Source organism: Hydrotalea sp. (genome assembly GCF_049968455.1).
GTDB lineage: Bacteria > Bacteroidota > Bacteroidia > Chitinophagales > Chitinophagaceae > Hydrotalea.
The window spans coordinates 29,983-145,325 of the sequence record NZ_JBMFQT010000008.1 but is presented as its reverse complement, the minus strand read 5'-3'; the positions used below and the strand labels follow the sequence as shown (position 1 = coordinate 145,325).

115 protein-coding genes and 1 tRNA gene are annotated in these 115,343 nt (G+C 35.0%); 41 read left to right on the top strand and 75 right to left on the bottom strand.

Annotated elements, in window-relative coordinates; translation table 11 throughout:
• Positions 1 to 62: 62 nt before the first annotated feature.
• Positions 63 to 581 (bottom strand): T9SS type A sorting domain-containing protein, encoded by a 519-nt coding sequence (locus tag ACP5P5_RS07820; RefSeq protein ID WP_428285548.1) that lies wholly within the window; start codon positions 579 to 581, stop codon positions 63 to 65.
• Between the two features lie 764 nt (positions 582 to 1,345).
• Between ACP5P5_RS07820 and ACP5P5_RS07815 the strand changes: the two genes are divergently transcribed.
• The 4 genes from ACP5P5_RS07815 (at position 1,346) to ACP5P5_RS07800 (ending at position 6,007) form a co-directional block, all read left to right on the top strand.
• Positions 1,346 to 3,394 (top strand): tetratricopeptide repeat protein, encoded by a 2,049-nt coding sequence (locus ACP5P5_RS07815; protein ID WP_428285547.1) that lies wholly within the window; start codon positions 1,346 to 1,348, stop codon positions 3,392 to 3,394.
• Positions 3,395 to 3,451: 57 nt separating this feature from the next.
• Positions 3,452 to 4,249, top strand: coding sequence for a tetratricopeptide repeat protein (locus tag ACP5P5_RS07810; protein ID WP_428285546.1), 798 nt, complete (start codon positions 3,452 to 3,454; stop codon positions 4,247 to 4,249).
• A gap of 205 nt (positions 4,250 to 4,454) precedes the next feature.
• A complete protein-coding gene (locus ACP5P5_RS07805; RefSeq protein WP_428285545.1) occupies positions 4,455 to 5,252 on the top strand; it encodes a hypothetical protein in 798 nt (265 codons plus the stop codon).
• A 152-nt stretch (positions 5,253 to 5,404) separates the two neighbouring features.
• A complete protein-coding gene (locus tag ACP5P5_RS07800) occupies positions 5,405 to 6,007 on the top strand; it encodes a hypothetical protein (RefSeq protein ID WP_428285544.1) in 603 nt (200 codons plus the stop codon).
• A gap of 68 nt (positions 6,008 to 6,075) precedes the next feature.
• Here ACP5P5_RS07800 and ACP5P5_RS07795 read toward each other — a convergent pair whose 3' ends face one another.
• The 6 genes from ACP5P5_RS07795 to ACP5P5_RS07770 all read right to left on the bottom strand — a co-directional run bounded on the left by ACP5P5_RS07795 (position 6,076) and on the right by ACP5P5_RS07770 (position 12,210).
• A complete protein-coding gene (locus ACP5P5_RS07795) occupies positions 6,076 to 7,290 on the bottom strand; it encodes a hypothetical protein (protein WP_428285543.1) in 1,215 nt (404 codons plus the stop codon).
• Between the two features lie 238 nt (positions 7,291 to 7,528).
• Positions 7,529 to 8,539: an STELLO glycosyltransferase family protein gene (locus ACP5P5_RS07790; protein ID WP_428285542.1), complete on the bottom strand. Its 1,011-nt coding sequence runs from the start codon at positions 8,537 to 8,539 to the stop codon at positions 7,529 to 7,531.
• A 3-nt stretch (positions 8,540 to 8,542) separates the two neighbouring features.
• Complete coding sequence (locus ACP5P5_RS07785) at positions 8,543 to 9,280, bottom strand: glycosyltransferase (protein ID WP_428285541.1); 738 nt, start codon at positions 9,278 to 9,280, stop codon at positions 8,543 to 8,545.
• Positions 9,281 to 9,291: 11 nt separating this feature from the next.
• Positions 9,292 to 9,648 (bottom strand): DUF2304 domain-containing protein, encoded by a 357-nt coding sequence (locus ACP5P5_RS07780; RefSeq protein ID WP_428285540.1) that lies wholly within the window; start codon positions 9,646 to 9,648, stop codon positions 9,292 to 9,294.
• 10 nt (positions 9,649 to 9,658) lie between these two features.
• Positions 9,659 to 10,372 carry a glycosyltransferase family 2 protein gene (locus tag ACP5P5_RS07775; protein ID WP_428285539.1) on the bottom strand — a complete coding sequence of 238 codons (714 nt, stop codon included), beginning with the start codon at positions 10,370 to 10,372 and terminating at the stop codon, positions 9,659 to 9,661.
• Positions 10,373 to 10,464: 92 nt separating this feature from the next.
• Positions 10,465 to 12,210 (bottom strand): glycoside hydrolase family 9 protein, encoded by a 1,746-nt coding sequence (locus ACP5P5_RS07770; RefSeq protein ID WP_428285538.1) that lies wholly within the window; start codon positions 12,208 to 12,210, stop codon positions 10,465 to 10,467.
• Between the two features lie 194 nt (positions 12,211 to 12,404).
• On the opposite strand from ACP5P5_RS07770, the gene metG reads away from it, so the two are divergent.
• On the top strand, positions 12,405 to 14,489 hold the full coding sequence (gene metG, locus ACP5P5_RS07765) for a methionine--tRNA ligase (protein WP_428285537.1): 2,085 nt from the start codon (positions 12,405 to 12,407) through the stop codon (positions 14,487 to 14,489).
• 77 nt (positions 14,490 to 14,566) lie between these two features.
• Here the strand turns inward: metG and ACP5P5_RS07760 are convergent, their stop codons facing one another.
• Both ACP5P5_RS07760 and ACP5P5_RS07755 read right to left on the bottom strand, forming a co-directional pair.
• On the bottom strand, positions 14,567 to 15,238 hold the full coding sequence (locus ACP5P5_RS07760; protein WP_428285536.1) for a gluconate 2-dehydrogenase subunit 3 family protein: 672 nt from the start codon (positions 15,236 to 15,238) through the stop codon (positions 14,567 to 14,569).
• Positions 15,239 to 15,241: 3 nt separating this feature from the next.
• Positions 15,242 to 16,981 (bottom strand): GMC family oxidoreductase, encoded by a 1,740-nt coding sequence (locus tag ACP5P5_RS07755; RefSeq protein ID WP_428285535.1) that lies wholly within the window; start codon positions 16,979 to 16,981, stop codon positions 15,242 to 15,244.
• Positions 16,982 to 17,234: 253 nt separating this feature from the next.
• On the opposite strand from ACP5P5_RS07755, the gene ACP5P5_RS07750 reads away from it, so the two are divergent.
• The 3 genes from ACP5P5_RS07750 (at position 17,235) to ACP5P5_RS07740 (ending at position 21,260) form a co-directional block, all read left to right on the top strand.
• Positions 17,235 to 18,233 (top strand): polysaccharide deacetylase family protein, encoded by a 999-nt coding sequence (locus ACP5P5_RS07750; protein WP_428285534.1) that lies wholly within the window; start codon positions 17,235 to 17,237, stop codon positions 18,231 to 18,233.
• A 219-nt stretch (positions 18,234 to 18,452) separates the two neighbouring features.
• Positions 18,453 to 20,828 carry a 3-hydroxyacyl-CoA dehydrogenase NAD-binding domain-containing protein gene (locus ACP5P5_RS07745; protein WP_428285533.1) on the top strand — a complete coding sequence of 792 codons (2,376 nt, stop codon included), beginning with the start codon at positions 18,453 to 18,455 and terminating at the stop codon, positions 20,826 to 20,828.
• Positions 20,829 to 20,867: 39 nt separating this feature from the next.
• Positions 20,868 to 21,260, top strand: coding sequence for a VOC family protein (locus ACP5P5_RS07740; protein ID WP_428285532.1), 393 nt, complete (start codon positions 20,868 to 20,870; stop codon positions 21,258 to 21,260).
• 144 nt (positions 21,261 to 21,404) lie between these two features.
• Here the strand turns inward: ACP5P5_RS07740 and ACP5P5_RS07735 are convergent, their stop codons facing one another.
• The 3 genes from ACP5P5_RS07735 to ACP5P5_RS07725 form a co-directional block, all read right to left on the bottom strand.
• Positions 21,405 to 21,812 carry an ExbD/TolR family protein gene (locus ACP5P5_RS07735; RefSeq protein ID WP_428285531.1) on the bottom strand — a complete coding sequence of 136 codons (408 nt, stop codon included), beginning with the start codon at positions 21,810 to 21,812 and terminating at the stop codon, positions 21,405 to 21,407.
• Positions 21,813 to 21,915: 103 nt separating this feature from the next.
• Positions 21,916 to 22,617, bottom strand: a complete 702-nt coding sequence (locus ACP5P5_RS07730) for a MotA/TolQ/ExbB proton channel family protein (protein WP_428285530.1) — start codon at positions 22,615 to 22,617, stop codon at positions 21,916 to 21,918.
• Positions 22,618 to 22,769: 152 nt separating this feature from the next.
• Complete coding sequence (locus ACP5P5_RS07725; protein ID WP_428285529.1) at positions 22,770 to 23,702, bottom strand: SPFH domain-containing protein; 933 nt, start codon at positions 23,700 to 23,702, stop codon at positions 22,770 to 22,772.
• 240 nt (positions 23,703 to 23,942) lie between these two features.
• Between ACP5P5_RS07725 and ACP5P5_RS07720 the strand changes: the two genes are divergently transcribed.
• The 3 genes from ACP5P5_RS07720 to ACP5P5_RS07710 are packed head-to-tail and all read left to right on the top strand — an operon-like array spanning position 23,943 to position 25,936.
• On the top strand, positions 23,943 to 24,374 hold the full coding sequence (locus ACP5P5_RS07720) for a c-type cytochrome (protein WP_428285528.1): 432 nt from the start codon (positions 23,943 to 23,945) through the stop codon (positions 24,372 to 24,374).
• 42 nt (positions 24,375 to 24,416) lie between these two features.
• Complete coding sequence (locus ACP5P5_RS07715) at positions 24,417 to 25,640, top strand: hypothetical protein (RefSeq protein WP_428285527.1); 1,224 nt, start codon at positions 24,417 to 24,419, stop codon at positions 25,638 to 25,640.
• 11 nt (positions 25,641 to 25,651) lie between these two features.
• Positions 25,652 to 25,936, top strand: coding sequence for a c-type cytochrome (locus tag ACP5P5_RS07710; protein WP_428285526.1), 285 nt, complete (start codon positions 25,652 to 25,654; stop codon positions 25,934 to 25,936).
• 71 nt (positions 25,937 to 26,007) lie between these two features.
• Here ACP5P5_RS07710 and ACP5P5_RS07705 read toward each other — a convergent pair whose 3' ends face one another.
• The 3 genes from ACP5P5_RS07705 to ACP5P5_RS07695 form a co-directional block, all read right to left on the bottom strand.
• Positions 26,008 to 26,721 (bottom strand): thioredoxin domain-containing protein, encoded by a 714-nt coding sequence (locus ACP5P5_RS07705; RefSeq protein WP_428285525.1) that lies wholly within the window; start codon positions 26,719 to 26,721, stop codon positions 26,008 to 26,010.
• Positions 26,722 to 26,725: 4 nt separating this feature from the next.
• Entirely contained in the window at positions 26,726 to 27,979 is a 1,254-nt protein-coding gene (gene pepT, locus ACP5P5_RS07700; protein ID WP_428285524.1) for a peptidase T, read from the bottom strand.
• A gap of 145 nt (positions 27,980 to 28,124) precedes the next feature.
• The gene (locus tag ACP5P5_RS07695) at positions 28,125 to 28,580 is read right to left on the bottom strand and encodes an FKBP-type peptidyl-prolyl cis-trans isomerase (RefSeq protein ID WP_428285523.1); all 456 of its coding nucleotides are present in this window, start codon (positions 28,578 to 28,580) and stop codon (positions 28,125 to 28,127) included.
• A 229-nt stretch (positions 28,581 to 28,809) separates the two neighbouring features.
• Between ACP5P5_RS07695 and ACP5P5_RS07690 the strand changes: the two genes are divergently transcribed.
• Complete coding sequence (locus ACP5P5_RS07690; protein ID WP_428285522.1) at positions 28,810 to 30,108, top strand: exo-beta-N-acetylmuramidase NamZ family protein; 1,299 nt, start codon at positions 28,810 to 28,812, stop codon at positions 30,106 to 30,108.
• On the opposite strand, the gene ACP5P5_RS07685 is transcribed toward ACP5P5_RS07690, so the two are convergent.
• A tRNA-Gly gene (locus tag ACP5P5_RS07685) sits at positions 30,109 to 30,184 on the bottom strand.
• Positions 30,185 to 30,230: 46 nt separating this feature from the next.
• On the opposite strand from ACP5P5_RS07685, the gene fmt reads away from it, so the two are divergent.
• Positions 30,231 to 31,181: a methionyl-tRNA formyltransferase gene (fmt, locus tag ACP5P5_RS07680; RefSeq protein ID WP_428285521.1), complete on the top strand. Its 951-nt coding sequence runs from the start codon at positions 30,231 to 30,233 to the stop codon at positions 31,179 to 31,181.
• 3 nt (positions 31,182 to 31,184) lie between these two features.
• On the opposite strand, the gene ACP5P5_RS07675 is transcribed toward fmt, so the two are convergent.
• From ACP5P5_RS07675 to ACP5P5_RS07640, 8 genes are all read right to left on the bottom strand, one after another.
• On the bottom strand, positions 31,185 to 32,198 hold the full coding sequence (locus ACP5P5_RS07675; RefSeq protein WP_428285520.1) for a LysM peptidoglycan-binding domain-containing protein: 1,014 nt from the start codon (positions 32,196 to 32,198) through the stop codon (positions 31,185 to 31,187).
• Positions 32,199 to 32,229: 31 nt separating this feature from the next.
• Positions 32,230 to 33,597, bottom strand: coding sequence for a methyltransferase RsmF C-terminal domain-like protein (locus ACP5P5_RS07670; RefSeq protein ID WP_428285519.1), 1,368 nt, complete (start codon positions 33,595 to 33,597; stop codon positions 32,230 to 32,232).
• Between the two features lie 79 nt (positions 33,598 to 33,676).
• Complete coding sequence (locus ACP5P5_RS07665; RefSeq protein ID WP_428285518.1) at positions 33,677 to 35,113, bottom strand: NAD(P)(+) transhydrogenase (Re/Si-specific) subunit beta; 1,437 nt, start codon at positions 35,111 to 35,113, stop codon at positions 33,677 to 33,679.
• Positions 35,114 to 35,133: 20 nt separating this feature from the next.
• Positions 35,134 to 35,442: an NAD(P) transhydrogenase subunit alpha gene (locus ACP5P5_RS07660; RefSeq protein ID WP_428285517.1), complete on the bottom strand. Its 309-nt coding sequence runs from the start codon at positions 35,440 to 35,442 to the stop codon at positions 35,134 to 35,136.
• Between the two features lie 20 nt (positions 35,443 to 35,462).
• Positions 35,463 to 36,590, bottom strand: coding sequence for a Re/Si-specific NAD(P)(+) transhydrogenase subunit alpha (locus ACP5P5_RS07655; protein WP_428285516.1), 1,128 nt, complete (start codon positions 36,588 to 36,590; stop codon positions 35,463 to 35,465).
• 197 nt (positions 36,591 to 36,787) lie between these two features.
• On the bottom strand, positions 36,788 to 37,585 hold the full coding sequence (locus tag ACP5P5_RS07650; protein WP_428285515.1) for an O-methyltransferase: 798 nt from the start codon (positions 37,583 to 37,585) through the stop codon (positions 36,788 to 36,790).
• A gap of 59 nt (positions 37,586 to 37,644) precedes the next feature.
• Positions 37,645 to 38,181, bottom strand: a complete 537-nt coding sequence (locus ACP5P5_RS07645; RefSeq protein WP_428285514.1) for a dihydrofolate reductase — start codon at positions 38,179 to 38,181, stop codon at positions 37,645 to 37,647.
• A gap of 14 nt (positions 38,182 to 38,195) precedes the next feature.
• Positions 38,196 to 38,990 carry a thymidylate synthase gene (locus ACP5P5_RS07640; protein WP_428285513.1) on the bottom strand — a complete coding sequence of 265 codons (795 nt, stop codon included), beginning with the start codon at positions 38,988 to 38,990 and terminating at the stop codon, positions 38,196 to 38,198.
• Between the two features lie 192 nt (positions 38,991 to 39,182).
• Between ACP5P5_RS07640 and ACP5P5_RS07635 the strand changes: the two genes are divergently transcribed.
• Positions 39,183 to 41,747: a PAS domain-containing sensor histidine kinase gene (locus ACP5P5_RS07635; protein WP_428285512.1), complete on the top strand. Its 2,565-nt coding sequence runs from the start codon at positions 39,183 to 39,185 to the stop codon at positions 41,745 to 41,747.
• A 283-nt stretch (positions 41,748 to 42,030) separates the two neighbouring features.
• Positions 42,031 to 42,459, top strand: coding sequence for a response regulator (locus ACP5P5_RS07630; RefSeq protein WP_428285511.1), 429 nt, complete (start codon positions 42,031 to 42,033; stop codon positions 42,457 to 42,459).
• A gap of 31 nt (positions 42,460 to 42,490) precedes the next feature.
• On the opposite strand, the gene ACP5P5_RS07625 is transcribed toward ACP5P5_RS07630, so the two are convergent.
• Entirely contained in the window at positions 42,491 to 43,693 is a 1,203-nt protein-coding gene (locus ACP5P5_RS07625; RefSeq protein ID WP_428285510.1) for a proline dehydrogenase family protein, read from the bottom strand.
• 153 nt (positions 43,694 to 43,846) lie between these two features.
• On the bottom strand, positions 43,847 to 44,521 hold the full coding sequence (gene rpiA, locus ACP5P5_RS07620; RefSeq protein WP_428285509.1) for a ribose-5-phosphate isomerase RpiA: 675 nt from the start codon (positions 44,519 to 44,521) through the stop codon (positions 43,847 to 43,849).
• A 136-nt stretch (positions 44,522 to 44,657) separates the two neighbouring features.
• On the opposite strand from rpiA, the gene ACP5P5_RS07615 reads away from it, so the two are divergent.
• The gene (locus ACP5P5_RS07615) at positions 44,658 to 45,758 is read left to right on the top strand and encodes a mandelate racemase/muconate lactonizing enzyme family protein (RefSeq protein ID WP_428285508.1); all 1,101 of its coding nucleotides are present in this window, start codon (positions 44,658 to 44,660) and stop codon (positions 45,756 to 45,758) included.
• Between the two features lie 58 nt (positions 45,759 to 45,816).
• Positions 45,817 to 46,329, top strand: a complete 513-nt coding sequence (locus ACP5P5_RS07610) for an acyl-CoA thioesterase (RefSeq protein ID WP_111293934.1) — start codon at positions 45,817 to 45,819, stop codon at positions 46,327 to 46,329.
• A 5-nt stretch (positions 46,330 to 46,334) separates the two neighbouring features.
• On the opposite strand, the gene ACP5P5_RS07605 is transcribed toward ACP5P5_RS07610, so the two are convergent.
• A complete protein-coding gene (locus ACP5P5_RS07605; protein ID WP_428285507.1) occupies positions 46,335 to 47,090 on the bottom strand; it encodes a lysophospholipid acyltransferase family protein in 756 nt (251 codons plus the stop codon).
• 140 nt (positions 47,091 to 47,230) lie between these two features.
• Here ACP5P5_RS07605 and hxpB point away from each other — a divergent pair, with 140 nt between their 5' ends.
• Entirely contained in the window at positions 47,231 to 47,887 is a 657-nt protein-coding gene (gene hxpB, locus ACP5P5_RS07600; RefSeq protein WP_428285506.1) for a hexitol phosphatase HxpB, read from the top strand.
• 360 nt (positions 47,888 to 48,247) lie between these two features.
• Positions 48,248 to 49,816: a hypothetical protein gene (locus ACP5P5_RS07595; protein WP_428285505.1), complete on the top strand. Its 1,569-nt coding sequence runs from the start codon at positions 48,248 to 48,250 to the stop codon at positions 49,814 to 49,816.
• Positions 49,817 to 49,932: 116 nt separating this feature from the next.
• Here ACP5P5_RS07595 and rpsA read toward each other — a convergent pair whose 3' ends face one another.
• Complete coding sequence (gene rpsA, locus ACP5P5_RS07590; protein ID WP_428285504.1) at positions 49,933 to 51,888, bottom strand: 30S ribosomal protein S1; 1,956 nt, start codon at positions 51,886 to 51,888, stop codon at positions 49,933 to 49,935.
• Between the two features lie 200 nt (positions 51,889 to 52,088).
• Here rpsA and ACP5P5_RS07585 point away from each other — a divergent pair, with 200 nt between their 5' ends.
• Entirely contained in the window at positions 52,089 to 52,352 is a 264-nt protein-coding gene (locus ACP5P5_RS07585; RefSeq protein ID WP_428285503.1) for a hypothetical protein, read from the top strand.
• Between the two features lie 54 nt (positions 52,353 to 52,406).
• Here the strand turns inward: ACP5P5_RS07585 and ACP5P5_RS07580 are convergent, their stop codons facing one another.
• The 29 genes from ACP5P5_RS07580 to ACP5P5_RS07440 form a co-directional block, all read right to left on the bottom strand.
• Positions 52,407 to 53,645, bottom strand: coding sequence for an NAD(P)/FAD-dependent oxidoreductase (locus tag ACP5P5_RS07580; RefSeq protein WP_428285502.1), 1,239 nt, complete (start codon positions 53,643 to 53,645; stop codon positions 52,407 to 52,409).
• Positions 53,635 to 55,182 (bottom strand): M20/M25/M40 family metallo-hydrolase, encoded by a 1,548-nt coding sequence (locus tag ACP5P5_RS07575; protein WP_428285501.1) that lies wholly within the window; start codon positions 55,180 to 55,182, stop codon positions 53,635 to 53,637. The genes ACP5P5_RS07580 and ACP5P5_RS07575 overlap by 11 nt, the downstream gene beginning before the upstream one ends.
• Positions 55,183 to 55,219: 37 nt before the next feature.
• Positions 55,220 to 56,050 carry a type I methionyl aminopeptidase gene (gene map, locus ACP5P5_RS07570; protein WP_428285500.1) on the bottom strand — a complete coding sequence of 277 codons (831 nt, stop codon included), beginning with the start codon at positions 56,048 to 56,050 and terminating at the stop codon, positions 55,220 to 55,222.
• A gap of 115 nt (positions 56,051 to 56,165) precedes the next feature.
• Complete coding sequence (gene secY / locus ACP5P5_RS07565) at positions 56,166 to 57,518, bottom strand: preprotein translocase subunit SecY (protein ID WP_428285499.1); 1,353 nt, start codon at positions 57,516 to 57,518, stop codon at positions 56,166 to 56,168.
• A gap of 76 nt (positions 57,519 to 57,594) precedes the next feature.
• Positions 57,595 to 58,044 carry a 50S ribosomal protein L15 gene (gene rplO / locus ACP5P5_RS07560; protein ID WP_428285498.1) on the bottom strand — a complete coding sequence of 150 codons (450 nt, stop codon included), beginning with the start codon at positions 58,042 to 58,044 and terminating at the stop codon, positions 57,595 to 57,597.
• A 107-nt stretch (positions 58,045 to 58,151) separates the two neighbouring features.
• Positions 58,152 to 58,334, bottom strand: a complete 183-nt coding sequence (rpmD, locus tag ACP5P5_RS07555) for a 50S ribosomal protein L30 (RefSeq protein WP_428285497.1) — start codon at positions 58,332 to 58,334, stop codon at positions 58,152 to 58,154.
• A gap of 37 nt (positions 58,335 to 58,371) precedes the next feature.
• Positions 58,372 to 58,893 carry a 30S ribosomal protein S5 gene (gene rpsE, locus ACP5P5_RS07550; protein WP_428285496.1) on the bottom strand — a complete coding sequence of 174 codons (522 nt, stop codon included), beginning with the start codon at positions 58,891 to 58,893 and terminating at the stop codon, positions 58,372 to 58,374.
• 28 nt (positions 58,894 to 58,921) lie between these two features.
• On the bottom strand, positions 58,922 to 59,275 hold the full coding sequence (gene rplR, locus ACP5P5_RS07545) for a 50S ribosomal protein L18 (protein ID WP_428285495.1): 354 nt from the start codon (positions 59,273 to 59,275) through the stop codon (positions 58,922 to 58,924).
• A gap of 52 nt (positions 59,276 to 59,327) precedes the next feature.
• Positions 59,328 to 59,882: a 50S ribosomal protein L6 gene (gene rplF, locus ACP5P5_RS07540; RefSeq protein WP_428285494.1), complete on the bottom strand. Its 555-nt coding sequence runs from the start codon at positions 59,880 to 59,882 to the stop codon at positions 59,328 to 59,330.
• Between the two features lie 82 nt (positions 59,883 to 59,964).
• Positions 59,965 to 60,363 carry a 30S ribosomal protein S8 gene (gene rpsH / locus ACP5P5_RS07535; RefSeq protein WP_428285493.1) on the bottom strand — a complete coding sequence of 133 codons (399 nt, stop codon included), beginning with the start codon at positions 60,361 to 60,363 and terminating at the stop codon, positions 59,965 to 59,967.
• A 54-nt stretch (positions 60,364 to 60,417) separates the two neighbouring features.
• Positions 60,418 to 60,687, bottom strand: coding sequence for a 30S ribosomal protein S14 (rpsN, locus tag ACP5P5_RS07530; protein WP_428285492.1), 270 nt, complete (start codon positions 60,685 to 60,687; stop codon positions 60,418 to 60,420).
• Between the two features lie 48 nt (positions 60,688 to 60,735).
• Positions 60,736 to 61,284 carry a 50S ribosomal protein L5 gene (gene rplE, locus ACP5P5_RS07525; protein WP_428285491.1) on the bottom strand — a complete coding sequence of 183 codons (549 nt, stop codon included), beginning with the start codon at positions 61,282 to 61,284 and terminating at the stop codon, positions 60,736 to 60,738.
• Between the two features lie 26 nt (positions 61,285 to 61,310).
• Complete coding sequence (rplX, locus tag ACP5P5_RS07520) at positions 61,311 to 61,649, bottom strand: 50S ribosomal protein L24 (protein WP_428285490.1); 339 nt, start codon at positions 61,647 to 61,649, stop codon at positions 61,311 to 61,313.
• 118 nt (positions 61,650 to 61,767) lie between these two features.
• A complete protein-coding gene (gene rplN, locus ACP5P5_RS07515) occupies positions 61,768 to 62,136 on the bottom strand; it encodes a 50S ribosomal protein L14 (RefSeq protein WP_068242586.1) in 369 nt (122 codons plus the stop codon).
• A gap of 56 nt (positions 62,137 to 62,192) precedes the next feature.
• The gene (rpsQ, locus tag ACP5P5_RS07510; RefSeq protein WP_111293917.1) at positions 62,193 to 62,450 is read right to left on the bottom strand and encodes a 30S ribosomal protein S17; all 258 of its coding nucleotides are present in this window, start codon (positions 62,448 to 62,450) and stop codon (positions 62,193 to 62,195) included.
• 17 nt (positions 62,451 to 62,467) lie between these two features.
• On the bottom strand, positions 62,468 to 62,677 hold the full coding sequence (gene rpmC / locus ACP5P5_RS07505) for a 50S ribosomal protein L29 (protein WP_428285489.1): 210 nt from the start codon (positions 62,675 to 62,677) through the stop codon (positions 62,468 to 62,470).
• Between the two features lie 23 nt (positions 62,678 to 62,700).
• Positions 62,701 to 63,120: a 50S ribosomal protein L16 gene (gene rplP, locus ACP5P5_RS07500; RefSeq protein ID WP_111293915.1), complete on the bottom strand. Its 420-nt coding sequence runs from the start codon at positions 63,118 to 63,120 to the stop codon at positions 62,701 to 62,703.
• Between the two features lie 73 nt (positions 63,121 to 63,193).
• Positions 63,194 to 63,979: a 30S ribosomal protein S3 gene (gene rpsC / locus ACP5P5_RS07495; RefSeq protein WP_428285488.1), complete on the bottom strand. Its 786-nt coding sequence runs from the start codon at positions 63,977 to 63,979 to the stop codon at positions 63,194 to 63,196.
• A gap of 13 nt (positions 63,980 to 63,992) precedes the next feature.
• Positions 63,993 to 64,337 (bottom strand): 50S ribosomal protein L22, encoded by a 345-nt coding sequence (gene rplV / locus ACP5P5_RS07490; RefSeq protein WP_111293913.1) that lies wholly within the window; start codon positions 64,335 to 64,337, stop codon positions 63,993 to 63,995.
• A gap of 57 nt (positions 64,338 to 64,394) precedes the next feature.
• Positions 64,395 to 64,664: a 30S ribosomal protein S19 gene (gene rpsS, locus ACP5P5_RS07485; RefSeq protein ID WP_428285487.1), complete on the bottom strand. Its 270-nt coding sequence runs from the start codon at positions 64,662 to 64,664 to the stop codon at positions 64,395 to 64,397.
• Positions 64,665 to 64,700: 36 nt separating this feature from the next.
• Entirely contained in the window at positions 64,701 to 65,540 is an 840-nt protein-coding gene (gene rplB, locus ACP5P5_RS07480) for a 50S ribosomal protein L2 (RefSeq protein WP_428285486.1), read from the bottom strand.
• A gap of 54 nt (positions 65,541 to 65,594) precedes the next feature.
• Positions 65,595 to 65,894 carry a 50S ribosomal protein L23 gene (gene rplW, locus ACP5P5_RS07475; RefSeq protein WP_428285485.1) on the bottom strand — a complete coding sequence of 100 codons (300 nt, stop codon included), beginning with the start codon at positions 65,892 to 65,894 and terminating at the stop codon, positions 65,595 to 65,597.
• 28 nt (positions 65,895 to 65,922) lie between these two features.
• On the bottom strand, positions 65,923 to 66,558 hold the full coding sequence (gene rplD / locus ACP5P5_RS07470; RefSeq protein ID WP_428285484.1) for a 50S ribosomal protein L4: 636 nt from the start codon (positions 66,556 to 66,558) through the stop codon (positions 65,923 to 65,925).
• Positions 66,559 to 66,580: 22 nt separating this feature from the next.
• Positions 66,581 to 67,198 carry a 50S ribosomal protein L3 gene (gene rplC, locus ACP5P5_RS07465; RefSeq protein WP_428285483.1) on the bottom strand — a complete coding sequence of 206 codons (618 nt, stop codon included), beginning with the start codon at positions 67,196 to 67,198 and terminating at the stop codon, positions 66,581 to 66,583.
• A 254-nt stretch (positions 67,199 to 67,452) separates the two neighbouring features.
• Positions 67,453 to 67,758, bottom strand: coding sequence for a 30S ribosomal protein S10 (gene rpsJ / locus ACP5P5_RS07460; RefSeq protein ID WP_068242832.1), 306 nt, complete (start codon positions 67,756 to 67,758; stop codon positions 67,453 to 67,455).
• Positions 67,759 to 67,941: 183 nt separating this feature from the next.
• Entirely contained in the window at positions 67,942 to 70,092 is a 2,151-nt protein-coding gene (gene fusA / locus ACP5P5_RS07455; RefSeq protein WP_428285482.1) for an elongation factor G, read from the bottom strand.
• A 217-nt stretch (positions 70,093 to 70,309) separates the two neighbouring features.
• The gene (rpsG, locus tag ACP5P5_RS07450) at positions 70,310 to 70,777 is read right to left on the bottom strand and encodes a 30S ribosomal protein S7 (RefSeq protein ID WP_428285481.1); all 468 of its coding nucleotides are present in this window, start codon (positions 70,775 to 70,777) and stop codon (positions 70,310 to 70,312) included.
• 29 nt (positions 70,778 to 70,806) lie between these two features.
• Positions 70,807 to 71,187, bottom strand: coding sequence for a 30S ribosomal protein S12 (rpsL, locus tag ACP5P5_RS07445; protein ID WP_026767866.1), 381 nt, complete (start codon positions 71,185 to 71,187; stop codon positions 70,807 to 70,809).
• Positions 71,188 to 71,303: 116 nt separating this feature from the next.
• Complete coding sequence (locus ACP5P5_RS07440) at positions 71,304 to 72,368, bottom strand: branched-chain amino acid aminotransferase (RefSeq protein ID WP_428285480.1); 1,065 nt, start codon at positions 72,366 to 72,368, stop codon at positions 71,304 to 71,306.
• A 66-nt stretch (positions 72,369 to 72,434) separates the two neighbouring features.
• On the opposite strand from ACP5P5_RS07440, the gene ACP5P5_RS07435 reads away from it, so the two are divergent.
• From ACP5P5_RS07435 to ACP5P5_RS07425, 3 genes are read left to right on the top strand one after another with little or no spacing between them, the layout of a single operon-like run.
• Positions 72,435 to 73,016 carry a hypothetical protein gene (locus ACP5P5_RS07435; RefSeq protein WP_428285479.1) on the top strand — a complete coding sequence of 194 codons (582 nt, stop codon included), beginning with the start codon at positions 72,435 to 72,437 and terminating at the stop codon, positions 73,014 to 73,016.
• 9 nt (positions 73,017 to 73,025) lie between these two features.
• A complete protein-coding gene (rdgB, locus tag ACP5P5_RS07430; RefSeq protein ID WP_428285478.1) occupies positions 73,026 to 73,628 on the top strand; it encodes an RdgB/HAM1 family non-canonical purine NTP pyrophosphatase in 603 nt (200 codons plus the stop codon).
• Positions 73,615 to 74,043, top strand: coding sequence for an acyl-CoA thioesterase (locus ACP5P5_RS07425; RefSeq protein ID WP_428285477.1), 429 nt, complete (start codon positions 73,615 to 73,617; stop codon positions 74,041 to 74,043). The genes rdgB and ACP5P5_RS07425 overlap by 14 nt, the downstream gene beginning before the upstream one ends.
• Before the next feature lie 5 nt (positions 74,044 to 74,048).
• Here ACP5P5_RS07425 and ACP5P5_RS07420 read toward each other — a convergent pair whose 3' ends face one another.
• The 3 genes from ACP5P5_RS07420 to ACP5P5_RS07410 form a co-directional block, all read right to left on the bottom strand.
• Positions 74,049 to 74,792 (bottom strand): shikimate dehydrogenase family protein, encoded by a 744-nt coding sequence (locus tag ACP5P5_RS07420; RefSeq protein ID WP_428285476.1) that lies wholly within the window; start codon positions 74,790 to 74,792, stop codon positions 74,049 to 74,051.
• A gap of 7 nt (positions 74,793 to 74,799) precedes the next feature.
• The gene (locus ACP5P5_RS07415) at positions 74,800 to 75,561 is read right to left on the bottom strand and encodes a phosphosulfolactate synthase (RefSeq protein WP_428285475.1); all 762 of its coding nucleotides are present in this window, start codon (positions 75,559 to 75,561) and stop codon (positions 74,800 to 74,802) included.
• An 85-nt stretch (positions 75,562 to 75,646) separates the two neighbouring features.
• The gene (locus tag ACP5P5_RS07410) at positions 75,647 to 77,071 is read right to left on the bottom strand and encodes a tetratricopeptide repeat protein (protein ID WP_428285474.1); all 1,425 of its coding nucleotides are present in this window, start codon (positions 77,069 to 77,071) and stop codon (positions 75,647 to 75,649) included.
• A 173-nt stretch (positions 77,072 to 77,244) separates the two neighbouring features.
• Here ACP5P5_RS07410 and ACP5P5_RS07405 point away from each other — a divergent pair, with 173 nt between their 5' ends.
• On the top strand, positions 77,245 to 77,556 hold the full coding sequence (locus ACP5P5_RS07405; RefSeq protein WP_428285473.1) for a hypothetical protein: 312 nt from the start codon (positions 77,245 to 77,247) through the stop codon (positions 77,554 to 77,556).
• Here ACP5P5_RS07405 and ACP5P5_RS07400 read toward each other — a convergent pair.
• The 4 genes from ACP5P5_RS07400 to ACP5P5_RS07385 all read right to left on the bottom strand — a co-directional run bounded on the left by ACP5P5_RS07400 (position 77,543) and on the right by ACP5P5_RS07385 (position 84,335).
• Entirely contained in the window at positions 77,543 to 78,163 is a 621-nt protein-coding gene (locus ACP5P5_RS07400) for a hypothetical protein (protein WP_428285472.1), read from the bottom strand. The two genes, ACP5P5_RS07405 and ACP5P5_RS07400, sit on opposite strands and share 14 nt — an antisense overlap.
• Positions 78,164 to 78,350: 187 nt before the next feature.
• Positions 78,351 to 80,204 (bottom strand): membrane protein insertase YidC, encoded by a 1,854-nt coding sequence (gene yidC / locus ACP5P5_RS07395; RefSeq protein ID WP_428285471.1) that lies wholly within the window; start codon positions 80,202 to 80,204, stop codon positions 78,351 to 78,353.
• A gap of 150 nt (positions 80,205 to 80,354) precedes the next feature.
• Positions 80,355 to 82,538 carry a DPP IV N-terminal domain-containing protein gene (locus ACP5P5_RS07390; RefSeq protein ID WP_428285470.1) on the bottom strand — a complete coding sequence of 728 codons (2,184 nt, stop codon included), beginning with the start codon at positions 82,536 to 82,538 and terminating at the stop codon, positions 80,355 to 80,357.
• A gap of 141 nt (positions 82,539 to 82,679) precedes the next feature.
• On the bottom strand, positions 82,680 to 84,335 hold the full coding sequence (locus ACP5P5_RS07385; protein WP_428285469.1) for a CTP synthase: 1,656 nt from the start codon (positions 84,333 to 84,335) through the stop codon (positions 82,680 to 82,682).
• 350 nt (positions 84,336 to 84,685) lie between these two features.
• Between ACP5P5_RS07385 and ACP5P5_RS07380 the strand changes: the two genes are divergently transcribed.
• The gene (locus tag ACP5P5_RS07380) at positions 84,686 to 85,561 is read left to right on the top strand and encodes a dienelactone hydrolase family protein (protein ID WP_428285468.1); all 876 of its coding nucleotides are present in this window, start codon (positions 84,686 to 84,688) and stop codon (positions 85,559 to 85,561) included.
• A gap of 66 nt (positions 85,562 to 85,627) precedes the next feature.
• Here the strand turns inward: ACP5P5_RS07380 and ACP5P5_RS07375 are convergent, their stop codons facing one another.
• The 7 genes from ACP5P5_RS07375 to ACP5P5_RS07345 form a co-directional block, all read right to left on the bottom strand.
• Complete coding sequence (locus ACP5P5_RS07375) at positions 85,628 to 87,424, bottom strand: glycoside hydrolase family 13 protein (RefSeq protein WP_428285467.1); 1,797 nt, start codon at positions 87,422 to 87,424, stop codon at positions 85,628 to 85,630.
• A 121-nt stretch (positions 87,425 to 87,545) separates the two neighbouring features.
• Complete coding sequence (locus ACP5P5_RS07370; protein ID WP_428285466.1) at positions 87,546 to 88,784, bottom strand: BamA/TamA family outer membrane protein; 1,239 nt, start codon at positions 88,782 to 88,784, stop codon at positions 87,546 to 87,548.
• 95 nt (positions 88,785 to 88,879) lie between these two features.
• Complete coding sequence (gene proC, locus ACP5P5_RS07365) at positions 88,880 to 89,686, bottom strand: pyrroline-5-carboxylate reductase (protein WP_428285465.1); 807 nt, start codon at positions 89,684 to 89,686, stop codon at positions 88,880 to 88,882.
• Positions 89,687 to 89,742: 56 nt separating this feature from the next.
• Positions 89,743 to 90,774, bottom strand: coding sequence for an ADP-glyceromanno-heptose 6-epimerase (gene rfaD, locus ACP5P5_RS07360; RefSeq protein WP_428285464.1), 1,032 nt, complete (start codon positions 90,772 to 90,774; stop codon positions 89,743 to 89,745).
• Complete coding sequence (gene purL, locus ACP5P5_RS07355; protein WP_428285463.1) at positions 90,774 to 92,984, bottom strand: phosphoribosylformylglycinamidine synthase subunit PurL; 2,211 nt, start codon at positions 92,982 to 92,984, stop codon at positions 90,774 to 90,776. Before purL ends, rfaD begins: the two co-directional genes overlap by 1 nt.
• A 125-nt stretch (positions 92,985 to 93,109) precedes the next feature.
• Positions 93,110 to 93,448: a hypothetical protein gene (locus ACP5P5_RS07350; RefSeq protein ID WP_428285462.1), complete on the bottom strand. Its 339-nt coding sequence runs from the start codon at positions 93,446 to 93,448 to the stop codon at positions 93,110 to 93,112.
• Between the two features lie 154 nt (positions 93,449 to 93,602).
• Positions 93,603 to 93,932, bottom strand: a complete 330-nt coding sequence (locus ACP5P5_RS07345) for a hypothetical protein (protein WP_428285461.1) — start codon at positions 93,930 to 93,932, stop codon at positions 93,603 to 93,605.
• 351 nt (positions 93,933 to 94,283) lie between these two features.
• On the opposite strand from ACP5P5_RS07345, the gene ACP5P5_RS07340 reads away from it, so the two are divergent.
• From ACP5P5_RS07340 to ACP5P5_RS07330, 3 genes are all read left to right on the top strand, one after another.
• Positions 94,284 to 94,499 carry a DUF3820 family protein gene (locus tag ACP5P5_RS07340; RefSeq protein WP_428285460.1) on the top strand — a complete coding sequence of 72 codons (216 nt, stop codon included), beginning with the start codon at positions 94,284 to 94,286 and terminating at the stop codon, positions 94,497 to 94,499.
• Between the two features lie 191 nt (positions 94,500 to 94,690).
• Complete coding sequence (locus ACP5P5_RS07335; protein WP_428285459.1) at positions 94,691 to 96,880, top strand: glutamine synthetase III; 2,190 nt, start codon at positions 94,691 to 94,693, stop codon at positions 96,878 to 96,880.
• 215 nt (positions 96,881 to 97,095) lie between these two features.
• On the top strand, positions 97,096 to 97,467 hold the full coding sequence (locus tag ACP5P5_RS07330) for a hypothetical protein (protein WP_428285458.1): 372 nt from the start codon (positions 97,096 to 97,098) through the stop codon (positions 97,465 to 97,467).
• Positions 97,468 to 97,581: 114 nt separating this feature from the next.
• Here the strand turns inward: ACP5P5_RS07330 and accC are convergent, their stop codons facing one another.
• From accC to efp, 3 genes are all read right to left on the bottom strand, one after another.
• Positions 97,582 to 98,919: an acetyl-CoA carboxylase biotin carboxylase subunit gene (gene accC / locus ACP5P5_RS07325; protein ID WP_428285457.1), complete on the bottom strand. Its 1,338-nt coding sequence runs from the start codon at positions 98,917 to 98,919 to the stop codon at positions 97,582 to 97,584.
• Positions 98,920 to 99,052: 133 nt separating this feature from the next.
• Positions 99,053 to 99,541: an acetyl-CoA carboxylase biotin carboxyl carrier protein gene (gene accB / locus ACP5P5_RS07320; protein WP_428285456.1), complete on the bottom strand. Its 489-nt coding sequence runs from the start codon at positions 99,539 to 99,541 to the stop codon at positions 99,053 to 99,055.
• A gap of 180 nt (positions 99,542 to 99,721) precedes the next feature.
• Positions 99,722 to 100,288, bottom strand: a complete 567-nt coding sequence (efp, locus tag ACP5P5_RS07315) for an elongation factor P (RefSeq protein ID WP_428285455.1) — start codon at positions 100,286 to 100,288, stop codon at positions 99,722 to 99,724.
• 193 nt (positions 100,289 to 100,481) lie between these two features.
• Here efp and sucD point away from each other — a divergent pair, with 193 nt between their 5' ends.
• From sucD to ACP5P5_RS07250, 13 genes are all read left to right on the top strand, one after another.
• Positions 100,482 to 101,354, top strand: coding sequence for a succinate--CoA ligase subunit alpha (gene sucD, locus ACP5P5_RS07310; RefSeq protein WP_428285454.1), 873 nt, complete (start codon positions 100,482 to 100,484; stop codon positions 101,352 to 101,354).
• Positions 101,355 to 101,442: 88 nt separating this feature from the next.
• Entirely contained in the window at positions 101,443 to 103,461 is a 2,019-nt protein-coding gene (locus ACP5P5_RS07305; protein WP_428285453.1) for a hypothetical protein, read from the top strand.
• Between the two features lie 29 nt (positions 103,462 to 103,490).
• A complete protein-coding gene (locus ACP5P5_RS07300) occupies positions 103,491 to 104,546 on the top strand; it encodes an NAD(P)/FAD-dependent oxidoreductase (RefSeq protein WP_428285452.1) in 1,056 nt (351 codons plus the stop codon).
• Positions 104,547 to 104,610: 64 nt separating this feature from the next.
• Complete coding sequence (locus ACP5P5_RS07295; protein WP_428285451.1) at positions 104,611 to 105,075, top strand: hypothetical protein; 465 nt, start codon at positions 104,611 to 104,613, stop codon at positions 105,073 to 105,075.
• A 237-nt stretch (positions 105,076 to 105,312) separates the two neighbouring features.
• Positions 105,313 to 107,139, top strand: coding sequence for an aspartate--tRNA ligase (gene aspS, locus ACP5P5_RS07290; RefSeq protein WP_428285450.1), 1,827 nt, complete (start codon positions 105,313 to 105,315; stop codon positions 107,137 to 107,139).
• Positions 107,140 to 107,167: 28 nt separating this feature from the next.
• Positions 107,168 to 107,677, top strand: coding sequence for a hypothetical protein (locus ACP5P5_RS07285; RefSeq protein WP_428285449.1), 510 nt, complete (start codon positions 107,168 to 107,170; stop codon positions 107,675 to 107,677).
• 40 nt (positions 107,678 to 107,717) lie between these two features.
• Entirely contained in the window at positions 107,718 to 108,983 is a 1,266-nt protein-coding gene (locus ACP5P5_RS07280) for a replication-associated recombination protein A (RefSeq protein ID WP_428285448.1), read from the top strand.
• 46 nt (positions 108,984 to 109,029) lie between these two features.
• A complete protein-coding gene (locus ACP5P5_RS07275; protein WP_428285447.1) occupies positions 109,030 to 110,385 on the top strand; it encodes a M20/M25/M40 family metallo-hydrolase in 1,356 nt (451 codons plus the stop codon).
• Between the two features lie 204 nt (positions 110,386 to 110,589).
• Positions 110,590 to 111,366 carry an alpha/beta hydrolase fold domain-containing protein gene (locus ACP5P5_RS07270; RefSeq protein WP_428285446.1) on the top strand — a complete coding sequence of 259 codons (777 nt, stop codon included), beginning with the start codon at positions 110,590 to 110,592 and terminating at the stop codon, positions 111,364 to 111,366.
• 11 nt (positions 111,367 to 111,377) lie between these two features.
• On the top strand, positions 111,378 to 111,851 hold the full coding sequence (locus tag ACP5P5_RS07265; RefSeq protein WP_428285445.1) for a GNAT family N-acetyltransferase: 474 nt from the start codon (positions 111,378 to 111,380) through the stop codon (positions 111,849 to 111,851).
• Between the two features lie 119 nt (positions 111,852 to 111,970).
• Complete coding sequence (locus tag ACP5P5_RS07260; RefSeq protein WP_428285444.1) at positions 111,971 to 112,987, top strand: c-type cytochrome; 1,017 nt, start codon at positions 111,971 to 111,973, stop codon at positions 112,985 to 112,987.
• A 38-nt stretch (positions 112,988 to 113,025) separates the two neighbouring features.
• Positions 113,026 to 113,478, top strand: coding sequence for a DsrE family protein (locus ACP5P5_RS07255; RefSeq protein WP_428285443.1), 453 nt, complete (start codon positions 113,026 to 113,028; stop codon positions 113,476 to 113,478).
• A gap of 18 nt (positions 113,479 to 113,496) precedes the next feature.
• The gene (locus ACP5P5_RS07250; protein WP_428285442.1) at positions 113,497 to 114,450 is read left to right on the top strand and encodes a LysR substrate-binding domain-containing protein; all 954 of its coding nucleotides are present in this window, start codon (positions 113,497 to 113,499) and stop codon (positions 114,448 to 114,450) included.
• A gap of 117 nt (positions 114,451 to 114,567) precedes the next feature.
• On the opposite strand, the gene ACP5P5_RS07245 is transcribed toward ACP5P5_RS07250, so the two are convergent.
• The coding region (locus ACP5P5_RS07245; protein WP_428285441.1) for an efflux RND transporter periplasmic adaptor subunit at positions 114,568 to 115,343 on the bottom strand (776 nt) is incomplete at its 5' end.

The following is a 115,343-nucleotide window of genomic DNA, read 5'->3' as shown; positions in this document are numbered from 1 at the left end:
TGTTAAACGCTACAGTAGGTATTAAATTTTATATGACATTAAAATCACCCATTTTTATGAAATTACAAGCGCATTAACTTCAACTCTCCACGGAAATTTTTATCACTTCTTATTCTTATAAAGTAAACCGCACGTGCTAAATTGGTAACATCTAAATCCACATACAAGAAGTTATGATTAAAGTATTCAACGGTAGTTGTTTGAAGTACCCTTCCCAACGCATCAATGATATCAATGGTATAAGTTCCATTGGGCACATCTCTGAATCCTAATTTTGTTTTTCCATCAATGGTTGGATTAGGAAATAAAACGAAATAGTTACTGGAATCGCGATATATATTCTCTTGAATTTCAGGATCGGGTTGTTGAAAACCTGCTGTTATGGCTTTCCCTTGGAACACATTCGGAAATAAATCAGCTACAGGCTCTCCTACGGTAAAAGAAATGGCCACACTACCTTGGTTGGTATAACCGCCTGCTGTTGCTACTACCTGACGTTGAATAGATTGCGCAGAAACAGTGCTATTTACAGCGAAAATTGCTGCGAGAATAACGATAAAATTGCGTAGATTTCTATACATGCTTGTAGTGATTTGACTACAAAAATAATAAAAGTTTTCAAAGTACCAAATTTATGTAATAACTACACTAAGTTTATTTTAATTGTTACATTCATTTGAAGGAGGATAGAAACCCATCGAATTTTATAAAAGCCACCCCGAATAAGCAATTAATCTTCAATTATTTTAAGCCCATTAAAAAATAGATACTTAATAAAAAAGTCCGTGGAACAACAGTGAAACGCCTATTTTTCTTAACTTTTTTGGTATTTTTTTGAAATTTGTTCGACCCATGTTCGACACAAGCCCAATGAAAAGCAAGCAGAATGGGCATTTGTTCGAACAAAGGTCGAACTTGCCTCGAATTTGTCTCGAACCAGGTACCTACAAATGTCCTGTTACTAAATAGCCGTTTAAGTAGGACGAGAATAATTCTATTAAAACAGATCAGAATATGTAAACTAGTTAAAGATAATTAAATTTTACTAAAAAAACAAATAAAAAGGGGCTTTTTTTCCACAAAAAAAGAAAATATATCTCCTCTATCAAACTAAAAATTATACAAGAAAATAGATAACAACAAAGCAATATGTAATAGCTAATTTTAAATGATGCTTAAACCAATTGGCAATTGCTGAAGTTAACCTTTCAAATAAATTGAGCATATTTTAGCTTTCTTTTTTAAAAAACAAACATTTTTTGAAATTTGCCGAATTATTAAAAGCAAGCATACAATATATTTACATCATAACACCACATTTAACGGCAACCCTGATACCCTAATTATGAAAAAAAAAGTTACGTATACTATTTTACTTGGTATTTTATTGGCAACAACTATGGTATATTGGAACCATTTTTCTAATACTTTCCATTTCGATGATAGCCATACCATAGTAAACAATATATATATAAGAAGCCTTAAGCATATACCGAGGTTTTTTGTGGACGGCACCACTTTTAGTACATTGCCGCAAAACCAATCTTACAGACCAATTGTAAGTTTAACTTTAGCCATTGATTATTGGTTAGCAGGAGGTTACTTTCCATTTTGGTTTCAGTTAGATGATTTTATTGTTTTTTTATTGCAAGGCATATTGCTTTTCTATTTTTTTATTCAATTATTCAACTTGGTGCAACCCAATACCAAACGCAACATTTGGCTGGCAGCTTTTGGAGTAGCCTGGTATTTGTTACATCCTGCCAATGCGGAAACCATTAATTATATCATTGCCCGAAGTGACTTGCAATCGACCATGTTTGTAGTTTTAGGTTTTGTTGTGTACCAATATTGGCCAAAATTCAGAAAAAATTATTTGTACCTCATACCCATTTTAATTGGGAGTTTGGCCAAACCCACTGCTGTAATGTTTGCCCCCATTTTCTTCTTTTATTTGTTATATTTTGAATACAATCTCAATCTGCAACAATTATTTCAATCAAAACACAGGCAACAGGTTATTCTACTAATCAAAAAAATAATTCCTGTGTTTATAGTATGCGGAATAATGTATGTATTCATTGATAAAATGACCCCGCCCAGTTGGATTCCCGGTGGAACTTCTACACTTCAATATTTAATTACCCAGCCTTACATTATTGCACATTATTTTGGAATTTACTTTTTACCCATAGGGTTAAGTGCTGATACCGACTGGGGGTTACTACCTGGTATAACAGACCCTAGATTTATTGCCGGTATTTTATTTGTTGTAGCATTGCTTGTTGTTGCTATTATTACGTCATTTAATAAAAAATGGCAGCCCATTAGTTTTGGAATTTTTTGGTTCTTTTTGGCTTTAATTCCAACTTCCAGCATTTTCCCTTTGGCAGAAGTATTAAACTACCATCGAATATTCTTCCCATATATTGGCTTAATGATAAGTGTAGTATGGACAATAGGGTTATTTTTAGAACCATTGAAAATTTGGTTTGAAAAAAATGCATTACCTTATAAAACATCTATAGCAATTGCAGCACTTTTATTATTAGGTGTATATGCTTATGCAACTATCAATAGAAATAAGGTATGGCACACAGAAGAAAGTTTGTGGAAGAATGTAACGGAAAATAGTCCAAATAATGGAAGAGGATTAATGAATTATGGATTAACACAAATGAATAAAGGAGATTATGCTACGGCAGAAAAATATTTTATTCGGGCCTTACAACTATTACCTAATTATCATGCTTTACAAATAAATTTGGCTATCATCAATGATATTAAAGGAGACACTACAGCCGCTGTAACCTATTTTAAACGTGCATTAGCTTTAGGTCCGGCCTATCCTGAAAGTTGGTTTTTTTATGGAAGATATTTAATGAACCATCAGCATTATACGGTAGCTATCCCCTACTTACAAAAATCGTTGGAATTATCGCCTGCACAAATAGATGCCAGACTGCTCTTAATGCGTGCTTATAGTGAAACCGGTCAATGGTCTGCCTTAAAAAACTTAGCACTGGAAACACAAAAGTTGATCCCTGATAATGCTTCTGTTAAGGAATATTTGATTATGGCTGAAGCACAAAAAAATGGTTTAGATATGCAGGAAAGTTTAATTGATGCGCAACCTGATGCCAATAAATACATTGATTTAAGTTTAGGCTATTACCAAAAAGGGGACTACACTGGATGCATTAGAGCTGCTGAAAAAGCCTTAAAAATCAAGCCCAATTTTGCTGAAGCTTACAACAACATTGGCTCTAGTTACATTGCTTTGAAAGAATACAAAAAAGCCATACCTGCATTAGAAAAAGCCATTGAACTAAAACCTGATTTTACAATTGCAAAAAACAATCTTCAATTTGCGTTAAGGGCACTAAAAAATTAGTAGCCAATATTTATTTTTGTTATAAATTTTATTAAACTTTTTAAACATATTCATAAAATGAACGAAACTAACTCAAACAGCAATATGGAAAACAATGCCATCAACCCTTTAGTAAAGCGAATATTAATTATTGCAGGAGTTGTTATTGTAATGGCAATACCAATAGCCATTTTAATTTCAAGTGCACCGAAAAAAAATAATTATACCTTAGAAAAATCAAATACAGATAGTCTTAGCAATTTATTGGCCAGTCTTGAAAAAGCAGTCAATGTTAATCCGAGTGCTGCCAACATATTGGCATTATCAGCTGCATACATTAATGCAAAAATGCCCGGAAAAGCCATTCAACCCTTACAAAAATTAATTAAAAAAGAACCCAATAATGCCAATGCCTATAATAATTTAGGTGTAGCCAATATTATGTTAAAAAATTATACATTGGGTATTGATGCATGCAAAAAAGCCATTAGCCTTGATACTAGTTTTCAGTTAGCAAAAAATAATTTAAAATGGGGCTTAGATGAAAAACAAAAAACCATTAATATCATCAATACCTTATTGACAAAAACACCCGATAAGCAGGACCAGGCATTTTACATTCAACTGGGACTTTTATACATGCAAGTAGGAGAATATAATAAGAGCATAGCCATTTGGAGTGATGGATTGAAAAAGTATCCTTCTGCAAGTTCCATATTTTACAATAATATAGGCACAGCGAAGGTGTTCCAAAAAGAATATGATAAAGCCATTGAAAATTTTAATAAAGCCCTTGCTGCAGATCCTAATAATCAACTAGCTAAAAATAATATAGCATGGGCGCAGCAAGAAAAAAATGATAATAAACCAGAATAATTTAAAATAAAGTCAAGAAATTTTTTCAAAGAAGTTATAGATGAATTTTTTAAGGGAAAATACATACATATAAATTATTTATTTTGTATGTATAGTAATTGGATGTTATTATTCTTTTACATTTATCAATCAACCATTAATAGGAACAGATGATGCGAATATTTTATTTGTTTATGCTAAAAATTTTGTACATGGGAATGGTATTGTGTACAATGTTGGTGGAGAACATGTTGAAGGATTTACTTGCTTCTTTTATTTTATAATTTGCAGTGCTTTTTATCTAATAACACCTAATCCTGAAGTTCTAATATTCTTTTTTAATTTAATTTTATCTATAATAAGCATATTGCTTATTCAATATACAATTCATTTAATTTCTAAAAAATTAGCTTTTTCAAAAAAGCTTAGGATTTGTTTACAAATAGGATTTTTAGCTTGGTTAATTAGTAATCCATTATATTTCGGATGGAATGTCATTTCATTAATGGATACAGGCTTATATAGTTTTATACTTATAAGCATTTTTTGCTACTTTATACAATTACTATTTGATAGCGATATTTCCAAAGAAAAAAAAGCTATTTTACTTTCCCTACTCCTTATCACACTCATTTTAACAAGGCCTGAGGCTATTATTTGGGGAATTGCTTTTATTACCTTGTTTGCTTTTATCATTCATTTACAAACAAGAAATTTTAATAAAACAATAAAACTAATCATACAACCAATTATTGGCTATACAGTTAGTTTTATAATTCGCACAATATTCCGACTTATTTATTTTAAATATCCTTTCCCAAATACATTCTATGCAAAGGTATCAGCATCCTTTGAACAGACGATAAGTGATGGATTCAATTATTTTGAAAATTTTATAAAACAATATGGTGTAGTATTAGTTATATTTTTAGCACTTAGCACAACCTTTATTTTAATTGAATACATAAAAAATAATACCAGTATTACATTTTTATTAGGTTTTATAATAATTCTAATTACATAACTGGTATAACAATTCCAATTTTAGAAGGTGCGGATCATTTTCATGGTTTTAGAATGTATCAACCAATTTATCCTATACTGTATTTTATATTTTTGATTCCATTATTTTATTTTACAAAGAAATCGTTTTATTACACCTATATATTTTTGATTGTGGGGGGAATTTGGATTTCAAAAAACATCTACCAGAATTGGCTTTATTTTAAAAATAGCCAAAATTTATCTGAATCAGTAGCTAATTATCAGTTTAGTATTTCAAATGAGTTTTATATTGCTGCTAATGAAAGAGAAAATGGGAAAATCTTATCTATCATTTTTGAAGATTCATTGCCAAAAATTGGATATGGCTCAGCAGGTGGAATAGCCTATGGATATAAAGGAAATATAATTGATATGATGGGATTGAACAATACCCTTATGGCTCATGCCAATACCATAAAAGTTGGTCCAAAAGGACATGAATCATTTGATAAAGAAACGTTCTATGAATTAGCACCTGAAATTTTGATGGCACAAACATTCAAGGCGAACATGATAAATTTACAAGGAGCTAATGATTATTATACAAACCCAACTACGTGGGATAATATGATATTTAAAAACATATTTAATGATTATTCCTTTAAGGAAAGGTATCAATTAGCTGAAATCATCAATAAAGGCTTTCCTGAATATGGTTGTGTTGGTTATTTCAGAAAAGATTATTTAAATTATTTAAATAATCAATCAAAATTCATTGTTCAACCCTATGAATAATAAAAATCGGTTAAAATTTTAGAATCACAATAGTTATTTTCGAAGACATTTATTTAACTTTTTTCAAATTAGTTAGCAATTATATTTGAAAAATTGATATCACTAGCAATTAGTTTCTTTACAATAAGGAAAATTGAAAAGATAAATAATACAATTACCGGAAGAATATGATTAAATCGAATTAAGAATAAGCTGATAGCGGAAATTTCTTTCCCTCTAAGTAAAAAATAAAAATTGGGTAAACTGCTAATAAAACAAATGAATAGCAATAACGGAATCCACTTTCTGTAAAATACCTTTCTGTTATATTGCAATACAAAAATGCCCAATACAGGCGATAATGAAGCATATTGATATTCCCAAACAGTATTATAACTCAGAAAAAAAGTAAGCGAAATACTTACTGATAATAAGAGGGCTAACTGGTATTTGGTTTCTTTATTTTGAATGAAAGGTATCAAAAATGAAAGAAACAAAGTAATGTATATGGGAAGTTTATACCAACCAGCATTTAATGGATAGCCTAATAATGTATCGAAAAAAACAGGGAATGAAAAAACATCTATATGCATTAATCTATAATCACTTTGTGCAATTAAGTTGAACCAATGTATGCTGTTGTCTTTCATATAAGCATTTAGCACAAATTGGTTTTGATAAATGTTCATATGCTGTTTAACAAAATCAGGATTGGATAAAAGATAAATAATATTTTTAAATCCAATTGCCTCCGGATTTAGAAACGGTACAACAATAAAAAGCAAGGATACTATTCCGTAAATGATTAAACTAATAAATGTAGTCTTTCGTGTTTTCTTCAACAATAATAATAATGGCAACATTAATAAAACAATAGGTTTACTGAAAAAAGAAATTAATAAACCCGCCATTAAATATTTATTGGCCAATTTTTCATTATGTTGGCTATTAATGGGTAGAGAAAAAAGATGCAAAGCCAAGAAAATAAATGTTAAAGCAAGAATTAATGGTGCGTGCATATTGCCCACATAAAACATCCAAAATATAGGGAGACCGAATAACATTAAAAACCAAATTAACCGCTTTGATAGTGTATTGGATGCTTCCTTAGCCATTAACCAGGCTGCCAAAACCATGAGCGAGAATGAAAACAATACGAAAAGCCAATAGCTGGTCCATGGGGCAAAGAATGCAAACCAACTACACACAAATAAACCAAATGCAGGATGACCTAAATACCAGGTTGCATATGGACCATAAGGGGCTCCTCCCCACGTATCAAACATACTTATCCCTTCCTTCAAATTTAAAAATGTTTTGGGCAAAGCAAAATAGTCAATACCCTGTACATGAAGATTATCTGAATCATAAAAAAAAATATTAAGCCATCCGGTTTTTAGTGACAAAAGCATAAAAACACACCATACAATAGTCAGTAGTGGCAGATACTGTATTAAAAAAAATTTAATCTTATTATGCATTAAGTAAAAATTAGCACATTTATTTTATCCATTTGAACCTTAAAGGCTGAAAATAATATATTCATGAAATCTCATCCAATGCCCTTAACCATGCTTCAAGCAATGGCATTTCAGATTCACCAATGTATTGCCGCTGCACCAATGCTTCATAACAACGTTTTAAATTATCCCCTAAATTATTGGCACCACCTTTTAATGATAAACATTCTAAAGTTTTCTTTATTTCATTATTATGTAAATACCCGGGTACCTCATCTTCAAAATCACGCATTAAATTATGTTCATTTCTCTCCTGCCATACAGTGGGTGCATAAAATAATACCTGCCAATTATTTTCCCATGCAATTCTTTGGGCAATAAAACTGCGCCAAATATCAGTCATTCTAAAACTACAATAGGAAGGTAAATACAATAATGGAAATGCCTCTTTATACCATACCGTATTCTGACTATTAAATGGACACCAAGTATGTTTACCCAATGCAATTGGTGCATTATGGTTGAACTGAATACGTTCATCATTTACTAACCTATATATTGCATCAACATCCGGATTATCATTGGCTAAACCTTGCTGTATTGGAGCATTAATATTTTGTAACTGAGCCTTTGAAAAATCAGCACTATCATCCAAAATACAGTCTAACGGTAATCCCCGAGGCCAAATATTCTTATGGGTGAAATATTGATAAATATTCACCCATTTACCAGTAACCTCATAATGAAATTGAGTACTTGATTGAGGAAAAAAATTAAAAAAATTATCATTCCCAAAATTATCATCGTCAGTTTCAATAATAACGGTACTACCTTGCTGTATAGCTTGTAAATAACCCATATTCTTCCGGGCATAGTGTTTTACAGGCAATAAACGTGAGAAAGAATTATGTATTCCATGTTGTGCATCAATAGATAAAAATTGGCAATTGTCAATAAAAAAATCATTGGGCGATTTAGTATCCCCGACCACAATAAAATTTACCGAATGCTGTTTACACATTTGTGCATAGCTTTTTAAAACCGCATTGGGTGAAGCAATGGATGTTATGACTAAACTAATTTTTTCACTCATGAGTTACAATTGATTAGGATGTTTTTGGGTAAACCGATTAGCAAAATAATGCCACAAAACCTGTAATGAGTTTTTTATGGCTTTTTTAGAAACACTGGGTGAGGGTGCCTGATAGTGAATGGGGATTTCAGCATACTTTGACTTGCGTAACAAGTACCTGATTTCAGTTTGATAAAAATGAGCTTTAGACAATAAGGGATACTCAATTATTTTTTTAACAATCGCTGCATGAAATCCTTGATAACCCGATGTCATATCATACATTTTAGTTCCTAATAAAACATTAGATAAAAATGTACCAGCTCGCGATAAAAAAACTCTAGATGATGGCGATTTGACCATTGAGCCACCATTAATAAACCTACTGCCAAAGGCACATTCATTTCCTTCATTTAATACCCTTAAAAACATGGGAATGGCTTTAGGATCATGGCTCATACCAGCATCCATCTCTATTATGATATCATGTCCGTTTTTATAGGCTTCTTTATAACCACGTATGTAGGCATCCACTACATTCTTGTTTTCAGGTGCATAAACTGTTATAAAGCGTTCATCCGTTGTTGACAATTCTCGACAAAGTTCCAAAGTTCGATCCTTTGAGACAGTATCAACTACCAAATAAACGGTACCGGATTGTAGTCGGTTTAATACCATTAACAGTTCATCAGTAAATAACTTAAATTCTGACTCTTCATTAGCCATTGGTATTACTACAGCCCAATTATTATCATAATACATGAAAGGTAAATTTATTTTAAATTTTCAATTTCTCTGTTTTCTAACGCCAACTTTAAATGTGCTATTTCTTGTGATAGCTTTCGAATGTTGTTTTGTAATTTTGAAGCCACCACGCTTAAATGCAACAAATAAATAAAAATAGCAAAAATAGCTCCGGTAAACACCAAGTTGGGTGCTTCAAACACACCCAAAAAATGAGCAATTACATCAAGCCCTCTTCGCCAAAAGGAAAAAAGCATAATGAACAGTGTACATATTAACCACACAATGGCATATTCTTCTCTTAATTTTCCTTTTACAATTAAGCGGAAAATATAAACTAAGAAAAAAATATTAACAACGATTGTCAGCAATTGTATGCGTATCATGGTATAACGTTTAATGACGAATAAATGTGAAAAACATTCCTAAACTAACTTTAAAACTATAATAAACAGAGGCAGATTTCCCGATTGAAGAAGTTCCACCCTGCCGTTCTCGCATTTGAACAGACACTTCTTTTATCTTTAAACCCGCTTTAGCAAATAACACCAATGATTCGGGCTCCGGATATTCATCGGGATAATTATTGGCAGCCAATGCAATGGCGTTTTTATTTAATAACCGAAATCCGGAAGTGCTGTCAAAAATTTGATTCCCCGTAAATATTCGGTTTAACCAATGAAAATAACGAATACCCAAACGGCGTATAAAAGAAGACTGAAACCCATTACCGTTACCTATAAAGCGTGAACCAATTACCACATCAGCATTATATTGTTTTTGGGCATCGAGTAAGGTAACTACTTCAGCAGGAGGGTGCTGCCCATCACCATCTAACTGAATAGCGAAATCATAGTGATTGTTAAATGCATATTGTATACCTGATTGTACTGCACCACCAATTCCCAAATTCATAGGTAAATCAATTACCCAAGCATTCATTTGCTTAGCTACAGTTACCGTATTATCTGTTGAGCAGTCGTTCACTACTATAACATCTACCTTATAAGGTTCGGGAAATGTAGTTTTTGCCACCTCCCTAAGTAGAGCCGGTAAAGCAGCCTCTTCATTGTAGCAGGGAATTATTAGCAGTACTTTCTTTTGCATCATAAATTAGGTGGCAAATAACTAAAAAAAATTGTCATTTCAATAATAAGCAATTTTTTGAATAATATAAGCACTGCATTAAAATTCTAAATGCGCTACCAAGCTTTTTGTAATGACCAATAATTTAAACCATTCAATAAAAAAACGGCCGGCGCATTCCAGTTAATGGCAATCTCATTGGCTGCATAGGCTTTATCATTATCTGTATAAGCTGTTTCAGGATAATTATTCGGGTATATTTGTCCATCTTGCCTAGAGGGATTAGGCCCGCCTACCAATAATCCAGGAATTGGTGCCTGAATACCATCGGCTATAGATGGCCGATGATGTGGATGCATAGGACTTTTGGTACCAAAACCGGTTATATAACAATACCCTGTTGCATTACGACCTAATAAATAATCGGCATTAGATAATGCACCATTCAAATAACGCCTTTCCCCTGTAAGTTGAAACACTTGTAATAACCACATGCCCTGGTTAGCAGCTACAGCATTACTGCCCCATATAAAATCATTATTCGATTGCCCCATAACGGTATGCATGGCCATATTGCCGTGTTGCAATAAATAATTGGCAACTTCAATAGCTTGCAATTTACAATTTTGAATAAGTGGTTGTAAAGAAGCAGGCAATTGATTTGCATGGTTTAATAATGAAAACATGCCTAATGCTGCTACTTGATTCCATGAGGGAATGACAGCAACAGTAACTTTATACTGCAGTAACCAATTGATATAAGGTTTATCTTTTGTACTGATAGCCAATTCTGCTGCTGCCCAAAACCATTCGTCCATTAAGTGGGTATCACCATAAGCACCGGTTGTAACTGCAGGTTTAAACTTAGCATTCATGGCAGTTTGGTTATAATCTAAGTTAGGATGCTGCTCAGCCCACTGCCATGCTTTAACTGCAGCCTGTTTACATGAGTCGGCTAAATGAGGCAAACGATTGTTTTGCCATTTTGCAAAAATCCCTGCTGCCTGTGCCATTACTGCTGCAAAATCAAGAGTGGCTGCTGTTGTTTTCTCAATTACGTAACGGGGTTGGGTTGCTGCATTTGGCATAACCATTCCATCAAAAGCAGCATTGGTGCATTTATGATATACGCCCCCATCAGTATCCTGCATGGTGAGCATCCAACGTAAATTGTACAATAGTTCATTAATAATGTCGGGCAGACCATTGCCTGTTTCTGGAATATTGGTGGTAAGGGTATCGAAGTAACTAGCATAGTGCGCATAAGCACTAAGCAATGTGTACATAGTAATGCCGGAATTTACCACATACTTGTTATAATCGCCCGCATCATACCAACCACCGGGTGTTGCAATAGTTGAACCGGCAGGGCGCTCATTAGTGGATGCAGACTCATGTATCAAAACAGCATTATCCGGATGTCCGGCAGGTCTAGCCCATACACCTGCATATTGCGGTAATAAGGGCATGGAAGCACGTTGATAATAATAACCTTTTAAAACAGCTTTACCAATTGTATTAAAAGGCAGCAAATGAATAATTATTTGAGGTTTATTGATTGCACCGGGTACAATTAATTGAAACGTACCCACTTGTTGGAAAGCAGAAAAATCGGCCAATTGAACAGGAATATTATTGGCATACAAATCATTGCGGGTAGGCTGCAATTGAGCAGAAAACAAGGTATCAGTGCCCGAAATATTGGTGATGAAAAACTTGGTGCCATTGGTAATATTGAATACAGCAGCAATTTTGGGTGCATTTATTTGATAACCCACCTGATTAACTTCAATGGTTTGTGCTTTAACAGTAAATGATGTTAGTAAATAAACTAATGAAATAATGATACGAGTATTTGACATAGGAAAAAAATGATAGATGCGACAATTATTGCAGCAATTTACTATAAAATATGCTAGTACTAACCGAATAAATGCTGATATGGAATGCTAAAAGCGCATACTAACAACTTATGCTTATTTTTGCAGCCCAACAGCCGCCAAAAGCATTACAGTATAAGTGTGCGACGCAACGGAAGTTGAATAAAGTGATACAGATGACTACAAAAAATTATAACAGATTGTTGGTTACCGCTGCCCTGCCTTACGCAAACGGGCCTGTACATATTGGGCATTTAGCAGGTTGTTATTTACCGGCAGATATTTATGTGCGCTACCAGAGGGCGCAAAAACGCGATGTAAAATTTATTTGCGGATCGGATGAACATGGTGTACCCATAACCATTCGTGCCATGAAGGAAGGGATTACACCACAACAAGTGGTTGATAAATACCATGCGTTAATTAAAGAAAGTTTTGCGCAAATGGGAATTGCTTTTGATATTTTTTCAAGAACATCGAACCCCATACACCACGAAACAGCATCTGCTTTTTTTAAGAAACTATATGACGATGGATTATTTGAAGAAAAAGAAACTGAGCAATTTTTTGATGAAACTACCCAAACTTTTTTAGCAGATAGATATATTATCGGCACCTGCCCTGTATGCGGCAATCCCGGTGCGTATGGTGATCAATGTGAAAAATGCGGAACATCATTGAGTCCTGAGCAATTAATCAATCCCCGTAGTACACTTAGTAATGCCATACCTGTAAAGAAAAAAACAAAACACTGGTATTTTCCATTACAAAACTATGAGCCTTGGTTAAAAGAATGGATTATTGATGGACATAAAGAATGGAAGAATAATGTTTATGGACAATGCAAAAGTTGGTTAGACAATGGCTTACAACCCAGAGCTATGACAAGAGACAGTAACTGGGGTGTAAAAGTACCCTTACCTGATGCAGAAGGAAAAGTATTATATGTTTGGTTTGATGCACCCATTGGCTATATTTCTGCTACTAAGGAATTAACCAATGAATGGAGCGATTATTGGTGTAGGGAGGATACAAAGTTGGTACATTTTATTGGGAAGGATAACATTGTTTTTCATTGTATTATTTTCCCTGCAATGTTAAAGGCGCATGGCAATTTTGTTTTGCCCGACAATGTACCAGCCAATGAGTTTTTAAATATTGAAGGAGAAAAAGTATCAACATCACGCAATTGGGCGGTATGGGTACACGAATATGTAAAAGACTTTCCCGACCAACAGGATGTACTACGCTATGTATTGTGCGCCAATGCTCCGGAAACTAAAGACAATGATTTTACCTGGAAAGATTTTCAAGATAGAAACAACAATGAATTGGTTGCCATTTTGGGCAATTTTGTTAACCGAACTTTTGTATTAATGCACAAACTTTGTAACGGTAAGGTACCTCCGTTACATAAAGATATTTTAGATGAAATTGACAACAGTTTAATTGCGGATATACAGACTGCTAAACAAAAAGTTGAAGACAACATTGAACACTACCGTTTTAGGGATGCATTGTTTGAAGTAATTGATTTGTCGAGAAAAGGGAACCAATATTTGCAAAAAAAGGAGCCCTGGAAGAAAGCCAATTTGTTAGCAGAAGATCCTACCAATCAGCACCACATTGACAACTGTTTGCATTTAGCTTTACAACTTACAGCCAACTTAAGTATTTTAATCAATCCCTTCCTACCATATACTGCAGCAAAAATGTTGCATATGATGAAAGTAGTACCTAAAATGTTAGAATGGGAAAATGCAGGAACCTTAAATTTATTACGAACAGGATACACATTAAGAGCACCGGAATTGTTATTCAAAAAAATAGAAGATGAAACCATAGCGGCACAAATTGAAAAACTAAAAAGTGAAAGTAAACCCATGCAAGAAAAAACCAATGAAATAACACCCATTGAATACAAACCATTGAAACCTGAAATTACCTATGACGATTTTGCTAAGTTAGACTTCAGAGTTGGTACCATTACCGCAGCAGAAAAGGTGGCTAAAGCCGATAAGCTATTGCAATTAACGGTTGATTTAGGTTTTGAAACACGAACTATTGTGTCGGGCATTGCACAGCATTTTACGGCTGAAAGCATTGTAGGCAAACAAGTTACTGTAGTGGCCAACCTAGCCCCCAGAAAAATGCGTGGCATTGATAGCAATGGCATGATACTAATGGCCGAAGACAGTAAAGGAAAACTGCACTTTATTAATGCAGAAGACACAACAGAAAATGGCAGTGAGGTAAGATAGATGAAAAAACAGTTTATTAAAATAAAATGCCGCTCTTAATATAAACGGGGCGGCATTTGTGTATGTAAAATCAGGTATTATGCTTTGTCGTAATGGGCACATTCTTTTAGTTCTTTTTCAGAATAGGCTAACCCATATTGTTTTAACACCTCATCGGGCACACCATTCCATTGATTAGGTACATTGCCCATATAACCAATATCTTTTACACCCATTTCGGAAGTATAAAAGCCGGTAACTACCAAATCACGCATTTTATTGAAGAAAGCTACTCCCTGCGACATTTCGGGCTTGGCTTTGTTTGGATAAGCAATAGCATCTACCATTTCAATTTGTTGTTGTGGTGTACAATCAACGAAAGCATGGTTGTATTTATTTAGGCATTGCATATCTAACCAACGCAGTCCACCCCTAAGAGGCAGTTGATGTTCGGGCATATCATTTACAATGAATTCAATGAATTCAGGCACCTTAGCTTCTGTAGCACTACCACTTACTTCATCTTTTGGTATAATAATGTCTGAAAGTACCCGAATGGTTTTCATTTCATGATCGTCAAAAAATTTTTCTGCGGCTACCTTTTCATAGTGTTTAATTTCTTCAGCCATTCTGTCGGGGCCAAGAAAAGGGTTAGCACTAACCGAAGATGCATCTGTAATTTTTTTATCTGCATTTTTACAGGCTTCCACCAATACACCTGCTGATGCTCCGGTAATGAGTAATGCTTTAATGGATTTTCTTCTGTCCATACTTTAAATATTTTGTTTTTTCATTTGGTCAATAATGTATTCACTTGCACGCATGGATAATGCTAAAATGGTCCATGTAATATTCTTGTCGGCTTGGGAAACAAACTGTCCACCGTCAACACAAAACAAGTTTTTACAATCGTGTGCTTGGCTCCACTTATTGAGTGCCGAAGTTTTGGGATCATTACCCATTCTAACGGTACCGGCTTCATGTATGATATTTCCGGGATTAGCTAAGCCCCAATTATTCTGTGGCCCGTTATCACCTCCCCAGGTAATGATAGCCCCCATTTGGTGCATTATTTCCTGAAAGGTTTCATGCATGTGTTTGGCTTGTTTAATTTCATAATCGGTATAAGTGGTATTAAATCGTAATACCGGAATACCATATTTATCCACCACATTCGGGTCAATTTCACAATAGCTATCTGCTCTTGCAATAGCCTCACCTCTTCCGGCCATACCAAAACTAGCCCCATAAAAAAAGCGAACGTCTTCTTTCAAAGAGGCACCATACCCACCCGCCTCTTTTGTTTTTCCATTCACAGCAAATCTGCCATTTTGCGATTGGATGCCCATTCCTATGCCATAGGCAGGTTGTTGCATGCCCCCCCAATATTCAATATGGTAACCACGGGGAAAATCTAACTTTTTATTATCTAACCACCAAGGTGTATACACATGCATACCTCCTACTCCATCTTCATTATAGCGTTTTCTGCCAAATAATTGTGGCAATACTCCCCCCATACCAGCACCGGTAGAATCGTGCAAATATTTACCAACCACATTGCTACTATTCGCTAATCCGTTAGGATGGCGTTTTGATTTTGAATTCAATAATAGTCGAGCACTTTCACAAGCACTAGCGCCTAAAATAACTACCCTGCCTTTTACCTGATATTCCAGCAAATCGGTTTTATTCACATAAGAAACACCCGTTGCCAAACCATCATTCCCGGTTAAAATTTCACGAGCCATAGCATTGGTTATTAAATCTAAATTACCTGTTGCTAATGCCGGTTTAACCAAAACCGAAGAGGAAGAAAAATCGCCATAGACTTTACAACTTCTATTGCATTGTGCACAGAAGAAACAAGCTCCTCTATCTTTATTAATAGGTTTGGTAAGTATTGATAAACGAGAAGGTATTACCGGAATATTTATGCCTCCTGCGGCTTTCTTCAACATTAATTCATGCAAGCGCGGTTTGGGTGGAGGTAAGAAAATACCGTCGGGATCATTAGGCAGTCCTTCATTTGTTCCAAACACGCCAATTAGTTGATCAATTTTATCATAATAAGGTTTTACATCTTCATAACCAATTGGCCAATCATCGCCTAATCCATCAATACTTTTCCGTTTAAAATCTTTCGGACCAAAGCGTAATGAAATTCTGCCCCAGTGATTGGTTCTTCCACCCACCATTCTTGCTCGCCACCACTCCCATTTAGTACCATTTGCATGCGTATAGGGTTCTCCATCAATTTCCCAACCCCAGTAGCAACCATCAAAATCACCAAAAGGGCGAAATTTGGTACTGGCGCCCCTTCTTGGTGAATCCCAAGGGTTTTTTAATTGATCGGAATTGACTGCCGGATCATAATTAGGACCTGCTTCCAACATACATACTTTTAAACCCGCTTTGGCTAACACATAGGCAGCCATACCACCACCTGCACCTGAGCCTATAATAATTGCATCATATTGCTTTGGTTCTTTCTTAATTTGGAGTTCACCCATAAATTGTTCGCTTTTTTAGGTTTGAATTAGTTATTTGAAAGTACGCATTTTAAACTATTCAAGCATGAAGCCGATACTATATTTTGCAAGATTGTGCATAATTTGATTTTAGACAAAAAGTGATGAATAACCAAAAACTATTTCATCATTCATTTATAATACTGCAACTTTATTAGTATGAAAATTTGGTGTGTTTTATTTAACAGCATACAAACCTTGCAACGGTTTTGCAATAACGCATAATAGTTTACATATGAAAAAGATAATACAATTAACCTTTACCTGCTTATTGGTAGTTTTAGTAAAAGCGTCTGATACAACTTATGCTGAAAAATTAGGATTTCCCAAAGGTGCCAAAATTGTTATTTTACATGTTGATGATGCGGGCATGAGTCATGAATCGAATGTTGGAGCCATAACTGCATTAACAAAAGGGGTTGCCACTTCAACTAGTGTTATGATGCCCTGTTCATGGGTGCCGGAATTTGTGAACTTTTTAAAAACACATCCGCAAATAGATGCAGGGTTACATTTAACATTGACCAGCGAATGGAAAAATTATCGTTGGGGACCCCTGAGTGGTAAACCCACAACACCCGGTTTGGTTGACAAGGAAGGATGTTTATGGAATAGTGTAGCTGATGTAGTGCAACATGCTGCTGCCACTGAAGTAGCCACTGAAATAAATGCCCAACTTCAACGAGCCCTTAATATGGGTTTTACACCAACCCATGTTGATACGCATATGGGAACCCTTTTGGCCACCCCTGATTTTGCAAAAGTGTATGTTCAATTGGGCATACAAAATCATATCCCCGTTATGTTACCGGGTGGACATGCAACGCTCATTGCAAAACAAATGCATGCACCTACAGCACTTATTCGGCAAATGCAATACATGGGCAAATTATTGTGGAACGCAGGTCTACCGGTATTAGATGACTTGTACAATGAAAGCTACGATTGGGTAAATCCGCCCAACACTTTACAAAATGATAGTTTATTGCAAACATTTAGAACCAACCAATATATTAATGCCTTGAAAAATCTTGAACCAGGTGTAACCATGGTGATTATGCATTGTACTGCTAACTCGCCCTTATTCCAATTTATTTCGGATAGCGGCCCAACCAGACGTGGTGATTTATTGGCCATGATTGACCCTCGTTTAAAGGCATTTATTAACCAAAATGGCATTATTTTAACAACTTGGCGTGAACTAATGCAACGCAGAGGTCAATTAGCAAAATAAATAAAAAAATTAACATGCCATCCTTCTTTTTGAAAAAATTAGTTGCATAGCTAACTATTTTTTATTTAGCTTTGAAAAAACTTCATTTAGGTAAGCTATGGAACTGACATTAAGTGTTTTATCATAGCATTTACAAAAATGTATGTATAATTTTTTGCATAACCTACATTAAAAGGGTATGCTAAAAATGCCCACTTAAAACAATAAAAGTGTAAACCAATGAAACGCATTATTAAGAAAGTTGCCGTATTGGGCAGTGGAATTATGGGCAGCCGAATTGCTTGCCATTTTGCCGGAACAGGAGTTGAAGTACTGCTGTTAGATATGCTGAGTAAAGATGCCGGTGACAACCCTAATCCGCTAGTAAGAAATAAATTGGTGAATGATGCATTGCAAACTGCATTAAAAAGCAATCCTTCACCTGTTTACACCGCCGATGTTGCCAAAAAAATTACTACAGGGAACTTCACCGATAATATGAAAGATATTGCTACTGCTGACTGGGTGATTGAGGTTGTAGTAGAACGTTTAGATGTTAAACAACAAATATTTGCCCAGGTTGAGCAGTATAGAAAGCCGGGTACGTTAATTACTTCTAACACCTCAGGTATTCCCATTCACCTAATGGCAGAAAATAGAAGCGATGATTTTAAGCAACATTTTTGCGGCACCCACTTTTTTAATCCGCCGCGGTATTTAAGATTGTTGGAAATTATACCTACCCCTTTTACTCAAAAAGAAGTGGTGGATTTTCTTTTACAATATGGCGACCTGCATTTGGGGAAAACCACCGTTTTGTGTAAAGACACACCTGCTTTTATAGCCAATAGAATTGGGGTATATAGCATTATGAGTATTTTTCACATTATGCAACAACAGGGTTTAAACATTGATGAAATTGATGCTTTAACAGGCCCTATTATCGGTCGTCCTAAATCGGCCACCTTCAGAACAGCCGATGTGGTGGGTATTGACACACTGGTAAAAGTTGCAAAAGGGGTTGCAGAAAATTGTCCGAATGATGAAGCTAATGCCATTTTCAAAATTCCTGACTGGCTTGAAAAAATGGTGCAGGAAAATAAATTAGGCGATAAAACAGGCGAAGGATTTTTTAAAAAAATAAAATCATCGTCCGGAAAAGATATTCAAGTAATTAACTTACAAACAGGCGTTTATGAAGCAAGACAAAAGCCAAAAATAGCTTCGCTGGATACCGCTAAACCAATTGAAGATTTAAAAGAAAGAATAAAATTATTACATAATGCTGCCGACAAAGCAGGAAATTTTTACAAAAGTTTTCACTATGCTTTGTTCTCTTACATCTCATTCCGCATACCGGAAATTTCCGATGAATTGTACCGCATTGACGATGCTATGAAAGCAGGTTTTGGTTGGGAAATTGGGGCTTTTGAAACTTGGGATTTATTAGGAGTTGCAAAAACCTTGCATGAAATGAAACAAGCAGGGTACAAAGTAGCTAGTTGGGTAGAAGAAATGCTGGAGGCCGGCAAAACATCATTTTATTGCTTGGAAAAAGGGAAGAAAAAATATTATGATATTTCTTCTAAGACCTATCGCTTTTTACCGGGAGAAGGTAGCTTTATTGTGTTGAGCAATTTTACTGATGGATTAATTTGGAAAAACAATGGATGTCGCTTATATGATATAGGTAATGATGTAGCAGCATTAGAATGGAGCACCAAAATGAACAGTATTGGAAGTGAAGTATTGGAAGGCATACAAAAAGGCATATCCGTTGCTGAAGAAAAATTTAAGGGTTTAATAATTGCCAATCCGGGTGCCAACTTTAGTGCCGGTGCAAATGTTGGAATGATATTTATGTTGGCAATTGAACAAGAATACGATGAATTAGACATGGCCATTCGTATGTTCCAAAACACCATGATGCGCGTTCGTTATTCGGCAGTACCCGTTGTTAGTGCACCGCATGGTTTGGCCTTAGGTGGCGGTTGCGAATTAAATTTACATGCCGATAAGGTTTGTGCTGCAGCTGAAACTTATATTGGTTTGGTGGAACTGGGTGTTGGTTTAATACCAGGTGGTGGTGGAACCAAAGAATTTGTGTTACGGGCAGCAGATGAGTTGCACAAAGATGAACCGGAACCCAATACTTTAAAAGAACGTTTTTTAACCATTGCTACTGCTAAAGTGGCAACCAGTGCTTTTGAGGCGTATCAATTGGGTATTCTTCGGAAGGATAGAGATAGCGTAATTTTAAATCCTGACAGAAGAATTGCTGCAGCAAAAAAAGCAGTAATTGATTTATTTGATGCCGGATACAATATGCCTGTTCAAAGAAAAGATATTACCGTTTTAGGCCGTTCTGCCTTAGGTGCATTATTGGTTGGCATTAATTCAATGAAACGGGCAGGCTATGCAACAGAACACGATGCCTTAGTTGCAACCAAACTGGCTTATGTAATGTGCGGTGGCGACTTAAGCGCTCCTACTCAGGTTTCAGAACAATATTTATTGGATTTAGAACGCGAAGCCTTTTTAAGTTTGTGTGGTGAAAAGAAAACCCTTGAGCGCATTCAAAGTGTTTTAAAAACAGGTAAACCAGTTCGCAACTAAAGCTTGGAATAAAATTTATAAAGTATAGTTTAGTTATACATGAAACAGGAAATTATGCAAATGGCTTTGTTGGTAAAAGATTACGACGAAGCCATTGCTTTTTATACAAAAAAATTACATTTTAAGTTAATAGAAGACATCGCTCTTTCAGATACGAAAAGATGGGTAGTGATTGCTCCACCAGGCAGTTTGGGTTGTAGATTATTATTAGCAAAAGCTGCCAACGAAGAACAATTGCATTGCGTAGGCAACCAAACAGGCGGTAGAGTGTTTTTATTTTTGCATACCGACAATATTCAACGGGATTATGAAAACTTATTGCATAACAAGGTAAATATTATTAGTGGCCCACAACAACAACCTTATGGTACGGTATTGGTGTTTGAAGATTTGTATGGTAATAAGTGGGATTTAATTGAAAGAAAGGATTAAATAAAATACGCAATATTCCCTCTTCAACACATAACAACTTACCATTATTGAAAATAGGCTATCAGATAATAGCCTATTTTACATTGCGAATTATTGGATAGAAATAATCAATCTTTTAATTTGTTAACCCTTACATTCAAGGTTTTATTGTACACCATTATTATCAACTGCTACAACAGGCGTTGCACCTAATTTTTTAATAACCTGCATTACTTTAATGGCGGTGCCTAAGTGTGAGGTGCTATCCCCATTTATAACAACGGAAGGCTTATCTGTTTCTTTGGCTAAATAAGCTTGTAACTGAGGTTCTAACTGATCAAATGGTACTAATTTTTGGCCAATGTAAATATTCTGATCTTTATCAACTGTTATTACAACTGTTTGTTTGGCTTTGGTATCGCTTTTAGCTTTTGGATTCGCTACTTTAATTACATTAGGATTGGCAAGGGTAGATACGATAAGGAAAAACAACAGCAGAATAAACAAAATGTCGTTTAATGCACCGGTATGCACTTCAGCTTGTCTTTTTCTTATACCCTGGCGAATATTCATATTAAATACTAATTATTTATAAAAATGTTCATTTTATTTGTTGCAGATGCAGTGTGCGACGCAACAGGTGATGCCCAATGTGCTGCAGCCGATAACATAAAAATTATTTGGTTGGTTCTTGCAAAATATCAATAAACTCGGCGCTGGCTACTTCCATTTTGTTGGCAGTTTTATCAATTTGTGTGCTTAAAAAATTATAGCCAACATACGCTATTAAACCAATAATCAAACCGGTAGCACTGGTAACCATTTTAGTATATATACCACCTGCAATGGTGTTTAAAGTATATTCACCAGTTGAAGCAATACCATAAAATAATTGCACCATACCTACAATAGTACCTAAGAAACCAAACATAGGAGCAATGCCTGCCACTAGGGAAAGAATGGATAAATTTCTTTCCATATTGTACATTTCTAACTTGCCCACATTTTCCATACTTTTTTCAATTGCATCAATGGGTTTACCAATACGTTGTAACCCTTTATCAATCATTTTAGCAACCGGATTGGGAGTATTTTTTGCCAAACTACGAGCAGCAGAAATATTACCCGATAAAATATTATCGCGTATAATATTCATAAAATTAGGCTCAATTTTAGAAGCTTTTCGAATAGCAATTAAGCGTTCAAAAAAGAAAAAAATGGCCAAAACCAATAAAAAATATAATGGATACATTATGAAGCCGCCTTTCTGCAACATATCCCACATTGAAATTTTTTCTTCTACCGGCGGTATACTTGCGGCGGTTTTATGTAATGAATCAACAATTGGTGTTGTTGTTACTTGCAACAAATGAAACATGCTATTATTTTTTATGATACCACTAAAATATAGGTTAAACAAACTTAACTGGGTACTTGTGTATAAAATTGTGTTGAACCTATGTTTTAGCAAAGCTTTTACACATTTCGGGTATGATTATGCATTTTTTGTTGTTGTAATGGGCACATTATTTAAGTTGTTTTGTTATTCTTCATTTGAAGCATAGCCATAATTTGTTGCATATTTTTATCCATGCCTTGTGGGCTGCCATCTAAGAAAATTACATTACCCTTCCCTGCTTCTGCAAAGTTTTTAATGGCTTCTGTCCACATGCTGAATAAAATTACATTGGTATCTAAATTAGCCTGTTTCATTTGTTCGGCTGCCTGGCTCATACCACGGGCTACTTCTTCACGAAACAAAGCAACACCCTGACCACGTAAGCGAGCAGCTTCTTTTTCAGCTTCGGCTGAAATTTTGATAGCGTTCCCTTCTGCTTCAGCGGATTTAGTTTTAGTAATGAGTAGAGCTTGGCCTTCATTTTCTGCTGCAGCTTTTAAATTATTACTGGCCACTACTTTGCTCATGCTCTCCATTACAGCTTTATCGAATGTTATATCATTAATTTGAAGGTCTTGTAAATGATAACCCCAATCTTCTAAAGAATGATCAATTTGTTCTTTTACATATTCCACAATTTCGCGCCGTAACAATAAAATTTCAGCCTGACGTTTGGTAGCTACATAAGCACGAATTGAACCCTCCACAGTTCGAATAAGTGCTTGCATTAAATCACGATCACTAATAAATTTAAATGCTACTTTTTTAATAGTTTCTTCTTCTGCATTAATAACCGAATAGAGTAACATACTTTTAAAATACACGTTGGCCTGATCTACTGTTACAGCCTGAAATTCTAATTCGACTGATCGATTTTGTATACTTACAATTTTATAAATCTGTTCTAAGAAAGGAATTTTAAAATTTAGGCCGGGACGCAATATCCTGCGGTACTTACCAAACATTGTAATTACCGCAATATTTGCCTGTTGTACAGTTACCAAACCGAAAAATAAAATAATAATAATGATGATGAGCCACCAAAGTGAAACCAAGATTTCCATAATGTAATTTTTTTTGAAGATAATATAATATTTGGAAATGTATGTATGAGTGGAATGGATTTAAAAGAAAATAAATGTAATTGCCAGCAACATAATATTCATTGAGAAATATAATGATAATGGTTAAATGGCACATGACACTCGTCATATTAAAAAAGGCTTATAATTTAAAAACCTAACATTGGTCATAAAAAAGCAAAGAGCAACAAATGAAACTTTGTATACATAAAACATCACACTATGAAACAAGTTACAAAAAAAAGAATAGAACAAACCTCTTTATTAGCAGGTTTTCTCTTTTTAGCCTTAATTACATTTCCGGCATTATTACAAGCGCAAACCAATAATTGGAATGCTCCTGCCTCTGCCAATCAGTTAAAAAACCCTTTGGCAGGAAATACCACTGTTTTAAAAGAAGCGAAAAAATTATACACTACCAACTGTGGCCCCTGCCATGGCAATAATGGTAAAGGCGATGGAATTGCAGCAGCTGCCCTAAATCCCAAACCTGCCGATCATACTTCAGCAGCAGTACAAAAAGAATCCGATGGAGCGCTTTATTGGAAAATGACTGAAGGTCATACTCCAATGCCTTCATATAAACAAGCCTTAACTGATACACAAAGGTGGATGTTAGTGAATTATATCCGCTCATTAGCAAAAAGGAAATAGAATAAGTAAATGATTTTATGCTAACCTTAAAACAACATAATTATGAAACAACATATTGCATTAAAGCGGTCAAGATGGTTACTTGCTTTAATTGTATTAACTACTTCGCAACTTTATAGCCAAACTTCCGGTAGCTTAGATTCTTCTATTTTAGATAGGTTGAATACACTAGAACAACAAGTAAATTACAAAAAGCCAGGGAATGACCATTTTATGATGGTAGGTTTAACTACTTTTGGTTTTGCTGCCAGTAAAAACACTAATACTTTGAATGGTGTTGGAAGTACCAGTAAAAACAATAGTTTCCCGGATGCCGACAATTTTGAGTTTAGCCCTATGTTTTTATGGCGCCATGGAACAAAGTTTTTAATGGAATTTGAACCGTCTTTCAACAACAATGGCTTAAGTGTAAACTGGGCTGACGTGTCTTATTTTGCTGCACCCAATTTAATTATTAGAGCAGGTTACTTGGTTTTACCATTCGGTACTTATGCAAAAAGGGAAGCTGCAGGATGGATAGATAAACTTGCAACAGACCCTATGGGAATTGCCGACATGACGCCTACAGATTATGGTGTTGAGGTAGAAGGTGGTTTACCACTTGGAAGTATGAAACTGAATTACGATGTAGCGCTAAGCAATGGCAACCAACTATTAGGTGATGGCACATTAGCCAGTGGAAATATTGTAGATAACAACAACAATAAAACAGTTACTGCCAGAATTGGTTGGTTACCCTTTTCAAACTCTTCATTAGAACTTGGCGTATCTGGGATGTTTGGAAAAGTTGGTGATATGGGTTCACCTTATGCAAATGCGGTTGGTAATATGTATGCTTTTGATTTAAATTATGTAAAAACATTTAGCCCTGTTTTATTAAACATAAAAGCACAGTATAATATTCAAAACATTACTAATGAAAATTTCATAAACCCTAATGATAGTACTCAAAGCTATACTTTTAACAACCACACTACTGCAGGTTTTGTTCAATGCTCAGTAAGGCCAACAGAAGCAAATAATTTTCTGAAGAATTTTGAATTGGCCGGTAGATATACAAGTTATAACTTACCAGGAAATTCAACTTTTGGTACAAACCAACATACAGTAACAGTGGGGTTAGATTATTGGTTAAGTTGGAGAACTGTATTAAAAGCTACTTATGAAACCTATACTGGCAAAAGCACAGCCAGCAAAGTATTAGGTAGTTATAATGGTTTAACTAATACCAATACATTTTATTTGCAATTCTCTATACAACTTTAAAAACAAAAGCAATGAAACAGTTTTTATCAATAAAAAAAATTACGATAGCCCTTGTAGCAGTTTTTTCAATTGTTGCGGTGTTATCCATAAATGGTTGTGCACCAACAAAAGCCGTTGCAGCAAAATCGGGTGCACAATTATGGGCTGAAAATTGTCAGCGATGCCATAATACACCATCACCCGCATCTTATTCAGCGGAACAATGGGAAACCATTGGAATGCATATGCAAACCAGAGCATTAATAACAGAAGCAGAACGAAAAAAAATAGTAGATTTTTTAAAAAGCAGCCGTTAAGCACATAAATTTAAAAAGCCGGAGCATTATTTAAAATAATGCTCCGGCTTTTTTTATATTATTTTATAACATTACAAATTAGATTGAATAGCCGCCTCAAAATCACTTTGTGCTACAATACCATTTTTTCTAAATACTTCTTTGCCATTTTTATACAAAATAAAAACAGGTATCGCAGGCAAATTCATTTGTTTCATAATTTCAGCTTGTTGGCCTGCATCAATTCGAATAATATTTAATTTTGATCCATATTTTTCTTTCAAAGCATCTAATATGGGTTGCATTTTTCTACAAGGAGGGCACCAATCAGCTCCAAAATCTACTAACACAACGGAACCACCCTGTTGTACCATTGCTTCATATTGTTGCATAGTTATTTGTGCTTCTTTTGATTCACCCACTAAAGGTTTCCCGGCTTGGTTCCATGCTTGAATGCCACCTGCTAAGTGATATACATGCGCATATCCATGATTTCTAAGCCAATCTGCTGCAGCAGCGCTTCGCACACCGGATAAACAATAAACATAAACAGGTTTGTCTTTATCAATACTTTTAACTCTTTCCTGAAACTGAGTAGGTATTAACCAATCTGCCTGCAATGCATGTTCAATATGCCCATTGGCAAATTCACCAGTTGTTCTTACATCTAAAATTTGAACACCGGGTTGTTGAATTTGTTGCTGAAAAGCATCTGTACTTAATGCTTCATTACTTTTGTTTTGAGCTTGACAACTCATGAAAATACCCACAAATAAGGAAAAAATAAGCAGCTTATAAGTTTTCATATTTCTAATTTAAAGTTTTTTCTTCCCAAATTTCACAAAGATGTACCAATGTTTCTACTCCTAATTGCAAATCTTTTACACCTACCCATTCTTTTTTGCTGTGTATTGCCTGCATACCGGTATATAAATTGGGGCAAGGCAAGCCCATAAAACTTAAGCGACTACCATCAGTGCCACCACGTATAGGTTCTTTTCTTACAACAAGTCCGGTACGTTGGTATGCTTCTTCTGCATATTCAACCACTTTGGGATGATGTTGCAATACTTCATACATATTGCGATACTGTTCCTTCACTTCCATTTCAAAACTGGCTCCGGCATGGCAACCCACAACAGTTTCAGCAAAATGTTTTAAACGGTCTTCATATTTTGCCAAATTGGCTGTTTCAAAATCTCGAATAATGAAATCGATAGTAGCTTTTTCTGCTACCCCTTCCATTCGAACAGGATGAACATACCCTTGCTTTTTTTCGGTAGTTTCGGGACTCCATTCTGCTTTTGGTAAAATAGACAATAACTCACCGGCAATTTTTAATGCATTCACTAATTTATTTTTTGCATAGCCCGGATGCGCACTTACTCCATTAATAGTAATGGTTGCAGCATCTGCACTAAATGTTTCTACTTCTAAATGCCCTGCCTCTCCTCCATCTAAAGTATAACCATATTGCGCCCCTAAATATTCAAGATTAACATGTTCAGTACCACGTCCAACTTCTTCATCAGGTGTGAATAAAAGTTTAATGGTTCCATGTTTGTGTTCGGGATGTTGCATAATGTATTGTGCAAATTCCATAATGATAGCAACACCGGCCTTATCATCGGCCCCTAACAATGTAGTTCCTGATGCAGTAATAATATCACTTCCAATATGTTCTTTTAAGTAGGGGTATTGTTCAATAGTTAATACCTGTGAGTTGTCATCGGGTAACACAATGGGATTACCGTTATAACTTTTGTGTAATATGGGCTTTACATTTGTACCACTGCAATCAGCACTGGTATCAATATGAGCACAGTAACAAATTACGGGTACTTGTTTATTTGTATTGGAAGGAATTGTGGCATACACATAACCAAACTCATCCATTTTAGCATCAGTAATCCCCATCTGTTGCAATTCAGACACCAATAGTTTTGCTAAATCTTTTTGTTTTTCAGTTGAAGGGAAACTATTACTTGCGTGATTACTTTCGGTATCAATTTGAACATAACGCATAAATCTTTCGGCAACGGTGTAATGATAATTCTTTAACATATCCAATCAATTTTATAGCAATTTACATATTTATAATGCAGTATACCTAATTGCAGCAAAAGGCTTTAAAACATTAACGCTTTTATAAAACAAACAGCCTCCTGATAAGTTGCAGGAGGCTGTTATATAAAATTATTACCGTTATTTATGGCATGATAATTAAAGGGCTGCCACCTGAAATTTCTACTAATTCTAAATCAAAAATCAGGTCTTTACCAGCTAAAGGATGATTAGCATCTAAAACTACTACTTCATCTTTAAGCTCTACAATTACTACAGGAAAATTTTGTCCCTGACCATTGCTCATATTTAATTGCATTCCTACCTCGGGGGTTAAATCGGCAGGAAAACGGTTTTTAGGAAACTCCATAATCATTTCCTGTTGCACAGGGCCATAAGCTTCACTTGCAGGAATATGAATAGTTTTCTTTTCACCAATCTGCATTCCGGTTACACCTTCATCAAAGCCGGCAATAACCATTCCACTACCTACTTCAAATTCAAGTGGTTCACGACCTTGAGATGAATCGAATGTAGTACCATCTTCTAATCTTCCATGATAGTGAACTTTAACGGTGTCACCTTTTTTTACTTGTTGCATTGCTTTCTAAATTTTTTAATGGTTTAAGAAATTAGCATTTGATTGATATAGCCAATTGTTTTGTGTTGAAAGATACATACAACCTAAAAAAAAGGCATTGAACACTAACTTCAGGCGCAAATTACGGCTAAGCAACAGAACAGACAATTAATTTTCGTTAACTTTCCTCCAATATATTATCATTCAATAACTTATAAAAAATTCAATGATTACGAAATTTTGTATTTATATGCCAACGTTTGCTTCAAAAAAACTTGCTTTTTCATTTTGGACATTGTATAGAAACTCAATGCTCATTGTTGGAATGACGCTTCTGTGCATTGGCGGAATTAGCCAACCCAAAAATGACATATTGCCCGGGGCTTATCAAACTCAAAACTATTTTAAATGGTTGAAATATAAACGTGTAGCATTGTTTGCTAATCATACTGCCACAATTGAGCATAAACATTTAATTGATACACTCATAAATGCCGGTTTTCATGTTGTAAAAGCATTTGGACCGGAACACGGTTTTAGAGGCACTGCTGATGATGGCAAAGTTATTAATGATGCTATTGACCCTATTACTGGCATCCCAATTATATCTTTATATGGCAACAAAAGAAAACCGACGCCCGAAGATTTGCAAGATGTGGATGTGATTTTAATTGATATACAAGATGTAGGTACCCGATTTTATACTTTCATTTCATCGGTGCAGGAAATATTAGAAGCCGCATTTGAAAATAACAAATCAGTAATTTTATTAGACCGCCCAAACCCTAATGGCTTTTATGTAGATGGCCCTGTATTGGATACTACTTATAGAAGTTTTGTAGGTATGCAACCCATTCCCATTGTTTATGGAATGACCATTGGAGAATATGCGAATATGTTAATCGGAGAACATTGGCTTTCAAAAACGGCAGACCGTAATTTTTATGAACATTATGCACAGCATGAGTTTTCAAAATATTTGCCTTCATTTTTAATTGTACTTTGTAAAAATTATGACCATACCAGCAAATACCAATTACCGATTCCGCCGTCGCCCAATTTGCCGGATATGGCCAGTGTTTATTGGTATGCCGGCAATTGTTTGTTTGAAGGAACTGTATTGAGTGAAGGTAGAGGTACGCCGCATCCATTTTGTTACATTGGGCATCCCAGTTTACCCGATACCCTATTTTCCTTTATTCCTAAACCCGGCCCCGGAGCGGCCAATCCTAAATTAAATGGTCAAACCTGCTTTGGTTGGAATTTATTTGCACCTGAACAAGATGTTCTAGCTTCTATCAACAATCAATTACCCATTCAATACCTACTAAAAGCCTACCAATTATTTCCCGATAAAGCACACTTTTTTATTTTGCCCAAGAATGGAGATAAAAAAATGAGTGGATTTAACCGATTAGCAGGCTCTGATGAATTAATGAACCAAATAGAGGCTGGTCTAAGTGAACAAAGCATTAGATTGAGCTGGCAACCTAAATTGCAAGCTTTTAAAAAAATTAGAAAAAAATATTTATTGTATAAAGATTTTTAGTGGAGCGGAAAACGGGACTCGAACCCGCCACCTTCAGTTTGGGAAACTGATGCTCTACCGGATGAGCTATTTCCGCTTATGATGGCAATTTACAAAACATTTGCATGTACTACATTTGCAGCATGCAAATTTCCGACATTAGAATTATTTTCATGGGCACACCCGATTTTGCTGTAGCATCATTGGACGCCTTAATACAAGCAGGTTGTAATATAGTTGCCGTTGTAACAGCCCCCGATAAACAAGCAGGACGTGGGATGCAATTACAACAAAGTGCTGTAAAGCAATATGCTTTTTCAAAGCAGATACCTGTTTTACAACCTGAAAAATTAAAGAATGAAACCTTTATTGCTACTTTAAAAGCTTTACAACCACATTTGCAAATTGTAGTTGCATTTAGAATGTTACCTGAAATAGTGTGGAGCCTTCCACCTATGGGTACAATAAATTTACACGGCTCATTACTACCACAGTACCGTGGTGCAGCACCCATCAATTGGGCTATTATTAATGGAGAAACTACCACTGGAGTTACTACATTCAAATTGCAACATGCTATAGACACTGGAAATATTTTATTGCAAGAACCAATACCGATTTTACCAAACGAGAATGCAGGACAATTACACGATAAAATGAAAGTGATTGGAGCAGCATTATTGGTAAAAACTATTCAACAATTAGCGTTTGGGACATTAAAAGAAATTCCTCAATCTGAATTAACTAAATCGGCAGCACAAAGCATAAAACATGCGCCAAAAATTTTTACAGAAACCTGTTTAATTAATTGGGAACAACCTGCTGAAAATATTTATAATTTAATTAGAGGCCTATCACCCTACCCCGGTGCTTTTACTTATTTAGATGGCAAGAAATTAAAAATTTACCAAGCTACAATTGATAACGCATCCCCAAAAAATATTCCACCCGGCACTTTTGTAACAGATGGTAAAAGCGAATTAAAAATTGCAGCACTTAACGGATGGTTACATATTGCCGACTTACAATTAGAAGGCAAAAAAAGAATGAATGTTGCTAGTTTTTTGCGAGGTTATCGACATTTATTACCATAGCCATTAATATTGAACTGTAACGGGAAAAGTTTTATCTGCCATGCCTAATACAGAGGCAGCAGCATTACTCAACCGCAATAACAAACCATTATCTTCTTTAATGTTGGGTAATGCACCCAACACTTTTGCATACACTACTTTTTGGTTGCTTTCAATTTTAACAATTGTTCCCTCGGGAATATTATTAATCAATACATAATATTTCTTATCCATCCATCCACTGGCAGTTTTAAAAACAGAAGCGTTACCCACAATTGATTGCCCGGATTGTTTGTAATATTCTGTAAAAAAGCCTGTAACAGGAACATCATCAGCACTCACACTAGTATTGCTTACATTAGTTACCTCTTTTTGCGAAGTAGTAGAAGCAGCAGAGTTTATAGCATTGTTTGATACATTTTGCGTTGAAGGATTTGATACTTTATTCGTATTATCAGAAGTTGCAACCTGTGTTGGTGTTGGTTTTGTTTGTGCAGGCAAAGCACTTGCGTTATTTACGGTATTGACAGGTTCATTTGTAATGCTTAAAGTATTAGTGGCAATAGGTGTTGTAGTACTTGCTCCAATACTTAACTGTTGTCCTGTATGAATATTGGTAGAGGTTAAATGATTCCATTCTTGTATTTGTGCAACAGTTACTTTATATTTTCTACTTATTGCATACAACGTTTCTTTAGGCCCTACAACATGCATAATAGGTTGAGTATTATTTTGAGGCTGTAAATTTTGTGTTGCTTGTGGAGCAGTAATTTTATTGGCAGTATTAGCAGCAGTTACTTTATCGCCTTTAACGGGTATTTTTACTTTTTCTCCAATGCGTAAAACGCTTTTACTGTTCATGCCATTCAATCGCATAATATCCCCAACTGTTGTATGGTATTGATGCGCTAAACCTGATAAGGTTTCCCCATGTTTTATTACATGCACAATTGTGCTACCTGTTTGTGCCTTTAATGAAACAAACAGTAACATACTAAAAGAAAAAATGCTTGCTTTAAAAACAGATGTAACAGTCATACCCATTTATTTTTTCAACTTGTTGGTAAAATTAATCTTTTAAAATTCTCCATTCAGATGGATAATAGTTATTGACCCGATTGGGTAAAACTTTTACCCATCCCAATCTTAATCCACAATAGCTTACCACATTCCAACCCATTTTTCCATTTAATTCTATTGGTTGTTTACGCAAATATGTTAAAGCTTCATTTAAATTTAGTTCAATTTGGTTTACAGATGGTAATTGTAGCAAACTTAACGCCAATTCGTGCGAAGGAATAAAATCTTTTCCTTTTAAGCTACCCAAATTAATACCCGCTTTTTTTATATACAAATGTTTTGATACCCTTAATAGTGTCTGCCAGTACACTTTCGAAATAATTTTAAAGGAATCTTCTTGCAAAAAAAACTGATAAGAATCCGGTATTTGAAACATTGCTACTAAAGGATCTGTTTGTTTTGCCGACGGAGTAGCAATAGTTGCTTCAGACCAATTTTGGAAAACACTTTCAGTAGTATTAGGGTTTTTAAATGCGGCTACAAAGAATCCCTCACCTTTTACTTTATCCGGGAAAAAACGATATCCCCAGGCAGATTTCAGTGAAGATTGTACTTCAACAATACCCCACTCAGGTTGAATTTGCACTCGAACGCTTTCCAACCCATATTCATTACACAAATAGTCTGTTATGTTTTCGTCTTCCTCTAACGAATAGGAACAAGTGCTGTAAATAAACAATCCACCCGGTTTTAAACATCCAACAATTTCCTTACTTATTTTTTGTTGGCGGATACAACATGCCGCAACATTTTCAACACTCCACTCTTCAACAGCATTTTTGTCCTTTCTAAAAAGTCCGCTACCACTACATGGCGCATCTAATAATATTACATCAAAAAACTGTGATAGTCTTTCAAAATGGCGAGGTTCATTGTTGGTAACAATTATGTTATCAGCTCCCCACTTCACTATATTTTCACTTAATATAGCTGCACGTGATTTTATAATTTCGTTGGCAACAACTATTCCATGTTTAAAATATCCAGATAGTAATGTTGTTTTTCCACCGGGAGCAGCACTAATATCTAATACAGTTTCAGTTGTAGGCTTTGGAATAATTTGATTCAGTATTGTTTCAATAAACATGCTACTGGCTTCTTGTACATAATAAGCACCGGCATGCAATAATGGATCGAGCGTAAATGATGGCCGATTAGTTAAATACCATGCATCATTAGCCCAAGGTATGGAAGCTTTTAATAATGTAGCAAATGGAATTCCCTTTAAATATTGTTTTTTATAAGGATTAAACCGAATAGAGGTTATACCCTGGGTTTGTTGATGTGCAGCTAGAAAGGCCTCTGCATCAAAACCCGGCACCCCTTTTAATGAATGAATGAATGCGGTAGGTAACACTTGGCGAAGATAAGCGGCAATAAGCTATAAAAGGAAAGGGATTTAGTTTTTTAACTAAATCACCATATCCTAAAAAAGTTTAAAGCGATTTGATTTCATTAATCAAATCTTGCAAAACTTTTTTCCCATCACCAAATAACATGGAAGTTTTGGGTTGATAAAACAGGTCGTTCTCTATACCTGCGTAGCCTGGTTTCATGCTTCGCTTATTTACAATTACTGTTTTGGCCTGTTCAACATCCAAAATAGGCATACCATAAATGGGTGATGATGGATTATTTTTTGCAGCAGGATTCACCACATCATTAGCACCTAATACCAAAACTACATCGGTTGATTTTAAAGCATCATTGGCTTGTTCTAATTCAAGCAATTTATCATAACTAACATCGGCTTCAGCTAATAATACATTCATATGCCCCGGCATACGACCGGCAACGGGGTGAATGGCATAGCCAACTTCAACACCTTTTTCTTCCAACAATTTTTCTAACTCATGGCAGGTATGTTGGGCTTGAGCAACCGCAAGACCATACCCGGGCACAATCATTACCTTACTAGCATAACGCATTACCATTGCCGCATCACTTATACTAATTTCTTTATAACTTCCTCCAGTAGTTCCTGTATTACCACCACCGGTGGTTTCTTTAGCACCAAATGACCCGATTAACACATTGGTTAAACTACGGTTCATTGCCTTACACATTAAAATAGTTAACAAAGTTCCTGCAGCCCCAACTAAAATACCACCTGTAAGCATGGCTTTATTGTTGTAAAGAAAGCCACCGCAAGCTGCGGCAACACCGGTAAATGAATTTAGTAAGGAAATAACAACTGGCATATCAGCACCACCTATGGGCAATACAAATAGCACTCCGTAAATTAATGCTAATACAACCGTAGCAATGAAAAAATAATCTGCATAAGTATTTACAGCAAAGAAGGTAATAATGGCTAAAATAATTACCCCTGCAAATATTAATAAGTTAATAGTATGCTGGGCTTTAAAAATTACATCTTTAAAACTACCATTTAGTTTACCCCAAGCTATCATACTTCCGGCAAAAGAAACACTTCCAATAATGGATCCGGCTACAATAGCTAAATAATGACCAGGTGCAACTCCTTCAGAAAAATGAGCAAAATTCATTTTTTCTGCCGCTCTAAAAACATAATCAAATTCAATTACTGAAATCAATGCAGCACAAGCTCCACCCATGCCATTAAAAAAGCTTACCATTTCTGGCATTGCCGTCATCTTTACTTTTTTAGCAGCCACTACTCCAATAATAGCGCCGATAATTAAAGCAGCAAAAATCCATGGATAATTATGAAGGGGTAGCCCCTCTTCATCTTTGTACAAAAAAATAGTTCCAATAATTGCAACAAACATTCCTGCAGCAGCTACTAAATTACCACGACGCGCAGTAGCAGGACTAGATAACATTTTTAAACCAATAATAAAAGTAACGGCAGCAACTATATAACAAATGGTTAAAATATCAAACTTCATAACGAAGGCTTTAGTAAATATTATTTTTTCTTCTTAAACATTTCCAACATTCTGTCAGTAACTACAAAACCGCCTACTACGTTTAATGTGCCTAGAATTACTGCCAAAAATCCTAAAACAAGTGCCAAATAATTATGCTCTGAAGCACGCCCCATTACTATAATGGCACCGATAATGACTACTCCATGAATTGCATTAGCACCACTCATTAATGGTGTGTGCAATACACTCGGTACTCTTCCTATAATTTCAATTCCCAGAAATATCATTAAAATAACAATATAAATCATTTGCTGATTAGCAGATATCCACTGCAATGTTGCTTCCATACTTTAAAAATTTGTTTAAATTAATTATTTAACGATAAAACACGGTCATTCACAATTTTACCGTCATACGTAATACAACAACCTTTCACAATATCATCATCAAAGGAAATATTTAAATTGCCTTCTTTGGAAATTATTAATTGTAAAAAATTAAAAACATTTTTACCATATAATTTACTAGCATCAAATGGCATATTACCGGGTAAATTACTGTAACCCATAATAGTAACGCCATTTTCAGTAACAATGGTTTCATTGTTTTTAGTTAGTGGTGTATTACCACCTGTAGCTGCAGCTAAATCAACAATAATACTTCCGTTACGCATTTGTTGAATCATAGCCTCGGTTAATAAATGCGGTGCTTTTTTACCCGGTATTTGGGCTGTAGTAATGATAATATCAGCTTTTTTCGCTGCTTCAGCAATGCGTTGCTGTTGTTTTTGCTGATACTCGGCTGATTGTTCAACTGCATAACCACCGGCCTTCGAAGCATCAGCAGCTCCTTCCACTTCAACAAATTTTGCACCAAGGCTCATCACCTCCTCTTTCACGGCAGGCCGTGTGTCAAATACTTCAATTACAGCTCCTAACCGTTTAGCCGTTGCAATAGCCTGCAAACCTGCTACACCAGCTCCTAACACTAATACTTTAGCCGGGGGTATGCTTCCGGCAGCAGTAATGAACATGGGAAAATATCGGCCATAATTAGCGGCAGCCAATAAAACTGCCTTATAGCCTGCAATATTTGCCTGACTACTGAGTACATCCATACTTTGAGCACGAGTGGTACGAGGTATAGTATCTAAACTAAATGTGATTAAATTTTTATTAGCCCACAATTGCATTTCCGCATAATTATACAGAGGTTGAAAAACACCTATTACAACGGTGCCGGGCTTTATAATCTGTAAATCGTCGGTCGTGAGGGGGAGAATGCTAAAAATAATTTGGGCCTTTTGTAAAATTTCCGTTCGTGTATGTATGGTAGCGCCTGCTTGCTGGTAAACTTCATTGGTGGCATAAGCTGCTGTACCTGCATTTTCTTGTACCCAAATTTCAATATTCAACTTTAATAATCCAGCTAAATGTTCGGGCAAAAAAGATACCCTGTTTTCGCCTGTCGGTTCTTTCAATATCCCTGCTATCATGTGCATTACATTATAAATCAAATTTAGTTGTTTTTATAATGCATTTCCCGATTTTTATACGAAGGGTATGCTAAATTTTACTGAATTAAAAGAGGGTAATTATACAATAAAATGCAACGGCATTGCAATAGGTAACCACTCGAAAAAGTGACCTATTCCCAGATTAATCTTCGCCCTAAACATTAAGATAATCAAACTTAATAGCGAATGATAAAATGCTGCTTTTGTTTAAAAGCTTTTTTAAAAACAACTACACCAACAAAAAACAAATCAATAGTTGCGCATACAGCATCATGGTTTTGTATAAATTGCCATGCCTGCTCCATTTCTTTACTCCAATGTATATCATCAAAAACAAAAATGGTTTGTTCATTAATCTTTGGCAATAATAAATGAAAGTAATTAAGCGTCGGTTCAAAACGATGATTACCATCAATAAAAGCAAAATCAACGGTATCTAATTGTTGCAGTAAGTTGGGTAATACTACATCAAAATTTCCAACCAAAGAATGTACATTTTTTAACCCTAACTTTTCAAAATTTTCTTTAGCTAACTCAGCAATAGCAGGAGCTCCTTCTATCGTATAAACATTGGCATTTGAAGCTGCTTTGGCCATATATGCCGTAGTTATACCCAATGAAGTACCTAATTCAACAATTATATTGGGTTTATAATGGGTAACCATTTTTGCTATTAGTGCACTATACTTAAATGGTTTTAATGATGATTTTGCAACGGTGGCCACTTTACGTGTATTCTGTTTTATTACTCGGGAACCGGCACCAAAATCTTCAATTTGAATGAATTGTTGGTTTTTTTTTAACTGACGTCTTATATCTTCAATTTCATTATACGAGTATGTAACGTTTTTTTTGTTTAAAACTTGTTGGGTAAAATCAAAAACAAATGGAGAATGTATTCCATGGCCTTTGCCATTTTTTGCATTTAAAAGATAGTGTATATATTTTAAAGCCAATTGTTTTTTTGAATACATAGTGTGGTTGCAGAAAATATTATAAATGTTGCAAAATAGTATAGTAAAATCAATTCCAGCTAAATACGTTCCCAGCATTGAAAAGAATATGCATAAGCATGCTTCTCATCAATCGTAAAATTTTCTTCAGATGACAACTGCCATTCCTTTGAACTAAACATGGGGAAGAATGCATCTGCATCATCAAATACGGAATGCACACGGGTTATATACATTTTATGAGCCATGCCAATAGTTTGGGCATACACTTCACTACCTCCCAATATCATTATTTCTTTATAACCTTTCTCAAGAGCTTTTTGAACAGCCGCATCAATACTATGTACTAAAGTAATACCGGAAATATTTATATCAGCATTTCGAGTTAGCACCATATTCCATCGGCCATTAAGGGGCTTATTTTCCAATGCATTCAATGTTTTACGCCCATATAAAACAGGCATGGCCCATGTTTTATTTTTAAAGAACCTTAAATCGTTGGGTAAATGCCACAATAAAGCATTGTTTTTACCAATAGCATTGTTTTCGGCGGCAGCCACAATCAACGTAATAGTAGGTAAAGATTGTTGAGTAGTTAATTCGAATTTATTTTGCACAGGCTTTCTTTAATTTAAACTGCAATTGGTGCTTTTATTGCCGGATGAAATTGGTAATTTTCTAATTTAAAATCATTGTAATCAAAATCGAAAATATTTGTAATGTTAGGATTTAATTGCATGGTAGGCAAAGGATAAGGTGTTCTGCTTAATTGTAAATGAGCTTGTTCTATATGATTATTATACAAATGCACATCGCCAAATGTGTGAATAAATTCACCTGGTTGTAAGTTACATACTTGTGCTATCATTAAAGTTAGCAATGCATAAGATGCTATATTAAATGGGACACCTAAAAAAACATCGGCACTACGTTGATATAGTTGACAACTTAACTTACCATTGGCTACATAAAATTGAAACAAGGCATGGCAAGGCATTAAAGCCATTTTAGGCAAATCGGCTACATTCCAGGCACTAACAATTAAACGCCTACTATCAGGATTGGTTTTAATTTGTTGAATTACGTCAGTAATCTGGTCAATGGTGTTACCTTCAGCACCCTTCCAACTCCTCCATTGATGCCCGTAAACAGGTCCCAACTCGCCATTTGCATCAGCCCACTCGTCCCAAATTGTTACACCATGCTCATTCAAATATTTAATATTGGTATCGCCTTTTAAAAACCATAAAAGTTCATAGATAATACTTTTAAGGTGCATTTTTTTGGTGGTTACCAAAGGAAAACCCTCAGCTAAATCAAATCGCATTTGATAGCCAAAGCAACTTCTTGTCCCCGTGCCGGTTCTATCGTGCTTTTGTTGGCCGTTATCGAGTATAAATTGTAATAATTGATGATATTGCTTCATACCGCAAAATACAAACTGTACAGCAAAGCAAAAGATAGTTGTATTTAAATGTTTAAAACCTGTGAATATTCTAACAATCTAGTCCCAAACCTTCCATTATTAGTCTTTTGTTTCCAACATTTTCCTAAATTTAATTTCTAAGGGAATAGGTATTCCGATACCAGCAATGAGCATGAAAATTAAATCGTCCATATGAAAACTAATGCACTTAGCCAATATTGTAACAACTTGGTTATTAAAATCAATGCGCAATGGTCGATTGAAGAAGTTTGGCCTACACAAACTGCTTTCTTTAAAAAAACAGAACAATGGCTAAATAAGCCCATACAACAAATTATTATTTTTAGTGAGCAGGAAGTTTTTATGAATGAATTAAAAAAATTTAAGCTTTCCAATAACAAAACTGAAAGCTTTCAAACATTCATTCTGAATGAAAAAAAGAAAAAATTTGCAGCAGAATTAATTATTCAAAAAAAATTTAAAGCTGGTAAAATCAATCATTTTATTATAAATGTGCAACAAATTCAGTCTTTGCAATCAAAGCCGAAATCATTTCCTGTTCCATTATTGCTAAGAGAAACTATTTTAGATAATATACATGCTGCAATACTCATCCTAAATAAAAACGCCGAAATTACTTACTTAAACAAAGCAGGAGAAAGAATAACCGGATACAACTTTGCAACAATAGCCAACAAAAACTGGTTTCAATTATTCGTACCAGAAAATGAACGCAAACAAACTATTGCAATTTTTCAAAAACTAAAATCCGGGGAAGAAAGTATTGATCATGAAAATGAAATTGTTACGAAACAAAAAAATACAAAAATTATTCAATGGAAAAATACAGCCATATATTCAGGTAAAACTTTTCAAGGCACATTAAGTATAGGTATAGATGTAACTGAAATTAAAAACGCCAACGAAGCTATTAAGCAAAGTGAACGTAAATTTCAGTCAATTACAGAAGCCATTCCCATAGGTTTAACTATTTGCGAAGTAAATGGCAATGTGTTATACATGAATAAAGCATTCAGACAAATATTTGGTTACAAAGTATCGGAAATAAAATCAGTACACGATTGGTTTAACAAAGCATATCCCAATAAAACAGCTGCTGAAAAAGCGAAAAAAAGATGGAACGATCATGTAAAAAACATTCAAGAAAAAACAATTGAGGATACAATTGAGTTAAAACTGCTGACTCAAAAAAGAAAAGAAAAAATTATTGAGTTGAAAACAACTTATAATAACGGATACATATATCAGATTTTTATTGATTTAACTGAAAAAAGGAAACTGGAAGCAGAAGCAAAAGAACAGGCATTGAAATTTAAGCGCATTATTGAAAACTTTCCTATACCAATGGCCAGTTGCGATTTAAATTATGACCTTCTATTTACCAATAACAAATTTGAGGAGGTTTTTGGATACAAAATGGAGGAGATAAAAAAATACCCAGCATGGTTCAAAAAAATTAAATTCAACACACCGGAAGATGAAGCAAAACATGATGAAGAATTTTATGGTTATTTAAAAGCCACAAAATCTAATCCCGATAAAATTGCACCTGTGCTTTATCGTCAGATTTATAATAAAAAGGGAGAATTACGTGATATTAACATCACTTTCAATTTATTTGACAATGAACTTTTTGCTGTTTTAGAAGATGTTACCGAACAAAACAAATACATAAAACTATTACAGGAAAGTGAAGAGCGATTTAAGGCATTAGCACAAAATATGCCCATTGCAATTGGAAGCTACAACACAGACGGTTCCGTAAATTTTATTAATCAATATTTCATTAAAACAATTGGATATACTGCTGAAGAATTACCTACTATTGAAGCTTGGTATGCCAAAACACAGCCCGATCCTATAAAACGGCAACAATATTATCAGCATTGGGTATCATTAATTGAAGCATTTAGTAAAAATCCTCAGCAAGAAATACCATATGTAGAAAGTGATATTACTTGTAAAGATGGAAGCATTAAAACTTTTAGTTATTTATTTAGCATTTACAAAAAAACAGTTTACATCATTTTTGTAGATATTACGGAGAGAAGAAAAGCAGAAAAAGAATTAATGGCCTCGCACATACAATTACAGCGCTTATCAGCACATCAACGCCGCACCAAAGAGGCTGAAAGAAAATACATAGCCGAACACATACATGATACCGTTAGCCAGCCTGTGACAGGTATTAAAATTGATTTAACGGTAATTAAAAATAAGCTATTGAAAACACAGCCAGAGTTAGCAGATAAATTACAACATAATATTGAAATTGCTAATCAAGTTATTTTATCTACCCGAAAAATGGCAACCGATTTAAGACCCAGTATTTTAGACGATTTTGGCCTTGCTGCTGCCATTGAATGGGAATGCAGAGAATTTGAAAAAAAGACAGGCATTCTTTGTTTTTTTGAATATGATAATAGTCTAAAAGAGGAATCATCAGAAATACAATCAAACCTATATCGTATTGTGCAAGAAGCCCTCAATAATATTGATAAATTTTCACAGGCTACTAAAATTACAATTGAATTATATAAAAAAGACAACAATATCCATCTCTGTATTAGCGATAATGGAAATGGCCATGAAATTGAAGAAAAATTGAAAACATTAGCAATTATTGGAATAAAAGACAGAGCCAGAAACTTAAAAGGCAGTTTTAATATTGAACCCAACAAAAACCGCGAAGGCAGCCAACTATTACTTACTATCCCTTTAAAAACGCATAATTAGTACTTTTTTACTACAATTTCTTTCTCCAAATAACGTTAAAGTGTAGAAAATATACTACAATTAAATGATGCGAATAGCTATTGAATACTAAGCATATTCGGCTTTACTTTGTTATACTAAATGCAAATACCTATCGAGAAGCTTTTTACTCCAGCCCGTCTTTAAAACCGATTATCCTTACATCTTATTTCTATGAAAATAGAAGCACTATTTCCTCCACTGGGGGAAATAGATGCTCTGCCAGTACGGGATAAAACAATTTACTCGTATTAAAACAAAAAGTATGATTATTACAAAAAGTGAAAGAAAGTACATGGCTAAGAATTTAAAAGTATTATTAATAGACGATTCAACAATTATACTTACCGTAATGTCAGAGGTATTGTCAACCGTGCCTTGCGTTTCTTCTATTAAAACTAGCTCGGCTCCTGTACAGGCATTACAAACCATTGAAGAATTCAAGCCTGATGTTTTATTGTTAGATATTAATATGCCGGGAAAAAATGGCATTGAGGTATTGAAAGAAGTAAAAGAAAATTATCCGGAGGTAAAGGTTATTATGCTAACAAATCATTCTACTGAATATTACAGAAATACCTGTTTCAATATTGGCGCTTATCAGTTTATTGACAAAGCCAATGAATTCGATAAAATAGCTCCCATAATGGAAAAAATAAGTACCGAAACAGGGGGAATTTTAAATGCAAACTAATTGCCAAAAAAAATAAGCAACCTAATTAACATTAAGCATGAATTGTTGCAGCTAATTTTCTGCGCTTCAACTCTTTTTTAATTAATAACAACTCCCGATTAGTTTGCCCACTTACACTAGAATTTTCCTGCGCTCTACGCATTAAATATGGAATAACATCTCTAATAGGTCCAAATGGTAAGTACTTACTAATATTAAAACCGGCTTTGGCGAGATTAAATGTTATATGATCACCCATGCCATATAATTGTGAAAAATGTAAATGTGCATGATTATGTGATAACCCTGCTTTATCTGCCACTTCTGCAGCTAACAAGTTACTGGCTTCATTATGAGAAGCGACAATAACAGATATATCGTTAATGTTTTCAATACAATATTTTACTGCTGCATTAAAGTCGTTATCGGTATTTTCTTTATTCAATTGAATGGGACTCTCATAACCCATTTGTTGTGCTCTGGCGCGCTCTTTCTCCATATAAGCCCCACGTACCAATTTTAATCCTAATACAAAATTTTGTGCTTTCGCTATTTGATGGGATATATGCAAAAATTTCAATCTATCGTGGCGGTATAACTGAATGGTATTATACACCACAGCTTTTTCTTTATTAAATATCTCCATCATTTCCATAGTAAGCCGGTCTATAGGATCTTGTATCCAAGTTTCTTCCGCATCAATTAAAACACCAATATTTTTTTCTGCAGCCGCATTACAAATAGCATACATTCTGTCAACAACCCTACTCCATTCATCCATTTCAGATTCATTATCATGAATGCCACTTCTTAAACGTGGCGCCTCATTTAATTTTTGCAACAACTCAAAACGAGCTATTCCTGTAACTTTTACACTAATAAAAGGTATGTTTGTTTGAGTGCCGGCGTATTCAATTGTTTTTATAAATGATTCAGTAGCATGGTCAAAATCCGACTCGTTTTGCTTACCTTCTACCCCATAGTCTAAAATTACCTGAACGCCATATTTTGATAATTTCTCTACTACCGGTGCAGTTTGTTCCAAAGTTTCACCACCTACAAATTGTTTAAAAATAGTATTCCTTACAATGCCATGTATGGGCAAACCGGTCTTCATTAAAAAGGGAGTAACACGGGTTCCTATAGGCACAAAAAGTGGGTAGCCCATTGTTGTAAATAGGAATTTAGCTTGTTTTAATTCTTTATCGGTTTTATAGGCAAATGCTTGTTCCGTATTTTCGAATGAAATTTCCATACTAACAATTGTTCGTGATGCGAATATCGCATGCAATTGGTAAAGTAAAAAATGAGAAATGTTTTTTAAATCAAAATTTACAATTAAAATACATTTAATCGCCTATTTGTATGATTTAATGTGTAAAAATTGTGCATCTTAATTTATTACTATTTATAATATTTGAGTAGTGCCATCAGCATGGGCAACAATTACAATATTCGCCATATTAATGAATAGCCCATTTTCCACCACACCAACTATTTCATTTATTTGCTGATGTACATTTTGTGGGTGCTCTATCAACCCAAAATCGGCATCTATGATAAAATTATGATTATCGGTTTCTAATATTTTCCCCTCTTTGTTTAAACGAATGGCTGTATTAGCACCTAGTTGCTGAATTTTTCGCATGGTAGCTTCATAGCCAAAAGGCACTACTTCAATAGGAATTTTAAATTTTCCTAATTTTTCAACTACCTTATTTTCATCTACTATAATGATATAAAATTTAGTAGCGGCAGCAACAATTTTTTCGCGAAGTAATGCGGCCCCACCACCTTTGATGAGTTGTTTATCATTGGTGGTTTCATCAGCACCATCAATGGTAATATCAATTGTTTGTATGTCTGAAAAATTAGTCATTGGTATGCCCAATGATCGAGCAAGTTCATCACTTTGAGTAGAAGTGGCGATGCATTGAATAGATAATCCCTGCTGAATTCGTTTGGCCAAAAATTGTATTGCCCAATAGGCAGTACTGCCGGTTCCTAAACCAACCACCATACCATTTTTTACATATTCTACTGCCTTTTCAGCAGCTAATTGTTTTAATACAGTTGCATCCATTACACAAATATCAGGCTTCTTTTTCGTAAAGTTATTTTCATTTAAATTAAAAACACTGAAAGTTTGAAGCTATCTTAAAATAACGCATCCTATATTTACATTAATACTGCATCATGTACATCATAATTTAAAAAGTATGAAAATTCAAAATATAGCTATTTACAAATATTCTATACCCATGGTGCCATTCACAATTGCCACAGGAACCATGCATTATGCACAAAATATTCTTATAAAAATTTTTACAGATGAAGGTATTATTGGTTGGGGCGAATGCTCCGCCTTTCCTATGATTGTAGGTGAAACACAAACCAGTTGTTATGCACTGGCAAAGGATTTTGCATACATTTGGAAAAATAAAAACCCTCTTGACATTAAGAAAAGATTACAAGAATTGCACAATCATGTAGCCGGCAATTATACCATTAAGAGTGCATTTGATATGGCTTTGTATGATATAGCTTCCCAATATCAACAACTTCCTCTGTATGCTTATTTAGGTGGAAAAAATAAAACTATTGAAAGCGACCTAACTATCGGCATTGACACCCCGGAAGCAATGGCAAACAATGCTGTTAGTTTTACACAAAAGGGTGTACGTTGTATAAAAGTAAAACTGGGGAAAAATAAAGAGGAGGATATTCAGCGCATAAAACAAATTCGAAAGGCTGTTGGTTATCTACCAACTATTAGAATTGATGCCAACCAAGGCTGGGAACCGGCTGATGCAAAATTTATATTAAATAAATTAGCCGAATATAAAATTGAATTTTGCGAACAACCGATGGCAAAATACAATGATGATTTATTACCCGAACTATGCCAACAATCAACCATTCCTATTATGGCCGATGAAAGTGTATTCACCAGTAAAGATGCTAGCCGCATTATCAGAACTAAATCTTGCCATTCTATCAATATTAAATTTTCTAAAAGCGGTGGAATTTTAGAAGGATTAGCTATTCATGATTTAGCTTCTTTATACCATATTCCCTGCATGATGGGTGGCATGTTAGAAAGCCGCTTAGCATTAACCGCCATGGTACACTTTGCTGTTTCACAACCCAATATTCACTATTTTGATTTAGATACCTGCCTTTTAGGACATTTGGAAGATCCGGTAATAAACGGAGTTAATTATAGCAATGGTATGCTGCTAACAGCCACTGAAGAACCTGGATTAGGTGCTACCGTTGATGAAAACTTTTTAAAAACACTGGAAAATACCACTATTTAATGCTATAACAATTATAAAAGCAATAGCTTACATTATCTTCGCAGCCAAATAATTACCCATGCAAGGAAGAACAGCCGGCAATAGTTTCACCGTAATGAATGAATTAGTATTACCCAACGATACCAACAGCTTTGGTAACTTAATGGGCGGCAGATTAATGTATTGGATGGATATTGCTGCCGCATTGGCCGCTATGAAGCATAGTAATACGCCATCAATGACGGCTAGTGTTGACAACATTAGCTTTAAAAACCCCATTAAGCTAGGAAACATTGTGCATATAGAAGCCAAAGTAACCCGTTCGTTTAATACTTCTATGGAAATACATTTAAAAGTGTGGGGAGAAGATAGTGTGCACCAATACCAATATGAAAGTAATGAAGCTTATTTCACATTTGTTGCATTAGATCCCAACGGAAAACCAAGGCCTGTTCCACCTATAATTCCTGAAACTGAAGAAGAAATAAAATTGTATGAAGGGGCTTTACGCAGAAGACAGTTGAGACTTATTTTGGCAGGCAAAATGAAGCCCGATGACGCCAATGAATTAAAAGCATTATTCAATAAATAAAATAGTTAGATATTTCTATGATGTGCACCTTTTAACATATATTTTTTGCTTTGTTCAATGGCATCCATTACTTGTTCTAAAATATCATCAACACTATCTTCATAATTGATAACCAAAGGAGATTTAAAAGTAATGGATAATTGAACGCCTCTTTTTTTCATTTTTAAACCCTTTTTATTAAAAGCACGCCAAAAGCCATTAATAACTACGGGCACAACAATGGGTTTACTGTTTTTAATAATGTGTGCAGTGCCTTTTCTCCCCGGTGCAAATGGCTTGGTGGTTCCCTGAGGAAAAGTGATGACCCAATTTTTTTCTAAAGCTCGTTGAATTTTTCGTGTATCTGAAGGGTCTAGATTTCTGCGAATTTCAGTTGATTCATGTCGCCATGTGCGCTTAACAGTTAATGCACCCGCCAAAATGAACAAGCGTGTTAACCAATTGGTACGCATGGTTTCTTCTGCCGCCACAAAATATACACGAGTAAAAGGATTTAGTAAATAATAAGGGATACCCAATTTATTTTTTTTCCCCCATTTTATTGCACAAAATATATGAATAAAAACCATTACATCTGCAAAATAGGTTTGATGATTGCTAACGAATAACACATTTTTTTTGGGTAGTGACGCTACATGTTCTGTCCCCTCAATTTTTAGTTTGTTAAATATGGCAATTACAGGATAAGTAATGATGCCAATAATGGCATAAATAAGTTTACGCAACAATTTAATATGCTTTAGCTTCTCGGTTAAGGGCATGCACGTAGTTAGATTTTAGCAAATAAGCTGCACAATATAGCAATTGTTAAGATTTCTTAACATACCATAATTAGATTTAGAAAATTAAAGTTTGAAAAACATCTTGTACCAGGCATTGGAATAAATTTGCATAAAAAATAATGGCATTGAATACAGTTATTTTTGATATGGATGGTTTATTAATAGATAGTGAGCCATTATGGAAAGAAGCAGCAGACGAAGTTTTTGAACAGTACAATATTTATCTTTCAGAAGCGCAATACCATACTACTACAGGTTTACGTACACATGAATTTGTAAGTACCTGGTTTCACTTGTTTAAAATTCCGCAAACTGAAATAGCAATCGCAGAAAAAAATATTCTTAGTACAGTTGCAGAAAAAATTGCACAGAAAGGTAAACCTATGCCGGGTGTACCCTATATTTTTAATTTTTTCCAGTCTAGATCTTTCAAAATTGGCTTGGCTTCCTCTTCGCCAATGTTTATTATTGAACAGGTTATTGAACAATTAAACATAAAAAATATTATTCAAGCAACTGCCTCTGCTGAATATTTGCAATATGGCAAACCCCATCCTGAAGTTTATTTAAATTGTGCGATAGCTTTAAATGCCAATCCAACAGAATGTGTTTGTTTTGAAGATTCTTTTAACGGAATGATTGCTGCAAAAGCAGCTAGAATGAAATGTGTGGTTATTCCCATGTATCATCAGCAAAAAGAAGAACGTTGGGCAGCGGCTGATTTAAAAATAAGTTCATTGCAAAACTTTGGCACTTTACATTTAAATGGGTTGTAAAAATTTAAATTTTGCTAAAAAGTAGAAAAATATTTGGAATATGTTAAAATATATTTAACTTGCCTTGCTAATAAAAAAAGGGCCATCCTGTAGAAACAGAACGACCTCTAACGATTGCTTGCCATATGAAAATTCTTAGATTTTTTTTTAACAGAAGTTTTTCATGAACTTCTTAAAGATTTTGCCTCTAACGATTTGCCATTTTAACGATTGCTTCAATACCTTAACTCATCTTCACTATGCAAAAGTAAGATGGGTTTTTTATTACGGGAAATTAAGTTAGGCATGATTTTATTATGGTAAAAAATAAATAAATTGTGCCAAACCCGCATAAACAAAGCGTTTCACACAAAAAAATACATGATGCCCAACAGAAATTCTGATGCTTTATTCCTGCTGATTCAATCATTAGAAAAGTCGGAAAAACGGCATTTTAAACTATATATTAAACGTAGTTCAACTAAAGAAGACCTAAAAGTGGTTCAACTATTTGATGCACTTGAAAAAATGCAGGATTATGATGAAAAACTTTTATTAAAACGGCTAAATAATATTAGCAAACCTCAATTAGCCAATTTAAAAACACACTTATACAAACAAGTGTTAGCAAGTTTAAGATTGCTGAAAAGCGCAGACAGTATTGATTTGCAATTGAACGAACAATTAGATTATGCACGTATTCTATATAATAAAGGGCTTTTCTTGCAAAGTCTTAAAATTTTAGAAAAGGCAAGGGAAATGGCTATTGCAGCCAACAAATTCAACTTCATGACCCAGGTCTTATCGCTTGAGAAAAAAATTGAAACCTTGCACATTACACGAAGTATGCCCGGCAAAACAATGCAGATAACAGCGGAAGCTATTAAAGTTAGTGAACATGTTACACAAGTTTCAGCACTATCGAACCTTGCCCTGCATTTATATACCTGGTACATCAAAAATGGCCATGCTCGCAATGAGCAGGACGAAACAGACGTTAAAATGTTTTTTAAAGAAAACTTGCCTGCCCATGCTTTTTTATTAAAAGGATTTTATGAACGTTTATACTTGTATCAAAGCTATACCTGGTATGCATTTATTAGGCAAGATTTTTTAATGTATTATCGGTATTCCGAAAAATGGCTAACACTGTTTGATGAGCAACCTAATATGATTGCTGTAGAAACCGGGCACTTTATTAAGGGTATTCATAATTTATTAAATGCCCATTTCGATTTAAGAAATTATGAGAAATTTCAAATTACTCTGAAACGTTTTGAATCGTTTGCAAAAACTGAATTAGCTACCAGACACGATAATTTTAGAACGCAAACTTTCATTTACATCTATAGCGCAAAAATAAACTGGCACTTAATGACCGGTACATTTGAAGAAGGATTAACCATGGTTCCTGAAATGGAAACCGAAATGCAGAAATTGGAACGATTCATTGATGCACATCGTATTTTGGTTTTTAATTATAAAATTGCATCGTTATATTTTGGCAGCAGGCAGTTTGCTAAATGCATCGATTATCTGCAAAAAATTATTAATGATAATTTTTCGTTGCGGAACGATTTGCAATGCTATGCCCGCTTAATGCATTTGTTGGCTCATTACGAGTTGGGTAATTTAGATATTATGGACTCACTGATTAAATCGGTTTATCGTTATATGGCCAGGATGCAAAACTTAACCATTGTTGAAGAAGAAATATTTGGATTTTTACGTAGGTCATTCTATGCCGGAAAAGTTAAAATGCATGAAGAACTAACCATTTTATTATCAAAGATTAAGCACCTAGAAAAAAATAGATTTGAAACAAGAGCCTTTGCTTATTTAGATATTATTTCCTGGCTTGAATCGAAAGTTTATAACACAACAATGAGTAATGTAATTAATAATAAGTACCAACAAAGCAAAAAAAGAAGATATCAAATAACAAATTAAAAAACATCATTCACTCATCAATGATATTGATATATTCAAAGCATGCATAAATAAAAGCAAAAGCGGTTACTTCTAAATTTAGAAGCAACCGCTTTTTAAATATTCATCAACAAATTTTATTTGTTGTCTTTGCTATCGCCGTCTTTTTCGTCGCCTTCAAGTTTAGCACGAATATCAGCTAAGGCACCTAAGTCGCCAAGGGTAGCTTTTTCAACCTTGCTTTGAATATTCTTCACAGCTTTTTTGGTTTTTTCAGCTTCAGCTTTTGCTTCTTTCTTTACTGCTTCTTTTTCTTCTGCTTGTGCTTGTTCCCAAATTTTGCTATGACTTAACACAATACGCTTTTCATTTCTGTCAAACTCAATTACTACGAATTGTGCAGTTTCATCAGCACCTACTGATTTGCCATCTTCTTTTACTAAATGACGATTAGGAGCAAAACCTTCTAAGCCGTATTGTAATTGTACAATGGCACCTTTATCATCTTTACGAATAACAGTACCTTCATGTACAGTACCTACTCCAAAGGTTTCTTCTAAAGCATTCCAAGGATCTTCTTCTAATTGCTTATGACCTAATTGTAATTTTCTGTTCTCTTTATCAATTCCAAGAATAATGGTATCAATATAATCACCAACTTTTACATATTCACTTGGGTGGTTAAAGCGTTTTAACCAGCTTAAGTCGCTAATGTGAATCATTCCACCGATGCCGGCTTCTAACTCAACAAATACGCCGTAAGGAGTAATGTTTTTAACCAAACCTTTGTGCTTACTTCCTTCTGCAAATTTGGTTTCGATAGTGCTCCATGGGTCTTCAGTCATTTGTTTAATTGACAGACTCATTTTGCGAGCTTCTTTATCTAAAGTAACCACTTTAGCTTCGTATTCATCACCCAGTTTAAAGAATTCTTTAGCGTTAATAGGTGTATTAGCCCATGTAATTTCTGAAACGTGAACTAAGCCTTCAACACCGGGTTGAATTTCAAGGAATGCACCATAATCTTCAATATTCACCACTTTACCTTTCACTACAGCACCTTCTACTAAATCAGCCGGTAATACATCCCAAGGATGCGGAGTTAATTGTTTTAAACCTAAGCTGATACGTTTTTTATCATCATCAAAGTCTAAAACAACAACTTGTAATTTCTGATCCATTTTAACTACTTCAGATGGATGAGAAATTCTTCCCCAAGAAATATCGGTAATGTATAATAAACCATCTAAGCCGCCCAAATCCATAAATGCTCCGAAGTCGGTAATGTTTTTAACAGTACCTTCTAACACCTGACCTTTTTCTAATTTACTCATGATTTCAGCACGTTGCGCTTCAATATCACTTTCAATTAAGGCTTTGTGAGATACTACGGCATTCTTAATGGTTTCATTTATTTTAACCACTTTAAATTCCATTGTTTTACCAACAAACTGATCGTAATCAGTTACAGGCTTAACATCAATTTGAGAGCCGGGTAAGAAAGTTTCCATTCCAAATACATCTACAATTAAGCCACCTTTTGTTTTAGATGTAACGGTACCTGTAACCACTTCGCCGGTTTTATGAACCTCAACAATTTTTTCCCAGGCACGGAAAATACGAGCCGATTTACGACTAAGATGTAAGTTTCCATTACGGTCTTCTTTTTCAACTACCATTACTTCCACTTTATCGCCTATTTTTAAGCCTGGCATATCGCGGAATTCATTTAAAGAAACCAAACCATCACTTTTAAAACCAATATTAATTACAGCATCGGTTTTAGTTAAAGCAACTACATCACCTTGTAAAATTTCGCCATCTTCAATTTGTACGAAAGTGTTTTCATACACTTTATCGTATTTGGCTTTTTCGTCAGAAGTGTAAGTACTTACATTACGTTTGTCTACGCTCCAGTCAAAATCATCATGAGCTGTTTCTACAACAGGCTCGGTCACAGGTGCATTTGTTGTCGCTGTAGCTTGTTCTTGTACTGCTTCCTGAGCAGCACCAGATACAGGCTCCTGTGCATCAGCGTTTAATTGTTTGTTAATAATCATAATAATACCCGATTGGTTTAATTCGGGCTGCAAAAGTAGGCATTTTAGGCAGATAAAAGATTAAATTTAGGGGGTTTTTTATTTAGAAATTTGGAGCTTTTTTGAGTAGACTAAAAAATTATAAAATGAAAAATTCACAACACAACCAAAAGAAAGTTTTAATATATTTACTAACCAACTTATTTTGGTATAAACTTCAATTCAACTATTACATCATCTAAAACAATGAAAAAATGAAAAAAATTCTATCATTCTTTCTAGCGTTTGCGCTTATTACTAGTGTTTCTTTTGCTCAAGCTGCTAAAACAAAGCAACCTACAAAAACAAAAAAAGAAACTACCACTACTAAACAGGTACACACCAAAAAAGATGGCTCAGCCGACATGCGGTACAAAGAAAACAAGACACAAAAAAAACCGGAGGGCCCCAAGAAAAAAGATGGTACTCCTGATATGCGCTACAAAGCCAATAAAACACCAAAAAAGAATGGCCAATAAAATATTAAAATTAAATGCTAAACTGCCCACTAAAACAATGGGCAGTTTTTTATTTTATTGCCGCAATGATTTGGCAATGGCAGATGCAGCTATGAAGGCTGTTGTCCAGGCATTTTGAAAATTGAAACCACCGGTAACTCCATCTATATCCAAAACTTCTCCGGCAAAATATAATCCGGGAATTTTCTTACTTTCCATTGTATTAGCATTTACCTCATTTAATTGAACACCGCCTGCTGTAACAAACTCGTCTTTAAATGTTGTTTTACCTTGAATTAAATAACTATCGTACAGCAATTTTTTAATAAGTTGATTAATTTGTTGATTTGAAATATCAGCCCATTTAGTATGTGGATTTATTTGAACTGCAGTTAAAAAATAATGCCATAATCTTTCAGGGAATTTATACATACAACGGGTACCTATTGACTGCTTAGGATTGGTTGAACGATATGATTGTAATGAAGAGCGAATAGTATGCTCAGTCTCATTAGATATCCAATTAATATTGATGTTAAAATGGTAATTGTTTTCTGCCAACCACCTAGCGCCCCAAGCCGATAATTTTAGAATTGCCGGACCGCTAAAACCAAAATGCGTTATTAACAGTGCACCGCTTTGTTCTAATTTAGTATTAGCAACACGAACACATACATTTGGTATTGCAATGCCTGATAATTGCTGAATGGCATGCTTGTGCATATTAAATGTGAATAATGAAGAGACCGGCGGTACAATTGTATGCCCTAATGCGGCTATCCAATTCCATTGTTCCAGTTTAGGAAATCCACCGGTAGTTATACAAACATAATTGGCTTCGAATGTTTCTGAAGTATGTGTTGTTAATTTAAAAAGTTGATTAACAGAAATAATTGAAGTAATATTTTTATTCAATAGTATTCGAATATTATATTTCTTCGCTTCATTTAAAAAACAATTGATGATTGTTTCCGAAGTATTGGTAGAACTAAACATTCTTCCATCGGCTTCGGTAACTAAATGAACATTTCGTAATTTAAACCATTGAATGGTATGCTGTGGGTTAAACCAATGAAAGCATTTTTTTAGAAATTGGCCACCTCTTGGATAGTATTGAATAAGATCTGTTATATTAAAACAGGCATTCGTAACATTACAACGACCGCCCCCACTAATTTTAACTTTTGAAAGTACTTTATTTGATTTTTCAAGTATAATTACCTCTAAGTCCGGATTCATTTCAGCAGCATTAATAGCGCAGAAAAAACCCGCAGCTCCACCACCAACCACTACTAAAACTTTTTTATTGCCCATTTTTCATAGTCATAATTGAAAGAATCTCTTTTATACCATTCAAAAAATTACCTATCCGTATATTTTCGTTAGCGGCATGCTGATTGTCATCATAATTAGCAATGGGTAACGATATAGCCTTTGCGCCTAATTGTTGTTCAATAATAATTAAGGGTAAGCTTCCGCCTGTTAATGGCATGATGATTAATCCGTTAGGTGATACTTCATTAACTTCCTTAATAATTTGTTGCGACATTGGCCAATCTATGGGTGTTTTTTGTGCGTTATAGCCTGATCCGGTCTCAACCTTAGCAATAAGGGGATATTTCATCCTTTCTTCATTAGTAGGTTCATGGCTTATAACGTAGTACCCTTTACTTGTAATGTGTTGAATTACTTTCTGTTGTTGTTTTATATAATCATTTCCGGGAACCAATCGCAAATCAATACTAACTGAAGCAGTGGCAGGAATACTATTGGTGGACAAATTACCCACATGCCCACTGGCTATACCATTAATGTTTAAAGTAGGTAGTTGTATAGCGTTTATTAGCGATATTCCATTCATTTCATTTCCAGAGAAACCAAATTGTTCTTTTAACAATGCATCATTTTGCTGAATTTGATTCCAAACTTTTTTTTCTGCATTGGATATGGGTTGCACATCGCTATAAAAATTAGGGATGGTAACAAAACCGCTATCGTTTTTCATGGAAGCCAATAAATGTACCATATTCCAAGCCGGACTGGGTGCCCAATTACCATAATGCCCGCTATGTAATGGCGTCTTGCTTCCATATAATGTAATGTCCATGTGTGTGTCGCCACGTACACCAAACGACAATAAATTTTTTCCATTAGCCGGTTGTGGCCCATCACAAATTATCCAAACATCTGATTGTAATAATGATTTATAGTGAGCCAATATTTTTGCTAAATTGGGTGAACCGGCTTCTTCTTCCCCTTCAAAAAAGAATTTAACATTGATAGTAGGTAAAAGATTTTGCTTTTTCAAAGCAATGAATGCTTGTAGTATAGCCATTACCCCGGCTTTATCATCTGCAGCACCACGTGCATAAATTCTAAAATTATCATTGAGTTGTTTTAGCCATTCATCTTTCGTCAATGCCTTACCGCCATTATTAATAGCATTGGTAAAGAATGAGGGTTTAAATGGATTTAAACCTTTATACCATCCACTGCTATCAGCAGGCTGACCATCATAATGTGCATAAAAAACAATTGTTTGTGTGGCATTCGGCACCATTAACTCACCATAAACTACAGGTGGCTTTGTATTGTCCGTAAAGAGTAATAAGGTGTTTTGTATGCCTGCACGCTGCATAAATTGAAACAAGTAATCAGCATTATAAGCAAAGGCATTTTTTTGCGAAACAACATTAGGTATGTTTACAAAATCAATATACTGCTGCAAGATGGTTTCCTTATTTTGTTGAACATATTTTTGAAACCATTGCAAATCATTTTGAGCATTGGAAGCAAACCCAACAAAACAAGCACTGAGCAAAGCAAATAGGTACTTTAAATATTGACGCATGTAAGCCAATTTTCAATGAATGAAAAAACAAACAGAATTAAGAATAATAGCTTGTATTTAAATGTATATTCTTTTTTTCTACCGCTTCAATAATGCTATAATCAGATAAGATGAGTGGTTTATCTTTTTTCACGCAAACATCATGTTCAAAATGAACAGATACCTTACCATCACGGGTTTTTACAGTCCATCCATCTTTATCAGTATAAACATCTTTGGAACCTAAGTTAATCATGGGTTCTATAGCCAGTACAATATTCTCTTTTAGCTTAGGTCCATTACCTCTTTTACCATAATTGGGTACCTGTGGGTCTTCGTGTAATGAACGACCCAAACCATGACCAACCAATTCACGAACAACACCATATCCCATTTTCTTTTCAGTATGTTCTTGAATAGCAAATGAAATATCACCTACTCTGTTTCCTGCAATAGCTTTTTCAATGCCCTTATATAAACTTTCCTTGGTAATTTTTACAAGCTGCAAAACGTCTGCCGACACATCGCCCATAATAAAAGTATAAGCATGATCACCATGCCAACCGTTTAAAATTACACCCATATCAATAGAAACAATGTCGCCTTCTTTTATTGGATGATTGTTTGGGAAACCATGCACTACTACATCATTTACTGAAGCACATACAGAATAAGGATAACCATGGTAATTTAAAAATGAGGGTATAGCTTGATGATCCTTCACAAATTCAAAACAAAGTTTATCTATTTGCATAGTTGTTACACCAGGCTTTAAAAAAGCAGCAACCTCAGCTAATGTTTTACTTACTAAAAGGGCAGCTTGCTTCATGTATTCAATTTCCTGTTCCGTTTTTACATACATCATATTAATATTATTTCTACGTGACATTCTAAGTCAAAGTTAAATGTAGTTAGAGTATAAATTCGTGAATTGAACAACTAATAAAAAAAGAAAACCTGTCAGGCACAAGCCCAACAGGTTTATATCAATAACAATTAATAGCTTACATAACAGATGAAGTAATACTTTGACGACCTTGAATGCGACCACCACCGGACATTAAACCATCGTACTGACGCATAAGCAAATAGGTTTCTATTTGCTGCAATGTATCTAAAATTACAGCTACCATAATTAATAATGAGGTACCTCCGTAAAATGTACTAAATGCACTGGTTACACCTAATTTTTGTGCGAACCCAGGCATAATACCAACAATGGCTAAGAAAATGGCACCGGGCAAAGTAACTTTATCCATAATAGCGCCAATATAATCAGTAGTTGGTTGTCCGGGTTTTACACCGGGAATAAAACCGTTGTTACGCTTCAAATCCTCAGAAATCTGTTTAGGATTAAAAATTAAGGCAGTATACAAGAAGGTAAAACCAATCACCATAATGCCATAAATAAGCATGTACCATGGATTACTGTGATCGTTAAAAATTTTGATAATACCTTTTGCAGATTCAATATTGGTAAAAGAAACAAGCGTAGGTAAAAACATAATAGCCTGAGCGAAGATGATAGGCATAACACCGGCGCTGTTTACTTTAACGGGCAGGAATTGACGTGCACCACCAAATTGTCTGTTACCAATTATTTGCTTAGCGTAGTTTACCGGTATTTTTCTTACTCCTTGCACTAAAATAATAAGGCTCATGATAACAGCAACTAGGATGGCTATTTCAATTAAGAAAATTAACAAACCACCACCGGCTTTTTCACTTTTGGCAGAAAATTCCTGAATAGTTGCTTGAGGAAAACGAGCCAAAATGCCCACCATAATAATGATAGAAGTACCATTACCTAAACCTTTATCTTGAATTTTTTCACCTAACCACATTACAAATAAAGTACCTGCAGAAAGGGTAATAATGGTTGTAAATGTAAATACCGTTCTATCTAACAAAATGGCTTGAGCATAACCACCTTGAGGATTCGTTAAATAAGCAACATAAGCACCGGCCTGAAAGGCAGTAACAATTACGGTTAAATAACGCGTCCATTGGTTAATTTTATTTTGACCGCTGGTTCCTTCTTTTTGAATCTTTTGCAATTGAGGTACTAAGATGGTCATTAACTGCATAAAGATAGAAGCAGAAATGTAAGGCATAATACCCAATGCAAAAATAGAAGCCTGCGTAAAAGCACCACCTGCAAACGTATCAAACAAACCTAACAAGCCTTTATTAGCTGCATTAAGTTTGCTTTGGTCTAACAAATTAGGATCAATTCCGGGTAATACCACGTGGGTACCAAACCGATAAACTAATATTAAAGCCAACGTAATAACAATTTTACTACGTAGTTCTTCAATACTCCAAATGTTCTGTATGGTTTTAATGAATTTTTTCACAAATACTGTTGTTAATAGTTGAAAACCTAAGGTAAACTGTCTTAATTAAAAAATGCGCAGGGCAATATACGGTAAATTATTTAATTAGTTCAACAGTTCCGCCAAGTGCTTCAATAGCAGATTTTGCTTTTTCGCTAATGGCATTCACTTTAAAATTTAATTTAGATTTTAACTCGCCATTTGCCAGTATTTTAACTTTATCGGTTCTATTTACTAAACCGTTAATGTAAAGGTTTTCTAATGAAAATTCAGAGAAAGCATATTTTTCATTTAGGGTTTCAATTTGGCCTAAGTTGAAAACTTTATACTCAACTCTGTTAATGTTTTTAAAACCACGCTTAGGTAAGCGACGTTGAATAGGCATTTGACCACCTTCAAATGCATTTTTACGTTGGTAACCTGCACGGCTTTGACCACCTTTATTACCTTTTGTTGATGTACCACCTTTACCTGAGGCTTCACCTCTACCTAATCTCTTTTGCTTGTGTGTTGAACCAGTTGCTGGTTTTAAATTGTGTAGTTTCATGTTTGTTTGATTTTGTACTTATCGGGGAATCGCCCCTCGCATTAAAAAATGAACGCAAAATGGTATGTAATTTCATTTACATACCATTAAGCATAAATATTCAAAAATTATTTAACTTCTTCAACTTTAACCAAATGGTTAACTTTATTAACCATACCTAAAATTTGAGGAGTGGCTTCAACTTCACGAGTTGCGTGTAATTTATTTAAACCAAGTGCTACCAAGGTTTTCTTTTGCCTTTCAGACCGGTCAATACCACTTTTTATTTGTGTAATTTTAATTTTTTTCATAATGAATACAAATTTTAAACAATGCTTATGCAATTGTTTAGCCATTAAATACTTTGGTTAGTTTTAAGTTACGTTCTTTAGCAACTTTTACAGGTTCGCGTAGGTCAGTTAAAGCTTTAATGGTAGCTTTTACCACATTATGTGGATTGGCAGAACCTAAACTTTTTGCCAATACATCGGTAATACCAGCACTTTCTAAAACAGCACGCATACTACCACCGGCAATTACACCGGCACCATGAGCAGCAGGTTTTATTAAAACCTTAGCAGCACCTGCTTTAGAAAATTGTTCATGAGGAATAGTACCATGCATAATTGGAACTTTTACCAAATTCTTTTTTGCATCATCAATACCTTTAGAAATTGCTTCCTGAACTTCTTTAGCTTTTCCTAAGCCCTGGCCAACAATTCCTTTTCCATTACCTACCACTACTAAAGCAGAAAAACTAAATGTACGTCCTCCTTTTGTGGTTTTTACTACCCGGTTAATGGCAACTACTTTTTCTTTTAGTTCAACTTCACCGGTAAGCTTTACTTTATTTTCAGTTATTTTAGACATGGATCTAAATGATTAAGTATTAATTTAATTAAAATTGAAGACCACCTTCTCTGGCACCATCAGCAACACTTTTTACCCTGCCATGATACAGATTACCACCTCTGTCAAAAACACAAGTTGTAATACCTAATGAAGTTGCTTTTTGAGCAATAGCGTTACCTACCAGTTTAGCTTTTTCAACTTTAGTTACTTTATGTGCTAATATTTGTTTATCACGAGATGAAGCGGCAGCCAATGTAACTCCGTTAACATCATCAATTAATTGTGCATAAATTTCAGCGTTGCTTCTAAAAATAGATAAACGGGGTTTAGTGGCAGTGCCGGATACCTTTTTACGTATGCGGTATCTGATTTTTTGTCTTTGAACAAGTTTACTATTCATTGCTTTTATCTTTTAATCTTCCGATTCTGCCGGAAGTTATATTTGTTAATGGTTATTTACCAGCAGCTTTACCCGCTTTTCTTCTAATAATTTCATCAGAGTATTTAACACCTTTTCCTTTATATGGCTCAGGTTTACGTAAGCTACGAATTTTAGCAGCTACTTGACCTAATAATTGTTTATCAATGCTTTCCAAGCTAATGGTAGGGTTTTTACCTTTTTCTGTTGCAGTGGCAACCTTTAATTCTTTAGGTACTTCAAAAATAATGTTATGAGAATAACCTAATGAAAGGTCTAATGTATTTCCTTGGTTTGATGCCTTAAAACCTACCCCAACCAATTCCAAATCTTTTTTAAATCCTTCAGTAACACCTTTAATCATATTAGCTACTAATGAACGGTATAAACCATGCATTGCACGATGACGTATTTGGTCTGTAGGACGAAATAAGTTAACGGTACCATCAGATACTGTTACAACGATATCTCTATCAATAGCTTGTGTTAATTCACCTTTAGGTCCTTTAACAGTAATTACATTATCATTACCAACTGTAATGGTTACACCTTTAGGTACTTGTACTGGTTTCTTTCCAATTCGTGACATAGTCGTTTTGTTTTATTTATGATGATTTTAAGTTGTGTTCAGCCCCGACTAAAAGGCTTAATTATCTAACTTAAAAATTTAATTAATAAACGTAACACAATACTTCACCACCCACATTCTGAGCTTTGGCTTGCTTATCAGTCAATACTCCTTTTGAAGTACTGATAATAGCAATACCTAAGCCATTAATTACCCTTTTCATTTCAGAGGGCTTTGCATATTGGCGTAAGCCCGGGCGGCTAACGCGCTCTAACGAACGAATAGCAGGTTGTTTGCTGGTGGGGTCGTATTTCAAAGCTATTTTAATAATACCTTGCTTGGTATTTTCTTCAAATTTATACTTCAAAATATAACCTTGTTCATATAAAATCTCAGTCATCCGCTTTTTTAAGTTTGAAGCAGGAATTTCTACGATTCTATGCCCGGCCATTTGAGCATTACGAATCCTGGTTAAAAAGTCTGCAATAGGATCAGTTACCATTGTATATAAGTTAAATACGGTTCTAAATGTTGTTTATGAAATGGGATTAAAAAATTACCAACTGGCTTTTTTAACACCTGGTATTTTACCATTCAATGCCATATCACGAAATACTACCCTTGAAATCCCAAAATAACGCATGTAACCACGAGGTCTACCGGTTAATTGGCAACGATTTTTCAATCGAACAGGGGAAGCATTTTTAGGAATTAAATCTAAAGCAGCATAATCACCTGCGGCTTTTAAAGCGGCACGTTTTTCGGCATACTTAGCCACCAATGCTTCTCTTTTTGCTTCGCGGGCTATGATTGATTTTTTTGACATAATGTTTCTTATTATTAATACAATGAGTAGTCAATACTCACTTAATGTTTAATTAATATCTTTTTTAGCGCTTTTAAAAGGCATACCCATTTCTTTCAGTAATTCATATGCCTCTTCATTTGATTGAGCAGTAGTTACGATAGTAATATCGAAACCGGTAATTTTATTTACTTTGTCAATATCAATTTCAGGGAAAATGATTTGTTCAGTAACACCTAAAGTATAATTACCACGGCCATCAAATGCTTTATCACTAATACCTTTAAAATCGCGTACACGAGGTAAAGCAACTGAAATTAAGCGGTCTAAAAACTCGTACATTTTGTCACCACGCAAAGTTACTTTTGCACCAATGGGCATTCCTTTACGCAATTTAAAGTTCGAAATATCTTTTTTAGAATAAGTAGGTACAGCTTTTTGACCGGTAATTTGTTCCAATTCGGCAACAGCTACATCAACCAATTTTTTATCAGTTACAGCGCCGTTTACACCGCGGTTAATACAAATTTTTTCAATTTTAGGAGTTTGCATAACACTTTTGTAAGCAAACTTTTTCATTAAAGCTGGCATTACTTCCTGGCGATATTTTGACGCCATTCTCGGAGTATATTTAGTTGTGCTCATTATTTAATAACCTCCCCAGATTTTTTTGATATTCTAATTAATTTACCATTGTCTCTACTTCTTTTTACTTTAGTAGGGGCTCCGGTTTTAGCATCCCACAACATAACATTGCTAATGTGTATAGGTGCTTCTATTCTAACAATACCCCCCTTAGTGTTTTGTGCATTGGGTTTAGTATGTTTTGTAACAATGTTTACCCCTTCAACTACAACACGTGCTTCATCAATCAGAACTTCTAATACCTTTCTAGGTTTTTTCAAGTCCTTATCTTCTCCGGCAATAACAACTACAGTGTCGCCTTTTTTAATGTTAAATTTGGGTTTAAATCTTTTATTCATGGTGTTTACCCTTTTATAACCTTGTATGGTTAGTTATTTTTTTGTTACCAGCTTTTAAATTTATATTCAGCTTTAGTTGCGTCGCACACTTGTACGGCAGTAACGCAAGGCAGCATTTTTATAAAACTTCAGGGGCCAGTGAAATTATTTTCATATACCCTTTATCTCTTAATTCACGGGCAACCGGTCCAAAAATACGGGTACCACGTGGTTCATCGGCATTGTTTAATAAAACAACAGCATTATCGTCGAAACGAATATATGAGCCATCTTTTCTGCGTAATTTATTTTTAGTACGCACTATTACTGCTTTAGATACCGTGCCTTTTTTAATTCCACCTGCAGGAATGGCGTCTTTAACAGTAACAACAATTTTATCGCCAATTTTTGCATAATCCTGGCCACTATTACCCAGTACTTTAATGCAAAGTACTTCTTTGGCACCGCTATTGTCAGCTACATTTAATCTGCTTTCTTGCTGAATCATTGTTTAATAATTTGATAGTTAACAGGCTGCTTTTGGCAGGCTATCTCAATAATAATTTATTTAGCTTTTTCAATTACCTCAACTAGTCTCCAACGCTTTGTTTTACTAAGCGGACGAGTTTCCATAATTTTTACAATATCGCCTATTGTGCACTCATTTTTTTCATCATGTGCATGGAATTTCGTAGTTTTTTTCACGAACTTTCCATAAATAGGGTGTTGCACTTTTCTTTCAACTGCAACAGTAATGGTTTTAGCCATTTTATTGCTGGTTACAACACCAATTCTTGTTTTACGCAAATTTCTTTCAACCATTGTTAGCAATTTATTGGTTATTTAGCCGTAGCTTTTGTATGTAATGCTGTTTTTAAACGAGCAATATCTTTTCTTAACTCACGAATACTCATTGGATTTTCCAATGGAGAAATTGCGTGTGCAAATTCTAATTTTTTTAACCTTAAGGTATCTTCCTCAATTCTTGCCTTAATTTCGGTTTCGGTCATTTCCTTTAGGCTTTTATTAAAATCAATTTTTTTTGCCATTGCAAATAATATTAATAGTTTGTTTAAGCTTGCAAATCTCGTCTTACAATAAATTTGGTTGCAATTGGTAATTTTTGAGCGGCTAAGTGTAAAGCTTCTCTTGCAACAGTTTCGCTTACACCATCACATTCAAAAATTATACGACCTGGCTCAACAACAGCAGCCCAAAATTCAGGATTACCCTTACCTTTACCCATCCTTACCTCTAAAGGCTTACGAGTAATAATTTTATCAGGGAAAACCCTAATCCAAACATTTCCTTCACGTTTCATAGCACGTGTCATACTTTGTCTGGCTGCTTCAATTTGCCTATTGGTTAACCAAACAGGTTCTAAAGCTTTTAAGGCGTATGAACCAAAAGCTATTGCAGTACCTCTTTTAGCAACATTACGAATGCGACCTTTTTGTTGTTTTCTATGTTTACTTCTTTTTGGCTGTAACATTTGTTTGCTTTTTTTATATAGCCAAGGCTATATGGTATTCAAAAAAGTATAGCTAATGTGGCTATTACCTATTTTAATTCTGTCCTCTTCTAGGTGATCTACCTTCATTTCCACGTCCACCGCCACGGTTACCACCACCACGTCTATCATCGCCACCAGAACCTGCTCTTTCCCTTCTATCACTCAAGTCATTTTTGCCTCCAATAAAGTTGGGGTTCAAATCACGTTTGCCTAAAACTTCGCCTTTACAAATCCAAACCTTAATACCAATTTTACCATATACGGTTTGAGCAAAAACGCTAGCATAATCAATATCCATTCTTAAAGTATGTAATGGAACACGACCTTGCTTAAACTCTTCGCTTCGGGCAATTTCAGCGCCGCCTAAACGACCACTTACTCTTATTTTAATACCTTCGGCACCCATACGTAAAGTTGATGCAATAGCCATTTTAATGGCACGCTTGTAATTGATACGATTTTCAATTTGACGAGCAATAGTATCACCTACAATGGTAGCATCTAATTCCGGACGACGAATTTCGAGGATGTTAATTTGAACATCTTCTTTGCTGGTTAATTTTTTCAATTCTTCTTTTATACTATCAACTTCGCCACCACCCTTACCGATGATGATACCAGGTTTTGAAGTATGTATGGTAACGATTAGTTTACCAAGTGTACGTTCAATAACTATTTTTGCTATACCACCTTTGTTAATACGGGCATTCAGGTAAGTACGGATTTTTTGATCCTCAATTAACTTGGTGGCAAAGTCTTTTTTATTGCCATACCAGTTACTTTCCCATCCGCGGATGATACCTAACCTGTTACCAATTGGATTTGCTTTCTGACCCATAATATGGTTTCAATTAGTTTTTAGAATCTACAATGATTGTTACATGATTGCTGCGTTTTCTTACTCTGTATCCACGACCTTGTGGTGCCGGGCGCATTCTTTTTAAAGTGCGACCACCATCAACAAAAATTGTTTTTACAATAAGGCCACTATCGGCAGCACTGGCTCCATTATTTTTTTGTTCCCAATTATTAATGGCACTCTTCAACAACTTTGCCAACGGTGTAGCATTGTGCTGAGGGTGAAATTCTAATATAGCCAAAGCCTTTTCAACTTCCATTCCACGGATCACATCGGCTAATAACCGCATTTTCATGGGTCCTGTGGGATAATTTTTTAGTTTAGCTACTGCTTCCATTTTTTTTTAATTTCTATCATTCGGTAAAGCTGTTATTCAGTTTTACCCTGAATTAATTTACTTTTTTTGACCGGCATGTCCTCTGAAGTTACGGGTAGGGGCAAATTCTCCTAATTTATGACCTACCATAAACTCAGTTACATATACAGGTATAAACTTGTTACCATTATGTACAGCAAATGTATGCCCTACAAAGTCGGGAGTAATTGTACTGCGACGGCTCCAGGTTTTTATAACTCCTTTTTTATTCTTGCCTTCGTTAATAGCGCTTACTTTTTCATTAAGCTTAACATCAACATAAGGACCTTTTTTAATCGAACGACCCATTTGGATTTACGATTTATAGCGTTTATCTAAATATTGTTACTTGGTAAGTTTTTTACCATCTCTTCTTTGAATAATCAGTTTGTCGCTGGCTTTTCCTTTAGTTCTTGTTTTTTCACCTTTGGCGTATTTACCAGTTCTGCTGCGTGGATGGCCTCCGGATGCTTTACCTTCACCACCACCCATTGGGTGATCAACAGGGTTCATAGCAACACCACGTACACGTGGGCGAATACCCTTCCAACGATTTACACCTGCTTTACCGGCAGTTTGTAAATTATGATCGCTGTTTGAAACAACACCAACGGTTGCGTAACAATTAATCAATACTTTTCTTAATTCACCAGAAGGCATTTTTAATACAGCGTACTTTTCTTCCTTGTTAGCCAATTGAGCTGAAGCACCAGCACTACGTGCTAATTTTCCACCCTGACCAGGCTGCATTTCAATGTTGTGAATATTAGTACCTAAAGGCATGTGCTTCATTTGAAGTGCATTACCTATTTCAGGTGCAACATCATCACCGGCAATTACTTTAGTACCAACTTGTAAACCTTGTGGTGCTAATATGTAACGCTTTTCGCCATCAGCATACTCCAATAAAGCAATAAAAGCTGTACGGTTTGGATCGTATTCAATTGAAACAACAGTTGCTTCAATATTGTGCTTATTGCGTTTAAAATCAATAATACGATAATGCCTTTTATGGCCACCACCTATGTAACGCATTGATCTGCGACCCTGAGCATTACGACCACCTGTTTTTTTCAGGGGCTCTAATAAGCTTTTTTCCGGCTTATCAGTTGTAATTTCAGCATAGGCATTGCCAATTCTCCAACGGGTGCCGGCTGTAATTGGTTTGAACTTTTTTAATGCCATTGTTTGTTTAATTTAAATGCGAATTTTTCAGCTTCGCAACTATAATAATACTAATTAAATGTTTGCGTATAAATCTATTGTTTCACCTTCTGCTATGGTAACCAATGCTTTTTTATAAGCTGATTTTTTACCCTGAATAAAACCTGCTTTAGTGTAGCGTGTTTTATTTTTTCCGGGCACTACCATAGTATTTACGTTTACGACTGTTATTCCGTAAAAGGTTTCAATTGCATTTTTAATTTGCAATTTATTAGCAGAACGTGCTACCTTAAAAGCATACTGGCGCAAGCTTTCTTGCTTAGCATTGGCTTTTTCAGATAAAATAGGCTTTATTAAAATATCGGTTGGTTTCATTTTATTGCTTTTGAAACGGTTTTAAATTTTAAGCTTCAGCTACTTCGTTGTCAGCAAAGATTTTAGCTGCTTGTTCAGTCAATACTAAAACATCTGCATTCATAATTTCATAAGTATTAATATCAGCCAATAAAGTGGTAGCAATATTGGGAATATTTCTGGTGCTTAAGAATAAATTATCATCATAATCAGGAGTTACAATAATTGCTTTTTTATTGGCAATTTGTAAAGCCTGCATCATGTTCACTACTTGTTTAGTTTTTGGAGTGTCAATAGTAACATCTTCTACAACTAAAATAGCATTGTCTTTCGCTTTATGGCTTAAGGCTGAAATTTTAGCCAAATCTTTTACTTTACGGTTTAGTTTAAAGTCGTAGCCATGTGGTTTAGGTCCAAAAATAGTACCACCACCTTTATATAAGGGGTTACGAATGTTTCCTTTACGAGAACCTCCGGTACCTTTTTGCTTGTGTAATTTGCGGCTTGCACCATGTACTTCAGCACGAGTTTTAACCTTGTGTGTACCTTGACGTTGAGCAGCTAAATATTGTTTTACGGCTAAATAAATAACATGGTCATTCGGTTCAATACCAAAAATATCTTCGGGTAATTCAACCGTTTTACCTGTTTTTTCGCCTTTTATATTTAAAATTTCTAATTGCATGATTTGTGTGAATTAAAGGTGATTACTTTTGGATGTAAACAATTGAACCGTTGTGCCCTGGCACTGATCCACTAATTAAGATATAATTCTTCTCAGGGAATATTTTTACAACTTTCAATCCTTTCATTTTAACGCGATCGTTACCCATACGGCCGGCCATTCTCATGCCTTTAAATACTCTTGAAGGATAGGAAGAACCACCAATAGAACCAGGTGCTCTTGAACGGTCGTGCTGGCCGTGTGACGCTTCACCCACACCACCAAAACCATGGCGTTTTACAACACCCTGGAAACCTTTTCCTTTAGTAGTACCAACTACTTCAACAGTTTCGCCTTCTGAAAATATATCGAGGGTAATAGTTTCGCCTAAAGCTTTTTCAATATTGTAATTGCGGAATTCTTTAACGAAACGCTTTGGAGCTGTTTGAGCTTTTGAGTAGTGATTAAGCTCGGATTTTGTTGAATGCTTTTCTTTCTTATCTTCAAAACCTAATTGCAGGGCTTCATAGCCATCTGCATCCTTTGTTTTAACTTGTGTAACCACACAAGGACCTGCCTCAATAATGGTACAAGCAACTTGTTTACCATCTTGGGCAAAAATGCTGGTCATTCCAATTTTTTTTCCAATAATACCTTTCATGTTTTGCGGTTTTTGCCCCGCGAAGGTGTAACGGACATTTTGCAAAACTGCAAAATTCAATCCCTGTTTGCTGCCGACCTTTTCCCTTTTACCACCTTGTGGTTATAGTGTTCTTTAAAACTATAAGTTTTAAAGACGATGGAAGTACCGGAAGTAAACAAACCTCGAAGGGCCTGTTTATATGTCAAAATTTTTATTCAAACACCAGAGCTCCTTTTTCTTGTTCAGATTGGGAGATGGCAACTTACTTGCTATTAAGCCTTAATTTCTACTTCTACACCGGAAGGTAAATCCAATTTGCTCAAAGCATCTACAGTTCTTGATGAAGATGTGTAGATATCCAGTAAGCGCTTATGCGTGCATAACTGAAATTGTTCCCTACTCTTTTTATTCACGTGTGGCGAACGCAATACTGTGAATATTCTTTTATGCGTAGGCAAAGGAATAGGTCCGGTTACAACGGCACCAGTACTACGAACTGTTTTCACAATTTTCTCGGCAGATTTATCTACCAAGTTGTGATCGTAAGATTGTAATTTTATTCTGATTCTTTGAGACATAATCTTTACCCAAATTTCCGATTGGGTTGCAAAGGTAGGGGGAGCAATTGGAATAGGCAAGGAAAAAAAGATTTTTTTTAAATTTTTTTTTAAATTTTTTCTACCGCCTCCTCTATACCAAAAAAAAGACCGGCCAATCATTTAACCGGTCTGTATTAAGTAATATTTTGTAATTAACTTGCTTTATTCTTCTACTTTCACTCTGCCTTTGTTTTTGGCAATTACTTCTTCGGCAATATTATTGGGTGCCGGAGAGTAATGAGAGAATTCCATTGTGGAAGTAGCACGACCTGAAGATAAAGAACGTAATTGCGTTACATAACCAAACATTTCACTTAAAGGCACTTTTGCTTTAATTACCTGTAGGTTATTTCGGCTATCCATTCCTTCTAACATACCTCTTCTACGGTTTAAGTCGCCGGTTACATCACCCATATATTGGTCTGGAGTTAACACTTCCACTTTCATAATAGGCTCAAGTAATACGGGTTTGGCTTTTTTAGCAGCTTCTCTGAAACCTGATTTAGCACACAATTCAAATGACATTGAGTCAGAATCTACATCATGGTAGCTACCGTCAAATATGCGAATCTTCATGTTATTTACCGGGTAGCCTGCCAATACACCGGTACTCATTGCAGTTTCAAATCCTTTTTGAATAGCAGGTATGAATTCACGAGGAATAGATCCTCCAAAAATATCGTTCACAAACTGGAAGTTCTTGCCTTCATTTTCTTTTAACCATTCTTCATCGGCAGGGCCAATTTCAAATTGAATGTCGGCGAATTTACCACGACCACCTGTTTGCTTTTTCAATACTTCGCGATGTTGATAAGTTGCTTGGAAAGCTTCCTTATAAGCTACTTGAGGAGCACCTTGATTTACTTCTACTTTAAATTCACGGCGCATACGATCTAAAATGATTTCCAAGTGCAACTCTCCCATACCACGCAAAATGGTTTGACCCGTATCCTCATCAGTATTTACTCTTAATGTTGGATCTTCTTCTACCAATTTTGATATGGCCATACCCATTTTATCAACATCAGCCTGGGTTTTAGGCTCAATGGCAATAGCTATTACCGGTTCTGGAATAAACATATTTTCCAAAACAATTGGATGATCTTCATCGGCTAAGGTATCTCCTGTTTTAATTTCTTTAAATCCAACAGCAGCACCAATATCACCGGCTTCGATAAAGTCGATTGGATTTTGCTTGTTAGCGAACATTTTCATAATACGACTAATCCTTTCTTTTTTACCACTACGTACATTTAACACGTAACTACCGGCATCTAAATGACCACTATAACAGCGGAAAAATGCTAACCTACCAACAAAAGGATCGGTCATAATTTTGAATGCTAAAGCAGAGAATGGTTCTTTTGGATCGGGCTTACGAGTAATTTCATTCCCGGTATTAGGATCAATACCTTTTACAGCTTCTATATCAACCGGAGAAGGTAAATATCTACAAACAGCATCTAATGCAGTTTGAACGCCTTTATTTTTGAATGAAGAACCACACATCATAGGTACAATACTTAAATCGATGGTGGCTTTACGAATAGCAGCATGTACTTCATCTTCTGTAATTGAATTAGGATCATCGAAGAATTTTTCCATTAAATGGTCATCATATTCAGCAACTGCCTCAATTAAGTTTTGACGCCAGAAGCTTACTTCTTCGACCATATCTTCCGGAATAGCTATTTCATCGAAGGTCATTCCTTCAGTTTCTGCATGCCATACAATGCCTTTCATTTTAATAAGGTCAACAACCCCCTTAAAATTGTCTTCAGCACCAATAGGTAATTGTAAAGGAACTGCTTTAGCTCCCAACATTTCTTTTACTTGTTTTACCACATTTAAAAAGTCGGCACCTGAACGGTCCATTTTATTAACGAAACCTATTCTGGGTACACGATAGCGGTTAGCTTGACGCCACACTGTTTCTGATTGAGGCTCTACCCCATCAACAGCAGAAAATAGGGCAATCAATCCGTCTAAAACCCTCATTGAACGTTCAACCTCAACGGTAAAATCAACGTGGCCGGGAGTATCAATAATATTAAAGTAATATTTTTTAGTTTCGGGAGTAGCTTTACCTAAAACAGTAGGAAAGTTCCATTGACAGCTAACAGCTGCTGATGTGATGGTAATACCTCTTTCTTTCTCCTGCTCCATCCAGTCAGTTGTGGCAGCACCATCGTGCACTTCGCCAATTTTATGTATCATACCGGTATAGCGCAAAATACGCTCGGTAGTTGTGGTTTTACCGGCATCGATGTGAGCGGCAATACCAAAATTGCGTTGAAATTTCAAATCCGCCATAAAGTGATTGTTTATTTTTTTTCAGGCGGCAAAGGTAGGGATTTAGGTAATTCTACAAGATTTTAATGAAAGATTTAATAGTAAGTTGTTGAAATAATTTTGTAGAGTGAGAAAATTCCCAAATGTAGGTAGGTTTATGAATATAAGGTTCCAATCGTTTTACAATAAAAAAAGCTACCACAAATGGGTAGCTTTATATAGAGCGTAAAGTTAAAAATTAAACTTTAAAGTGTGAGAAAGCCTTGTTGGCTTCAGCCATTCTATGCACATCTTCTTTTTTCTTAAATGCTCCGCCTTCACCTTTACTAGCTGCGATAATTTCGTTAGCCAATTTATCTGCCATTGTTCTACCATTTCTTTCACGGCTATAACGAACCATCCATTTAATACTCAAAGAAATTTTTCTATCGGGTCTTACCTCAGTAGGAATTTGAAAGGTAGCACCACCAATTCTGCGACTACGTACCTCAACAGAAGGAGTAATATTGGCTAAAGCTTTTTTCCAAACTTCATAACCATCTTCATTAGTTAATTTAGATACCTTATCAATTGCATCATAAAAAATATTAATGGCAGTACTTTTTTTACCATCCCACATAATATTATTAATGAAACGACTTACCATTATATCATTGTATCTTCCATCGGGAGCAACTGGTAATTTTTTGGCTTGTGCTTTACGCATGTTATATAAAAATTAGCTGTTTAACAGAATTATTTTTTTGCTTTTTCTTTTTTAGTACCGTATTTAGAACGACTTTTTTTCCTGTCTTTCACACCGGCAGTATCCAAGCTACCTCTTACAATGTGGTAACGTACACCTGGTAAATCTTTTACACGACCACCTCTAATTAATACAATTGAGTGCTCTTGTAAATTGTGTCCTTCACCTGGAATATAAGCAATTACTTCTACCTTATTGGTTAAACGTACTTTTGCCACTTTACGCAAAGCTGAGTTTGGCTTTTTGGGAGTTGTTGTATACACACGTGTACAAACACCACGACGTTGTGGACAAGCATCTAAAGCTCTTGATTTACTTTTAGCCCTGATAATTTCGCGGCCTTTTCTAACTAATTGTTGTATAGTAGGCATTCTACGTTATTTAAATTTTAGGACGGCAAAGGTAATAGCACTTACCGTAAATTCCAAAAAGAAAAATAATAAAAGATAAAATTTATTTCAAAAACTGTCGTTTATGCGTAAATAAGCTAAATTTTATAAAGCCATTCATGCACATCTGGCACAACACCATAGCGGATTTGGTTCAATTTCTCCTTAACCGCAGTAGAAACTTTCCATTTTTCAGTATCAAATAACATTTGTTCGTCTTTATAGCGTAACTCCTTAATTAAAGCAATAGTAGCTGCTGTTCCTGTACCAAAAACTTCTTGTAATGTGCCATTTTTGTAAGCAGCAATTACTTCATCAATATTTATTTTTCGTTCTTCTACAGCTATCCCCATTTCTTGTAAAAGCACCAAAACACTATTACGTGTTACTCCATTTAAAATGGTGCCTTCTTCTAACGAGGGCGTAATGGCTTTATTATTAATTATAAATACAACATTCATCATTCCCACTTCTTGCAACCATTTGTGTTCAATAGCATCAGTCCATAATACCTGGTCGTAACCAAGCTCATTGGCTTTTTTTGCTGCCATCATACTACCTCCATAGTTCCCTGCATTTTTAGCAAAACCTACCCCACCTTTTACAGCACGTGTATAAGTTTCTTCTACATAAATTTTCATGGGCTTGGCGTAATAGGGTCCGGTAGGGCTAAGCATTATAATAAATGCATAGGTTTCAGAAGGACGAACACCCAAAGCAACATCGGTAGCAAACATTACAGGGCGAATATATAGGGAGTGTTCTGCTTTTGCAGGAATCCAATCTTTATCAATTGCTAATAACTGATGCATTCCTTCCATAAAAATATACTCAGGAACCTCGGGCATACACATACGCTCAGCGGAAAGATTAAAACGCTTGAAGTTATCGTAAGGCCTAAAAATAAAAGCTTCACCTGAATTATGTTTGTATGCTTTTATTCCTTCAAATATTGCTTGACCATAATGCAAAGCGGCTAATGAAGGCTCAATATGTAAAGGCTGATAAGGTAAAATTTGGGGATCTTGCCAGGCTCCATTTTTGTAAGTAGCCATAAACATATGATCTGAAAAGTACTTCCCAAAAGGTATATTCTCTAAACTTAAACTGTTTAATTTACTTTCAGCAACTTTTGTTACCGGAAAGCCTGAAGTCTTAATCATATCTTTATATTTTTGGTGCAAAGAAACAAAAAACTAACAAGTGTTAACTAAAAAAAGTTTTCGGAAATGAAATTTGAAGAAATACAATTGCCTCCAAACCACATTGCTTCACTGTACAAAGATACATTGGTGGTTATTGAACAGCCAAATAGAAATTTAAACAACGGTTTTAAAGAGGAAAATCCTAAAAAGGAAACTGCCGCTTTAAAAAATAATAATGTTGAGGAGGCCACTTCAAATTCAAACCCTAACTATTTGGGTAACAATGAAAAACAAATTGCTATTTTGGTGAATGATGAAACAGCGCCCATTATAAGAGAAGAATGGTTACAATTTATTAGTAATATATTATCAGCTTGTAAATTAAATTTGGGCGATGTTGCCATTATTAATTTACACAATCAGCTTACTACCTATGAGCAATTGCAACAAAAATTGAACATGAAATATTGTATTGTTTTTACCCAAGCATTACAGAAAATAAACTTGCCATTTATTATACCAACCTACCAAATTAAAGAATTCAATGGTTGCACATATTTCCCTGCAGAACCTTTAGAAAATTATTTAGTTGCTGATGCGCAAAAAAGCAATCAAGCCAAAAGAAATTTGTGGAATGGTTTAAAATCAATGTTTCACATTAACTAACTTGCTAAAATGACAACAACTTTAATCTTTGCTACGAACAATGCACATAAAGTACAAGAAATACAAGCTGTGTTGCCTAAAACGTTTACAGTAACTAGTTTAAAGCAAGCCGGTATTGATATAACTATTGAAGAACCATTTAACACGCTTCAAGAAAATGCCTTTCAAAAAGCAAACACTATTTTTCAATTAACACAACAACATTGTTTTAGTGAAGATACCGGTTTAGAAGTAGTGAGTCTAAATGGAGCTCCAGGGGTTAAAAGTGCCAGATATGCCGGCGAAGATCAGAACTACCAAAAAAATAACGAGAAGTTATTGTTGGCTATGCAGAATAAAAACAATCGTATTGCCCAATTTAGAACAGTTATTTGTTTAATATTGGAAGGTAAAACCTATTATTTTGAGGGTATTTGTGAAGGCATTATTACTTTAAGCCCTAGAGGCAGCCAAGGATTTGGATATGACCCATTGTTTATTCCAAATGGCAGTAAATATACTTTTGCAGAAATGGATATACTTGAAAAAAGTAAATTTAGCCATAGAAAAAAAGCATTGGATAAAATGATTGCATTTTTAGAAACTTATACTTTTAATAATGGAACGCATTAAATTAGTTTTACCTGAGGTGTTTATATTTTCAACGGAAATGAAAATTCGCGTTACTGATTTAAACTATGGTGGTCATGTTGGTAATGACCGATTTTTAGCTTTATTGCAAGAAGCACGGATGGATTTTTTAGCTTTTTATGGATATAGTGAATTAAATGTTGAAGGCGTTGGCTTAATTATGCGTGATGCAGCTATTGAATTTAAAAAAGAATTACACTATAATCAAACTATACAAATTGATGTAGCAATCACCGGCATTGATGCCATGGGCTTTGATCTTTATTACAAAATACACATCAAAAACAATAATGAATTAACACTAGCAGCCACTGCTAAAACCGGTATGTTGTGTTATAATTACCAAGAAAAAAAATTGTCGCCCGTTCCGGCAAAGTTTGTAGAAAAAATGAGCTAAGTATTTTATTGAGCATTCCAAATTTCCCAATTGGCTTCAGCCTGGCCCACTAACATATCATATCCATTTTGAACCACACAGCCTTTTTCCCTACCTTTTTTTAAGAACAGTGTTTCAGCAGGGTTATACACCAAATCAAATAAATAATTTTTTTCTGATAAAAATTCACAAGGGATTGGCGGACAGGTATTAACATCTGGAAAAGTGCCCAACGGAGTTGTATTGACTACAATTGGGAATTGCAATAACAAAGCCTCAGTAATTTGGCTGTAAGCCATACAATTGTTTTGAGATGAAGGTTTACGCGAAACAAATTGAAAAGGAATCTTCAATTCATTGAACACAAAAGCAACTGCTGCGGCTGCCCCACCCGTTCCTAAAATTAATGCACCGTTATGATGCGGTTGCAGTTGTTGGAGCAATGATTTTTTAAAACCAACCACATCTGTATTGTAACCAATTAATTCACCTTGTTTAATGTGCACACAATTGCAAGCTTGTATTTGCTGCACTTCCGGACTAACTTTGTTTAAGTATGGAATAATTTGTTTTTTGTATGGAATGGTAATGGCTAAACCCTGCAAATTGGGGGTTGACTGTATTAGGTTTACAACCTCCTCAATTTTGGGTATTGGATATAGAAAAAAGTTTGCATCGGTTATTTGTTCCGATGCAAACTTTTGGTCGAAATATTTTTTTGAAAAAGAATGCGATAAAGGAAAACCAATAAGTCCGAAAATACGCATCATTAAATATTTATTTATTCCGGTACAAATCAAAAGTATCGCCACGTAACCCAATACGCATTGCTTCTAATGGAATTACTTCATTAGGTGCAATATTACCCAAATTAACATTGCATCCCAATAATTGTAAAAAGTATAATTGCTGTGCTTTTTGTGGGGCTTCCCATAAAATTTTTTCTTCAGGAATTTGTGTTAATATTTCAGCTACTAACCCTTGTCTTACTTCACCACTATCTCGATAAATTCCCACATTACCAGCTTCACGTGCTTCAGCAATTACGTATGATGCACCTGCAGAAAGCTCTGCACGCATTAATTCAATCCACTTATAAGGAGCCATAATATTAGTTGCATCCTTACTACCCACTTCACTTAATACCTTGCCGTATTTAGTAAGCTTTTCTATATACCCGCATTTTTCAGCATGAGGTATAGTAATGGAACCATCACTTACCTCCATGTAAGAAATATTGTAATCTTTACAAATGGCTATATAGTCATCAATTTGGTTGCGAATTAAAAATGCCTCAAACAATGTTCCACCAAAATAAATTGGCATTTTATGTTTATGGTATATCTCAATTTTTTCTCTTAAATTAGGGGTAACTGCCGACGTTCCAAAACCCAACTTAACTATATCAACATGCGGACCGGCAACACTTAAAAAATTTTCAACTTCATTAATGCTTAGTCCTTTGTCCATTACCATGGTTATACCATGGGTACGAGGCTTTTGTACTCTGTCAGGAATTTGAGTTAAATTAAAATTCATGGGGTTGTATATTAAATTGCACGCAAAATTAAAGCAATTCAAACAAGTGAATTGCTTTAATTAAAAAATTCGAAAACAGATATCGTTAAAATTTTTTCCCTTTTTTATATCGGGCTATAATATCAATTACTTTACTATTTTGAAGCAATGATGGGGCTAGGTCAATTAATTTCTTTAGTTGTTTGGGCGCTTTACCCATTGCTGTTTCTAAATATATTAAACCTTCTTTGCTTTTATTCAGCGCAAATGATGCTGCTGCCTGATAAAATATGAAAAGCGGTTTTTCATCAGTGGCCTTTAAAGCCAACAAACAATGTGTTGCAGTTTCTTCGTAATAGCCTGCTAAGTATAAACAACGAATTAATGCTTCCCACCCTGCTACTTTTTTAGGCTTATGTTTCACTACAAAACCAAAGTAAAATAATGCCTCTTTATAATGTTGTAAATGCAATTTGCATTCACCCATTGCTAAATTGTACTCCGCCACGTTACGTTGCAGGCGAAGTGCATTTTCTAAGTGCTTAATAGCATTATTCCATTGCCCTTCTTGCATATAGGTTGTGGCAATTTTAAAATGCAGTTTGCTGTCTTCCGCATTTAAATGTACTGCCTTTTTATAATGAAAACGAGCTTGGGCTGTGTGCCCTAATTTGTGATAACAATGGCCAATTGCTTCATAAATTACATCTTCAGGGCGAGCCAATTCTAACACTTTTTCCAAAGATTCTATTGCATCTTTGTATTTATGTAACCGCAAGAACGCATCACCCATGTTTCTGTAAGCGTACTCAAACTTTTCATCAATTACCAATGCATACTGATATGCATCAATGGCTTTTTCGTATAATTTCAGCCCCTGATAAGCGGCAGCAAGGTTAAACCAAGCTATTTCATTATAGGGATAATTGTCAATTATTTTTTGATGAATTTTAATACTTTCTTCATTTCGACCTGTAAAATCAGTCCAAAAACAAATTTTATATAAAGCCTCCTCATTGTTGGGGTCATCTTCTAAAATCAGCTTTAAGCAATCAAAAACCTTGTCAAATTCTTCATAATCATCGTATACATCGGCAAGTTCAAACAACAAATCAATTCTTTCTTCTCCTTCAAACAAATGCAAGGCAGTTTCCAATAGTTCAACTGCTTTAGGCTGTTGATCTAAAGCTAAATAAGCATCTGTTTTTAAAATGTATAAGTTAATATCGGTGCTATCGAATAATTCTGCCTTTTCCAGTAATTCAAGCGATTGCGCATATTTTCTTCGGGCAATTAATAAATCAGCCTTTTTAATCATTAAATGTGCGGAGTAGGGATACATTTCCAAGCCGGTTTCAACGGCTTTAAAGGCTTCAGTTAAATCATCTCTTTCATCAAAATAATCTACAATTTTTTCAAAAGCTTCTTCCTCCAAAAATGAATATCCTTGTCCCATCTTCATATTTTGGTATTGCTGAAGCAATTCTTTGAGCGAGTTCCTTTCATCGTCGTTGTAAGAGGGTGATCGCATAGCTTTAAGGTTTATCTAATATACAGTAAAACTTTTACAATTTTGGCATTATTTTGGAAAAGAAAAATGTTAATATGGATTTAATGAACAATAATTGTTAAAAATTGTAAAAAAGTTATACTTTTGTATCGATGTTTAAAAACAGATTCATATCAAAACTGACATTTGCATTTGTGTTCATCATATTAGCAAAATGTGCGGTTGCTGCATTTACATTTAGTGGCACTACCGATGAATCGAAAAACAATAATAAATATACCCTTAAAAATTTAAGCCATTATAGCCATAAAGCCTTTTCACTTTCATTTATCAAATCAGGTTTGGAATACGATGGTATGAATGTTTTAAAAGCGCAAGATTATAATTTAGGTACTGAGGTTCACTCAATTATGCAGTATAAAAGTGGAAATACTACTTATGTTTTCCCTTATAAGTTTAAGGTGCACGTGCCTAAGTTTAAAACACCTTCTCCTATTTCCAATTAATCATTCTGTAACCTTTTGTAGGAATTTCAAATTCTGACAACAATACAGGGTCGAAACTTATTTTGTTTGCAAGAAAATGAATTTTATTGCCTTTATTGTCAGTTGCTTCATATTCTAAAACAAAACCGGGCACCTCTTTAAATTCATACTCAAAATCTTTTACTGAAGGAATGATTGCAGTAGTATAATAAATGTTATAAACCGAACTATCTTTCAATAACAACTGCGCATTTTTACAATTATAACCCAGAATATTTTTTGTATCATTTAAAGAAACAAACTTCATTCCATCAAATTTTTTATTGGCTTCTTCCCACTGAGTTTTGGTTAATACTGTCATGTATTTGTTATTACCAAAACTTCGCAAAACAACTACTTTGCCACTTGATTGATCGATAATGGTAGAGATTTTATAAGAAGGGCTTGAAACATTAACCCGACTATTATTTCCTTTTATATATACTGTTTTATGTATAACTTCTGCTGTGGCTTTTTCTGCAGCTGTAGTAGTAACATTATCATAATAAATTGTACACTCTGCTACCGTTCGTTGTTGAGAAAAAACAGAAGAAACTGGCATTAATAATAAAATCAATAAAAATTTCATTTATATTCAATTTAATTAAATCTACAAATTAATTTAGTACAGTTGCTAATTTAAACATTAAACCATAATTACAACACAAATATGTGTTAATAGCTTAAGATTATTACACACACCATACAATTATTAGAAATAATAAAAAAAAGCTGTTCTAAATTTTGGAACAGCTTTTTCAAAATATATTTTCAAGCTACTTTTTCTTCTGTGTACGATCTTTCAAATCTTGAAGCTTTTTCTGCGATTCCATCATTTGTTCATACCGCTCTTGCCATTTGCTTTTCGTTTTGGCTTTTGGTGATTTACGTTTCTGTTCAATTTTTGCCAATATTTTTTGGTGGTCAATTATTTTCTTCTGAATAATAAATTGAATAATTAATGTAACAGTGTTTGAAACAGTATAATACCAGGTTAAAGCTGAAGGTAATCCATTAAAGAAAAACAACATGAAAAATGGGAATATATATGGCATGTATTTTAACGCCGGATTATCTTGTGTTGGCGTTGAAGTCATATTGTAAATGGAAATTAAGAAACTAGTTAATACCGCAGTTAAGGTAAATAAACTGATATGGTCGCCAAAGTTGAAAGGCAAACTAAATGGCAATCGAGCAATTACATCATAGGATGATAGGTCTTTGCTCCATAAAAAGGCTTGGCCGCGTAATGCAATGTTTGAATTAAAAAAACTATATAATGCAAAGAATATAGGAATTTGTAATAATGCAGGAATACAGCCTCCTAATGGATTTACACCTGCTTCCCGGTATAATTTCATTTGCTCCATTGCAAAACCTTGCTGATCGGATCCAAATTTTTGTTTTAATGCATCTAATTCCGGTTTTAATACTTTCATTTTAGCACCACTTAAATAACTACTATAAGTAAGTGGCGAGGTAATTAAACGTATAAATAAGGTTAGTAACAAAATTACCCAACCATAATTCGATACGAAGCTTGCAAAAAAGTTAAACACGGGCATTATGATGTACAGGTTGATGGGCCTTACAAAAGCATATAAACTTCTACCTAAGTTTACAATTTGATCCATTCCCTTTGCTTCATTTTTAAGAATAGCATAATCGTTGGGGCCGAAGTACATTTGCATAGGTATAGTTACACTATTCTCAGCAGGCAACTTCATTTGCAAATTTGCAGTGCTGTTGAACAAAATTTTCGAAGTATCTTCTGATTCTCTTTTCCATTCAATTTGGCCTCCGGTAAAATTATTTTTGGCAACTAGTGTTACATTAAAAAATTGTTGCACATTGGAAAACCAACTAATGGGTTTTTCAAACTGGTGATTAGCTTTCGCAGAAATATAATCGAAATTATTCCCTTCATAAAAACACAGGTTACTAGTTATCCTTTCATAGTGGGCAGAACGTTCAACCTGATGGGCATGATCAATCCATGTAAAATTCAATTGATTATTGCTTACTAATGTATTGGCACCTTGTAATAAAATATTCCAATTTACCATATAGTTATTGGGCAATACAGTAAACTGATGAACAATGCTTTGACCAGATGCATCACTCAATTTAAATTCAATTTGTTGACTCCCATCTGCATTTTTAGTAATACCAGAAGCAGCGAAAAAGAGATTATTAGTATTGGCTGAATTATTGTTTCCCGTATTGATATTGTAACCCAATGAATCATGTGCACTACCTAATATAACATCTTCCCCATTGTATGCTTTATAATTTTTTAAAACTACAGATTGTATTCTACCACCTTTGTTGGTAAATACAACTTTCATTACTTCATTTTCTATTGTATCAAAAGTTGGAACACCTATTGCAGCAGTAGTAAAATTGCCGGCAGAAGCTTGCTTCATCAATGAGTCCTGATGAAGAGAATCTTTTAGCAAGTTTTCTGGGTTTTGTATTGCACGCATGGCATTTACATGTGCTATAGAATCTTGCACATGTTTTTCCTGTTTTTGTAACTCTTGCTGCGCATTGTTATTGTACCAAAAGAAACCAAAAAATAAAATGGCTAATAATCCAAACCCAATGATGGTATTCTTGTCAAAATTCATATTTTAAAAAATATTGAGCGGCAAAGGTAGGGTTTGCAATGTAAAGCACCATTGCAAACCCTTAAATATTAGTACAAATTGGGGTATTTAAAGTCGCGAATAATTAACATATTATAAAAAATATAATAAACTGACTGCTAATTCCAATTATTACCTCCCCCCCGGAGGGCAATACTGCCTCAAATAACGGGTATACAAATTCATTAAATGTTCTCGGGTACCTGCACCCTCCGAAATACTGTGGGTTCTGTTCGGATAGCTCATCATATCGAATTGCTTACCATATTTCACTAATTCATTAATTAATAGTTCCATATTTTGATAATGTACATTATCATCGCCGGTACCATGTATGAGCAATAAATGGCCTTGCAAATTTTTAGCATAAGTTAAGGGCGATCCTGCTTTAAAATCGGCACTATCTTCCTGAGGAAGTCCCATATAACGCTCTTGATAAATATTGTCGTAGGTAAACTGACTGGCTACCCCTGCAATTGCAATGCCTGTTTTATATATGTTAGGATATTGAAACATAAGGTTTTGTGTAGCAGAACCACCTCCACTCCAACCCCAAACCGCAATTCTAGATGTATCTACAAAAGGCCATTGTAAAATTTGTTTAGCAGCATCGGCTTGATCATTAATGTTAACACGACCAATCTTTCGATAAATACATTTTCGCCATTCGCGACCTTTAGGTACAGGTGTACCTCTGTTATCGATAGAAATATAGACATAACCATCTTTGGCCATATTACCATTATATAAAAAATTATATGCTATACCATATTCATCTTTCACATTTTGGCCCCAAGGCTCGGTGTAAACATAAAATACTACTGGATATTTTTTTGTGGAATCAAAATGCTCGGGCATTACTTTCCAGCCATCCATGCTTATGCCCTCTCTATTTTTGATGGTAAAAAATTGCACGTTTGAACTGGTAGAATCGGCTTTTGTTATTGCTTCATTTACCAAATTGCCATCTAAACCAGTATGGTTGGGTAAAGAAATCCATTCGCGAACATAGGGTGTGTAATGATTAGAAAAAATATGCTCAGCAAAAAGTGCATTTGGAGATACTGCATATTCATGAAAACCATTTTGATTAGCGGGTGAAATACGTTCAGCAGGTTGAGAGCCATTTAGTTTAGTACGATACAAATATTTTTGAGTAGCATTATAAGGAGAAGCTAAAAAATAAACGTATCCATTTTTTTCGTCAATAGCACTTATGCCCATTACGTCAAAGTTGCCATTAGTAATTTTAGAAACCGTTTTTCCATCGCGACTTATGCTATACAAGTGCCTCCAACCATCTTGTTCGCTGGCCCACATAAATGCTTTACCGTTATTTAACCAATCCCAACCACCATATGAATAATCTTCGTCCCATAAGGCCAATATATCAATCCAAGCACTGTCGGTTTCATGATAAATAGTTTTGGGTTGACCGGTTTTTATATTACACAATAAAATGTCAGAAACATTTTGTTTACGATTCAGATGTTGTAATATAATTTCATCGCTATTGTTTGCCCACTCCATTCTTGGCACATAAGATTGTAAAACAGGATCTGAGGGGATATTCATCCAATTAGTTTTAGCAGTTGTTATATCAATAACACCAATTTTAAAAGGGGAGGGTGCAATACCTGCAATTGGATATTCTACCGGCTTAATAAAAGGATAAGCAGAATCGGTATTATTAATCATTAAATAATTGGGAGTATTCTTTGCATTAATTTGCCAATAAGCAATTTTAGTGCCATCAGGGCTCCAACGAAAGCCATCGCGGCAAAAAAATTCTTCTTCATAAACCCAATCGAAAGTACCATTAATTAAATACCGATTACCATTTGTAGTTAATGGTTTAATGGCATTATTTTTTAAATCTTCTATATAAATATTGTGTTCGCATACATAAGCCACTTTATTACCATCGGGCGAAAACTTTGCAAACATAAGCGATGATGCGGGTTTGCCTTTACCAATCTGTTTCAAATCCTTCGTAATCAAATTTAATACCCAATAATCGCCACGGGTATCGTAACGCCAAACTTTTTTAGAATTTGTATAGATTAATAATTTTTTTTCATCATTACTAAAGAAGAAATTACGGATATTCAACGGCTTTGATTGTCCTGCAGGAGTTAACTCAGCTGCTGACACCACAATATTGGTTTGCATGGAAGGAAATGTTGTAGCAACAATATTATTATCTTGCACCGTATACAATATATTTCCGGCTTTATTCCAATGTAAGCCATGTGGGGGTTGAGCAACAACCACCGTTAAAAAGCAAATCATAAACATGCTTAATAAAAATTTCATATGCATTTATTTAAAATTATTTGAAGATATTGAAGTATTATAAAGATACACTTTGCCTTTAGAACTACATTTAAATGCACATTAAAAAGGGGAGATTAACATCCCCCCCCTTTATTTCAATAATATATATTTGTTATGCTTTTAAATTAGTGCATCTTGCACTGCAGGCGAATTTAGCTTTAATTGTTTTTTTGCTTCGTGGTATTTTTTTACTGCTTTTATAAAATGCACAAATAAGGGTGCAGGCTTTTCAACAGTACTTTTTAATTCAGGGTGATATTGTACGCCAATAAAGAATGGATGTGTAGGAATTTCAATAATCTCAACCAAACCTGAATCGGGATTAATACCGCTGGCAATCATGCCGTTTTGTTCAAATTGTTCTTTATAATCATTATTGAACTCGTAACGATGTCTATGCCTTTCAGTAATTAAAGGCTGTTGATAAATTTCAAATGCTAATGAACCTTCTTTGATGGCACAAGGATATGCTCCCAATCGCATGGTTCCACCCTTTAAAGTAACTTGCTTTTGGTGTTCCATTAAATTAATAACAGGATTGGGTGTATTCGAATCCATTTCTAAAGAATGGGCATCTTTTATATTTAACACATTTCTTGCAAATTCTATAACAGCCATTTGCATGCCTAAACAAATACCAAAAAAAGGCAGCTTATTTTCGCGGGCATATTGCACAGCAATTATTTTTCCATCAATACCCCTACTGCCAAAACCAGGTGCTACCAATAACCCGTCTAACCCATCTAATTTTTCTGCTACATTTTCTTTAGTAATATGTTCACTATGCACGTTTACTACTTGCACTTTTACTTCATTTGCTGCACCTGCATGAATAAAACTTTCTAAAATAGATTTATAGGCATCTTGTAACTCAATGTATTTGCCAATTAAGCCAACGGAAACTTTCCCTTTAGGATATTTAATTTTGTCTATATATGAAATCCAATCATCTAATTTGGGCTCTTGCTTAGAAGTAATTTGTAATTTATTCATACAAATAACATCTAACTCTTCACTTTGCATTAATAAAGGCACTTCATAAATTGAACCCGCATCCATTGCTTCAATAACAGCTTCTTTTTTTACATTACAGAATAATGCAATTTTTCTTTTTATATCATCGTTCAGTGGCTCTTCAGTACGGCAAACAATAATATCCGGATGTACACCCGTTTCACTCAGCATTTTAACACTGTGCTGTGTGGGCTTGGTTTTTAACTCTTTAGCAGCTTTTAAATAAGGAATAAGAGTTAAATGAACTACTACTACATCTTCCTCAGGTAATTCCCACTGAATTTGACGCACAGTTTCAATAAATGGCAAACTTTCTATATCACCAACCGTTCCTCCAATTTCGGTAATTACAATATCATATTTCCCATCTTTCCCCAATAAAAGCATTCTTCTTTTTATTTCATCGGTAATATGTGGAACTACTTGAACCGTTTTTCCAAGGAAGTCGCCGGCACGTTCTTTATTGATGACTGTTTGATAAATTCTTCCTGTTGTTACATTATTTGCTTGTGAGGTGTAAATATTTAGGAAACGTTCGTAATGGCCCAAATCCAAATCGGTTTCAGCACCATCTTCCGTAACATAGCATTCCCCATGTTCATAAGGGTTTAATGTACCAGGATCAACATTAATGTACGGATCAAACTTTTGTATGGTAACACGAAAGCCACGAGCTTGCAACAATTTTGCCAAGCTGGCAGCTATAATTCCTTTTCCCAAACTGCTTGTTACCCCTCCGGTAACAAATATATATTTAGCCATAATGAATGGATGTTTTTCACACATTTTTACAATTATATCAACAAAATAGTGGTAAGTACAATTTTTTGAATTGAGCTACTACTACTTAGAATGCTGAATATTGTTTAATTTTTAGACCTGAAGAGAGTGGAAAAAAATGAATAGAATCACTCTTGAAGGTCGTACAAACGTAATGCATTTTTTTGGCTCAGAAAAATACCGTTACAAAATTTAAACAGTTCATTGTAATTTGTGTTAAAGTACAGCGCTTAATAGGACCTTTTGAAGGTATTGAATTGAAGTGAAAATGGCACCAATTCATGATTTAGCCAATGAACAACCAAATAAAATTTTAACCAAAATAAAGCTTTATGAAAAAACTTTTGTACTTAGTCGGTTCAGCCATGCTTACAGCCTTATTGTTAAGTGCCACCATTAAAACGAAGGCACCCGCCCCATTAACACCTGAATGTTACATTACTTGTTTCACTACTGAAACCCGTCAATTAATTGAATTAGATGCAGCAAAGCCCGGATTTGGGAAACTACACCCCAATCCCCTTATTCTACAAAATTATACTCCAATAGGAGAATATATTCATTATAAAACTGCCGATGGGAAAATGGCTTCAGGTTATTTTATTAAAGCCAAAAAGCCAACAGATAAATGGGTTTTAGTTTTTCAAGAATGGTGGGGATTGAATGATAATATTAAAAACGAAGCTGATAAATTATACACAGAATTAGGAGATGTGAACGTTTTAGCACCTGATATGTACGATGGCAAAGTGGCAACTACTCCAGATAGTGCTATGGTTTACATGCGTAATGCCAATGCAGACCGTCTTGATGCTATTGTGAATGGCGCCATTGGATATGCCGGCAAAAATGCAAAAATATATACCATTGGCTGGTGCTTTGGTGGTGGATGGAGCTTACAAGCGGCATTATTAGCTGGTAAACAAGCAGCAGGTTGTGTAATGTACTATGGCCGTCCGGAAAATAATATTGATCGTTTAAAACAGTTGCATTGTGATGTGATAGGTTTTTTTGCCAACCAAGACCAAGGAATTAACCCGCAAGTGGTAACGCGTTTTGAAGAAGATATGAAAGCAGCCGGTAAAAAACTAACTGTTTATAGATATAATGCAGGACATGGTTTTGCAAATCCATCAAACCCTATTTATAATAAAGAGGCTACTGCAGATGCTAATGCCAAGGCACTTGCGTTTTTGAAAGCGCATTAATAAAAGCTTTTACCAAAAATGAAAAGCCCGGATTGATGAATCCGGGCTTTTCAATATATTAAATCATTATTTCAATTCTAAAATAACTGCTTGATAAGGTTCTAGTGTTAATGTTTTTCCGGGAATAAAAGTGTTATAATTATTGATTAATGGGATGGGCTTTATTTGCATACCAGCAGGTAAATCCCAACCAACTCTATCTTTACTAAAGTTGAGCACTACCATCATTTTTTTAGCACCTTCACCACGGGTATAGGCATAGATATTTGGATTATCAGCATCTAACAATTGATATTTCCCATAAACCAACACATCTTTATGCATTTTGCGTAGTAGTACCATTTTCTTAAAATAGTTTAGGCAAGAGTTGGGATCTTTAGCTTCATCTTCCACGTTTACAGTTGTATAATTGGGGTTTACTTTTATCCAAGGTGTTCCTGTTGTAAATCCGGCATTGAGGGTATTATTCCACTGAAAAGGCGTTCGGCTGTTATCGCGGGCAGAAATTTTTTGTGCATTCATAAAATCCTGCAAATTACCTCCCTTTAACTGTATTTGCTTGTACATATTAATGGTTTCAATATCTCGGTAATCTTCAATTTTGTCGAATTTAATATTGCTCATTCCTAACTCATCACCAAAATAATAGTAAGGTGTAGCTCGCATGGAAAGTAGAAAGGTGGTAAGCATTTTTGAGGATGGCTCTCTAAACTCAGGGCTATCATTACCCCAACGAGAAACCATTCTGGGTTGATCGTGATTGCCTAAATAAATAGTACCCCAACCTTTATTGGCAAATACACTATCCCATTCTGTGTATATTTTTTTAAATCCGGGTAATTTATACCCATTTGGATCGGGGGTTTTAAATTTTCCTGGCAAGTATCCATAATTCACCCCGTCAAAATTGTAAAGCATATTTAATTCATGGCGATCAGCATCAACAAAATCATTAGCCGTTGCTAATGTTACCCCGGCACCCTCGGCAACGGACATATCTTTGTATTTGCTAAGCACTTCTGCATTCATTTCGCGTAAGTAGGTATGTAAGTTGGGACCACTGGCATAATATTGTGCCCAATCACCATTGTATTTTTCTTTTAATATTTCAGGAGTAATAACCGGAAAGCTGGTATCTTTTGAAATAAAAGGAATAACGTCCATTCTAAAACCATCAATACCTTTGTTAAACCAGAATTTCATAATATTGAAAACCTCTTCACGCACTTTAGGATTTTCCCAATTTAAATCGGGTTGGTATTGACTAAAATAATGGAGGTAATAAGAATTTGTAGCAGCATTAAATGTCCATGCACTTCCATCTACATCAAAAAATCCCTGACGAAAAGGTGGTTTGCCTTTTTCAGCAGGCCACCAATGGTAATATTCATAATAAGGATTTTTTCTACCTTTTCTAGCCTCAATAAACCATGGATGTTGGTCGCTGCTATGATTGGCTACTAGGTCCAAAACCAATTTTATACCCCGTTCATGCATACCCTGCAATAAAGTATCAAAATCGGCCATGGTACCAAACTCTTTCATAATGGCTTCATAGTTGCTTATATCATAACCATTGTCTTTATTAGGCGACTCAAAAATGGGGTTCAACCAAACCACATCAATACCCAAACTTTTAATATAATCAAGTTTTGAAATAATACCCTTTAAATCACCTATACCATCACCATTGCTATCCTTAAAACTGCGAGGATAAATTTGATAAACAACCGCTTCTTTCCACCAATCATTTTTTTTATTCCCGGTAGTATCAACCTCCGACTTTTGCTGACTTGAATTATTGTTACACGCTGAAAAGAAAAGTGACATGGCGGCTAATAAGCAAAGCATAAAATATTTCATAAGGTTATAGTTAAAGGGTAAGATAATGAACCATTAATATACTTAATAAAACATTGTTTAATCAGGCATTAGATTGAACAACTATTAAGCAAATAAAAAAACTGCTGTAAAGGTAGAGCAATTAAAATACTTCTCCAATGTTCACATAAAAGCCACCGGAACCATTTTTACCAAAGCCATAATCAACACAAAGATTAGTGCCAGAATGTTTATTTAATTTAACACGAACTCCTAAACCATAGCCCGGCAAAAGCGCATTGTATTGCTGAGAAAGATCACCGGAAAAATTTTCAACGTTGGCAAACACTACACCACCAATTAAACCATTACGGGTAATACGGTAGCGATATTCCCCTTCTAAATAAACCATATTTTTGCCACGAAAGCGTCCCTGAATATATCCCCTACCCGTGTTATATTGATCATCCCAACCCGTACTTGGCAATAATAAATAGGGAGGGGTTCCAGATACTGTTAGCCAATTAAAACTCCATAATGCCAGTGTATTTTTAGAATATTTATGCGGAAAGGGTAAGTATTTTCTTACATCAATTAAAAGAGATTGAAAATTTTGATCACCATCGAGAAAAGTAAAACTATTCCTTAGTACAACATTAGCATACAAGCCTTTGCTAGGATTAATTTGATTTACACGATTGTCATACAAAAATTTAGCTACAGGTCCTGAGGCCGTTTCATCGTAACCTAATTCTTTTGTAATAATAGTATTAATTCGTCGTGTAGCTGGATTTAAAGCACGAATATTCCAAAACTGATCATAATAGTAACCTATGCCTGCATAAATATTTTTCCCTACTGACATAAGTACACTTTCGTGCAGTTTCAACCCTATAAAATCAATTGTATGTCCTTTATTGGGATCAGTTCTTCCACCCAAACCATAAATGCTGGATGGATAATCAATAAATCGATTATCGGAAACTATATTAAATTTATCATTCTTAGTCCATATATCAATTACCAAAGGCACAATGGTTTGTTGATATTGAGAGTAAGTTACACTTGTAGTGATGCTTGAAATTTTGCTTGAGCCATTATTGAAATAACCCACATTAGCACTTAAAATACCGGCAAAACCGGTTTGCAGTGTGTAGCCAATAGCAGGCACAATAGCTAAATTATATTTTTTAGGTTGGCGAACTTGAGTAGAATCAATCTTATTTTTTTTCCGGAACAGTTTATGGGTTACATCAACCAAATCACGTTCCAAAGAACTATCAACTCCCTTATATACTGATTGCACTGCCGCACTTGAATTAAAAGTAGTTTGTGCATATCCAAGACTACCTATAAATAAAAATAATAATATTAAAATGATATATGGATAATTTCTACTCAAACAGGAAAATTTTATTAATAGACAATACTTTCTTAAAAATGTTTAAGAAGATTTTGTTATGTTGCCCATGCAATATGGTACAATAACAAATAGTTTTACATATCATCCAAAATTTTTTTATAACTGGTTACAATACCTTTAATTAAGGATGAACTGAAACCTTGATGCTCCATTTCATTTAAACCTGCAATCGTACATCCTTTAGGTGTTGTTACCTTATCAATTTCTTGTTCAGGATGCGTATTATTTTGCAATAACAATTCAGCAGCACCCTTAACAGTTTGTGCTGCAATGAGTGATGCAACTGATGCACTAAACCCTATTTCAATTCCACCTTGAATGTTGGCTCGAATATAACGCATAGCATAAGCAGTCCCGCATGCACCCAAAACAGTGGCAGCATCCATCAATTTTTCTTCAATAAAAACAGTTTTTCCGAGTTTATTGAATAAATCAGTGACAAAGGCTGTTTGTTGCATTGAAGCATTATAACTGCTAATACAGGTTAAACTTTGTTGTATAGCAATAGCGGTGTTAGGCATTGCCCTGAACAATGCAAACTGATTACCTATTACCTCCTGAATATCTTTTATCCAAACACCGGTAGCAACGCTAATTAACACATGCTTATTAGGCAATAAATGTGGTTGCAACTGTTGCAACACATCGTGCATTTGAAAAGGCTTTATTGCAAAAATTATATAATCAGCCCATTGAACGGCTTGCACATTATCAGCCAACACATTAACACCTTTTTGCTGAAAAGATTTTAACGTATCTACATTTCGTTTTGTTATGCAAAGATTATTGGGAATAACAAAACCACTGGTTAGCAAACCTTCTGCAATTGCAGTGCCTAAATTTCCACCGCCTATAATGGCAATCTTAAATGATGCGTGCATATTAATTTTTGCTTATAAAATAATTATAGTAATGAACTCAAGATGTCATTCCTTGCCTAAAAATACTTCCCATTTACTAAATAGTTGCGTACATAATCATCTACACCTTCCTCTAAGCTATAAAAAGGCTGATTATAACCTGCCTGTTTAAGTTTTTGCATATTGGCTTCAGTAAAGTATTGATATTTATCACGTATGTCAGTAGGCATATCAATGAACTGAATATTTGTGCTTTGGTTAATAGCCGCAAATGTTGCTTTCGCTAAATCGTAAAATGATCGTGCCTTTCCGGTTCCTAAATTATACAACCCATTATTAGCAGTCAACCATTTACCTGAAAGCATATTTTGCATCATCCAACTAATTACTGCAATCACATCTTTCACATATACAAAGTCACGCAATTGTTCTCCATCTTTATATTCGGGCTTATGACTTTTAAACAATTTCACAAAACCCTGATTTTGTATTTGGTTAAAGGAGTGAAAAATTACACTGGCCATTCTTCCTTTATGATATTCATTAGGCCCGTAAACATTGAAAAATTTTAAACCGGCCCAATATGGCGGTTGTTGGTGCTTAGTAAAAGCTTGATCTAGAGCCCATTTATCAAATTCATTTTTGCTAACACCATATGGATTGAGTGGTTGTAGTTTAGAAACAATAGCATGATCATCATTATAACCTAAATGGCCATCACCATAAGTAGCAGCTGAAGAAGCATAAATTAGCGGTACTGAATTGACGGTACAATATTTCCAAACATCTTGTGAGTATTGCACATTTAAAGTTTCATGAACGGCATAATTAAATTCGGTAGTATCGGTACGTGCACCTATATGCAAAAACATGTTTACTTTGGGTTGAACTTCTGCCAACCAATCAAATAAACTCAATCTTTCAATGGTAGTTATAAATTGTTTTGATTCCCAATTTTTTCTTTTTTGTTCTACACCAAAATCATCAACCAAAACAATATTTGCAATTCCTGCATTATTAAGTTGTTGAACAAGGCATGATGCTATGAAACCGGCCGACCCGGTTACAATAATTATTTCTTGATCTTTTTTTACAATATTATTTGTCATTATTGTATTAATTTTCCAATTGCATTTTCATATAACTCTTTCCACACATTAATGCTACCCCAGTTCTCATTATTTACAGTAACAGCATTACTTGTTACTTTCCCTATTTTGTAAACCGGCACATTTAATTCATTTGCTAATTGTTGAATACCGGGCCATTGAATAGCTGAACAGCTAATTACAGCGCGGCCTTGTGCTTCGCCCATCCAAAAGGCATCATTACGCAAATGTTCAAATCCGGTTTTAGAAACCTCAAATCCTAATGAGCGATTAAATCCTTTCTCCATTAATGTAACAATCAAACCGCCCTCACTAATATCGTGAGCACTTAAGATTGCATGATTTTTAATTAATTGTAACAGAAAACGCTGCATCCTTAATTCTTCTTCCAAATTAAAGTAAGGTGCAGGAGAGAAATATTGCTTTCTTATTTTATGCAAATATTCTGATGAACCGATATCATTTACTTGATGACCAACTAATACTATAACATCATCAACATTTTTGAAATCGAGTGTCATCCTATTTTTAAAATCATCAATTATACCAACCATTCCTATGGTAGGTGTGGGATAAACAGGACCATCGGGATTTTGATTATAAAAACTAACATTACCACCGGTAACAGGTGTATTAAAAGCCCTACATGCATTACCCATGCCTTTGATGGCTTCAACAAATTGATAATAAACCTCAGGATCATAAGGGTTGCCAAAGTTTAAGCAATTGGTTACACCCAAGGGCTCACCGCCGGCACACACAATGTTGCGAGCAGCCTCGGCTACTGCAATAGAACAACCAATATAAGGATTGGCAAAAACGTACTTACTATTACAATCTACCGTCATAGCCAGTGCCTTACCGGTGCCTTTGGCTAAAACAACAGCAGCATCACTGGGTGCATTGGTACTTGCATTGGCAGTACCAACCATGCTATCATACTGCTCGGCCACCCATTTTTTGCTGGCTATGTTAGGAATTTGAATTAATGCTTTGGTTGTTGATTGCAATTCGGTATTATCATGAATGCTATTGAGGTCAAAATTTTCAATATTTGATAAGTAAGCAGGTTTTTTATATTCACGGTCGTATTGAGGAGCTCCCCCGCCCAACACCAATGATTCTGCAGGGATAACTGCTTCCAAATTGCCATGGTGATAGAAATGCAATAAACCATCATCGGTCACTTCACCAATATTACTGGCACTTAAATCCCATTTTTCAAAAACCGCAATTACCTCCGCTTCACGGCCCTTTTCAACTACCAACAACATTCTCTCCTGACTTTCGCTTAATAATAATTCCCAGGCCTTCATGTTTTGTTGGCGAGTAGGCACTTTATCTAAATCAATACGCATACCAACACCACCTTTCGCACTCATTTCGGCGGTTGAGCAAATAATGCCGGCTGCGCCCATATCCTGCATACCTACAACGGCACCTGTTTCAATTACTTCCAAACAGGCCTCTAATAATTTTTTTTCTTGAAAAGGGTCACCCACTTGCACAGCAGGCAATTCTTCCATACTTTCCTCTGTAATATTAGCACTGGCAAAACTAGCCCCACCAATTCCATCTTTTCCGGTGGCACTTCCTACATAAAACACAGGATTCCCAAATCCTTTTGCAGTTGCACTTACCATCTTATTGGCTTTCACAATACCAACACTCATGGCATTCACCAGTGGGTTGGTATGATAGCAATCTTCAAAATAAACTTCACCCGCCACGGTAGGAACTCCAAAACAGTTACCATAGTGGCCAATACCCTTCACAACGCCTTTTAGTAGTCGTTGAGTTTTGGCATCGGTTAATTTACCGAATCGTAAACTATTTAAAGAAGCAATGGGCCTTGCACCCATAGTAAAAATATCGCGTTGAATACCACCAACTCCCGTTGCTGCACCTTGAAAAGGCTCAATTGCAGAAGGATGATTATGACTTTCAATTTTAAATACAACCCCGTAACCATTACCCATATCCATTAAACCCGCATTTTCTTCGCCTGCGGCAACCAACATTCTGCCGCCTTCGCGAGGCAATGTTTTTAACCACTTAATTGAGTTTTTATAACTACAATGCTCACTCCACATGGCACTGAAACAACATAGTTCAGTAAAGTTGGGTGTACGAGAAAGTTTTTGTTGAATTAATTCAAATTCTTCTTCAGTTAATCGAAGTTGTTGGGCAGTTGTAACGGTTATTTCCATTGCATTAATTGTAAAGAATATGAGAGTTTTTTTACCTAATTATGGTGCAAAGGTAATGCAAAGCAATGGAAGCCGACCAATGAAGCATGCCGGTGATAAAAAAGTAACAAAACTATAGAAACAGGTTATACTGCAGCGGAAGCTATTTGTTCATACACTTCCATTAATTCTACATCATCCACCTCACTTCTTAACTCCTCAGAAAGAAGCGGCACTAATTGATGCAAATAACGTTCATTACTGCTTTTGCCGGAAATGGCATCCATCCAAAACATTTTGTTCATATACCTGCTTTTTAGCATAGTATAACTCCAGACAAAACTTTCTGCTTCAGAAGAAAGCCCATTTTTAGTAATATCAATTTTTTGCTGAATTAACTTTTCAGAAAGCCTAACTACTAAACTGGCAAGTTTAATTTTGGGGGAATATGGCCGTTGACGGAACCATGGTTTTACAAATAACATAACTTTTGGTTTTACAGATGGATTTGGATAAAGTTGTAATTAAAAAAATTAGTATATAATTTGTCTAATATACTATTTATTTTAATTCAAACAAAATAACTTTACCAAATTTGATGTCGAAAACGAGCAAAAACCACGCCAAAAGTTAAAGAAATTAGGAGGCAACTCTACTGAATTGCTCAACTAATTCATCATCAGACAAGTAGGAATTTAATTCATCTGCTATATATGGCACTAATTTTTTTAAGTAACGTTCATTACTACTGCAAGGGGCAACATCAACCCAATAAACTTTATACATATACCTGCTTTTCAGCATGCTGTAATTCCAAATAATGCTTTCAGTAGCATCAGCAACTTTTCCCACCTGGCCTTCATATTTCTGTTGAATGATTCGTTCAGTAATAGATAAAACTAATTTAGCAAACCGTATTTTCTTACAGAATTGCTCTTTTTTAAACCATGGGCGAAAGTACAATAGCATAAAACCAGTTTTAAGTTTATCTGAATGTTAGCATTATCATCAAATATGTATATGAATTCAGTTTTTAAATAAAGTTTCTATCAATCATTGAAAACACCCCTAACTACACAGTATAGATGGTTCTTCATAGAATAAAGGGAGAATAAAGCCAAAGACACATTAAAACAAAAGCAAAATGAATATGTAATAAAAAATATGCTATTAAAAAAATATTCGTATTTCAGCATATAACGTACACAAATTCAAATTATTGTAATTATAGAAAAAATCGCTGTGAAACAATAAAATGTAAACAACACAATTACCACTTAATTAAATACATTTACGATGTATTTAATAAAATGAAGCAGAATGGAAACAGGCGATTCTTCGATTTTAAATGACTTAGTTCGTGTAAAAATGCCATTTGGTAAGTATAAAGATGTTTTAATCTGCAATTTACCTATGCCCTATTTAGAATGGTTTGCACGAAAGGGTTTTCCAAAAGGCAAGCTGGGTATTTTATTAGCTACTATGTATGAGATTAAATTAAATGGCTTATCACATTTATTAAACCCCATAAAATAAGCCGGAATTACACACTAAACCAATGCAAATTAAGCTACAAAGCATTAGATTTTATTCAATATATAATTGAATTACAATTAATTATATGTTTATAAAATAAATAAAAAACGACCTTTTTTTGAACGAAATGGAAAATATTTTGATTTTTTTTAGAAAAATTCGTTTATTTTGTAGCTCAAAATTCAAAAAATATGTCATTACGATTTCAGGCAATTAACGACTTATCAAACCAACCAAGTGATGTTGAGGTAAGTAGCCGTAAAATTTCGGCCATTTTTGGCGAGAACGTTTTTACATTAAAAACAGCCAGAGAATATTTAAGTGATGAAGCCTACAAAAGTCTAATAGCTAGCATTAAAGGCGGAAAAAAAATTGACCGGGCTGTTGCCGGTTCAATTGCAAATGGAATGCGTGCATGGGCTGAAAGTAAAGGAGTAACCCACTTTACACACTGGTTTCAACCACTTACAGGTACTACTGCCGAAAAGCATGACAGTTTTTTTACTATTAAAAGTGATGGAACAGCCTTAGAGCAATTTGACGGTGATGCATTAATTCAGCAAGAACCCGATGCATCTTCTTTCCCCAGCGGCGGATTAAGGGCAACTTTTGAAGCAAGAGGTTATACTGCCTGGGATCCCTCATCACCTGCCTTTATTATTGAAATTGGTTCCGGAAAAACACTTTGTATTCCAACCATTTTTGTTTCATATACCGGAGAATCATTAGACTATAAAGCACCTTTATTAAAAGCATTAGAAGCATTGAATAAAGCTGCTGTTGAAGTTTGTAATTATTTTGATAAGAATGTTACTAAAGTAACTGCTACATTGGGCTGGGAACAAGAATATTTCATTATAGATGAGCGCTTGGCGAATGCAAGACCCGATTTGGTTCAGTGTGGACGTACAGTATTTGGCGCTGCACCTGCAAAAGGGCAACAATTAGAAGACCATTATTTCGGATCAATTCCTGAAAGAGTTTACCACTTTATGCGCGATTTTGAAAATGAATGCTATAAACTGGGTATCCCTTTAAAAACACGCCATAATGAAGTGGCACCCTCACAATTCGAAGTAGCACCCATTTTTGAAGAAGTAAGTGTTGCAGTTGACCACAATGCATTATTAATGGATGTAATGGATCGTGTTGCTCGCCGTCACAAGTTAAAAGTACTGATACACGAAAAACCATTTGCGGGTATTAATGGAAATGGTAAGCACAATAACTGGAGCATGGCTACCGATACAGGTGTAAACTTGTTATCACCAGGCAAAACACCTAAAACCAATTTAATGTTCTTAACATTTTTTGTTAATACTATTAAAGCGGTTCATGATTATGCCGATTTACTTCGTGCTTCTATTGCTTCAGCAGGTAACGACCATCGCTTAGGTGCAAATGAAGCGCCACCGGCCATCATCTCTGTATTTGTTGGCCAATATTTAGCTAAGGTGTTAAATGAAATAGAAACAAGGGTAAGCGATAAATTTGATGAACAGGATGAAGCCATTCTTAAATTAGACATACATCGTTCTATTCCTGAGTTAATGTTGGATAATACTGATAGAAACCGTACCTCACCTTTTGCATTTACGGGAAACAAATTTGAATTTAGAGCGGTAGGTTCTTCAGCAAATTGCGCTAATCCGATGACTGTGCTTAATGTAATTATGGCTGAAACACTTCAACAATTTAAAAAAGATGTAGATGCTTTAATTGAAAAAGGCGATAAAAAAGAAATTGCCATTATGCAAACCATTCAAAAATATATTGTTGAAAGTAAAAATGTATTATTTGAAGGGGATGGTTACAGCGAAGCATGGCATCATGAAGCAGAACGCAGAGGTTTACCTAACGTACCAACTACTCCATTAGCATTAGATGCAATGGTAACAAGTAAAGCTAAAAACTTATTTGAAAAAAATAATGTATTTTCAGTAGCTGAATTAGAAGCCCGCCACGAAATTGAATTGGAAAAATATATTAAAAAGGTACAAATTGAAGCTAGAATTATGGGCGATTTGGCCTTAAACCATATTATTCCTACTGCCATTAAATATCAAAACGAACTTTTGCAAAATATTAATGGCTTAAAAGCAGCAGGCTTACCTGAAAGTCAATACAAAACGCAATTAGAAATTTTGAATAAAGTGAGTGAGCACTTACAAATTGTATACGAAAAAGTACATGCGTTGGTTGAAGCCAGAAAAATTGCTAACAATATTGAAAATACAAGAACAAAAGCAATAGCCTATTGCACACAGGTTAAAGAAATGTATTTTGATGTTATTAGATACCATGTTGATAAATTAGAAGCTTTGGTAGATGATGAACACTGGAGTTTACCTAAATACAGAGAATTATTATTCTTGCGATAATAAGTACTGCGTTTATTAAAAAAGCTGCGTTTCCCTTAAAGGAACGCAGTTTTTTTTCGCCATAACTAAACCCTCTATAATCGGATGTTCAAAATCAAATAATATTCAACCCACTTTTTTCTCGTTTCACCGAAAATTAACTAACAACAATAAACCCCTTTGTAGCTTTAATGTCACTAATGAAACATTTATTCAATAAACAAAACAGCATTTGTATGAAAAAAATTTTTTTTGCATTAATTATTTTCACCATTGGCTTTGCAGGAAAAACCATGGCACAGCGTGGTGGCTTTGACCCTGCCCAAATGAAGGCACGACAAATTGAACAACTTAAATCTTCAAATCTAAATTTAACAGATGTGCAAATGGATTCTATAGTTTCCATAAACATGGATATGATGCAACAGATGCGTGGTATGCGCGATTTAAGCCCTGATGAGAGAATGAGTAAAATGAAAGAATTAAATGACTTAAGAATGAAACGTTGGACTTCGGCTTTAAACAACGATAAAGCATTGGCACAGAAAGTGGAAGATTTTTATGAACAGCAGCGCAAACAAAGAATGCAAAATCGTGGTCAACAATAGTTTTTACCCCTTCATTAAAACTTACCCCCGCTTGTTTTAGATATGTTCTAATGTAATAAACCCTCCTTGTATTGGAGGGTTTATTTTTATAATGATGTATTCTTAATTGGAATACTATTGCATCTTAAAGGTATCTAAGAATTTAGTAGTAAAATTACCACTTCTGAAATCTTCATTTTTCATTAGTTGTAAATGAAAAGGAATAGTTGTTTTAACACCTTCAATTACATATTCGCTTAAGGCACGATACATGGTATCAATAGCCTCTTCGCGGGTTTGTGCTACAGTAATTAATTTTCCAATCATAGAATCATAGAATGGCGGAATAACATATCCGGCATAAACATGACTATCAACCCTTACACCATGCCCACCGGGCGTATGCAGAGTAGTTATTTTACCGGGTGAAGGTCTAAAATCGTTATAGGGATCTTCTGCATTAATTCTACATTCAATAGCATGCATTTGAGGGAAATAATTCCGTCCGGAAATGCGTTCGCCTAGAGCAATTTTTATTTGTTCTTTAATTAAATCATGGTTAATTACTTCCTCGGTTACGCAGTGTTCTACTTGAATACGCGTATTCATTTCCATGAAGTAAAAATTGCGGTGTTTATCAACCAAAAATTCAATAGTACCAACACTTTCATAATTAATGGCTGAAGCAGCCTTAATAGCAGCTGCACCCATTGCTTCCCGCAATTCGGGAGTCATAAAAGGTGATGGAGATTCTTCAACCAATTTTTGGTGACGCCTTTGAATAGAACAGTCGCGTTCACTTAAATGGCAAACTGTTCCGTATTGGTCGCCAGCAACTTGAATTTCAATATGACGAGGTTCCTCTACAAATTTTTCCATATAAACCCCATCATTTTTAAAAGCAGCACCGGCTTCCGCTTTTGCAGTATTGTAGGCACGCTCCATTTCATCTTCTTCCCAAACAATACGCATACCCTTTCCACCACCACCCGCAGTAGCTTTTAATATTACGGGGTAACCAATTTCTTTAGCTAATGATTTAGCTTGTTCAATACTTTCTAATAAACCACCACTACCGGGAACAACGGGAACACCGGCTTTAATCATTGTTTCTTTGGCGGTAATTTTATCACCCATTGCATTAATCATGTCGGGTGTGGGGCCAATAAATTTTATACCGTGGTCAGCACATATTTGTGAGAACTTAGCATTTTCTGCCAAAAAACCATAACCGGGATGTATAGCATCCGCATTGGTAATTTCGGCAGCCGCCATTATATGGGGTATATTTAAATAAGATTCGGAACTAGCGGGCTTTCCAATACAAACTGCTTCATCAGCAAAACGCACATGAAGGCTGTCTTTATCGGCAGTTGAATAAACAGCTACCGTTTTTATACCCATTTCCCTACAGGTTCTAATAACTCTTAAAGCAATTTCACCCCTGTTAGCAATTAATATTTTTTTGAACATTGTTTAAAATTGTACAATTGATAAAACAAATAATTTAAAAGTTTGCTATACGGTCATTCACAAAGAATAGCCAAAAAAAAGTATGCTTCAGCTATCTATCCTCTTTGAAATTCCATTAAAACAGGAATAATATTTAACTGGGCTGTACTAAAAACAGAGGCTGATCATATTCAACCGGTGTACTATCTTCCACTAAAACTTTTACAATTGTACCTTTTACCTCACTTTCAATTTCATTAAATAGTTTCATGGCTTCAATAATACAAACAACAGTACCTATTTCAACTTCACTTCCTACCTCCACAAAATTGGGTTTACCCGGAGCAGCTTTTCTATAAAAAGTACCAATCATTGGACTTTTAATCGTTAACAGCTTACTTTCATCAGATTTTGGAGCTGGCGGTGCAGCAGGCGTGCTGGGAGCTTGTGCTGCAGGTGCTTGTTGAGGGATGTTTGCAACGGGCGGAGCTACATTATATACTTGTTGTGGGGGTGCCACATTAATTACTTGTTCTTCTTTTTGCTTTATGGTAACTTTTCCGTCTTTGTCTTCAATACTTATTTCTCCAATGTTGCTTTTATTAATAATCTTAATTAATTCGTGAATTTGTTTTAAGTCCATATTGATGTGTTTTTTACTTAAAAAAGGGGATTTAGGTATGAAAAGTGGGGCAAAATAGGTAATTTTTGTTCAAATTAAGGCATTTTTTGGAATTTGAAATATTTATGGCCACAATAAAAAAAACTTATAGAATAAAAATAGCCTCGCAATTTGCGAAGCTACTTTATAAAAAATGTCAATCTATTCTTTCACTCGTTCAATATAATCACCGGATTTGGTATTTATGCGTATTAATTCACCTTCTTCCACAAATAATGGTACTTGCACTGTAGCTCCGGTTTCAATTGTTGCAGTTTTTAATGCTCTGGTTGCAGTGTCACCCCTTAAGCCGGGTTCGCAATAAGTTATTTTTACTACAATTTTTTCCGGCAATTCTGCACCAATAGGCATTTCAGTTTCTGTATTAATGTAAACAAACACTTCAGAACCTTCTTTTAAAAATTGAGGCGCATCTATCATTTCCTCACCTAAAGTAATTTGCTCAAAAGTTTCATTATTCATTAAATTATAGCCGCTCTCGTCTTTATATAAGTATTGAAATGCTTTTTTTTCAACCCTTACCGGATGAATTGTTTCACCACTATTCCATGTTTTCTCAATAGTGCGGTTGTTATCTACACCCTTTAACTTAGCCCAAACTTTTGCTGCAGCTCTAGCGGTTTTGTTTTCACCGAAATCAATTACACTATAAAGACTGCCATCTAATTTAATAATTAAGCCACGACTTATATCTGCTGTTGTTGCCATTATAAAAAATTTTAAAAGAGAATAAAATAAGACTGCAAATGTAGGAAAAGCAATTTTAATTCATAACAAAGCAAATGAAACTACTTAAATACAATATTAAAAATTTCTATAGCATTTTAAAATAAATTAGTAATGCAGGCATTGGGTAAGATTTCTTTATTTTTGCAAATCTTATTAATCTCAATTTTTTATTATGTCTGTATTAGTTAATAAAAGTTCCAGAGTTTTGGTACAAGGCTTCACAGGAACGGAAGGCACTTTTCATGCCACACAAATGATAGAATATGGTACAAATGTAGTGGGCGGTGTAACACCGAATAAAGGTGGTACTACTCACTTGGATAAACCTGTATTTAATACCGTGGCTGATGCGGTAAAAGCTACCCAAGCCAACGTTAGCATAATTTTTGTTCCACCTGCCTTTGCTGCCGATGCAATAATGGAAGCTGCTGAAGCAGGCATTGAATTGGTAATTTGTATAACTGAAGGCATACCAGTGCAGGATATGGTGAAAGTGAAAAATTACTTACAAGGTTCAAAAACTCGTTTAATTGGACCCAACTGCCCCGGTGTAATTACTGCCGGCGAAGCGAAAATTGGTATTATGCCCGGCTTTATTTTTAAACCCGGCAAAATAGGAATCGTTTCCAAATCTGGTACCTTAACTTATGAAGCTGCGGATCAAATTGTAAAAGCAGGTTTGGGTATTAGTACAGCAATTGGTATTGGTGGCGACCCAATTATTGGAACACCTACTGTTGAAGCAGTAAAATTACTAATGAATGACCCCGAAACTGAAGGCATTGTAATGATTGGTGAGATTGGTGGCAGTATGGAAGCTGATGCTGCTCGTTGGATTAAAGACAATGCCAAGAAACCTGTAGTAGGATTTATTGCCGGACAAACTGCACCGGCAGGTCGTAGAATGGGACACGCCGGCGCTATTATAGGTGGTGCGGAAGATACTGCAGCAGCTAAAATGAAAATTATGAGCGACTGTGGTATTCATGTTGTTGCAAGCCCTGCCGATATTGGTAAAACCATGGCCTCAGCATTGAAAAAATAAGTTTAAATTTCCTAACATATGTCCCGCCCTATTGGCGGGATTTTTTTTGTACTACCCCCAGCAATTTCTTTTTCACTAATATTGTTCCATGTACAGACTATTATTTCTTCTATTGATTGGAATGTTGAATATCACTGCCTCATATGCCTATCCGTTTTTTAAATGGCATTCAGAAGACCCAAAAATTAAGATAAGTTTATTAACGCCGGAATTTTTAAGAGAAGGCGATAAAGTATTTATTGTAGGAAAAATTAAAAATACAAGTAATATTGAACTTACAGGACAAACACAATTACAAATTACCAACTATTTATCCGGCACCAGTGTAGATGGCTGGTTTACCAATAGCTTTCCTGTTCAATACTTTACTGTACCGGCCAATGATAGTGTTCTAGTCCATTTCCCCATACAAGTTCCTTATAGTTTTTACAACACTGTAAAGAGTTCACTTTTCATAAAATACAACCAATATACTGATAGCACTGCAACAATTTTACCCGTGTATACCAATAGAGCATTCATTCAGCAAACATTGCTGTATAATTTTCAACAAAAAAATAATTATACCGCCAATTTAGATTCATTGTTGCAAATTTCTAATGAAAGCATTTCACCCATTGCACTCTCAATTAATATTAATCGAATTCCTTATTATGCCATACAAAAAAGGCTAAAAGAATTAATAAGTAGTAACCGTGAACAACCGATTGACAAAGCCCTACAAATATTAGCTGGCAGTTTATTAAATCGAAAAGAAACAATCATTAGCAGCACTTCAACAGAGAAAAAACAAGTGTCACAATTTTCGGTTACTAATTTGGGGCTTTTTGATACTATACAAAAAAACATACAACACCCATTAACGGACTACTATTTGCGTGAACTAAGACTATTACAACAGCCCAATGGCAGTTTTTATAAAGACAACAATGCAACCACTAACCTTTTAAACGCAAAAATTTTGTATTTATTAGCGTGCAGTTACTCATTAAACCATCATCATCATAACATACAACAAAGCATTACTAATTTAATACAACCCGGTATTAATGGGCTAAATCAACAGTTTAGCAATCCAAGCGCCACAAATACTTTTACTAGTTTATACTACTTGTTTAGCAAAGCAACTTTTCAATTTGTTACTAAATTTAGCAATACCGACTCTTTACAACTGCAATTCTTAAAGCAAAAAGCTTCTAACTTAAGCTTACCTGAACAAGCCTTATTGGCTATTACTTTACAACAATGTAATGATACCGGTGTAGTTTTTAAGACCATTATTAAGCACTTAATTACCAAAACTAACTTTGGCGAGACGAATACATTAACCCATGCATACATTTTACAATTAATGCAAAAAAATCCGGCACTATTTTCAACAACTTTTATAAATACATATCTGCAAAACATTAGTAATAATTTTTTAAAATCAACTACGGTTGACCGTTTTTCAACTGTTATTACCGGCACTGCCATGTTAGGCTTTGTTGCTAATAATCCATTCAACATTACTGCCAACATTAGCCATACCGACTTTGCGTTTAAGGAAAATAGTATTCAGGAAATACCGATTCAACAATTAGAAAATTCACCTGTTAAAATGCAACTAAACCTGCCTACAAAATCGGGCAATTATTGGTACGGAAATTTTCAATGGCAATATTTACAAAATGTTGATAACATTCCTAGCAAATTAACTAACCAAGCTATAAAAATTTCTAAAAAATTCTTTGTTAAGAATCCAAGTAAAGACAACAGTTGGGAAACTTATCAAAACAAGGAAACATTACACATAGGCGATACCGTTATGATAGAAATAGGTTTACAAAGTAATCATAACATTACCAATTGCCTGTTAACGGACAATTTTCCTTCTTGCATAAAAATATACCGATTGGCTTCAAATATCGAAACCCATACTAATTCTGGCATTTATTCAGGCTTTCAATATAAAGTTGACGTAACTCCTACAGAACAAATTATTCGATATTACGGCATAATAACAACACCCGGACAATTTTCAGGCGGCATAGTAACGATTCAAGAAGATGAGGAAAAAATGAGCTATGCAGCTCCTACTCTTATACAAGTAGCAGAGCATAAATAAAATAACAAAACTGTTTTTATTTTTGAAGAATGGAAGTTGATTATGTAATTGTTGGACAAGGTATTGCAGGGACCATGCTAAGCTATTATTTGCTACAGCAAGGAAATACCGTTATTGTAGTAGATGAATTTAACCCCAATAGTGCCTCTCAGGTAGCCAGTGGTGTTATTAATCCCGTTACAGGCAGACGATTTGTTACAACCTGGATGATTGAAACCTTAATGCCCTTTGCCCAGAAAGCCTATCAAGCATTAGAAAAGCTTTTAAACATTTCCATTATTCAACAAACTCAATTAATTGATTTTCATACAACGCAGCAAATGCAACAAGCATTTCAACAGCGTACTAACGATGACAACACCTATGTTTCTGAATTAACAAACACCAACCACTGGCAACAATATTTTCAATATGCACATGGCATTGGTACTATTCAACCCGTCTTCCACATTCAACTACAAACCTTATTAAGCACATGGCGTAATTATCTAAAACAGCAGCAAATACTCCTTCAAGAAGTATTTAGTTTACAAAATTTAACTTTATCATCAAGTAGCATTGCTTATAGAAATATTAAAGCAAAAGCCATAATTTTTTGCAATGGTTTACAGGCCATGCATTTACCTTATTTTAATAAACTTCCATTTGCACCCAATAAAGGTGAAGCACTTATTTTGCATTTGCCCAATTTGCCCAGTCAATACTTGTATAAACATGGCATTAGCTTAATACCCTGGCAAAATAATTTGTGGTGGGCAGGTTCTTCATACGAGTGGAGTTACAACAATGCACTGCCTACACAAAACTTTCAACAAAAAACAATGCAGCAATTACAACAGTGGTTAAAAATGCCTTTTCAATTGCAACAACATATAGCATCTGAAAGGCCTGCTACTTTGGAACGACGACCATTTGTAGGTATGCATCCTTATTTTTCTCAAATTGGTATTTTAAATGGTTTTGGTACCAAGGGCTGCTCATTAGCACCTTATTTTGCACATGCATTAGCGCAGCATTTATCAAATGGACGGCCAATTTTAGCTGAAGCAGCCATAAACCGATTCCAAAAAATTTTACAGCCATAATTTGTTCATAAAAATTTAATATTGCAGGTTATTTGCTTTTTAAAACATTCAAAAATTTAGCAAAGTGCCAAAACCAACTATCAATGTCCAACAAGCTATTCCCAACAAAACAGCTAACATTATACCATTAATACCAGCCGAAAAACAATATAATATTCCATTAAAGTATCGGAAAATGGAAAACCTACATATTGTGTTTTGGCTTTTTAAAGACATAAGTTGGTGCATGTTTTGGCGTCCACTGGGCATTGCCATGATATTTCCCACATTAATTATTTCCATCATTATTGCCTATCGCACTCGTCAATACATGTCAGAATTATGCCATAATTTAGCAATCACCGTTTGGATAAGTGCCAACTCCTATTGGATGATTAGCGAATTTCTACACTTTGATGATCGCTTAGCCTTCCCCGGCATTACATTCAAGCATTTGGCCATGATTCCATTTACCATTGGCGTTATTATTTTAGCATACTACTATTTGTATTGGAAACCTACGCACAAAAATGCATTAGATAGCATGTAAAACATTCCTTAAAAACCAGCCGTAATAATTACCTGTTTTAACAGCATAAAACTGCATCCATCCCATGCAATTCAGCTATATTTGCAGCCCAATTGGTTAGTTATGTTACCGGCATTTGTACAAGTATTCAGCATCGTTGCGTCGCACACTGCAACGCCTTGTTCATTACCGAGCATTGCTAAACAAAAAGTTTACAACCAAACAATTTTACAAAGTATATTAATATAATTTAAATATATGTTCAGAACGCATACCTGTGGCGAATTAAACATTCAGCATGTACAACAAACAGTTACTTTGGCCGGATGGGTACAAACAGTTAGAAAATTTGGCAGCATTACCTTTGTTGATATTAGGGATCGCTATGGAATAACGCAATTGTTGTTTAACGAAAATTTGAATGAAGCACTTGAGGCCAATCCTTTAGGCCGCGAGTATGTTATTCAAGCTACAGGAACCGTGCAAGAAAGAAGCAATAAAAATCCACAATTAGCCACCGGTGATATAGAAATACTGGTTACAAATTTTACCATCTTAAATAAATCGGCTGTTCCGCCATTTACCATTCAAGATGATACCGATGGTGGAGACGATTTAAGAATGAAATATCGCTTTTTAGATTTGCGAAGAAATGCAGTAAAAAAGAATTTAATATTAAGATACGAAGTAGGCCGTGCTACGCGTAACTATTTACACCAAAACGGATTTTTAGATATTGAAACACCATTTTTAATTAAATCAACCCCCGAAGGTGCCCGCGACTTTGTTGTTCCAAGCCGCATGAATCCGGGACAATTTTATGCTTTACCGCAAAGCCCACAAACTTTTAAACAATTATTGATGGTAAGTGGTTACGACCGTTACTATCAAATAGTAAAATGTTTTAGAGATGAAGATTTACGTGCCGATCGCCAACCCGAGTTTACACAAATAGATTGTGAAATGAGTTTTGTTGAGCAAGAAGACATTCTAAATATGTTTGAGGGATTAGTGAAATTCATTTTCAAAGAAGTAAAAAACATTAACTATAATGAACCTGTACAACGCATGTCGTGGGAAGAAGCCATGTGGCAATATGGTAATGACAAGCCCGACATTCGTTTCAATATGCAATTATGTAACATTAAATTTCCTGCACACACTTTTCCAACAAAAACTAATTTAGCGCATTTAGTACAGGGTGCCGGATTCCAAGTGTTTGAAGAGGCAGAAACAGTAATAGCATTAGCAATTCCGGGTTGCAGCGAATATACCCGCAAACAAACCGATGAATTAACTGAATGGGTTAAGCGTCCACAAATAGGCATGAAAGGTTTGGTATTCATTAAATACAATACCGATGGTACTTTAAAAAGTAGTGTTGATAAATTTTACACTGAAGAAAAACTTAAAGCCATTGCGCTTGCAGCAAATGCAAAGCCCGGCGACTTAATTCTAATTTTAGCAGGAACTGAAGAAAAAACCCGCAAAGCCATTAGTGAACTTCGCTTAGAAATGGCTAACAGATTGGGTTTGCGTAAAAAAGATGAATTTAAATTATTGTGGGTACTCGATTTTCCTTTATTTGAATATGATGCAGAAGAAAATCGTTGGGTAGCACGTCACCATCCTTTTACTTCGCCTAAACCTCAGGATATTGAAACCATGATTCAGCATTCACCGGTTATTACCAATCCTGAAAAATATTTAGAACATCCCTACGCTAATATTAAAGCCAACGCATACGATATGGTACTCAACGGTAACGAAATTGGCGGAGGCTCAATAAGAATTTATCAAAGAAATCTGCAAGAAAAAATGTTCCAAGCCTTAGGTATGAGTAAGGAAGAACAACAACAAAAATTTGGCTTTTTATTGGGAGCTTTTGAATATGGTGCCCCACCACACGGCGGATTGGCTTTTGGTTTTGACAGACTTTGTGCCATTTTAGGCGGCAGCGAAAGTATTCGCGACTTTATTGCCTTCCCTAAAAACAATAGTGGCCGCGATGTAATGTTAGATGCACCGGGCCCAATTGATGAAAAACAAATGCAAGAATTACAAATAAAATTAAACTTGCAATAACTCATAAATAAATAGTTGCCAACAAATTATGACATTAAACATTTATAGGATATTTACAATTGTATTATTACCATTTGCAGCACTATTTGGGTTAGATAGTGTATTATCTATCTTCGCCGGTTTTGGTAATCCCGCAGTAATGCTAAGCGCAGTCATTCTTGCCTGTGTAGTAATTTATATTTTCACTTCTGCCTTCTTTTTGTTTAAAGGCATTCTAAAAAACACCTTTTGTAAAGCAAGCCTGAAAGATTGGATAAAAGTGAATGCAGTTATTGCTATAATTTTTGCCGCTTTGGCTATTATAAGTTGCATTTCAATTTTATATCTAATGAGCAATAAAGCTATGTATAACCAATTCATTGAAATGTTGAATAGTTCAAGGCCAGCCGGCTTACCTTCCAACTATTCGTCGCAAGAGTTATTAATGGCTATGCGTAGTTCATTAATTATTTTATTGCCGTTCTCAATTATTCTTTTCATTCATGTTTTAATTACCTTCCGTTTATTAAAAAAATACAGTGTACTTTTCAGTAAATAATTTTAGATAATTACAGGCTAAAATTTTTTACTTTTCAGGTATGAATAACATGCCTCCATTGGCGGAAAGAATGCGCCCCAAAACATTGCACGACTTATATGGTCAGCAACACCTTACCGGCAATAATAGCATATTGAATAAATCCTTACAACAAGGATATATTCCTTCAATGATACTTTGGGGGCCACCCGGTGTTGGAAAAACAACTTTGGCACAAATTATTGCACAAACACTTCAAGTACCTTTTTTTCAATTAAGTGCTATTAGCAGTGGCGTTAAAGAAGTAAGAGAAGTAATTGATACTGCTAGGAGAACCAAGCGTGCATTGTTGTTTATCGACGAAATTCATCGCTTTAATAAAAGCCAGCAGGATGCATTGCTGGCAGCAGTTGAACAAGGCATTATTACCTTAATTGGTGCCACAACCGAAAATCCTTCATTTGAGGTAAATGCCGCATTACTAAGTCGTTGCCAGGTATATATTCTAAAACCTTTGCAGAATGAGGATTTATTGCAGCTATTACAAAATGCTTTGGGGAAAGATGATATTTTGAAGCAATACCACATTCAGTTGCAACAAACGGATGCCTTACTGCAATTTTCCGGCGGCGATGCCAGAAAATTATTAAACCTGTTTGAATTGGTAGTGCTTTCTTCTAAAGAAAAAAACATTACCATCACCAATGAAATAGTAACTGCTATTGCGCAACAGAAAACGGCTTTGTACGATAAAGGCGGTGAACAACATTATGATATTATTTCTGCCTTTATTAAAAGCATGCGCGGCAGCGATCCCAATGCTGCTGTGTATTGGTTAGCCAGAATGATTGAAGGCGGAGAAGATGTATCATTTATTGCACGCCGCATGATTATTTTTGCCAGTGAAGATATTGGCAACGCAAATCCCAATGCGTTATTATTAGCTAATGCCACGTTCGATGCGGTAAATAAAATTGGTTATCCGGAAAGTCGCATAATTTTAAGTCAATGCGCCACTTACCTAGCCGGTTCACCCAAAAGCAATGCCGCCTATGAGGCCATAAATAATGCACAGCAGCTGGTGCAAACTACCGGCGATTTACCTGTGCCCTTGCACTTACGTAATGCGCCCACCCGCTTAATGAAAAATTTGGATTATGGTAAAGCATATCAATACCCACATCAATATCCTTTAAATTTTGTTGAGCAGGAATACTTTCCCACGGCTATATCGGGAACCACATTGTATCAGCCGGGTAATAATGCCCGTGAAGTGGAAATAAGAAAATTTTTACAAGTTCGTTGGAAAAACAAATACGGTTATTAATCAAACAATGTTGCTTTGTTTTATCTTTAAACCTTAAACTATTGCCATGAGAAAAATTTTTACCGCAGTACTAGTTACTGCACTTTGTAGTTCAGTTGGCTATGGCCAAACGATTATTAATCGCGATCCGGAAATTGCATCAATGGTAAAAGAAGTATCGGCCGATTCATTGCGCAGTTACATTAACACCCTAGTTAATTTCGGCACTCGCAATACATTAAGTACGCAAACCAACCCTAAAAGAGGTATTGGTGCTGCCCGAAAATGGGTACTTCAAAAGTTTAATGAATTTGCAGCCAATAGTAATGGTAGAATGACGGCTTTTATTGATACAGTCACTTACCATCCCGATGGCAAACGTGTTGATAGCACCATTATTTTAGGAAATGTGGTAGCCACTTTAAAAGGAACCGACCCTAACGACCATCGTATTTTTTTAATTAGCGGACACTTAGATAATATGCGCACTAACGTTATGGATAGAGTAAATGACGCTCCCGGTGCCAACGATGATGGAAGTGGTTCGGCAGCAGTAATTGAATGTGCAAGAGTAATGAGCAAACATGCTTTTCCGGCAACCATAATTTTTGTTACTGTAAGTGGCGAAGAACAAGGCTTATTAGGTGCCTATTATATGGCTAATAAAGCCAAGAAAGAAGGATGGGATATTGAAGCTGTATTGAATAATGATATTATGGGAAGCAATAATAGTAATGAAACCAATATTATTGACAATACTCGCCTTCGAGTATTTAGTGAAGGCTTACCGGCTTATGAAACTGAGAAACAAGCAAAACGAATTCGTGCTTTAGGCTTGGAAAACGACGGCAAGGCACGTCAGTTAGCACGTTATGTAAAAGAAATTGGAGAACGCTATGTAGATAATATTCAAGTAGTAATGATATACAGGAACGATCGCTTTTTGCGTGGTGGCGATCATTTACCTTATGTTGAAAACGGATTTGCGGCTGTAAGAATTACGGAAATGAATGAAAACTATAACCATCAACATCAGGATGTACGTAAAGAAAATGGCATTCAATACGGCGATTTACCGGAGTTTATGGACTTTGAATATTTAAGAAAAAATACAGCAGTTAATCTTAGTAATTTGGCCAACTTGGCTAAAGCACCGGCTATGCCACAAAATGTAACTGTAGAAGTAAAAAAACTGAGCAATTATACCAATTTGTATTGGGATAAGCCGGCAACCGGAAAAGTGAAAGGATACTATATTTTAATGCGTGAAACAACAAGTGCTTTCTGGCAAAAGAAAATTTTTACAACTGATAAGAAAGCCGACTTACCCTACTCAAAAGACAACTACTTTTTTGCTGTACAATCCGTAGGCGAAGATGGCAATGAAAGTTTGCCTGTTGTTCCCGGTATTGCCGGAAGATAAACTAATTTAAACAGCTTTTAAGCGTTTAAAAGATAACAGCTACCAACACAATAGAACATACAGTTATTAACATCCACGTTTTAATTAACTTTAAACAAAAATAACTGCATGCTATTATTAAAACGTATCTGTTATCTTTTTTTTGTTACACTCACAATATTCATAGTTAGTTGTAACAAAAAAAATGTACTGCCAAATAATACTTTGCAGGAACAAAACATCCTGAATGTAGCGTATGGCAATAACTCATTACAAACAATGGATATTTATTTGCCGGCAGGAAGAGATACCATAAATACTAAATTGTTACTCTTAATTCATGGTGGTGCATGGACCAGCGGTGATAAAGCAGATTTCGACACTGCTATTACTACACTTAAAGCAAGCTTACCCAATTATGTAATAGCCAACATTAATTATAGATTAGCTTCCATTCAAGGCACTGACTTATGGCCTACTCAGTTAAATGATGTGCAAAAAGCTTACCAATTCATTTTGCAACAAAGCAATAAATATGTTTTTAACAAGAAGCAAGTTGCAGCTTTTGGTGCCAGTGCAGGCGCACAATTAGCACTGTTGCTAGGTTATACCATTAATAATAATATTAAAGCTGTTATTGATTTATTTGGACCAACAGATTTAGCTGCATTATTTTATAATGCACCCAATCCCTATTATCCATCTTTATTAAGTATATTTTTAAATGGAACACCGGTTACCAATCCCTCATCATACACAAGTGCCAGTCCGTTATTTTTGGCAACGAACACCCAAATCCCTCCTACCATTATATTTCATGGAACGGCAGATGATGTAGTGCCAATCAGTCAAAGTGATAGTTTAAATAATCGTTTAAACAATTTAAATGTATATCATGAATACATACAATACCAAGGAGCCGGACATGGTTGGACAGGAAATAATCTTATCGACACCTATTCAAAATCCATTCAATTTTTACAAAAAATAATGCCTAATTAATTCATTACAATATGCAAGCCAACAATTTAAACTTACGATGGGAATTGAAAACTTTTGAAAAATTAACTCCAACTGAGTTATATGCATTACTGCGATTAAGAAGTGAGGTATTTGTAGTAGAACAAAACTGTGTTTTCTTAGACATGGATAATAAAGATCAGTTCAGTTACCACAACATGGCATTCATTGGTGAAGACTTAGTAGCATATACTCGTTTAATTCCACCCAAAAAAGTGTATCCGTACATGAGTATTGGAAGAGTGGTAACATCGCCGAGGTTTAGAAAACAAAATATTGGCAGAAAACTTATGCATGAATCTATACAAACTTGTTATAATTTATTTGGGGAAGCTCCCATACAAATTGGCGCACAACTTTATCTTAAAAAATTTTACGAGTCATTTGGTTTTGTACAAAGCAGTCCGGTTTATGATGAAGATGGTATAGATCATATTGAAATGATTAAGCAACCTGATTCAGTATAAACAAAAATCTATTAAATCGGCATAGTAATAATTTAAAGTTATTGAACATAAAGGGATATGATAAATAACGCAGCCGCAATGGCAATAACTTTGCTTTATAAATGAATATATATTAACCTATGCGAAAAAACGGATTTATAATTTTATTAATACTGATAGTCATTATTGTTATAGGCATAAAGGGCACTGAATTTTATATGGAACGCAGCAAAGAAGAAAAAAATATTCAGGAGCTTCTAAAAGAAGATGCCCAACCCGAAGTATGGATTGGAAAATCAAAATCGCAGATACCCGTTGGTACACCAGAAGGCGATTTGATTTTATATGGTTATAATTTAATTACCAATACCAGTTACTATTTGGGCCCAAAAGGTACCGTGGCTCAAATAACCAATGGAATGAATTGCCAGAATTGTCATTTACAAGCAGGAACTTTACCATATGGTAATAACTTTGGAAAAGTAGCAGCTAATTATCCGGAATACAGAGCACGCAATAACGGATGGCAAAGTATTAGTGCAAGGGTGAATGATTGTTTTGAACGAAGTATGAATGGCCATTCCTTAAACTCTAATTCACACGAAATGAAAGCAATAGTGGCTTATATGGAATGGTTAGGCAAGGATGTTCCGAAAGGCAGCAAACCTGCCGGAACAGGAATTATGAAAATAAAAATGATGGACAAACCTGCTGATCCGACACTTGGCAAACTAGTTTTTACAACACATTGTCAAAGTTGCCATGGCCCTAACGGACAGGGGTTGCTGAATTTGGATGGCACCGGTTATACCTATCCGCCTTTATGGGGTGAACATAGCTATAATGATGGTGCAGGTATGTATAGGATTAGTAGTTTAGCTGGCTTTATTTTACCAAACATGCCCTTTGGTACCACTACCTACCACCATCCATCTATTTCAACTGAGGATGCTTGGAATGTTGCAGCATTTATTAACTCACAGCCCAGACCGCATATAAATCAAAGTAATGATTGGAAAGATTTATCAACCAAACCATTTGATTTTCCTTTTGGGCCATACGCAGATAGTTTTTCTGAACAACAACACAAGTACGGCCCCTATCAACCTATTATTGATGCAAAAAAACAAGCCAAAAATAATGTATCGCTGAAGTAAAATCTTACAACCACATTTTTCATATTAAAAAAAACACCATGAAAAAAATTACACTGTTGCTGTTATTTATTACCGGCATAACCTATCAAAACGCTAAGGCACAAACAAACAACAAAGTATTTACAGGCGCTGAAGCCAATCTTAAACATTACAATGCTTTATATATTTTAGATGATAAAGACGATAAAAAGATTAGGGGCACTTTACGAAACATCAATAACGCATTGGAAGATCCTCGTTTAAAAGGTAAAATAACAATCGAGTTAATTGCTTTTGGCGACGGTGTAGAAGTGTACAAAAAAACAAATCCATACGATTCATTATTAACCACATTAAAACAAAAAGGGGTAATACTGGCACAATGCAGCAATACCATGCGTGAACGTCATATTACCAAAGATGAATTATGGCCTTACATTAGTTTCGTGCCCAGTGGAAATGGTGAAATTATTATACGGCATTATCAGGGTTGGGCAACCGTTCATCCTTAATTGTAAAAATAATTTATTATGCCTGCAGTTTTAGTTTTAAACAAGCGTGAAAACGAGTATATTCACGGCATGTTTGATTTTAGACTGCAGGTTTTTTATACCGTAGCAAAACGGCTAAACTTTACTAAGGCTGCTAATGCATTGTTTATAACACAACCTGCTGTTACTAAACATATACAGGAATTAGAGCAACATTTTCAATTAAAATTATTTGAACGAACCGGCAATCAAATTCAATTAACTGCAGCCGGTGAAGTTTTATTGCAGCATACCGAACAATTGTTGGCCTTATATAGAAATATGGAAGAGGAGATGAATGATTTAGCCAACCGGCATCAAGGTTTACTTAAACTTGGCGCAAGTTCAACTGTGGCACAATATGTCATTCCACCACTTTTAGCGGGTTTTCATAAAAAATATCCCAATATTGAAATTGCCCTTCACAATGGCAATACCGAACAAATTGAACTAGCTTTAACCAACAAGGAAATTGACTTGGGTATTATTGAAGGTCATTCCAAAAACAAGCTTATCAAATACACTTCGTTTTTAGATGATGAAATTGTATTAATTACCAATGCCCAAAATTCAAGTGCAAAAAAAATTATTACAAAGCCTGAAGAATTAAAACAGCTTCCTTTATTATTAAGAGAACATGGTTCAGGAACTTTAGAAGTAATTTTACATGCATTACAACCATTTAATATTAAGCTTTCTCATTTAAATGTTGAAATGCAATTAGGTAGTACTGAAAGTATTAAAACTTATCTCATGCACAGCAATTGCTATGCTTTTATATCCGTTCATGCTATACAAAGTGAACTACAGAATAATGTATTTAAAAGAGTGGAAGTAAAATTTTTACAAATTAAAAGACCATTCTACCTTATTCATTTACATGGGCAACCAAATACCGGCACTACATTATTCATGCGTTTTGCATCAAAGCAGCAAACAATTCCCGAAAAATAACTATTACAAGAACCTATAAACCAACAACCTTTACTACAAATATTATTTGATAAGGTGCAAAAAAAGGCTGTCTAATTATGAAGACAGCCTTTTAAAGTTTTAACCAATTTATACATACTATACATGTATGGCACTTCCATCTTTAATATCATCAGATGGATTAGTAACAACTTCTTCGCCGGGTTTTAAATCGCCATATACTTCAACCTGAGTACCACTATCATTTCCGGTGTGAACATCAACTTTTATAGCTTTCCCATTTCTAACAACAATAACATATTTCCTTTCAGTTGTTGTTACAATTGCAGATTTAGGAACTGTCATTGCATTAGGATTACCTTTTGTATACAACTGTACTTCAACAAACATTCCCGGTGAAAGTGTATAATTATTATTGTATACGTCAACTTCCATCCGTTGTGTTCTAAATTGTGGATTTACATTGTATGAATTTCTACTCACAAATCCTATGTTGCGTTTACCTGGATAAGCACTGGTATAAAAAGCGACAGTATCACGATCTTTAAAATGAGCAGCAATATCTTCGGGAACATCTATTTGTAAACGTAAATGAGCTATATCTTTCAATTCAAGCATACGCTGATCTTTTATAGCAGCGCTTACCAAAGCACCTGGGTGTACATTTCTTTCAGTAATTACGCCTGAAAAAGGTGCATATACTTTTAAGTAACTCATCATTGTTTCCTGATATTTCCAATTTGCTTTTTCCGCATTACTTAATGAGCTATCAGCTTGCACTTTAGTACGGGCAGCTGATACATCTAATGGCGAAATTGCTCCAGGAGTTTTAGCTGCCTCTAATAACCGAACGTAATTTTCGCGGTCAATAGACAAATCAGCTTTAGAACGTTCATACCTTTCTTTTGCTTGTA

Bases quoted from the DNA above. Each gene is read 5' to 3' on its own strand.
- ACP5P5_RS07820 (WP_428285548.1), bottom strand. From the start codon at position 581: ATGTATAGAAATCTACGCAATTTTATCGTTATTCTCGCAGCAATTTTC.
- ACP5P5_RS07815 (WP_428285547.1), top strand. From the start codon at position 1,346: ATGAAAAAAAAAGTTACGTATACTATTTTACTTGGTATTTTATTGGCA.
- ACP5P5_RS07810 (WP_428285546.1), top strand. From the start codon at position 3,452: ATGAACGAAACTAACTCAAACAGCAATATGGAAAACAATGCCATCAAC.
- ACP5P5_RS07790 (WP_428285542.1), bottom strand. From the start codon at position 8,539: ATGAGTGAAAAAATTAGTTTAGTCATAACATCCATTGCTTCACCCAAT.
- ACP5P5_RS07785 (WP_428285541.1), bottom strand. From the start codon at position 9,280: ATGTATTATGATAATAATTGGGCTGTAGTAATACCAATGGCTAATGAA.
- ACP5P5_RS07780 (WP_428285540.1), bottom strand. From the start codon at position 9,648: ATGATACGCATACAATTGCTGACAATCGTTGTTAATATTTTTTTCTTA.
- ACP5P5_RS07775 (WP_428285539.1), bottom strand. From the start codon at position 10,372: ATGATGCAAAAGAAAGTACTGCTAATAATTCCCTGCTACAATGAAGAG.
- ACP5P5_RS07770 (WP_428285538.1), bottom strand. From the start codon at position 12,210: ATGTCAAATACTCGTATCATTATTTCATTAGTTTATTTACTAACATCA.
- metG (WP_428285537.1), top strand. From the start codon at position 12,405: ATGACTACAAAAAATTATAACAGATTGTTGGTTACCGCTGCCCTGCCT.
- ACP5P5_RS07760 (WP_428285536.1), bottom strand. From the start codon at position 15,238: ATGGACAGAAGAAAATCCATTAAAGCATTACTCATTACCGGAGCATCA.
- ACP5P5_RS07755 (WP_428285535.1), bottom strand. From the start codon at position 16,981: ATGGGTGAACTCCAAATTAAGAAAGAACCAAAGCAATATGATGCAATT.
- ACP5P5_RS07750 (WP_428285534.1), top strand. From the start codon at position 17,235: ATGAAAAAGATAATACAATTAACCTTTACCTGCTTATTGGTAGTTTTA.
- ACP5P5_RS07745 (WP_428285533.1), top strand. From the start codon at position 18,453: ATGAAACGCATTATTAAGAAAGTTGCCGTATTGGGCAGTGGAATTATG.
- ACP5P5_RS07740 (WP_428285532.1), top strand. From the start codon at position 20,868: ATGAAACAGGAAATTATGCAAATGGCTTTGTTGGTAAAAGATTACGAC.
- ACP5P5_RS07735 (WP_428285531.1), bottom strand. From the start codon at position 21,812: ATGAATATTCGCCAGGGTATAAGAAAAAGACAAGCTGAAGTGCATACC.
- ACP5P5_RS07730 (WP_428285530.1), bottom strand. From the start codon at position 22,617: ATGTTTCATTTGTTGCAAGTAACAACAACACCAATTGTTGATTCATTA.
- ACP5P5_RS07725 (WP_428285529.1), bottom strand. From the start codon at position 23,702: ATGGAAATCTTGGTTTCACTTTGGTGGCTCATCATCATTATTATTATT.
- ACP5P5_RS07720 (WP_428285528.1), top strand. From the start codon at position 23,943: ATGAAACAAGTTACAAAAAAAAGAATAGAACAAACCTCTTTATTAGCA.
- ACP5P5_RS07715 (WP_428285527.1), top strand. From the start codon at position 24,417: ATGAAACAACATATTGCATTAAAGCGGTCAAGATGGTTACTTGCTTTA.
- ACP5P5_RS07710 (WP_428285526.1), top strand. From the start codon at position 25,652: ATGAAACAGTTTTTATCAATAAAAAAAATTACGATAGCCCTTGTAGCA.
- ACP5P5_RS07705 (WP_428285525.1), bottom strand. From the start codon at position 26,721: ATGAAAACTTATAAGCTGCTTATTTTTTCCTTATTTGTGGGTATTTTC.
- pepT (WP_428285524.1), bottom strand. From the start codon at position 27,979: ATGTTAAAGAATTATCATTACACCGTTGCCGAAAGATTTATGCGTTAT.
- ACP5P5_RS07695 (WP_428285523.1), bottom strand. From the start codon at position 28,580: ATGCAACAAGTAAAAAAAGGTGACACCGTTAAAGTTCACTATCATGGA.
- ACP5P5_RS07690 (WP_428285522.1), top strand. From the start codon at position 28,810: ATGCCAACGTTTGCTTCAAAAAAACTTGCTTTTTCATTTTGGACATTG.
- fmt (WP_428285521.1), top strand. From the start codon at position 30,231: ATGCAAATTTCCGACATTAGAATTATTTTCATGGGCACACCCGATTTT.
- ACP5P5_RS07675 (WP_428285520.1), bottom strand. From the start codon at position 32,198: ATGACTGTTACATCTGTTTTTAAAGCAAGCATTTTTTCTTTTAGTATG.
- ACP5P5_RS07665 (WP_428285518.1), bottom strand. From the start codon at position 35,113: ATGAAGTTTGATATTTTAACCATTTGTTATATAGTTGCTGCCGTTACT.
- ACP5P5_RS07660 (WP_428285517.1), bottom strand. From the start codon at position 35,442: ATGGAAGCAACATTGCAGTGGATATCTGCTAATCAGCAAATGATTTAT.
- ACP5P5_RS07655 (WP_428285516.1), bottom strand. From the start codon at position 36,590: ATGATAGCAGGGATATTGAAAGAACCGACAGGCGAAAACAGGGTATCT.
- ACP5P5_RS07650 (WP_428285515.1), bottom strand. From the start codon at position 37,585: ATGTATTCAAAAAAACAATTGGCTTTAAAATATATACACTATCTTTTA.
- ACP5P5_RS07640 (WP_428285513.1), bottom strand. From the start codon at position 38,990: ATGAAGCAATATCATCAATTATTACAATTTATACTCGATAACGGCCAA.
- ACP5P5_RS07635 (WP_428285512.1), top strand. From the start codon at position 39,183: ATGAAAACTAATGCACTTAGCCAATATTGTAACAACTTGGTTATTAAA.
- ACP5P5_RS07630 (WP_428285511.1), top strand. From the start codon at position 42,031: ATGATTATTACAAAAAGTGAAAGAAAGTACATGGCTAAGAATTTAAAA.
- ACP5P5_RS07625 (WP_428285510.1), bottom strand. From the start codon at position 43,693: ATGGAAATTTCATTCGAAAATACGGAACAAGCATTTGCCTATAAAACC.
- rpiA (WP_428285509.1), bottom strand. From the start codon at position 44,521: ATGGATGCAACTGTATTAAAACAATTAGCTGCTGAAAAGGCAGTAGAA.
- ACP5P5_RS07615 (WP_428285508.1), top strand. From the start codon at position 44,658: ATGAAAATTCAAAATATAGCTATTTACAAATATTCTATACCCATGGTG.
- ACP5P5_RS07610 (WP_111293934.1), top strand. From the start codon at position 45,817: ATGCAAGGAAGAACAGCCGGCAATAGTTTCACCGTAATGAATGAATTA.
- ACP5P5_RS07605 (WP_428285507.1), bottom strand. From the start codon at position 47,090: ATGCCCTTAACCGAGAAGCTAAAGCATATTAAATTGTTGCGTAAACTT.
- hxpB (WP_428285506.1), top strand. From the start codon at position 47,231: ATGGCATTGAATACAGTTATTTTTGATATGGATGGTTTATTAATAGAT.
- ACP5P5_RS07595 (WP_428285505.1), top strand. From the start codon at position 48,248: ATGATGCCCAACAGAAATTCTGATGCTTTATTCCTGCTGATTCAATCA.
- ACP5P5_RS07585 (WP_428285503.1), top strand. From the start codon at position 52,089: ATGAAAAAAATTCTATCATTCTTTCTAGCGTTTGCGCTTATTACTAGT.
- ACP5P5_RS07580 (WP_428285502.1), bottom strand. From the start codon at position 53,645: ATGGGCAATAAAAAAGTTTTAGTAGTGGTTGGTGGTGGAGCTGCGGGT.
- ACP5P5_RS07575 (WP_428285501.1), bottom strand. From the start codon at position 55,182: ATGCGTCAATATTTAAAGTACCTATTTGCTTTGCTCAGTGCTTGTTTT.
- map (WP_428285500.1), bottom strand. From the start codon at position 56,050: ATGTCACGTAGAAATAATATTAATATGATGTATGTAAAAACGGAACAG.
- rplO (WP_428285498.1), bottom strand. From the start codon at position 58,044: ATGAAACTACACAATTTAAAACCAGCAACTGGTTCAACACACAAGCAA.
- rpmD (WP_428285497.1), bottom strand. From the start codon at position 58,334: ATGAAAAAAATTAAAATTACACAAATAAAAAGTGGTATTGACCGGTCT.
- rpsE (WP_428285496.1), bottom strand. From the start codon at position 58,893: ATGTCTAAAATAACTGAAAATAAAGTAAAGCTTACCGGTGAAGTTGAA.
- rplR (WP_428285495.1), bottom strand. From the start codon at position 59,275: ATGAATAGTAAACTTGTTCAAAGACAAAAAATCAGATACCGCATACGT.
- rplF (WP_428285494.1), bottom strand. From the start codon at position 59,882: ATGTCACGAATTGGAAAGAAACCAGTACAAGTACCTAAAGGTGTAACC.
- rpsH (WP_428285493.1), bottom strand. From the start codon at position 60,363: ATGGTAACTGATCCTATTGCAGACTTTTTAACCAGGATTCGTAATGCT.
- rpsN (WP_428285492.1), bottom strand. From the start codon at position 60,687: ATGTCAAAAAAATCAATCATAGCCCGCGAAGCAAAAAGAGAAGCATTG.
- rplE (WP_428285491.1), bottom strand. From the start codon at position 61,284: ATGGCGTCAAAATATCGCCAGGAAGTAATGCCAGCTTTAATGAAAAAG.
- rplX (WP_428285490.1), bottom strand. From the start codon at position 61,649: ATGAATAAAAGATTTAAACCCAAATTTAACATTAAAAAAGGCGACACT.
- rplN (WP_068242586.1), bottom strand. From the start codon at position 62,136: ATGATTCAGCAAGAAAGCAGATTAAATGTAGCTGACAATAGCGGTGCC.
- rpsQ (WP_111293917.1), bottom strand. From the start codon at position 62,450: ATGGTTGAAAGAAATTTGCGTAAAACAAGAATTGGTGTTGTAACCAGC.
- rpmC (WP_428285489.1), bottom strand. From the start codon at position 62,677: ATGGCAAAAAAAATTGATTTTAATAAAAGCCTAAAGGAAATGACCGAA.
- rplP (WP_111293915.1), bottom strand. From the start codon at position 63,120: ATGTTACAGCCAAAAAGAAGTAAACATAGAAAACAACAAAAAGGTCGC.
- rpsC (WP_428285488.1), bottom strand. From the start codon at position 63,979: ATGGGTCAGAAAGCAAATCCAATTGGTAACAGGTTAGGTATCATCCGC.
- rplV (WP_111293913.1), bottom strand. From the start codon at position 64,337: ATGGAAGCAGTAGCTAAACTAAAAAATTATCCCACAGGACCCATGAAA.
- rpsS (WP_428285487.1), bottom strand. From the start codon at position 64,664: ATGGGTCGTTCGATTAAAAAAGGTCCTTATGTTGATGTTAAGCTTAAT.
- rplB (WP_428285486.1), bottom strand. From the start codon at position 65,540: ATGGCATTAAAAAAGTTCAAACCAATTACAGCCGGCACCCGTTGGAGA.
- rplW (WP_428285485.1), bottom strand. From the start codon at position 65,894: ATGAAACCAACCGATATTTTAATAAAGCCTATTTTATCTGAAAAAGCC.
- rplD (WP_428285484.1), bottom strand. From the start codon at position 66,558: ATGCAATTAGAAATTTTAAATATAAAAGGCGAAAAAACAGGTAAAACG.
- rplC (WP_428285483.1), bottom strand. From the start codon at position 67,198: ATGAAAGGTATTATTGGAAAAAAAATTGGAATGACCAGCATTTTTGCC.
- rpsJ (WP_068242832.1), bottom strand. From the start codon at position 67,758: ATGTCTCAAAGAATCAGAATAAAATTACAATCTTACGATCACAACTTG.
- fusA (WP_428285482.1), bottom strand. From the start codon at position 70,092: ATGGCGGATTTGAAATTTCAACGCAATTTTGGTATTGCCGCTCACATC.
- rpsG (WP_428285481.1), bottom strand. From the start codon at position 70,777: ATGCGTAAAGCACAAGCCAAAAAATTACCAGTTGCTCCCGATGGAAGA.
- rpsL (WP_026767866.1), bottom strand. From the start codon at position 71,187: ATGCCTACTATACAACAATTAGTTAGAAAAGGCCGCGAAATTATCAGG.
- ACP5P5_RS07440 (WP_428285480.1), bottom strand. From the start codon at position 72,368: ATGATTAAGACTTCAGGCTTTCCGGTAACAAAAGTTGCTGAAAGTAAA.
- ACP5P5_RS07435 (WP_428285479.1), top strand. From the start codon at position 72,435: ATGAAATTTGAAGAAATACAATTGCCTCCAAACCACATTGCTTCACTG.
- rdgB (WP_428285478.1), top strand. From the start codon at position 73,026: ATGACAACAACTTTAATCTTTGCTACGAACAATGCACATAAAGTACAA.
- ACP5P5_RS07425 (WP_428285477.1), top strand. From the start codon at position 73,615: ATGGAACGCATTAAATTAGTTTTACCTGAGGTGTTTATATTTTCAACG.
- ACP5P5_RS07420 (WP_428285476.1), bottom strand. From the start codon at position 74,792: ATGATGCGTATTTTCGGACTTATTGGTTTTCCTTTATCGCATTCTTTT.
- ACP5P5_RS07415 (WP_428285475.1), bottom strand. From the start codon at position 75,561: ATGAATTTTAATTTAACTCAAATTCCTGACAGAGTACAAAAGCCTCGT.
- ACP5P5_RS07410 (WP_428285474.1), bottom strand. From the start codon at position 77,071: ATGCGATCACCCTCTTACAACGACGATGAAAGGAACTCGCTCAAAGAA.
- ACP5P5_RS07400 (WP_428285472.1), bottom strand. From the start codon at position 78,163: ATGAAATTTTTATTGATTTTATTATTAATGCCAGTTTCTTCTGTTTTT.
- yidC (WP_428285471.1), bottom strand. From the start codon at position 80,204: ATGAATTTTGACAAGAATACCATCATTGGGTTTGGATTATTAGCCATT.
- ACP5P5_RS07390 (WP_428285470.1), bottom strand. From the start codon at position 82,538: ATGAAATTTTTATTAAGCATGTTTATGATTTGCTTTTTAACGGTGGTT.
- ACP5P5_RS07385 (WP_428285469.1), bottom strand. From the start codon at position 84,335: ATGGCTAAATATATATTTGTTACCGGAGGGGTAACAAGCAGTTTGGGA.
- ACP5P5_RS07380 (WP_428285468.1), top strand. From the start codon at position 84,686: ATGAAAAAACTTTTGTACTTAGTCGGTTCAGCCATGCTTACAGCCTTA.
- ACP5P5_RS07375 (WP_428285467.1), bottom strand. From the start codon at position 87,424: ATGAAATATTTTATGCTTTGCTTATTAGCCGCCATGTCACTTTTCTTT.
- proC (WP_428285465.1), bottom strand. From the start codon at position 89,686: ATGCACGCATCATTTAAGATTGCCATTATAGGCGGTGGAAATTTAGGC.
- rfaD (WP_428285464.1), bottom strand. From the start codon at position 90,774: ATGACAAATAATATTGTAAAAAAAGATCAAGAAATAATTATTGTAACC.
- purL (WP_428285463.1), bottom strand. From the start codon at position 92,984: ATGGAAATAACCGTTACAACTGCCCAACAACTTCGATTAACTGAAGAA.
- ACP5P5_RS07350 (WP_428285462.1), bottom strand. From the start codon at position 93,448: ATGTTATTTGTAAAACCATGGTTCCGTCAACGGCCATATTCCCCCAAA.
- ACP5P5_RS07345 (WP_428285461.1), bottom strand. From the start codon at position 93,932: ATGCTATTGTACTTTCGCCCATGGTTTAAAAAAGAGCAATTCTGTAAG.
- ACP5P5_RS07340 (WP_428285460.1), top strand. From the start codon at position 94,284: ATGGAAACAGGCGATTCTTCGATTTTAAATGACTTAGTTCGTGTAAAA.
- ACP5P5_RS07335 (WP_428285459.1), top strand. From the start codon at position 94,691: ATGTCATTACGATTTCAGGCAATTAACGACTTATCAAACCAACCAAGT.
- ACP5P5_RS07330 (WP_428285458.1), top strand. From the start codon at position 97,096: ATGAAAAAAATTTTTTTTGCATTAATTATTTTCACCATTGGCTTTGCA.
- accC (WP_428285457.1), bottom strand. From the start codon at position 98,919: ATGTTCAAAAAAATATTAATTGCTAACAGGGGTGAAATTGCTTTAAGA.
- accB (WP_428285456.1), bottom strand. From the start codon at position 99,541: ATGGACTTAAAACAAATTCACGAATTAATTAAGATTATTAATAAAAGC.
- efp (WP_428285455.1), bottom strand. From the start codon at position 100,288: ATGGCAACAACAGCAGATATAAGTCGTGGCTTAATTATTAAATTAGAT.
- sucD (WP_428285454.1), top strand. From the start codon at position 100,482: ATGTCTGTATTAGTTAATAAAAGTTCCAGAGTTTTGGTACAAGGCTTC.
- ACP5P5_RS07305 (WP_428285453.1), top strand. From the start codon at position 101,443: ATGTACAGACTATTATTTCTTCTATTGATTGGAATGTTGAATATCACT.
- ACP5P5_RS07300 (WP_428285452.1), top strand. From the start codon at position 103,491: ATGGAAGTTGATTATGTAATTGTTGGACAAGGTATTGCAGGGACCATG.
- aspS (WP_428285450.1), top strand. From the start codon at position 105,313: ATGTTCAGAACGCATACCTGTGGCGAATTAAACATTCAGCATGTACAA.
- ACP5P5_RS07285 (WP_428285449.1), top strand. From the start codon at position 107,168: ATGACATTAAACATTTATAGGATATTTACAATTGTATTATTACCATTT.
- ACP5P5_RS07280 (WP_428285448.1), top strand. From the start codon at position 107,718: ATGAATAACATGCCTCCATTGGCGGAAAGAATGCGCCCCAAAACATTG.
- ACP5P5_RS07275 (WP_428285447.1), top strand. From the start codon at position 109,030: ATGAGAAAAATTTTTACCGCAGTACTAGTTACTGCACTTTGTAGTTCA.
- ACP5P5_RS07265 (WP_428285445.1), top strand. From the start codon at position 111,378: ATGCAAGCCAACAATTTAAACTTACGATGGGAATTGAAAACTTTTGAA.
- ACP5P5_RS07260 (WP_428285444.1), top strand. From the start codon at position 111,971: ATGCGAAAAAACGGATTTATAATTTTATTAATACTGATAGTCATTATT.
- ACP5P5_RS07255 (WP_428285443.1), top strand. From the start codon at position 113,026: ATGAAAAAAATTACACTGTTGCTGTTATTTATTACCGGCATAACCTAT.
- ACP5P5_RS07250 (WP_428285442.1), top strand. From the start codon at position 113,497: ATGCCTGCAGTTTTAGTTTTAAACAAGCGTGAAAACGAGTATATTCAC.